At 72.5% G+C, this 115,343-nt stretch carries 95 protein-coding genes, 1 pseudogene and 1 riboswitch (1 of these 97 running past the window's edge); of the genes and pseudogenes, 65 read left to right on the top strand and 31 right to left on the bottom strand.

All coding sequences use genetic code 11. The features are described 5' to 3' along the window. Positions 1-455, bottom strand: the 5' portion of a protein-coding gene (locus ACFZAM_RS14020; RefSeq protein WP_391045820.1) for a phosphotransferase. Its footprint begins 553 nt before the window's first position; the window shows 455 of its 1,008 coding nt (coding positions 1-455); it begins with the start codon at positions 453-455; the stop codon falls past the left edge of the window. 38 nt (positions 456-493) lie between these two features. Next, entirely contained in the window at positions 494-1,276 is a 783-nt protein-coding gene (locus ACFZAM_RS14015) for a hypothetical protein (protein WP_391045818.1), read from the bottom strand. 332 nt (positions 1,277-1,608) lie between these two features. On the opposite strand from ACFZAM_RS14015, the gene ACFZAM_RS14010 reads away from it, so the two are divergent. Beyond that, on the top strand, positions 1,609-2,892 hold the full coding sequence (locus ACFZAM_RS14010; RefSeq protein ID WP_391045816.1) for a phosphodiester glycosidase family protein: 1,284 nt from the start codon (positions 1,609-1,611) through the stop codon (positions 2,890-2,892). Between the two features lie 51 nt (positions 2,893-2,943). On the opposite strand, the gene ACFZAM_RS14005 is transcribed toward ACFZAM_RS14010, so the two are convergent. Then, a complete protein-coding gene (locus ACFZAM_RS14005) occupies positions 2,944-3,831 on the bottom strand; it encodes a LysR family transcriptional regulator (protein ID WP_355341738.1) in 888 nt (295 codons plus the stop codon). Between the two features lie 207 nt (positions 3,832-4,038). Between ACFZAM_RS14005 and ACFZAM_RS14000 the strand changes: the two genes are divergently transcribed. Further along, positions 4,039-4,794 (top strand): SDR family oxidoreductase, encoded by a 756-nt coding sequence (locus ACFZAM_RS14000; RefSeq protein ID WP_391045812.1) that lies wholly within the window; start codon positions 4,039-4,041, stop codon positions 4,792-4,794. A 363-nt stretch (positions 4,795-5,157) separates the two neighbouring features. Continuing rightward, positions 5,158-5,628 (top strand): S4 domain-containing protein, encoded by a 471-nt coding sequence (locus ACFZAM_RS13995; RefSeq protein ID WP_391045811.1) that lies wholly within the window; start codon positions 5,158-5,160, stop codon positions 5,626-5,628. 178 nt (positions 5,629-5,806) lie between these two features. Here the strand turns inward: ACFZAM_RS13995 and ACFZAM_RS13990 are convergent, their stop codons facing one another. Continuing rightward, positions 5,807-6,214, bottom strand: a complete 408-nt coding sequence (locus tag ACFZAM_RS13990) for a VOC family protein (protein WP_391045808.1) — start codon at positions 6,212-6,214, stop codon at positions 5,807-5,809. An 88-nt stretch (positions 6,215-6,302) separates the two neighbouring features. On the opposite strand from ACFZAM_RS13990, the gene ACFZAM_RS13985 reads away from it, so the two are divergent. From ACFZAM_RS13985 to ACFZAM_RS13970, 4 genes are all read left to right on the top strand, one after another. Further along, a complete protein-coding gene (locus ACFZAM_RS13985) occupies positions 6,303-6,749 on the top strand; it encodes a MarR family transcriptional regulator (protein ID WP_391045806.1) in 447 nt (148 codons plus the stop codon). A 143-nt stretch (positions 6,750-6,892) separates the two neighbouring features. Then, a complete protein-coding gene (locus ACFZAM_RS13980) occupies positions 6,893-8,086 on the top strand; it encodes an acetyl-CoA C-acyltransferase (protein ID WP_391045804.1) in 1,194 nt (397 codons plus the stop codon). A gap of 220 nt (positions 8,087-8,306) precedes the next feature. Next, positions 8,307-9,173, top strand: coding sequence for a metallophosphoesterase (locus ACFZAM_RS13975; RefSeq protein WP_391045802.1), 867 nt, complete (start codon positions 8,307-8,309; stop codon positions 9,171-9,173). Then, positions 9,170-9,874, top strand: a complete 705-nt coding sequence (locus ACFZAM_RS13970; RefSeq protein WP_391045800.1) for a 4'-phosphopantetheinyl transferase superfamily protein — start codon at positions 9,170-9,172, stop codon at positions 9,872-9,874. Before ACFZAM_RS13975 ends, ACFZAM_RS13970 begins: the two co-directional genes overlap by 4 nt. A gap of 308 nt (positions 9,875-10,182) precedes the next feature. Here the strand turns inward: ACFZAM_RS13970 and ACFZAM_RS13965 are convergent, their stop codons facing one another. Next, positions 10,183-11,235 carry a substrate-binding domain-containing protein gene (locus ACFZAM_RS13965; RefSeq protein WP_391045798.1) on the bottom strand — a complete coding sequence of 351 codons (1,053 nt, stop codon included), beginning with the start codon at positions 11,233-11,235 and terminating at the stop codon, positions 10,183-10,185. Positions 11,236-11,373: 138 nt separating this feature from the next. Further along, the gene (locus tag ACFZAM_RS13960) at positions 11,374-14,427 is read right to left on the bottom strand and encodes a discoidin domain-containing protein (protein WP_391045795.1); all 3,054 of its coding nucleotides are present in this window, start codon (positions 14,425-14,427) and stop codon (positions 11,374-11,376) included. Positions 14,428-14,815: 388 nt separating this feature from the next. Here ACFZAM_RS13960 and ACFZAM_RS13955 point away from each other — a divergent pair, with 388 nt between their 5' ends. From ACFZAM_RS13955 to ACFZAM_RS13885, 15 genes and pseudogenes are all read left to right on the top strand, one after another. After that, positions 14,816-16,120, top strand: a complete 1,305-nt coding sequence (locus tag ACFZAM_RS13955) for an extracellular solute-binding protein (protein WP_391045792.1) — start codon at positions 14,816-14,818, stop codon at positions 16,118-16,120. A gap of 377 nt (positions 16,121-16,497) precedes the next feature. Further along, positions 16,498-17,499: an ABC transporter permease subunit gene (locus ACFZAM_RS13950; RefSeq protein WP_391045789.1), complete on the top strand. Its 1,002-nt coding sequence runs from the start codon at positions 16,498-16,500 to the stop codon at positions 17,497-17,499. Further along, positions 17,496-18,368 carry a carbohydrate ABC transporter permease gene (locus tag ACFZAM_RS13945; RefSeq protein WP_188285249.1) on the top strand — a complete coding sequence of 291 codons (873 nt, stop codon included), beginning with the start codon at positions 17,496-17,498 and terminating at the stop codon, positions 18,366-18,368. Before ACFZAM_RS13950 ends, ACFZAM_RS13945 begins: the two co-directional genes overlap by 4 nt. Before the next feature lie 2 nt (positions 18,369-18,370). Then, complete coding sequence (locus tag ACFZAM_RS13940) at positions 18,371-21,061, top strand: glycoside hydrolase family 3 C-terminal domain-containing protein (protein ID WP_391045785.1); 2,691 nt, start codon at positions 18,371-18,373, stop codon at positions 21,059-21,061. A gap of 201 nt (positions 21,062-21,262) precedes the next feature. Further along, a complete protein-coding gene (locus tag ACFZAM_RS13935) occupies positions 21,263-22,543 on the top strand; it encodes an alpha-L-fucosidase (protein ID WP_391045784.1) in 1,281 nt (426 codons plus the stop codon). 179 nt (positions 22,544-22,722) lie between these two features. Further along, the gene (locus ACFZAM_RS13930) at positions 22,723-23,904 is read left to right on the top strand and encodes an ROK family protein (protein ID WP_391045781.1); all 1,182 of its coding nucleotides are present in this window, start codon (positions 22,723-22,725) and stop codon (positions 23,902-23,904) included. A 614-nt stretch (positions 23,905-24,518) separates the two neighbouring features. Beyond that, positions 24,519-25,955 carry an aldehyde dehydrogenase family protein gene (locus ACFZAM_RS13925; protein ID WP_391045778.1) on the top strand — a complete coding sequence of 479 codons (1,437 nt, stop codon included), beginning with the start codon at positions 24,519-24,521 and terminating at the stop codon, positions 25,953-25,955. A gap of 17 nt (positions 25,956-25,972) precedes the next feature. Continuing rightward, positions 25,973-27,280 (top strand): sugar ABC transporter substrate-binding protein, encoded by a 1,308-nt coding sequence (locus ACFZAM_RS13920; protein ID WP_355346802.1) that lies wholly within the window; start codon positions 25,973-25,975, stop codon positions 27,278-27,280. Next, complete coding sequence (locus ACFZAM_RS13915; RefSeq protein WP_391045776.1) at positions 27,280-28,176, top strand: ABC transporter permease subunit; 897 nt, start codon at positions 27,280-27,282, stop codon at positions 28,174-28,176. Before ACFZAM_RS13920 ends, ACFZAM_RS13915 begins: the two co-directional genes overlap by 1 nt. Positions 28,177-28,181: 5 nt before the next feature. Continuing rightward, positions 28,182-29,078 carry an ABC transporter permease subunit gene (locus tag ACFZAM_RS13910; RefSeq protein WP_391046200.1) on the top strand — a complete coding sequence of 299 codons (897 nt, stop codon included), beginning with the start codon at positions 28,182-28,184 and terminating at the stop codon, positions 29,076-29,078. Between the two features lie 189 nt (positions 29,079-29,267). Further along, positions 29,268-30,476 (top strand): glycoside hydrolase family 6 protein, encoded by a 1,209-nt coding sequence (locus ACFZAM_RS13905; RefSeq protein ID WP_355346796.1) that lies wholly within the window; start codon positions 29,268-29,270, stop codon positions 30,474-30,476. Between the two features lie 519 nt (positions 30,477-30,995). Then, positions 30,996-31,598 (top strand): annotated as a pseudogene (locus ACFZAM_RS13900) (RNA polymerase sigma factor); the annotation flags it as partial. A gap of 265 nt (positions 31,599-31,863) precedes the next feature. Beyond that, a complete protein-coding gene (locus tag ACFZAM_RS13895) occupies positions 31,864-32,871 on the top strand; it encodes a hypothetical protein (RefSeq protein WP_391045773.1) in 1,008 nt (335 codons plus the stop codon). 69 nt (positions 32,872-32,940) lie between these two features. After that, on the top strand, positions 32,941-33,447 hold the full coding sequence (locus ACFZAM_RS13890) for a hypothetical protein (protein WP_355346790.1): 507 nt from the start codon (positions 32,941-32,943) through the stop codon (positions 33,445-33,447). Then, positions 33,444-34,484 (top strand): PfkB family carbohydrate kinase, encoded by a 1,041-nt coding sequence (locus ACFZAM_RS13885; protein WP_391045770.1) that lies wholly within the window; start codon positions 33,444-33,446, stop codon positions 34,482-34,484. The genes ACFZAM_RS13890 and ACFZAM_RS13885 overlap by 4 nt, the downstream gene beginning before the upstream one ends. A 25-nt stretch (positions 34,485-34,509) precedes the next feature. Here ACFZAM_RS13885 and ACFZAM_RS13880 read toward each other — a convergent pair whose 3' ends face one another. The 5 genes from ACFZAM_RS13880 to ACFZAM_RS13860 form a co-directional block, all read right to left on the bottom strand. Then, entirely contained in the window at positions 34,510-35,319 is an 810-nt protein-coding gene (locus ACFZAM_RS13880) for a DUF6227 family protein (RefSeq protein WP_355346784.1), read from the bottom strand. A 135-nt stretch (positions 35,320-35,454) separates the two neighbouring features. Beyond that, positions 35,455-36,165, bottom strand: coding sequence for a ThuA domain-containing protein (locus ACFZAM_RS13875; RefSeq protein WP_355346782.1), 711 nt, complete (start codon positions 36,163-36,165; stop codon positions 35,455-35,457). A gap of 37 nt (positions 36,166-36,202) precedes the next feature. Further along, the gene (locus ACFZAM_RS13870) at positions 36,203-36,409 is read right to left on the bottom strand and encodes a hypothetical protein (RefSeq protein ID WP_355346779.1); all 207 of its coding nucleotides are present in this window, start codon (positions 36,407-36,409) and stop codon (positions 36,203-36,205) included. After that, positions 36,402-37,556, bottom strand: coding sequence for an AraC family transcriptional regulator ligand-binding domain-containing protein (locus tag ACFZAM_RS13865; protein WP_391045766.1), 1,155 nt, complete (start codon positions 37,554-37,556; stop codon positions 36,402-36,404). Before ACFZAM_RS13865 ends, ACFZAM_RS13870 begins: the two co-directional genes overlap by 8 nt. 337 nt (positions 37,557-37,893) lie before the next feature. Beyond that, the gene (locus tag ACFZAM_RS13860) at positions 37,894-38,529 is read right to left on the bottom strand and encodes a TetR family transcriptional regulator (protein ID WP_391045764.1); all 636 of its coding nucleotides are present in this window, start codon (positions 38,527-38,529) and stop codon (positions 37,894-37,896) included. A gap of 114 nt (positions 38,530-38,643) precedes the next feature. Between ACFZAM_RS13860 and ACFZAM_RS13855 the strand changes: the two genes are divergently transcribed. Together ACFZAM_RS13855 and ACFZAM_RS13850 are read left to right on the top strand one after the other, a co-directional pair. Then, positions 38,644-38,796 (top strand): hypothetical protein, encoded by a 153-nt coding sequence (locus ACFZAM_RS13855; RefSeq protein ID WP_355346770.1) that lies wholly within the window; start codon positions 38,644-38,646, stop codon positions 38,794-38,796. Between the two features lie 161 nt (positions 38,797-38,957). Further along, the gene (locus ACFZAM_RS13850; protein WP_355346831.1) at positions 38,958-39,173 is read left to right on the top strand and encodes a DUF4190 domain-containing protein; all 216 of its coding nucleotides are present in this window, start codon (positions 38,958-38,960) and stop codon (positions 39,171-39,173) included. A gap of 107 nt (positions 39,174-39,280) precedes the next feature. Here ACFZAM_RS13850 and ACFZAM_RS13845 read toward each other — a convergent pair whose 3' ends face one another. Beyond that, positions 39,281-40,741 carry a glycine hydroxymethyltransferase gene (locus ACFZAM_RS13845; RefSeq protein ID WP_391045762.1) on the bottom strand — a complete coding sequence of 487 codons (1,461 nt, stop codon included), beginning with the start codon at positions 40,739-40,741 and terminating at the stop codon, positions 39,281-39,283. Between the two features lie 20 nt (positions 40,742-40,761). Further along, a riboswitch (ZMP/ZTP riboswitch) is annotated at positions 40,762-40,856 on the bottom strand. Positions 40,857-41,073: 217 nt separating this feature from the next. Between ACFZAM_RS13845 and ACFZAM_RS13840 the strand changes: the two genes are divergently transcribed. The 13 genes from ACFZAM_RS13840 to ACFZAM_RS13780 all read left to right on the top strand — a co-directional run bounded on the left by ACFZAM_RS13840 (position 41,074) and on the right by ACFZAM_RS13780 (position 58,539). Next, positions 41,074-42,030, top strand: coding sequence for a 3-hydroxyisobutyryl-CoA hydrolase (locus ACFZAM_RS13840; protein WP_391045761.1), 957 nt, complete (start codon positions 41,074-41,076; stop codon positions 42,028-42,030). A gap of 117 nt (positions 42,031-42,147) precedes the next feature. Continuing rightward, a complete protein-coding gene (locus tag ACFZAM_RS13835; protein WP_391045759.1) occupies positions 42,148-42,888 on the top strand; it encodes a methyltransferase domain-containing protein in 741 nt (246 codons plus the stop codon). Positions 42,889-43,223: 335 nt separating this feature from the next. After that, positions 43,224-44,240, top strand: coding sequence for a LacI family DNA-binding transcriptional regulator (locus ACFZAM_RS13830; protein WP_355346758.1), 1,017 nt, complete (start codon positions 43,224-43,226; stop codon positions 44,238-44,240). Positions 44,241-44,610: 370 nt separating this feature from the next. Then, on the top strand, positions 44,611-46,518 hold the full coding sequence (locus tag ACFZAM_RS13825; RefSeq protein WP_391045756.1) for a ricin-type beta-trefoil lectin domain protein: 1,908 nt from the start codon (positions 44,611-44,613) through the stop codon (positions 46,516-46,518). Positions 46,519-46,643: 125 nt separating this feature from the next. Next, the gene (locus ACFZAM_RS13820; RefSeq protein WP_391045754.1) at positions 46,644-49,916 is read left to right on the top strand and encodes an SNF2-related protein; all 3,273 of its coding nucleotides are present in this window, start codon (positions 46,644-46,646) and stop codon (positions 49,914-49,916) included. A 199-nt stretch (positions 49,917-50,115) separates the two neighbouring features. Continuing rightward, the gene (locus tag ACFZAM_RS13815) at positions 50,116-50,805 is read left to right on the top strand and encodes a hypothetical protein (protein ID WP_391045753.1); all 690 of its coding nucleotides are present in this window, start codon (positions 50,116-50,118) and stop codon (positions 50,803-50,805) included. 467 nt (positions 50,806-51,272) lie between these two features. After that, positions 51,273-52,250 (top strand): lysylphosphatidylglycerol synthase domain-containing protein, encoded by a 978-nt coding sequence (locus tag ACFZAM_RS13810; RefSeq protein ID WP_391045752.1) that lies wholly within the window; start codon positions 51,273-51,275, stop codon positions 52,248-52,250. 163 nt (positions 52,251-52,413) lie between these two features. Next, a complete protein-coding gene (locus ACFZAM_RS13805) occupies positions 52,414-53,697 on the top strand; it encodes an RICIN domain-containing protein (protein ID WP_355346746.1) in 1,284 nt (427 codons plus the stop codon). 17 nt (positions 53,698-53,714) lie between these two features. Continuing rightward, positions 53,715-55,103, top strand: a complete 1,389-nt coding sequence (locus ACFZAM_RS13800) for a ricin-type beta-trefoil lectin domain protein (RefSeq protein WP_391045750.1) — start codon at positions 53,715-53,717, stop codon at positions 55,101-55,103. A gap of 233 nt (positions 55,104-55,336) precedes the next feature. Then, positions 55,337-56,041 (top strand): response regulator, encoded by a 705-nt coding sequence (locus ACFZAM_RS13795; protein WP_391046199.1) that lies wholly within the window; start codon positions 55,337-55,339, stop codon positions 56,039-56,041. Beyond that, positions 56,038-57,549, top strand: coding sequence for an ATP-binding protein (locus ACFZAM_RS13790; protein WP_391045749.1), 1,512 nt, complete (start codon positions 56,038-56,040; stop codon positions 57,547-57,549). Before ACFZAM_RS13795 ends, ACFZAM_RS13790 begins: the two co-directional genes overlap by 4 nt. Before the next feature lie 217 nt (positions 57,550-57,766). Continuing rightward, on the top strand, positions 57,767-58,267 hold the full coding sequence (locus ACFZAM_RS13785; RefSeq protein ID WP_391045747.1) for a hypothetical protein: 501 nt from the start codon (positions 57,767-57,769) through the stop codon (positions 58,265-58,267). Then, positions 58,264-58,539 carry a hypothetical protein gene (locus ACFZAM_RS13780; RefSeq protein ID WP_391045746.1) on the top strand — a complete coding sequence of 92 codons (276 nt, stop codon included), beginning with the start codon at positions 58,264-58,266 and terminating at the stop codon, positions 58,537-58,539. Before ACFZAM_RS13785 ends, ACFZAM_RS13780 begins: the two co-directional genes overlap by 4 nt. Positions 58,540-58,552: 13 nt before the next feature. Here the strand turns inward: ACFZAM_RS13780 and ACFZAM_RS13775 are convergent, their stop codons facing one another. Together ACFZAM_RS13775 and trxA are read right to left on the bottom strand one after the other, a co-directional pair. After that, positions 58,553-60,250, bottom strand: coding sequence for a bifunctional 3'-5' exonuclease/DNA polymerase (locus ACFZAM_RS13775; RefSeq protein ID WP_391045744.1), 1,698 nt, complete (start codon positions 60,248-60,250; stop codon positions 58,553-58,555). A gap of 206 nt (positions 60,251-60,456) precedes the next feature. Further along, positions 60,457-60,825 (bottom strand): thioredoxin, encoded by a 369-nt coding sequence (gene trxA / locus ACFZAM_RS13770; protein ID WP_355346728.1) that lies wholly within the window; start codon positions 60,823-60,825, stop codon positions 60,457-60,459. Between the two features lie 137 nt (positions 60,826-60,962). Here trxA and ACFZAM_RS13765 point away from each other — a divergent pair, with 137 nt between their 5' ends. Then, complete coding sequence (locus ACFZAM_RS13765) at positions 60,963-61,190, top strand: hypothetical protein (protein WP_355346725.1); 228 nt, start codon at positions 60,963-60,965, stop codon at positions 61,188-61,190. Between the two features lie 117 nt (positions 61,191-61,307). On the opposite strand, the gene ACFZAM_RS13760 is transcribed toward ACFZAM_RS13765, so the two are convergent. Then, entirely contained in the window at positions 61,308-62,573 is a 1,266-nt protein-coding gene (locus ACFZAM_RS13760; RefSeq protein WP_391045739.1) for a citrate/2-methylcitrate synthase, read from the bottom strand. Positions 62,574-62,679: 106 nt separating this feature from the next. Here ACFZAM_RS13760 and ACFZAM_RS13755 point away from each other — a divergent pair, with 106 nt between their 5' ends. The 5 genes from ACFZAM_RS13755 (at position 62,680) to ACFZAM_RS13735 (ending at position 67,082) form a co-directional block, all read left to right on the top strand. Beyond that, the gene (locus tag ACFZAM_RS13755; RefSeq protein ID WP_391045736.1) at positions 62,680-63,840 is read left to right on the top strand and encodes a citrate synthase; all 1,161 of its coding nucleotides are present in this window, start codon (positions 62,680-62,682) and stop codon (positions 63,838-63,840) included. A 205-nt stretch (positions 63,841-64,045) separates the two neighbouring features. Then, on the top strand, positions 64,046-64,999 hold the full coding sequence (locus ACFZAM_RS13750; RefSeq protein ID WP_391045734.1) for a zinc-binding dehydrogenase: 954 nt from the start codon (positions 64,046-64,048) through the stop codon (positions 64,997-64,999). Positions 65,000-65,105: 106 nt separating this feature from the next. Then, the gene (htpX, locus tag ACFZAM_RS13745; protein ID WP_355346713.1) at positions 65,106-66,014 is read left to right on the top strand and encodes a zinc metalloprotease HtpX; all 909 of its coding nucleotides are present in this window, start codon (positions 65,106-65,108) and stop codon (positions 66,012-66,014) included. Next, complete coding sequence (locus ACFZAM_RS13740; protein ID WP_355346710.1) at positions 66,014-66,565, top strand: hypothetical protein; 552 nt, start codon at positions 66,014-66,016, stop codon at positions 66,563-66,565. The genes htpX and ACFZAM_RS13740 overlap by 1 nt, the downstream gene beginning before the upstream one ends. Before the next feature lie 76 nt (positions 66,566-66,641). Beyond that, positions 66,642-67,082, top strand: a complete 441-nt coding sequence (locus ACFZAM_RS13735) for a nitroreductase/quinone reductase family protein (RefSeq protein ID WP_391045731.1) — start codon at positions 66,642-66,644, stop codon at positions 67,080-67,082. A gap of 78 nt (positions 67,083-67,160) precedes the next feature. Here the strand turns inward: ACFZAM_RS13735 and ACFZAM_RS13730 are convergent, their stop codons facing one another. The 3 genes from ACFZAM_RS13730 to ACFZAM_RS13720 form a co-directional block, all read right to left on the bottom strand. Continuing rightward, positions 67,161-68,612 carry an MFS transporter gene (locus ACFZAM_RS13730; protein WP_391045728.1) on the bottom strand — a complete coding sequence of 484 codons (1,452 nt, stop codon included), beginning with the start codon at positions 68,610-68,612 and terminating at the stop codon, positions 67,161-67,163. Between the two features lie 131 nt (positions 68,613-68,743). Next, positions 68,744-69,109, bottom strand: a complete 366-nt coding sequence (locus ACFZAM_RS13725; protein WP_355346701.1) for a nuclear transport factor 2 family protein — start codon at positions 69,107-69,109, stop codon at positions 68,744-68,746. Positions 69,110-69,459: 350 nt separating this feature from the next. After that, entirely contained in the window at positions 69,460-71,058 is a 1,599-nt protein-coding gene (locus ACFZAM_RS13720) for a hypothetical protein (protein ID WP_391045727.1), read from the bottom strand. A 250-nt stretch (positions 71,059-71,308) separates the two neighbouring features. Here ACFZAM_RS13720 and ACFZAM_RS13715 point away from each other — a divergent pair, with 250 nt between their 5' ends. The 6 genes from ACFZAM_RS13715 to ACFZAM_RS13690 all read left to right on the top strand — a co-directional run bounded on the left by ACFZAM_RS13715 (position 71,309) and on the right by ACFZAM_RS13690 (position 80,785). Beyond that, the gene (locus ACFZAM_RS13715; RefSeq protein ID WP_355346695.1) at positions 71,309-72,265 is read left to right on the top strand and encodes a hypothetical protein; all 957 of its coding nucleotides are present in this window, start codon (positions 71,309-71,311) and stop codon (positions 72,263-72,265) included. A 117-nt stretch (positions 72,266-72,382) separates the two neighbouring features. Beyond that, complete coding sequence (locus tag ACFZAM_RS13710; protein WP_391045725.1) at positions 72,383-73,921, top strand: amino acid permease; 1,539 nt, start codon at positions 72,383-72,385, stop codon at positions 73,919-73,921. A 130-nt stretch (positions 73,922-74,051) separates the two neighbouring features. Then, complete coding sequence (locus tag ACFZAM_RS13705; protein ID WP_391045724.1) at positions 74,052-75,992, top strand: primary-amine oxidase; 1,941 nt, start codon at positions 74,052-74,054, stop codon at positions 75,990-75,992. Between the two features lie 147 nt (positions 75,993-76,139). Beyond that, positions 76,140-77,270, top strand: coding sequence for a CoA transferase (locus tag ACFZAM_RS13700; RefSeq protein WP_391046198.1), 1,131 nt, complete (start codon positions 76,140-76,142; stop codon positions 77,268-77,270). 75 nt (positions 77,271-77,345) lie between these two features. Continuing rightward, on the top strand, positions 77,346-78,560 hold the full coding sequence (locus tag ACFZAM_RS13695) for an acetyl-CoA C-acetyltransferase (protein WP_355346683.1): 1,215 nt from the start codon (positions 77,346-77,348) through the stop codon (positions 78,558-78,560). Positions 78,561-78,610: 50 nt separating this feature from the next. After that, the gene (locus ACFZAM_RS13690) at positions 78,611-80,785 is read left to right on the top strand and encodes a 3-hydroxyacyl-CoA dehydrogenase NAD-binding domain-containing protein (RefSeq protein WP_391045723.1); all 2,175 of its coding nucleotides are present in this window, start codon (positions 78,611-78,613) and stop codon (positions 80,783-80,785) included. Positions 80,786-80,803: 18 nt separating this feature from the next. Here the strand turns inward: ACFZAM_RS13690 and ACFZAM_RS13685 are convergent, their stop codons facing one another. Next, a complete protein-coding gene (locus tag ACFZAM_RS13685) occupies positions 80,804-81,535 on the bottom strand; it encodes a MerR family transcriptional regulator (protein WP_391045721.1) in 732 nt (243 codons plus the stop codon). 96 nt (positions 81,536-81,631) lie between these two features. On the opposite strand from ACFZAM_RS13685, the gene ACFZAM_RS13680 reads away from it, so the two are divergent. Continuing rightward, positions 81,632-83,113 carry a M1 family aminopeptidase gene (locus tag ACFZAM_RS13680; protein ID WP_391045719.1) on the top strand — a complete coding sequence of 494 codons (1,482 nt, stop codon included), beginning with the start codon at positions 81,632-81,634 and terminating at the stop codon, positions 83,111-83,113. 40 nt (positions 83,114-83,153) lie between these two features. Then, positions 83,154-83,633 (top strand): macro domain-containing protein, encoded by a 480-nt coding sequence (locus ACFZAM_RS13675; RefSeq protein ID WP_391045717.1) that lies wholly within the window; start codon positions 83,154-83,156, stop codon positions 83,631-83,633. 38 nt (positions 83,634-83,671) lie between these two features. Here ACFZAM_RS13675 and ACFZAM_RS13670 read toward each other — a convergent pair whose 3' ends face one another. Then, a complete protein-coding gene (locus ACFZAM_RS13670; RefSeq protein ID WP_391045714.1) occupies positions 83,672-84,814 on the bottom strand; it encodes a fatty acid desaturase in 1,143 nt (380 codons plus the stop codon). Between the two features lie 183 nt (positions 84,815-84,997). Here ACFZAM_RS13670 and ACFZAM_RS13665 point away from each other — a divergent pair, with 183 nt between their 5' ends. The 5 genes from ACFZAM_RS13665 to ACFZAM_RS13645 all read left to right on the top strand — a co-directional run bounded on the left by ACFZAM_RS13665 (position 84,998) and on the right by ACFZAM_RS13645 (position 91,233). Then, entirely contained in the window at positions 84,998-85,519 is a 522-nt protein-coding gene (locus ACFZAM_RS13665; protein ID WP_391045712.1) for a GNAT family N-acetyltransferase, read from the top strand. A 164-nt stretch (positions 85,520-85,683) separates the two neighbouring features. Further along, on the top strand, positions 85,684-88,119 hold the full coding sequence (locus ACFZAM_RS13660) for a Tex-like N-terminal domain-containing protein (protein WP_391046197.1): 2,436 nt from the start codon (positions 85,684-85,686) through the stop codon (positions 88,117-88,119). Positions 88,120-88,246: 127 nt separating this feature from the next. Next, entirely contained in the window at positions 88,247-90,229 is a 1,983-nt protein-coding gene (locus ACFZAM_RS13655; protein ID WP_391045709.1) for a Xaa-Pro dipeptidyl-peptidase, read from the top strand. 150 nt (positions 90,230-90,379) lie between these two features. Next, positions 90,380-90,562 carry a hypothetical protein gene (locus ACFZAM_RS13650; RefSeq protein ID WP_188284361.1) on the top strand — a complete coding sequence of 61 codons (183 nt, stop codon included), beginning with the start codon at positions 90,380-90,382 and terminating at the stop codon, positions 90,560-90,562. A 104-nt stretch (positions 90,563-90,666) separates the two neighbouring features. Further along, positions 90,667-91,233 carry an NADAR domain-containing protein gene (locus ACFZAM_RS13645; RefSeq protein ID WP_391045707.1) on the top strand — a complete coding sequence of 189 codons (567 nt, stop codon included), beginning with the start codon at positions 90,667-90,669 and terminating at the stop codon, positions 91,231-91,233. Positions 91,234-91,314: 81 nt separating this feature from the next. Here ACFZAM_RS13645 and ACFZAM_RS13640 read toward each other — a convergent pair whose 3' ends face one another. Beyond that, positions 91,315-94,305: a carbohydrate binding domain-containing protein gene (locus tag ACFZAM_RS13640; protein WP_391046194.1), complete on the bottom strand. Its 2,991-nt coding sequence runs from the start codon at positions 94,303-94,305 to the stop codon at positions 91,315-91,317. A gap of 359 nt (positions 94,306-94,664) precedes the next feature. Here ACFZAM_RS13640 and ACFZAM_RS13635 point away from each other — a divergent pair, with 359 nt between their 5' ends. Then, a complete protein-coding gene (locus ACFZAM_RS13635) occupies positions 94,665-96,044 on the top strand; it encodes an FAD-dependent oxidoreductase (protein ID WP_391045704.1) in 1,380 nt (459 codons plus the stop codon). 141 nt (positions 96,045-96,185) lie between these two features. Here ACFZAM_RS13635 and ACFZAM_RS13630 read toward each other — a convergent pair whose 3' ends face one another. The 3 genes from ACFZAM_RS13630 to ACFZAM_RS13620 form a co-directional block, all read right to left on the bottom strand. Beyond that, positions 96,186-97,091 carry a hypothetical protein gene (locus ACFZAM_RS13630; RefSeq protein WP_391045702.1) on the bottom strand — a complete coding sequence of 302 codons (906 nt, stop codon included), beginning with the start codon at positions 97,089-97,091 and terminating at the stop codon, positions 96,186-96,188. 182 nt (positions 97,092-97,273) lie between these two features. After that, on the bottom strand, positions 97,274-97,441 hold the full coding sequence (locus tag ACFZAM_RS13625) for a hypothetical protein (protein ID WP_391045700.1): 168 nt from the start codon (positions 97,439-97,441) through the stop codon (positions 97,274-97,276). A gap of 241 nt (positions 97,442-97,682) precedes the next feature. Beyond that, a complete protein-coding gene (locus ACFZAM_RS13620; protein WP_391045698.1) occupies positions 97,683-98,291 on the bottom strand; it encodes a methyltransferase domain-containing protein in 609 nt (202 codons plus the stop codon). A 13-nt stretch (positions 98,292-98,304) separates the two neighbouring features. Between ACFZAM_RS13620 and ACFZAM_RS13615 the strand changes: the two genes are divergently transcribed. From ACFZAM_RS13615 to ACFZAM_RS13605, 3 genes are all read left to right on the top strand, one after another. Beyond that, entirely contained in the window at positions 98,305-98,640 is a 336-nt protein-coding gene (locus ACFZAM_RS13615) for a YnfA family protein (RefSeq protein WP_355346642.1), read from the top strand. A 117-nt stretch (positions 98,641-98,757) separates the two neighbouring features. Next, positions 98,758-99,162 carry a roadblock/LC7 domain-containing protein gene (locus ACFZAM_RS13610; RefSeq protein WP_188284368.1) on the top strand — a complete coding sequence of 135 codons (405 nt, stop codon included), beginning with the start codon at positions 98,758-98,760 and terminating at the stop codon, positions 99,160-99,162. A 103-nt stretch (positions 99,163-99,265) separates the two neighbouring features. Beyond that, positions 99,266-100,723 (top strand): DUF6397 family protein, encoded by a 1,458-nt coding sequence (locus ACFZAM_RS13605; RefSeq protein ID WP_391045695.1) that lies wholly within the window; start codon positions 99,266-99,268, stop codon positions 100,721-100,723. On the opposite strand, the gene ACFZAM_RS13600 is transcribed toward ACFZAM_RS13605, so the two are convergent. Continuing rightward, positions 100,610-101,476, bottom strand: a complete 867-nt coding sequence (locus tag ACFZAM_RS13600) for an acyl-CoA thioesterase II (RefSeq protein ID WP_355346636.1) — start codon at positions 101,474-101,476, stop codon at positions 100,610-100,612. The genes ACFZAM_RS13605 and ACFZAM_RS13600 overlap by 114 nt on opposite strands. A 25-nt stretch (positions 101,477-101,501) precedes the next feature. Beyond that, positions 101,502-104,015: a DUF3516 domain-containing protein gene (locus tag ACFZAM_RS13595; protein ID WP_391045692.1), complete on the bottom strand. Its 2,514-nt coding sequence runs from the start codon at positions 104,013-104,015 to the stop codon at positions 101,502-101,504. Positions 104,016-104,148: 133 nt separating this feature from the next. Here ACFZAM_RS13595 and ACFZAM_RS13590 point away from each other — a divergent pair, with 133 nt between their 5' ends. Further along, a complete protein-coding gene (locus ACFZAM_RS13590; RefSeq protein ID WP_355346630.1) occupies positions 104,149-104,943 on the top strand; it encodes a metal-dependent hydrolase in 795 nt (264 codons plus the stop codon). Between the two features lie 69 nt (positions 104,944-105,012). On the opposite strand, the gene ACFZAM_RS13585 is transcribed toward ACFZAM_RS13590, so the two are convergent. Beyond that, positions 105,013-106,794 (bottom strand): ABC transporter transmembrane domain-containing protein, encoded by a 1,782-nt coding sequence (locus ACFZAM_RS13585; RefSeq protein ID WP_391045689.1) that lies wholly within the window; start codon positions 106,792-106,794, stop codon positions 105,013-105,015. Next, a complete protein-coding gene (locus ACFZAM_RS13580; RefSeq protein ID WP_391045687.1) occupies positions 106,791-108,665 on the bottom strand; it encodes an ABC transporter transmembrane domain-containing protein in 1,875 nt (624 codons plus the stop codon). Before ACFZAM_RS13580 ends, ACFZAM_RS13585 begins: the two co-directional genes overlap by 4 nt. Positions 108,666-109,104: 439 nt before the next feature. Here ACFZAM_RS13580 and ACFZAM_RS13575 point away from each other — a divergent pair, with 439 nt between their 5' ends. Together ACFZAM_RS13575 and mscL are read left to right on the top strand one after the other, a co-directional pair. After that, on the top strand, positions 109,105-110,889 hold the full coding sequence (locus tag ACFZAM_RS13575; protein WP_391045684.1) for a carbohydrate-binding module family 20 domain-containing protein: 1,785 nt from the start codon (positions 109,105-109,107) through the stop codon (positions 110,887-110,889). An 87-nt stretch (positions 110,890-110,976) separates the two neighbouring features. Next, positions 110,977-111,417, top strand: coding sequence for a large conductance mechanosensitive channel protein MscL (gene mscL, locus ACFZAM_RS13570; RefSeq protein ID WP_391045681.1), 441 nt, complete (start codon positions 110,977-110,979; stop codon positions 111,415-111,417). 15 nt (positions 111,418-111,432) lie between these two features. Here mscL and ACFZAM_RS13565 read toward each other — a convergent pair whose 3' ends face one another. Then, a complete protein-coding gene (locus ACFZAM_RS13565) occupies positions 111,433-111,948 on the bottom strand; it encodes a MarR family transcriptional regulator (protein WP_355346616.1) in 516 nt (171 codons plus the stop codon). Positions 111,949-112,043: 95 nt separating this feature from the next. Between ACFZAM_RS13565 and ACFZAM_RS13560 the strand changes: the two genes are divergently transcribed. Next, positions 112,044-113,864 carry an ABC transporter transmembrane domain-containing protein gene (locus ACFZAM_RS13560; protein WP_391045677.1) on the top strand — a complete coding sequence of 607 codons (1,821 nt, stop codon included), beginning with the start codon at positions 112,044-112,046 and terminating at the stop codon, positions 113,862-113,864. An 84-nt stretch (positions 113,865-113,948) separates the two neighbouring features. Further along, positions 113,949-114,326, top strand: a complete 378-nt coding sequence (locus ACFZAM_RS13555) for a hypothetical protein (protein ID WP_355346613.1) — start codon at positions 113,949-113,951, stop codon at positions 114,324-114,326. On the opposite strand, the gene ACFZAM_RS13550 is transcribed toward ACFZAM_RS13555, so the two are convergent. Together ACFZAM_RS13550 and ACFZAM_RS13545 are read right to left on the bottom strand one after the other, a co-directional pair. Continuing rightward, complete coding sequence (locus ACFZAM_RS13550) at positions 114,295-114,954, bottom strand: LUD domain-containing protein (RefSeq protein WP_391045675.1); 660 nt, start codon at positions 114,952-114,954, stop codon at positions 114,295-114,297. The genes ACFZAM_RS13555 and ACFZAM_RS13550 overlap by 32 nt on opposite strands. Beyond that, on the bottom strand, positions 114,951-115,343 hold a 393-nt coding region (locus ACFZAM_RS13545), incomplete at its 5' end, for a lactate utilisation protein LutB domain-containing protein (protein ID WP_391045672.1). The genes ACFZAM_RS13545 and ACFZAM_RS13550, both read right to left, overlap by 4 nt.

Below are 115,343 nucleotides of genomic sequence, written 5' to 3'. Positions count from 1 at the left end.
AAGGCCGGTCCGCGCACCGAGTGCAGCCGGGCCAGCAGGCCGCCGGTCTCCCGCCACAGCCGCGCGCTCTCGGCCGCGCCGACGCCCTCCGCGGCCTCTCCCGCCGCCGACCAGGTGACACCGGGGCAGTGCGTCATCAGCAGGAAGGGAGCGGCCTGTTCGCTCCCGTCGTCGTACTCGGCGTGCACCACGCGCGGCGCGGGCACCCCCGCCGTGGCGGCGCCCTCGTAGAACCGGGCCTCGCCGCGCAGCAGTTCGCGTTCGTAGCCGAGCTTCGGGACCCGCGACGGCGGCGGGACCTTGAGCACGAGGACGGCGCCGTCGGTGAGTTCGACGCGGTGCATCGCGTTGTACGTGCCGCCCTGGAGCGGCGCGTGTCCGGCGATCCCGGCCGCCGGGATTCCGGCGCGCTCCAGCGCTCCGGCCACCGTGTCGTCCCGCGTCAGCGGTGCCATCCGCCCCTCCCCGTGGTCGCCTTCCGTGGGGCCGAACCCTACGCGGTCGCCAGTCCCCAGCCGAGCGCGCCCACGGCGGCGGCCGCGTAGGCCCACACGGCGGCGAGCACGATCCGCCGCCGGACGGACTCCGACCAGGGCGTACGGGCCAACAGCCAGGCCAGCGCGGGGAGTACGAGGACCGCGTGCAGGCTCACTGCGTGCAGCGGCTTCAAGGCGCCGGTCGAGTGGTACGCGGCCTGCTGGTCGCCGGTCCTGGTGTCGACGACCCCGCGGGCGATCATCGCGGCGCCCGAGAGCAGGCCGACCAGCAGCAGCGCGAATCCGGCGCGCAGCGCGAGCGGCATTCCGGCGGGCCCGGCGGGCCGGGCGCGGAAGGCGGCGACCGCGAAGGCGGTGAGGACCACGACGAGCAGTGCGCCGCCGACGGCCAGCGACATGGCGACGGCGGAGTTCACCGGCGTCTCCATGTTGAAGTGCGAGGGCACGTGCCGCCACGCCTGCACGGTGATCCCCGCGACCTCCAGGACGCAGTCGGCCGCGAAGAGGGCGAGCAGCGTGGAGCGGGTCCGCTCGCCGATCCGCACGTACGAGGTCACCCGGGCGAGCGCGATCAGGGTCAGGCCGAAGGACACCCCGAAGGTGAAGGGCTTGCGCCAGGAGACCGGGCCGTCCCACGGTCCGCCGTCCACCGCGAAGACCCCCAGGTGGAACAGGCCCGACACGATGAGCGCGGCGCCGACCGCGTACGCCGCCCGCTCGGCGCCGCGTGCGGGGAGGCGGGCGGGCGGCGGGACGACTGCTGCTGCCGTGGCGGACATGGCGCGGGACTCCTGACCGAGGGGGCCCCGGCGGCGCTCCCGGCCGGGGAGTCCCGGACGCGGCGCGGCCGGGACGCGCTCACGGTAGGCGGCGGACGGGGCGCGCCGCGTCGTCGCGCGGGAGGCGGTCGCGCTGCTCCCGGTGGAGTACGCGCCCGCCTTCAGGAAACCCGCACCGCTGATCGGCCGTCAGAAGGGTCCGGCGGTCGGGTGGTTCCGGGCGTGCCGTGATTGGGCTGGTCGCAGAACGGTCATAGCATATGAAAATATGCTTAAAGGTCCCCCGGGTCGCGCAGGCGACAGGGGCGGTAGGAGCGAGGGCGAGGAGTGTCATGACCCAGCAGACGGGCGGCCGGATCGCGGAACCGCGCGACGGCGCCGACTCCGCGGAAGCGGCGGACGGCGGCGGACGCACGCGCCGCAGACGACTGCTGCCGTGGAAGCACAAACGGGATCTGACCCCGACGCAGCTCCGCCGCCGCCGGCTGGTCACCCGCGGCGCGCTCGGCGTCTGCGTGGTGTGCGTCGGCACCGTGGGCTGGTCGGTCGGCCAGGCGCTGACCTACCCCGGCAAGGACAGCAACGTGGCCAGGCTCGCCGAGTGGGCCCGCGACCACGAGCTGGGCTTCGTGGTCAACAAGCTGGAGGACGTCCAGTACAAGATGGACCCGCCGAAGGTCGGCGGCTCGCTGTCGGCCGACGCGCTGGCCCGGATGAAGGCCACCGCGCCCGCCACCACCGCCGCGGGCACCGCGCCGGAGGGAGCGCCCGCGGCCCCCGCGGCGCCGGTCATCCCGCTGCGCGCCCCGATGCGCCCGCTGGTCACCCCCGGCCTGCCGGGCGAGGGCGTCTTCCGCACCCTGTCCAGCGCCCACGGCCAGCCGATCGTCCAGGGGACGTACGTCAGGCCGGACGGCGACCACACCTCGTACGAGGCGGCCGTCGCCTGGATCAGCGGCAAGCACGCGCGCTTCCAGCTCCACCCCGGATTCCGCGAGCCCGGCGGCACCTTCTCCGTACCGCCCAACATCCCCAAGGGACAGCGCACCGGTCTGGTCGCCACCTGGAACGGCGGCTTCCGCGTCACCGACGGCGGCTCGCGCGGCGGCTTCTACCTCAACGGACAGACGGCGGGCGACCTGCGCGACGGCACCGCGTCCGAGGTCTTCTACAAGGACGGCTCGATCCGCATCGGGGTCTGGGGCCGCGATGTGCACATGACCAAGGACGTCGTCGGCGTACGCCAGTGCCTGGAGCTGATGGTCGACGACGGCCGGGTGGTGTCCGACATCGGCGACGACTCCAAGTGGGGTGTCACCGACCAGAGCAAGATGTTCGTCGAGCGCTCGGGCGTCGGCATCACCGCGCAGGGCGACATCATCATGGTGGTCGGCCAGGCCCTGTCCGCGCGGACCCTCGCCGAACTGATGCAGCACGCCGGGGCGGTCCGCGCCATGCCGCTGGACATGAACCGCGCGTGGCCGTCCTTCATGTCCTACGACAGCGGCAAGAATCCGGCGGACCCGAAACCCACCAACATCCTCGACTTCGAGGACCCGCCGGACCGCTACTACACCCAGGCCACCCGCGACTTCGTGGCCGTCTACGCCCGCTGACCGTACGCGCGGCGGCGGCCCGCCGGCACGGCCGCGCGGCCGGGTACGGCGCTACGCCATCTGGTCGGCCGCCGCCGCCTCGGTGAACGCGCGGATCCTGGCGGTGGCGCGGGACGCCCGCCACACCGGACCCCAGTCCAGCGGCGGTGTGTCGTGGAAGGGGACGTAGACGACGTCGGGGCGGGCGGGGAACCGGGTGGCGTGCGCGCCCACCGGGAAGACCCCCTGGCCCGCCCCGACCAGGGTCAGCACCTCCTGGAAGGTCGCCGCCGAGCGGCCGACCGGGATCGCCAGGCCCGCCGGGGTCTGCTGCGGCGTCCCCGGCTCGCGCCAGTAGTCGGGCAGCGAGCACGGCGCTTGCAGCACCTCGGTGCGCGCCAGATCCTCCACCGAGACCGTGCCGCGCTGGGCGAACGGATGCGTGGCGGGGACCGCCAGCATGCGCGGCTCCGACAGCAGCACGGGACCGTTGGCCAGATCCGGGCCCGACAGCGGCAGGCAGGCGATCAGCACCTCCAGCGCGTCGGCGCGCAGCCGTTCCAGCGCCTCGGTCATCTGGACCTCGCGGATCTCCACCTCGCAGCCCGGATGCCGGGTACGGAACCGCTCGGTCGCCCTGACCAGCAGCTGACTCGCCGCCGCGCCCACGAAGCCCACCCGCAGCAGCCCGGTCACCCCGCGTCCCTCGGCCACGGCCGTCGCCAGCGCCGCCTCCAGCCGCTCGAACGCGGGCCGCAGGTCGTCGTGGAGGCGCCGGCCGATCGGGGTCAGCACCACACTGCGGCTGGTGCGCTCGAACAGCGGTGCCCCGACACGGCGTTCGAGCTTGCTGATCACCTGGCTGACCCGGGCCGTGGTCACCCGCAGCCGCATGGCGGTCCGCCCGAAGTGCAGCTCCTCGGCGAGGGTCAGGAACGTCTCCATCTCGTACCGCTCCATGCAGGCCCCCTTCCTGGTGCCGTCGAGGCATGTGTGAGCGCGCTGTTAAATCGTACTTAACGATCATTCCATGAAGTGGAGTTGATCCTCCCGCCCCCGTCAGGGAAGTCGGTTGACACCGGCCGCCCGCGCTGCCTAGCGTCGTGCCCGTATGTGACTGCTATTCAGATGAAAGAACGCCTCGGAGTGAGGCGGAGAGCGGGGACCGTGGCAGAGCAGCAGCAGCGTCGCGTGGTGGTGTCGGGCGGCGGGACCGGAATCGGACGGGCCACCGCGGCGGCCTTCGCCGCCGACGGCGACCGGGTGACCGTCCTCGGCCGCCGCGAGGGCGTCCTGCGCGCCGCCGCCGAGGAGCTGAACGAGGAGTACGGCAAGGGGCGCGTCGACCTCTTCGCCGCCGACCTCACCGAGCCGGAACAGGTGCGCGCGGCAGCCGCGTTCATCACCGCCGAGGGCCCCGTGGACGTCATCGTCACCAACGCGGGCGGCAACGCCGCCTTCGACGACGACGGCACCCTGGAGGGCATCGCCGACGGCTACCGGCGCAACTTCGCCGCCAACGTCCTGACGGCCGTCCTGCTCACCGAGGCGCTGCTGCCGTCCGTACGGCGGCCCGGCGGGCGGATCGTCCACCTGTCCTCGATCGCGGCGGTACGCGGCCCCGGCTCGTACGGCGGCGCGAAGGCGGCCGTGCACGCCTACACCTTCGAACTCGCCCAGCGGCTCGGCAAGGACGGCATCACCGTCAACGCGGTGGCGCCCGGCTTCGTCGGCGACACCGAGTTCTTCGGCGACCGCGGCACCCCGGGGTTCATCGCCTCCCGCGTCGCCCAGACGCTGACCGGCAACCCCGGCAGGCCCAGCGAGATCGCCGCCGCGATCAAGCACCTGGCCGCGCCCGAGGCCGCGTACACCACGGGACAGATCCTGCACGTCAACGGCGGTGCGATGCTGGGCCGTTGACCGCTCGAACGCGCCCGGGCGGTCACGCGGCCGAGCGGACGCCCCCGCCGCGTCGAGCCGGGTGTCCGCGCCGTCCAGGATGCGGCGGGCGGTGTCCGCGTGCCCACGACGGTCTGGTCGAGCGCCGCCGGCAGCATCCCCGGCATGATCGTGTCGAACACGATGTTGCGCTGACGCACACTCGGAGCGGGCGGCGCCGCCTCCTCGGTCACGGGACCGGTCTCACCGACGGTACTCGCACCAGCACCAGCACCAGCACCAGCACCCTCACACTGCGCCGCGCACCCCGCACGCGCAGCCGTCCGCCCAGGTGAGCGGGAAACCAGGGGTGACGGGAGCGGACCACGTCGTAGGCTCGGAGGCATGGCTGGTGACGAGGGGAAGCCCGCGGGCGGCGGGAGCGTGCGGGTGGACAGTTGGATCTGGTGCGTACGGCTGACCAAGACACGCTCGATCGCCGCCGCGGCGTGCAGGGCCGGACACGTCCGGGTGAACGGCGAGCGCGTGAAGCCCGCCCAGGCCGTACGCGTCGGCGACGAGGTACGGCTGCACCATGCGGGCCGCGAGCGGATCGTGGTCGTCTCCAAGGTGCTGAGCAAGCGGGTCGGCGCGCCCGCGGCGGCCGAGTGCTTCGTGGACAACAGCCCGCCGCCGCCCCCGCGCGAGGACGTCCTGGCGCTGGGCCTGCGCGACCGCGGCACCGGACGGCCGACCAAGCGCGACCGGCGCGAGCTGGAACGGCTGCTGCACGGCAGCGCGCGGCCCGGCGACGGCGGCCGGCCCGGCGGGACCCCGCGTCCGCGCGGCGGCGCCCGGCGTCCCGAGGAGGGGTGAGGGGTGGGCGGGGGTCCCGCGGACGGGTGAGGGGTTCCCGGCGTCCCGCGGACGGCTGAGCGGCGCCCGTGTGACCCGCGAGTCCTGCGTCGGACCCTGGCTGATGGCTCAGAGCGGTCTGAGCGCACTGATGGTGCTGAGGGGCGGAGGACCCCGGCGGGACCGGCTGTACGCCGGATCAGTACGACTGGAGTTCCAGGAGGTTGCCGTCCGGGTCGCGCAGATGCGCGGTCCGCATCGACGGGCCCCACTCGGGGCGGTCGGCCGGGGGAGCGACCGGCCGTCCGCCGTGCCGCAGGCACAGCTCGTACCCGGCGGTGACGTCCGGCACCCGGCTGACCAGCACGGCCCGGTCCCGGGCGGGCGGCGGGTCGGCGGGCAGGCCGGTGCCGCCCGTCACCTCGGCCATCGCGGCCCGGTCGAAGAGGGCGAGGACGCCCTCGGCGCCGACGTCCCAGCTCGCGTAGGGGCCGCTCTCGCCGCCGCGGGTCAGCGCGGCGCCGACGAGACCGGGGAGCACGGCGTCGTAGAAGCGGAAGGTGTCGGCGAACCGGCCGACGAGCAGGCGCGGGTGGAGCGCGTCCATCGGGAGACCTCACTCGGTGCGTACGGGATGATGAGTGACGGGATCATAGGGGCTCACCCATCATTGGTGCCAGCCTACAATGAGGTCCATGAACGGAACACCGCCCACCCTCGCCGCCCTCACGACGTATCTGCTGTCGAAGACCGGCAAGGCCGCGCGCGGCAGGCTGGCCGCCGAACTGTCCGACGAGGGTCTGCGGCTGTGGCACATGGCGGTGCTCGCCGCGCTCGCCGACTTCGGCCCGCAGGTGCAGCGGGAGCTGGCGGGGAGGCTGGGCGTCGACCCCAGCGACATGGTGAAGGTCGTCGACGAACTGGCCGCGTCCGGCTGCGTCGACCGCGCCCGCGACACGGCCGACCGCCGCCGGGTCCGCGTCGCCCTCACCCCGGCGGGACGCGACCGCCTCGCCGCGCTCACCGCCCGCGCCGAGGCCGTACAGGACGACGTGCTCGCCCCGCTCGACGCGCGCGAACGGGCCCAATTGCACGCCCTGTTGCTGCGGGTGCACGACGGGCTGCCCGCCGGGGGACGGTGAGACCGCGGCAGCGGCGGGGCTGGGGAGTGCCGGGAGCGGCCCTCGCCCCCGTAAACTTGCGGTGCTAGTTTACGGGGGCGGTACGTACCCACACCCGGGGCCGCCCGACCCGCACCATCGGGTCCCGCCAGGAGGAGCACGCGATGCGACCTGTCCACTTCGCCGCCGCCCGCCGCACCCCCATCGGGAAGCTGCGGGGAGCGCTCTCCACGGTCCGCCCCGACGACCTGGCGGCGACCGTGCTGCGCGGTCTGCTGGACGGCGTGCCCGCGCTCGACCCCGCCAGGATCGACGACGTCTACTGGGGCGCGGCGAATCAGTCGGGCGAGGACAACCGCAATGTGGCGCGGATGGCCGTGCTGCTCGCGGGCCTGCCGGACAGCGTGCCCGGCGCCACCGTCAACCGGCTCTGCGCGTCCGGGCTCGAAGCCGTCACCGCCGCCGCCCGCATGATCGCGGCGGGCGAGGCCGACATCGTGGTCGCGGGCGGCTCCGAGTCGATGAGCCGCGCCCCCTTCGTCCTGCCCCGCCCCGACGACGCGCTGCCGCACACGATGCCGACGTACGACACCCGGCTCGGCTGGCGGCTCACCAACGACCGGATGCGCGAACTGCACGGCGTGCTGGCGATGGGGGAGACGGCGGAGGAGGTCGCCACGCGGTACGGCGTCAGCCGCGCCGACCAGGACGCCTTCGCGCTGCGCAGCCACCGCAATGCCGCCGCGGCCCGTGGGAAGGGCCTCTTCGACGCCGAGATCCTGCCCGTCACCCGGCCCGACGGCGTGGTCGTCACGCGGGACGAGTGCATCCGCGAGGACACCACGGCCGAGCGGCTGGCCGCGCTCAAGCCGGTCTTCCGCAAGGACGGCACCGGGACGGTCACCGCGGGCAACGCCTCGCCGATGAACGACGGCGCCGCCGGGCTGCTGCTGGTCAGCGAGGAGGCGCTGGGCGACCTCGGACTCGAATCCCTCGGCCGGTACGCGGCCGGGGCCAGCGCCGGAGTGCACCCGGACGTCATGGGCGTCGGGCCGGTCCCGGCGACCCGGCGCGTGCTCGCCCGGCTCGGCAGGACCGTCGACAGCGTCGAGGAGGCCGAGTTCAACGAGGCGTTCGCCGCCCAGGCGCTGGCCTCCGTGCGCGAACTCGGCGTCGACCCCGAACTGGTCAACCCCGACGGCGGCGCCATCGCCCTCGGCCACCCGCTCGGCTGCTCGGGCGCCCGTATCCTCACCACCTTGCTGCACCGGATGAACCGCACCGGCGCCCACCGGGGCCTGGCAACCATGTGCGTCGGGGTCGGCCAGGGCACGGCGGTGCTGGTCGACCGCGACTGAGCCGCGACTGAGCCGCGACTGAGCGGTGACGGACGCGCGACGGACGCGCGCTCGATCCGTGTCGGTGCGACGGTGCCGCCGGCCGGGCGAAACGGCGGCGAGGGTGACGGGAACCACCTCCGTGACACCCGCCCGCGGACCCGAAAGCCCGGTGCCGTCCGCCGCCGTCTGGGACAATCGATCGCGTGCCTACACCACTTAGCGGACGAGTTGACGCACGTTGACCGGCCCCGACAGCGGGGCGCAGCTACTCGCGATCAGTGACCTGCACGTCGGTTACGCGGCCAACCGCCTCATCGTGGAGCAGTTGCGGCCGGGGACGGACGAGGACTGGCTGATCGTCGCCGGAGACGTCGCCGAGAACTCCGAGGACATCATCTGGGCGCTGAGCACGCTCAAGCAGCACTTCTCCACCGTCATCTGGCTGCCGGGCAACCACGAGCTGTGGACCCCGCCGGACGACCTGGTGCAACTGCGCGGCGAGGCCCGCTACCGCCACCTGGTCGAGGAGATCCGCCGCCTCGGCGTCATCACACCCGAGGACCCGTACCCCCTGTGGGAGGGCGAGCGGGGGCCGGTCGCGGTCGTGCCGATGTTCCTGCTGTACGACTACACGTGGCGCGACGGCACGCCCGGTGCCACCACCAAGGAAGAGGCGCTGGCGCACTCGCGGGACCTCGGCGTGATCTGCAACGACGAGCGGTTCCTGCACCCCGACCCGCTGCCGGGCCTCGACGACTGGTGCCGGGTCCGGGTGGCCGAGACCGAGGCGCGCCTGGAGGCGCTGGACCCGGCGCTGCCGACGGTGCTGGCCAACCACTTCCCGCTGCACCGCGATCCGACGCGCATCCTGCGCTACCCGTCGTTCGCGCTGTGGTGCGGCACCGAGCGGACCGAGCAGTGGCACACCCGCTTCCGGGCCGCCGAGGTCGTCTACGGGCATCTGCACATCCCGCGCGTGATGTGGCGCGACGGCGTCCGCTTCACCGAGGTCTCGCTCGGCTACCCGCGCGAGTGGGGGCGCCGCGACACCGGGCCCGCGGGGCCGCGGCGGATACTGGCCGGACGTCAGGGCGTCCGCCGGTGATCGAGCACCTGCTGCCCGCCGCCGTCCGCTCACGGGCCGTGTACGGCGCGGAGCTCGACAGTGCGCCGCTCTTCCCCGAGGAGGCCGCGGCCGTCGCCAAGGCGGTCGCCAAGCGCCGCGCCGAGTACGCGGCGGGCCGCGCCTGCGCCCGCGCCGCGCTGGCCGGGCTCGGGATCGCGCCGGGGCCGATTCCGCGCGACCCCGACCGGGGCGCGCCGGTCTGGCCGGCCGGCGTCGTCGGCAGCATCACCCACTGCGACGGCTACCGTGCCGCGGCGGTCGCCCGTACCTCCGACGTCCACACCCTCGGCATCGACGCGGAGCCGCACGGACCGCTGCCCGAGGGGGTGCTCAAGGTCGTCACCGCCACCGACGCGGAGGCCGCCGCGCTGGAGCGGCTGGGCGAGGAAGCACCCGAAATCCACTGGGACCGGCTGCTGTTCAGCGCCAAGGAGACCGTCTACAAGGCGTGGTATCCCTTCCACCGCAAGATGCTCGGCTTCGAGGAGGCCGAACTCCTCTTCACCCGCGACCCCGACGCCCCCGACCGCGGCGGCTACACCGCCCGCCTCCTGATCCCCGGCCCCCTCCTCGCCGAGGACATCGGCCCCGACATCTTCACCGGCCGCTGGACCACCCGCAACGGCCTCGTCACCACGGCGATCGTCGTCCCCAACCCAACGGCTGCGCCTGCCGCTTGACCCCCGCGACACCCCGGCCCCAGCACCTCGCGCACCGGACCCGTGCGCGGCCTGGCGGCCCAGCCCGGAATTCCGCCAAGGCGCCCCGTCCGCCGAGCCAGCGCCCCAACCCGCCGAACCCCCGACCCGATCCGCCCACCGGCCTCCGCCGCCGGGTGGCCAAGTCCGGGCAGACGCCAAACGACCTGCGCCGTCAGGCGCCGCGCGGCGGAGTGCCGGTACCGAGCGCCGTCGGGCGGAATCGTGGCGGGCGTGGGCGCCGTCCCGCTGCGGGGGGTGGGGGCGGGCGCGGTTGATGACCTCCGCCGTCAGGCGGATTCGCGGGGGATCAGGGTTGTTTTGAAGATCGCTGAGCGGGTCTGCTGGGCGGGGTCGTCGATGAGGGCCATCAGGAGCTTCGCCATTTCCGCGGCCATGTCCTCCACCGGCTGGCGGATGGTGGTGAGCAGGGGGCGGGAGGACAGGGCGGCGCTGCTGTCGTCGAAGCCGATGACGGCCACGTCGTCGGGCACGCGGCGGCCGTGGTCGCGCAGGACGAGAAGGGCGCCCTGGGCCATGAGGTCGTTGGCGACGAACACGCCGTCGGTGTCGGGCTGTTCGGACAGCAACTGCTTCATCGCCCGCTCGCCGCCCTCCTGCGTGAAGCTGCCCTCGACGCTGGGGACGTACGCGTAGCCGTGCTCGGCCATCGCCTCGCGGAAGCCCGCGAGGCGGTCCTGGCCCGCGGGGGAGTCGGCCGGGCCCGCGATGGTGGTGATCCGGCGGCAGCCGCGGGCCAGCAGGTGCTCGGCGGCGAGCTTCGCGCCCGCCTGCTGCGCGACGTCCACGAAGCTGATCGGGATCGGCGTGGCCGGCCGGGCGAACAGCACGGTCGGCAGCCCGGCCTCCGTGAGCAGGGACGGCAGCGGGTCGCCCGGCGCGATCGACACCAGCACCACGCCGTCGATGTGCTCCTGCCGCAGATTCGGCACCAGCGAGCGCCGCGCCTTCTCGGAGTCGGCGAGCATCAGCAAGGGGTGCACGCCGCGCGGGCGCAGCACCGTGAGCAGGCCGCCCACTATCCGGCCGAAGAACGGGTCGCTGAAGACCTGCCCGAGGAAGGGGTCGTCGGCCGCGTGGTGGTCGGGCACGGAGAAGACCAGCGCGACCGAGTCCGTACGCCGGGTGACCAGTGACCTGGCCGCGCGATTGGGGATGTACCCGGTCGCCTCGACCGCCTCCTGGACGACCTTCTGGATCTCCGGATCGACATTGCGCGTCCCGTTGACCACACGGGACACCGTCGCCCGCGACACCCCGGCGGACCGCGCGACGTCTTCCAGTGTGGGCAGGCGGGGCCCGGCAGGACGGCTGCTCGTCATGGTCCAGTTATACCACGCACGGAGAGCGCTCTCCCTAAGTCCTGGTCGGACAACACGCAGATGGGGCGGGGTACGGCAGCCCCCCACAGGCCCGCCGCGCCCCGCCCCGGTCTCAACCGCGCGCCCCGGTCACCCGGGTCACGCGTACACCCCGAACTCGTACAGCGAGTACCCGTAGGCCGTGCCGCGCTGCGTCAGATTCAGCCGCACATAGCGGCCGGACCCGTTGACGTCGAACGTCTCCACGCCGCCGGTCGCGGTGGTCGTGCTGTAGATGTCCGTCCACGCGTTGCCGTCGTTGGACACCTGCACCTGGTACGACTTCCCGTAGGCGGACTCCCAGCCGAGCTGGATGTGCTTGATCGCGGTGGTCTGCCCGAGGTCGACCCGCAGCCACTGCGCGTCGGTCCAGTCGGTCGCCCACCGGGTGTCCCAGCGCCCGTCCGTGGTGTTCGACGGCGGGAACGGCGCCCCGTTGCCGGTCTGCTGGTACGAGGACGCGGTCGTCGGCTTGCCGAGCGCCACGTTCGTACCGCCGACCGTCGGCGCCACCACGCGGAACGACTTGGTCTCGATACCCACGTTCCCGTGCCCGTCGAAGGCGTACACGTACACCTTCCACACCCCGAGCGTCTTGGGCGCGGTCACCGTGAACCTGCCGTCGCCGGTCTGCGTGAACGTGACCTGTTGCAGACCGGTCCCGCTGTCCACGTACTTGGTGGAGTACATGAGCTGATACCGGATCAGATCGCCGTCCGGATCGGTCGCCGACGCCGAGACGTCGAAGGTGCCGCCTGCCGGGACGGAACCGCTGTTGCCGACCGTCATCGAGCTGATCACCGGCGGGGTGTTGGCCTGCGGCGTGCCGCCGTAGTCCTTCGCCACCGAGTAGTACATCATCCGGTTCCAGCTCGCCGGGCGGACGTTGAACCACACGCCGCCGAAGTCGTTCTCGTTGCCGTAGTGGAAGATCGTGGCGCCGAGCGCCACCCCGGTGTGGCCCGAGATGCAGTTCCACGCGGACAGGTACGCGTCCCGCTTCTGGATGTCCGTCGGCTCGGTGGGCACCCCGTTCGCGTCGTTCGGCACCTCCCACTCACCGGCCTCGCCGGTCTCGGTGACGATGTACGGCTTGGTGTAACCGCCGTTGATCCAGTCCTGCTTCACATTGCAGACCGCACCGTAGGAGTTGACCGCGTAGAGGTCGAGCGACGGCGTGTACTGCTTGTAGTACGGCCACGCGCCGGTCCACGCGTCCGTCGACGTCACCGGGTGGTTCGGGTCGATCGCGTGGATCGCCTGCGTCACCTGCTCGACGAACTTCGCGTAGGCGATGCGCTGTTGCTCGATCGCGGCGCCCGAGTAGTGGTCCTGCGTGGTGAGGATGACCTCGTTGCCGACGTCCCACATCAGCACGCCCGGGTGGTTCTTGTACGTCGTCACCCAGTTCTTGATGTCGTTGAGCGTGTTGGTCTTGTACGCCGTGTCGTTGACGTAGTCCGCGCCTTGGTTGAGCCAGAAGCCGTTGACCACCTTCAGACCGAACTGCGCGGCGGCGTCCAGCAGCGGCTTGGTGCCCGCGTCGGTGCCCCAGGTGCGCACGGTGTTGACGCCCATCGCCTTCAGGTCACGCATGTGCGCGTTCGCCGTGTCGTTGGACGGACCCCAGGTCATGCCCTTGACGGTGTACGGCGCCCCGTTGACGGTCAGCTTCCAGTTGCCCTGGCCGCCCGTGACGTGCACGTCGCTGGCGCCGGTCGGCACCGGCGGGTCGGTGAGCGGGGTCGGCACGGTGCCCGCGGCGATCTGGGAGACCGTCACGTTGTCGATGCTCAGCGCGCCGCCGGAGGAGGTGTCGGCGGCCGGAGAGGTGCAGCCGCAGACGGAGTTGGGGTAGGAGCCGCCGATCCGGAGGCTGAAGTCCACGAAGACGCCGTGGTGCACGGCCGCCTCCCAGGTCGCGACGCCGACCTGCGACTCGCTGACCTGCCAGATCTGCTTGCCGTCGAGGTAGTAGCGGATCTGCTCGTCGGACTTCGTGCGGTCGATGATCTCGGAGTACGTGTGGTAGCCGGTCTGGCAGCCGGAGCAGGTGGCCAGACCGCTGGTCTTGCCGTTGTACTCGTCGCAGTTGCCGCCGGGCGCGGTGCCGCAGTGCAGGGTCGCCGAGAGCTGCGAGCGGCCGTTGACGTTCTCCATGATGTCGCTCTCGCCGACGGCCGGCCACGCGCCGGGGTTGCCCCGGAAGGCGGCGCCCATCGCGCGGAAGGACGGCCAGTAGCCCAGCGCCTTGGCCGGATTCGGCTGCTTGAGCGTGGCGGAGATCTGGAGCTGGCCGCCCGCGGGCGCCGCGAAGTCGGTCCGCTTGGACTCGATCCGGCCGGACGTCCAGGCCGTACCCGACTTCAGGGCCGTCAGGTTGAGGTGGCCGTTGCCGTCGAGGCCCACGTTCGCGGGGGAGTTGGTGGCGGTGTCGACCTCGCCGGTGCCCCAGTTGGCGGGGCCGCCGGGGTAGGCGGTGCCGGTGTCCGTGATCCAGTTGGCGGCGCTGGGCGAGGTGCCCGCCGCGCCGGTGAAGTCGTCGCTCCACACCGTGGTCCAGTTGCCGGGCGGCGGCGTGCCCGTACCGCCGTTGTCACCGCCGGTCGTACCGCCCGTGCCGCCGGAGCCCGCGGTGCCGTACACCTGGAACTCCCACAGCGAGTAGCCGTAGCCGTTGTTGCGCACGGTGCCGTTGATCCGGACGTACCGGCCGGTGCCGCTGACCGTGAGGGTCTGGGTGCCGCCGGTGCCGGTGGTCGTGGAGTAGATCGTCGTCCAGCCGCCGGTGCCGGTGTCGGAGACCTGGATCTGGTACGCCGTCGCGTAGTTCTCCCAGTTCAGCACGACCTTGCTGACGGTGGAGGTGGCGCCGAGGTCGACCTGGAGCCACTGCGGGTCGCTCCAGACGCTGGCCCAGCGGGTGCCGGCGTCGCCGTCGACCGCGGCGGAGGCCGGGTAACCGGCGCCCTCGGTGCTGGACGCGGTGGCGGGCTTGCCCTGCGAGAGCAGGGTGTCGGCGGCGTGCGCGGCCGTGGTGGGGACGGCGAGCGCGTACAGCGCGAGGCCCATGGCGAGGAGCACCAGAAGGGCCGCGCGCAGCGACGGTGGAAGGGATCTGAACCGGGCGGTCGGTGAGTGTGAGGCTCTCATGCCGATTCTCCTGCGGGGGGAGGTGAGGGAGGGAGGGTGCGGCTCTCCGGGACGGCGGGTTCCGGGGCATGGAGCATTCGGGAGAGCGCTCTCTCAGTGGGCAGATGGTTGCGTCCCGGTTTCCGGGGTGTCAAGGCATCGGACACGAGATGACGACATGTCCCGCTCGTTATGCCCTCTAACATCCTGAATCGGCAGGTCTGTTCACCATCGGAACGTGCGTATCCGGTGCGGATCGGAGTACCGGGTCTTGACACACGCCCGTGCGGGGCGTGAATGTACCGGCATTGGGAGAGCGCTCTCCAAGCGTTCTTTTCCTGCCTGCCCCGGGGTCCCTCCGGCCGCCCCGCCCGTCCGCCCAGAGACCGAGAAATCCGAGGAAGTCCCCATGAGCGACACAGGAAACAGACGCAGGACGTGGCTCGCGGGAGGGGGCGCCGTACTGGCCGCCGCGCTCCTGGCCACCGGCTGCGGAAGCGACTCGACGTCCAAGTCCGGTTCCGGCGACGACGCCGACGCCAAGACCACGCTCACCGTGAACCTGTTCTCGGACTTCGGCTACAAGGACCTCTACGCCCAGTACCACAAGCTCCACCCGAACATCACGATCAAGGAGAACCGCGCCGACCTGGGCGCCCACCACCAGAACCTGCACGCGCACCTGGTCGCGGGCAGCGGCTCCGCCGACATCGAGGCGATCGAGATCGGCCAGGTCGCGGGCTTCCAGTCAGAGGCGAGCAAATTCGTCAACTTCCTGGACGAGGGCGTCGACAAGAACCAGTGGGTGCCGTCCAAGACCGCCCCCGCCTCCAGCCGGGACGGCTCCTCGCTCTTCGGCCTCGGCACCGACATGGGCGGCATGGCGCTCTGCTACCGCGCCGACCTCTTCCAGAAGGCCGGGCTGCCCACCGACCGGCAGGCCGTCTCCTCGCTGGTGTCGAGCTGGGACTCCTACTTCTCCACCGGCAAGCAGTTCCTCGCCAAGAGCCCGGACAAGAAGGTCAAGTGGTTCGACGCGGGCAGCAATGTCTTCTCCGCGATGACCGCCCAGGCGCCGCAGGCGTTCTACGACGCGGACGGCAAGGTCGTCGCCGCGTCCAACCCGGCGGTCAAGCAGGCGTTCGACACGGTCGCGGGCGCCATCAAGGACGGTGAGTCGGCCGGTATCGCCGCCTTCACTCCCGCCTGGGACACCGGCTTCCGCAAGAGCCAGTTCGCCACCGTGACCTGCCCGGCCTGGATGAGCTACGAGTTCAAGGCCAACCCGCCCGCCGACGGCGGCAAGTGGGACATCGCCACCATCCCCGGCGGCGGCGGCAACTGGGGCGGCTCCTATCTGACGGTGCCCAAGCAGGGCAAGCACACCAAGGCCGCCGTCGAGCTGGCCAAGTGGCTCACCGCGCCCACCCAGGAAGCCTGGCTCTTCAAGAACAAGGGCTTCTTCCCCTCCGACCAGGCGCTGTGGACCTCGCCCGACATCGCGAACCTGACCGACCCGATGTTCAACGGCGCGCCCACCGGCAAGATCTTCTCCGACTCCGCGAAGAACCTGAAGCCGCAGCCGCTCGGCCCGCACGGCGCCGACATCGGCAACATCTACGGCAACGCCCTGGTCTCGGTCGAACAGGGCAAGGCGAGCGTGGACAAGGCGTGGAGCAACGCCAACGCCGAGATCAAGAACATCGGCGAGTAGTGCCCGGCCGGCGGGCACGGGTGCCGGGCGCCGCTCGCGCCGCCCATGACCCGCCGGTCCCGGCACCACCCTTCCGGCGTCCCGGAGCCGGGCCCCGAGCCCGGACTCCCGGACCGAAGTGGCCGCCGGATCGCGGCGGGCGGCCACCGGATCCCGCCGTCCGCGCGGACCGCTGTCCCGAGCGGGCCGCGCGGACGGTGGGGCACGACGGGAGCCGGCCCCGAACGTGAGGTCCTCAGATCCTCCGGTTCCCTGACCGCCCCGAGGTTCCCGTTCCGGGCCGCTCGCGCCACTCGACGGGCCGGCGGGGGTTGCGCACCCTTCCCACTCCCCGCCCACCGCGTACCCCCCGCCGGCCACCAACCAGGAGCAGATGCATGGCCGTCTCGACCGGCACCCCGCCCGCCGCCTCGCAGGACAACCCCTCGCCCGGAAAGGCGGCGCCCGACTTCGCCCCCGCCAAGGGGGCCCGCTGGCACCGGGCCGAGCGTCGCCTGTCGCCGTACTTCTACATCTCGCCGTTCTTCCTCGTCTTCGGCGTCTTCGGCCTGTTCCCGCTGCTCTACACGGCGTATGTGTCGCTCACCGCCTGGCGGGCCGACACCGACGGCAGCAGGCACACCTTCGTCGGCCTCGACAACTACCGCACCCTGCTGCACGACCAGTTCTTCTGGAACGCGCTGCGCAACACCCTCGGCATCGGCGTGCTCTCCACCGTCCCGCAACTGCTGCTCGCGCTGGGCCTGGCCCACCTGCTCAACTACCGCCTGCGGGGCCGCACTTTCATCCGGATGGGCGTGCTGCTGCCCAACGTCACCTCGGTCGCGGCCGTCACGATCATCTTCGTCCAGCTCTTCGGCCGCGACTTCGGCCTGGTCAACTGGTTCCTCGGCCTCTTCGGCGTCCCGCACACCGACTGGCAGGCGGGCACCTGGTCCTCCTGGATCGGCATCTCCACCATCGTCACCTGGCGCTGGACCGGCTACAACGCGCTGATCTACCTCGCCGCGATGCAGGCCGTCCCCTTCGAGCTGTACGAGGCCGCCGCGATCGACGGGGCCAGCCGGTGGCGGCAGTTCAGGTCCATCACCATCCCGGTGCTGCGCCCCACCATCTTGTTCACCGTCATCACCTCGACCATCGGCGCGCTCCAGATGTTCGGCGAGCCACTGCTGTTCAGCGCCAGCCAGACCCCGATGGCGGGCGGCTCGCAGCACCAGTTCCAGACGATGGCGCTGTACTCGTACGACCAGTTCTGGGGGAAGTTCAAATACGGCTACGGCGCCGCGATCTCCTGGGCGATGTTCCTGGTCATCGTCGTGATCGTCGCCGTCAACTTCCTTCTGGCCCGCCGCATGAAGGGAGTCGAGGCCGCATGACCACCCTGCCGCTCACCAAGCGCCCCCGCCGCCGGTCCGGCCGGGACCGTCAGCTCTCGGCCGGCAAGGGCGTCTACGTCGCGCTCGCCGTCGTCGTCGGACTCTCGGTCTTCCCGCTGTACTGGACGCTGGTCGCCGCCTCGCGGGACAACGCCGCGCTCAGCCAGGTGCCGCCCGCGCTGCTGCCCGGCAGCCACCTCCTGTCCAACCTGCGCCGGGCGTTCGACCAGGCCGACATGCAACTGGCCCTGGTCAACTCGCTGATCGTGGCCGGCACGGTCACCGTCTCGGTGGTGCTGACCTCCACGCTCGCCGGATTCGCCTTCGCCAAGCTGCGGTTCCCCGGCCGGAGTCCGCTGCTGGGCTCCGTGGTGGCGACGATGATGGTCCCCACCCAGCTCGGCATCATCCCGCTCTACATCATGATGGCGAACTGGCTGCACTGGGCGAACCACCTCCAGGCGCTCATCGTGCCCGCCGCCGCCAACGCCTTCGGCGTGTTCTTCATGCGGCAGTACCTGGTCACGGCCATCCCCGACGAACTGCTCGACGCGGGCCGGATGGACGGCTGCACGACCCGGGGCCTGTACTGGCACATCGCACTGCCCGCCGCCCGCCCGGCGATGGCGGTGCTCGGCATGCTCACCTTCATGGCCAGTTGGAACGACTTCTACTGGCCCAAGGTGGTCATGACCCAGCAGAACCCCACGGTGCAGCTCTCGCTGTCCGAACTGGCCAGCGGCTACATCCAGGACTACTCCCTGGTGCTCACCGGGGCGCTCGTCTCCAGCCTGCCGATCATCGCGGTCTTCCTGCTGATGGGCCGTCAAATCCTGGACGGCATCATGCAGGGGGCCATGAAGGGATGACCATGATCACTCCCGAGTCCGAGTCCCTGCCCCTTCCCGGGCCCGCGACGCTGTCCGATCCCGCGTCGGGGAACGGGTCGGGGCCCGCGCCGGGGTCCGCGTCACAGCCCGCGTCGGAGGCGGAACCCGCCCCGTCCGACGCGGAGTTGGACGCGCTCGTCGCCAAGCTCGACCTCCCCGCCAAGGTCCGGCTGCTCTCCGGCGCCAGTTCCTTCAGGACGCAGGGCGAACCGGCCGTCGGCCTGCGGGAGATGGGCGTGTCCGACGGGCCCGCGGGCGTACGCGGCGAGCGCTGGGACGAACGCGACACCGCGCTCGTCCTGCCGTCGCCGACCGCGCTCGCGGCGAGCTGGGACGAGGAACTCGTCGCCGAACTGGGCGGTCTGCTCGCCGCGGAGGCCCGCCGCAAGCGGATCGACATCATGCTCGCCCCCACCCTCAACCTGCACAGGACCCCGGCGGCCGGACGGCACTTCGAGTGCTACTCCGAGGACCCGCTGCTCACCGGACGCACGGCCGCCGCGTACATCCGCGGCGTCCAGGCCGGCGGCGTCGCGGCCACCGCCAAGCACTACGTGGCCAACGACTCGGAGACCGAACGTCTGACGCTGGACGCCCGCGTCGACGAACGCACCCTGCGCGAGGTGTACATGGCGCCCTTCGAGGCCGCGGTGCGCGCGGGCGTGTGGGTGGTGATGTCCGCGTACAACGCGGTCAACGGCATCACCATGTCCGAGAGCCCGCTGCTGGCCGAACCGCTCAAGGGCACCTGGGGCTTCGACGGGGTCGTGGTTTCCGACTGGGGCGCGGTCCGGTCCACCGAGGAGTCGGCGCTCGCCCCGCAGGACCTCGCGATGCCGGGGCCGCACCCGCTGTGGGGCGAGCCGCTGGTGGCGGCGGTCCGCGAGGGCAGGGTGCCCGAGACGGTGATCGACGACAAGGTCCGCCGATTCCTGCGGCTCGCCGCACGGGTCGGTGCGCTGGAGGGCTTCCAGGGGACCTTGTCACCCCTGGAAGCCCACGGCGAAACACGAGCGACCCCTCCGGCGACCGCCGCGCCGGTCGTGTCCGACGACGCCCGCGCCCTGCTGCGCCGCGCGGTCGCCGCCGCGAGCGTCCTGCTGCGCAACGAGGGCGGGCTGCTGCCGCTCGACCCGGCCCCCGGACGAGGGACCGGCCCGGACGGTCCGGACGGCGGGCCGCCGCGGATCGCCGTACTCGGCCCGAACGCCGCCGCCGCGCGCGTCCAGGGCGGCGGCAGCGCGGGCGTCTTCCCGATCGAGGTCGTCTCGCCGCTCGACGGCATCAGGGACGCGGTCGGCGACAGCGCCGAGGTCGTGCACGCCGAGGGCGTCGTCCTCACCACCCGCCCGACCCCGCTGCACAGCGGCAACTCCCGCGACCCGCGCAGCGGCGCACCCGGCGTCCTGGTCCGCTACCTCGCCGCCGACGGCGCCGAGATCCACGCCGAGCACCGGCTCAGCGGCCGGATCCTGGAGTCGGGCGACGCGCCGGAACTCGCCGCCACCGCGGCGGCCGTCGAGGTCAGCGCCCTGGTCACACCGGATGTCACGGGAGAGTGGCGGTTCGCCGTCGTCGGCCTCGGCGCGGTCACACTGCGGGCGGACGGCGAGACGCTGATCGACACCTATGTGCGGCCCGAATCGCGGGACCCCACATATGTCCATGTCACACCGTCCTTCCGGGTGGCGTCCCGGCAGGTGACGGCGGGCGGTGAACTGCTGCTGGTCGCCACCCGGCACTGGGAGGCGGACGACGGCTTCGCGGTCGCGCTGGCCGCCGACCCGCCGCGCCGCGACGAGGACGAGTCGATCGCCGAGGCCGTGGCGCTGGCCCGCGACGCGGACGTGGCCGTCGTGGTCGTCGGCACCACCGACGAGATCGAGAGCGAGGGCTTCGACCGTACGTCGCTCGCGCTCCCCGGCCGCCAGGACGAACTCGTCGCCGCGGTCGCCGCCGCCAACCCCCGTACCGTGGTGATCGTCAACTCCGGCGGACCGGTCGAACTGCCCTGGCGGGAGAGCGTCCCCGCGGTGCTGCTGAGCTGGTTCCCCGGCCAGGAGGCCGGACACGGCCTGGCCGACGTGCTGTTCGGCCACGCCGAGCCCGGCGGGCGGCTGCCCACCACCTGGGCCGGACTCGCCGAGGGCGCGCCCCTGCCGTCCACCACTCCCGCAGACGGTGTGCTGCCGTACGAGGAAGGGCCGTATATCGGCCATCGTGCGTGGCGCAGGGCGGGCGCGGAACCCGCGTACTGGTTCGGTCACGGGCTCGGCTACACCACCTGGGACTACCGGCTGCTGGACGTGCCCGAGGCGGCGGAGGAGACCTCGGGCCACGGCGAAGCCGCAGGTGAGGACGGGGAACGGGACATCGTGGTACGGGTCGCGCTGCGCAACACCGGGGCGCGTGCCGGCCGCGAGGTCGTCCAGGTCTACCTCGGCACCGGGCCCGACGGCGACTATGACAACGGTGGACCGCGACTGGCCGGATTTACCGCGGTCCGGGCCGAGCCCGGTGAGGATGTCGTGGCGGAAGTTCACGTGGCAGCACGGTCGTTCCAGCGGTGGTCACCCGCGGAAGGACGCTGGCGGAGCCGCCCGGCCCCGTACACGCTGTACGCCGGGCCCACGGCCGCCCGGCTGCCGCTCTCCGCGCCACTGGCGTTCTGAGAGAACGCACCGAGACCGGGGCGCCCCCCTCACCTGACAGTCGGGGGCGTCCCCCGGGCACACTCCGGCCCGGTCCTGATCCGGTGGAGCCTGGGGGTTCCTGAGGGATCCTGAGGGGGATTGATTGCCCGGACCGGCGAACCGTAAGGTCAACGCGTCCCGGCAACACATCCGATGTATCGTCTCGCGAGGACGCGCCCCATGCCCATGCAGCCCTGGTTCGCCGACGCCAAGCTCGGCATCTTCATCCACTACGGGATCTACGCCGTCGACGGCGTCCCCGAGTCGTGGTCCTTCTACACCGGGCAGGTCACCCGGGAGCGGTACATGAAGCAGCTCGCGGGGTTCACCGCCGCCGCGTACGAACCGGACGACTGGGCGCGGCTGTTCGCCCGCGCCGGCGCCCGCTACGCCGTGCTGACGGCCCGTCACCACGACGGCGTGGCCCTGTGGGACACCGCCCGCGAGGACGGCCTGTCCGTCACCCGCGACACCCCCGCGGGCCGCGACCTGCTCGGCGGCTACGCCGACGCGCTGCGCGCCGAAGGGCTCAAGGTCGGCTTCTACTACTCCCACTCCGACTGGTCGCACCCCGACTACCCGTCCGTCCGGCACCCCGACCCCGACCCGCTCCAGGCCGCCGTCAACGACAACCCGCTCAGCGCCCCCGCGCCGGGCGCGGAGGACCCCGCCGCCTGGCGGCGCTACCTCGGCTACCGCGACGCCCAGGTCGTGGAACTGGCCGAGCGGTACCGCCCCGACCTGCTGTGGTTCGACGGCGAGTGGGAGCGCGCCGAGGAGCAGTGGGGCATCGACACGCTGGCCGACGCCGTCCTCGCGGTCAACCCCGAGACGGTCTTCAACGCCCGGATGTTCAGCCGCGGCGACTACGCGACCCCCGAGCAGGGCGTCCCGCTCCAGGCCCCCGACGGCCCCTGGGAGCTGTGCCTGACCGTCAACGACTCCTGGGGCTACCAGGGCCACGACGACCACCAGAAGTCGGTCGGCCAGCTCGTGCGCTACTTCACCGAGACGATCGGCGCGGGCGGCAATCTGCTGCTGGACGTGGGCCCGCGCGAGGACGGCACGATCACCGCGGAGCAGGCGGCCCGCCTCGAAGGGCTCGGCGACTGGATCGCCCGGCACTCCGCCGCCGTCTACGGCACCGTCGCCGGACTCCCGGCCGGTCACCACTACGGTCCGAGCACCCTCTCCGCCGACCGGCGCACCCTCTACCTGACCTGCTTCGACGCCCCGCGTGAGACGGTCTCACTGCGCGGCCTGCGCAACGCCGTACGCCGCGTGACCGTGGTGGGCACCGGTGCCGAACTCGGCCACGAGGTCACCGGCGGCCTGCACGACGTACCGGGAGTGCTGTGGATCGACGCGCCCTCGGCGGCCGACGTGGACGAGCACGCCACCGTGCTGGCCGTGGAACTGGACGGCGAACTCGACCTCTACCGGGGGACGGGACGGGTGTGAGGAGTGGTCCAAGGACGCTCGCGGGTCGGTGGGAAGGGGTGAGTTAACCCGTAAGCATCCGATGTCTTGGTTCCTGGGGAGTGCTCCCCAAAGCGGAGAGTGGGTGATCTGGCACTATGTGCCCTGTACTGCGCTCTCCCGGGGGTGCCGTGTCCGACCGACATCGTGGAGGGAGCCCGGTGACGCGCGACGTGGGCCGGACGACGAGGGACCTGCGTCGGCACAACCGCACATCGGTGCTGACCCGGCTCTATCTGCACGGCCCCGCCAGCCGCTACGACCTGATGCGCGCCACCGGGCTCAGTTCCGCCACCGTCAGCAACGTCGTCACCGACCTGGTCGCGGACGGCCTCGTCGCCGAGGCGGGACTGCTCGACTCCGACGGCGGCCGTCCCCGCACGCTCCTCGAAGTACGGCCCGGATACGGGCAGGTGGCCGGGGTCGACATCGGTGAGACCCACGTCCAGGTCGGGCTCTTCGACTGGACGCTCGACACCCTCGCCACCGCCACCTACCCGATGGACACCGGACGGCCCGACCCCGCGGTGCTGGCCGGTCTCGTGACGGCGGGCATCGAGGAGGTCACCGCCAAGGCGGGCGTCGACACCGGCACCCTGCTCGGCGTGGGCGTCGGCGTGCCCGGCGCCGTCCTGCCCGACGGCTCGGTCCACGCGCCGACCCTCGGCTGGTCGGACGTCCCCTTCGACGCGCTGCTCAGGCCGCACATCGCGGCGCCCCTGCACCTCGACAACTGCGCCCGCACGCTCGGCCAGGCCGAGATGTGGCGCGGCGCGGGCCGGGGCGCCGAACGCGCCATCGTCGCGCTGCTCGCGGTCGGCGTCGGCGCCGCCGTCGCCACCGGCTCGCCCGGCGGCGTCACCAGCACCACCAGCGAGTGGGGCCACACCGTCGTCGAGGCGGGCGGCGCCGCGTGCCGCTGCGGCTCCCACGGCTGCCTCGAGGCGTACGTCGGCGCCGACGCCATCCTCGGCCACTACGGGCGCATCCCCGGCGCCCCCGAACTCCCCGGCGTCGGCACCGAGGCGCGCGTCGCTGCGCTCGTCGCCGCCGCCTCCCGGCCGGGCCCGGCGGCCGACACGGTCCGCTGGACCGCGGAGTACCTCGGCATCGGCATCGCCAACCTGATCAATCTGCTCAGCCCCGACCGCGTCATCCTCTCCGGCTGGGTCAGCGGCGCCATGGGCCCGACGATGCTCCCCGCCGTACGCGACGCGATGCGCCGCCACACGCTCGACTACCTGGCGGCGGGCACGGCGGTGGAACTGGGCCGCCTGGGCCCGGAGGCGGTGGCGCTGGGCGCGGCGACGCTGCCGGTGCACGGGGTGTTGACGGGGGGGTAGGGGGGCGGTCCGCGTCTGGTCGGTGGTGCGGGGGCGCGGCGGCGGGGAGCGGTCTTGGGTGAGCTCAGCGTGGCGGCGAACCGTGGGTGGGAGCCGCCTTGCGTCGGCGCACCGGTGCGGGTCACTGTCCCGCGTTCGCGAACCGGTGCGGCGAACCGTGGGTGGGAGCCGTCTTGCGCAGGCTCACCGTCCTTCCCCTTTTTTTGCCGCCCTCTCGCCTCCGGCGGCTTAGATCCGGTGTCGACGCTCCTCTTCGACGGTCGCTCGTTCCTCGCTCCCTGCTCATCGTCGCTTTCGACACCGGCGCCGCCTTTGGCTCGCTGGCTACCGGCGAACCCCACCGCGCAGCGGTGCCGCAGGGGCGCAGCCCCTCACGCAAACGCACCCCACCGGCGAACCCACCTGCGCAGCGGTGCCGTAGGGGCGCAGCCCCTCGCGCAGCCGCACCCAGCGGCGAACCGCGGGGCGGGGCGGTGAGCTGGTGGGGAACCGGCTGGGGGATGTGGGGCCCGGGAAAAAGTTGTGTGCGACGGATTGACCGGTGATCGGTCGCTACTTAGTTTAAGTCCAAGAAAAAGGCGGCTCATTTCGGTACCCCCTTCCTTGGAGAACGTATGCCCTCGCATCCCGGAGACGGTCGGCTGTACATCGACGGCGAGTTCGTGGCGGCGGCGTCGCGGAGGAGCGGGGTGGTGGAGGAGAAGGCGACGGGGCGGGAGATCGGGCGGTACGCGCTGGGGGCGGCGGAGGACGTGGACCGGGCGGTGGCGGCGGCGCGGGCGGCGCAGTCGGGGTGGGCGGGGCTGGCGGCGCCGGAACGGGGCCGGTATGTGCGGGAGTTGGGGCGGTATCTGGAGGACCGGTTCGGGGAGCTGGTCGAGCAGAGCATGCGGGAGACGGGCGGGGTGAGGGCGAAGGCCGAGGACGAGGTGGGGACGAGCGTGCGGCAGCTCGCCTTGTCGGCGGTGCAGGTGAGCGAGAACGCGGGGGAGATCCTGCCGCCGTACAAGGCGGGGAAGCTGTCGCTGTCGCGGGTGGTGCCGCTCGGGGTGCTGGGGCTGATCACGCCGTGGAACTACCCGATGAATCTGGCGATGCGGGCGGTGGCGCCGGGGCTGGCGTTCGGGAACACGGTGGTGCTGAAACCGGCGGAGCTGACGCCGGTGATCGGGGGGCAGGTGCTGGCGGAGGCGGCCGAGCATGTGGGGCTGCCGCGCGGGGTGTTGAACGTGGTGACGGGGGAGGGCCCGGAGGCCGGGTGGGCATTGGCGCGGCATCAGGGGGTGGACATGCTGGACTTCACCGGGTCGCGGGAGGTGGGGCTGGCGATCAGCCGGGCGGCGGCGGGGGAGTTGCGGGACATCCGGCTGGAGTTGGGCGGCAGCAACGCGTTCGTGGTGCTGGACGACGCGGATGTGGAACTGGCCGCGGACTGCGCGATGGTGGCGTCGCTGGAGTTCCAGGGGCAGACGTGCATCAGCGCCAGTCGGCACATCGTGCAGCGGGCCGTCGCGGACGCGTATGTGGAGGCCGTGGTGCGGCGGGCGGCGGCGCTGAAGGTGGGGGACCCGTTCGACGCGGGGAACGCGTTGGGGCCGCTGATCAGCCGGGCGCAGCTCGACCGGCTGCACCGCACGATCGTGGAGCCGTCGCTGGCGATGGGCGCGCGGCTGGTGACCGGCGGCACGTACGAGGGGCTGTTCTACCGGCCGACGGTGCTGACCGGGGTGACGCCGCGGATGCCCGCGTTCCGGGAGGAGGTCTTCGGGCCGGTGATCCCGGTGACGGTGGTCGACACCGAGGAGGAGGCCGTGGCGCTGACCAACGGCCTTCCCATGCTGATGAATTCGGTCTTCACGCGGGATCTGATCCGCGGTCTGTCCGTCGCGGAGCGGCTCGCGGCGGGCGAGGTGCACGTCAACGACGCGCACGCCAGGCACGGCGCGGAGAACCAGATGCCCGGCTTCACGCGGCGGCAGTGGATCGGCCTCCAGCGCACGCCGTTGAACCTTCCCGACTGGGCCACCGCGCCCGCCACCGACGAGAGCTGAGGAACCACCCCATGGGCGTGACACGGACAAGAGCCGCCGTTGTGCTGGTGGCGGCAGGGCTGCTGGTGACGACGGCTGCCTGTGGCGGCGGATCGGACAAGAAGTCCGGCCAGGAGCCGAGCGGGAAGGGCAAGGTCGAACTGTCCTTCTGGGACTGGGACCCGAACATGGACAAGGTCGTCGCCAAGTGGAACACGGCGCACCCCGAGATCCACGTGAAGCTCTCCAACCCGGCGGGCGGTGACCAGTTGGTCGCCAAGATGATCACCGCGCACGAGGCGAAGAATGGTCCGGACATCGCCAAGGTCGAGTACCAGTCGTTGCCCGCGCTGGTCTCCAAGGGCGTCGTGCGGGACATCACCGAGTACACCAAGGACACCGTCGGGAAATTCGACCAACCGACCCTGAAGAGCACGGTGTTCGAGGGCAAGGTGTACGGCGTCCCGCAGGACGTCGCCCCGCTGATGCTCTTCTACCGCGCCGACCTGTTCACGAAGTACGGCCTGGCCGTACCGACGACGTGGGACGCGTACGCGGCGGCGGCCAGGACGCTGCGGGCCAAGGCGCCCAAGGCGTATCTGACCAACTTCGACGCGGCGGACCCCGGTTGGTTCACCGGCCTCGCCCAGCAGGCGGGCGCCGACTGGTGGACCACCAGCGGAACCACCTGGAAGGTCGACATCGCGGGCGCGCCCACGGTGAAGGTCGCGGACTACTGGCAGGGCCTGGTCGACGACGGCGTGATCGCCAAGAATCCGTCGTTCAGCCCGCAGTGGAACAAGCAGATGAACGACGGGACGCTGCTCACCTGGATCTCCGGCGCCTGGGCGCCCGCGCAGATCGGCGGCATCGCGCCCGCCACCAAGGGCAAGTGGGCGGTGGCGCCGCTGCCCGCGTGGACGGCCGGAGACCCCGCCACCGGCATCTGGGGCGGCTCCGCCACCACCGTCACCAGCGACTCCCGGCACCCGGCCGAGGCCGCCGCGTTCGCGTCCTGGCTGAACACCGACGACGCGGCGGTCACCGAGCAGGTCAAGCAGATCAACGTCTATCCCGCCGCCACCGCGGGCCGCTCGCTGCCCGTGCTCCAGGCCGCGCCCGCGTTCTTCCCGAACCAGCCGGACTTCTACGCCCAGGTCAAGAAGGTCGCGCCGGCCGCGCGCAGCTTCCCGATGTGGGGACCCGACGTCACCGTGACCTTCACCGGCTACACCGACAACTTCAGCAAGGCGCTCCAGGGCGGCGGTTCGTTCAAGGGCGCGCTCGACGCCATGCAGAGCGCCACCGTCGCGGACATGAAGAAGCTCGGATTCACGGTCGGCTGATGGGGCGTCAGACAACCACCGCGCGCAGGACCGGCCGGTTCCCGTATCTGCTGGTCCTGCCCGCCGTCCTGCTCTTCGCCGCCTTCGTCGTGGCCCCCGGGGTCTACGCGCTGCTGCTCAGCTTCCAGCGCCGCAAGGTCAACGGCGGGCTGCTCGGCGGCGGCACCCACACCGTATGGGCGGGTCTGGCCAACTACCGTGACGTGCTGGGGGATTCCGACCTCTGGTCGGGTGTCACGCGGATGCTGGCGCTCGGCGCGATCACCGTGCCGGGGACGGTGTTCCTCGCGCTGCTGTTCGCGGTGCTGCTCGACATGGAACGCACCCGGCTCAAGCGGATCACCCGGCTGACGATCTTCCTGCCGTACGCGGTCCCCGGCGTGATCGCCTCGCTGATGTGGGGCTTCCTCTACCTGCCCGCCACCAGCCCGATCGGCGGCGACCACGTCGACTTCTTCGGGCGGACCGCGGTCTTCTTCTCGGTCGCCAACGTGGCGGTGTGGGGCGCGGTCGGCTTCAACATGATCGTGATCTACACGGCGCTGCGCGCGCTGCCCGCCGAACTCCACGAGTCGGCGCGGCTGGACGGCGCGACCGAGTGGCAGATCGTGCTGCGGATCAAGGTGCCGCTGGTCATGCCCGCGGTGGTGATGTGCTGCCTGTTCACGGTGCTCGCCGCGCTCCAGGTCTTCAACGAGCCCAACACCCTCAAGCCGCTGTCCAACGCCGTCTCCTCCACCTGGGTGCCGCTGATGAAGATCTACGACGACGCCTTCGGCAACTCCGACATCCACGCGGCGGCGGCCACCTCCGTCGTCCTGACCGTCGCCGCGCTCGCCGTCTCCTTCGTGACCGCGCGCGTCATCCAGTCCCGGGTCCAGCGGGAGGCCAAGTGACCACCGTGACCACCGCCCCCGCGGGCGCCCCGCCGCGCGAGCGCCAGGAGCGCGGCACCCCGGCCCCCCGCCCCCGCATCGCGCTGCTCCCCACCGCCGCGCTCGTCCTCGGCGCGCTCTACTGCGTCGTGCCCACGCTCTGGATCCTGATCGCGGCCACCAAATCCCGCACCAAACTCTTCTCCACCGCCACCTACGTCCCCTCGCCCGACCTCGGACTGCTGCGCAACATCAGAGACTTGACGGACTATCAGCACGGCATCTTCTGGCGCTGGATGCTCAACAGCTTCTTCTACGCGGCGGTCGGCGGCCTGCTCGCCTCCTTCGTCTCCGCCGCCACCGGATACGCGCTGGCCAAATACGCCTTCCGCGGCCGTACCGCGCTGTTCAACACGATCCTCGCCGGAGTGCTGCTGCCGCAGATCGTGCTCGCCGTGCCGCAGTATCTGCTGCTGTCCAAGGCCGGCATGACGGACAGTCTGATCGGCGTGCTGCTCCCGCAGTTGTTCAACCCGTACGGCATCTACCTGTGCCGGATCTACGCCGCCGCCGCGGTGCCCGACTCGCTGCTTGAGGCCGGGCGGATCGACGGCGCGGGCGAGGCCCGGCTGTTCTTCTCCGTGGGGCTGCGGCTGATGGGCCCCGGCCTGGTCACGGTGTTCCTGCTCCAGTTCATCGCGATCTGGAACAACTTCCTGCTGCCGTACGTGATGCTCACCAGCGACGACAAATTCCCGCTCACCGTGGGTCTGTACAGCCTGCTGCGGCACGGCGCCGACGAGGCGTCGCTGTACTCGCTGGTGGTGACCGGCACGCTGCTGTCGGTCGTTCCCGTGATTGCGCTCTTCCTGTCGCTCCAGCGGTTCTGGCGAATCGATCTGGTGACGGGGGCGCTCAAGTAGGGTTCCTGGCTCGCGCCTGTGCCGGGTCCCCGCTCCTGTGCGGGCTTCATTTCTTGAAGCCCGCACAGGGGATTGACGGCGCCGCGCTATGAGGAGTTAATTCCCCTAGCCGTTCATGGGAGCGCTCCCACTCAGCGTCGCCCGGACAGCGCCCGCACTCCGTCCCGCCGTACCGAGGAGTCCACCCGCATGCCCGCACGCGTCCGCGCACGTACCGCCCGTACGCTCGTCACCGCCGCCACGGCCACCGCCGCGCTGGCCGCCGTCGCCGTCGCCCCGGCGCACGCGACGACCGGTCACGGCACGAACCCCGCCCCGCGCCCGCCCGCCGCGCTCTACACCCCGCCCGCCAACGCGGACGGGAACCGGCAGATCCTGGACCTGCTGCGGCACGGGCAATTCCGGGACGCGGCAGGGGTGTTGGCGATGACCCTGACCCCGCAGGCCGTCTGGTACGGCGACGGGACACCCGCCCAGGTGGAGAGCTCGGTCCACAAGACCGTCACCGACGCCGCCCGCCGCCACGCGCTGCCGGTGCTCGCGCTCTACAACATCCCCGGCCGCGACTGCGCCCAGTACTCGGCGGGCGGCGCCGCCAACACCGCCGAGTACGAGGCGTGGATCGACGCCGTCAAGCGCGGCATCGGGGCGCAGCCCGCCACGGTGATCCTCGAACCCGACTCGCTGGCGCTGCTCCCGTCCGACTGCGGCGCCGACGACGCGCAGGGCACCCTCACGGCCGCGCGCTACGACGAAATCCACTACGCCGTCGAGGCGTTGGAGCCGCAGGCGGGCACCAAGGTCTACCTGGACGCGGGCCACAGCGGCTGGCACAACGTCAACGACATCGTCCCCCGGCTGGTGGAGGCGGGCGTCGGCGACGCCACCGGCTTCTACCTGAACATCTCCAACTACCGCTCGGACAGCGAACTCGCCTGGTACGGCAAGCTCATCTCGTCCTGCCTCGCCTACGCGGCGGGCGGCGGCGACACCGCCGCCTGCCCCAACCAGTACTGGCCGGTCAACGACGCGCAGACCTGGCTGACCGCGAACGTGCACACCGCGCCGTCCGCCATGAAGCACTTCGTCACCGACACCAGCCGCAACGGCCAGGGCCCCTGGACCCCGCCGTCCGGCGTCTACACCGACGCGCAGGACTGGTGCAATCCCCCCGGCCGCGGCCTCGGGGCCAGGCCGACCCTGAACACCGGCGACCCGCTGGCCGACGCGAAGCTCTGGGTGAAGATCCCGGGCGAGTCCGACGGCCAGTGCACCCGCGGCACCGCGGGCCCGAACGACCCGGAACGCGGCTACGCGGACCCGGCGGCGGGCGCGTGGTTCACCCAGCAGGCGCTGGAACTGGTCCGCCGGGCCAACCCGCCGCTGCTGCCGCACTGATGCCGCCGGCCGCCTTCCCCGCCACCGCGCTCTCCCCGCTCGCGGCAGGGCGGGGAAGGCGGCCGTGCGCTTTCCCGTCCCCGCCGGTCCGACCCCCGCCCGACCCCCGACCACCCGAGCCCACTCGCGCCCACCCGAGCCCCCGCTGCGCCGCCGCCCGCTCCCGTGGACCGGAAGGCGACCGTCCGCCGGCCGTGGCGTGTGGGGCGCGAGTGACGCTTTCGCCGCCGTGGGCGCTGTGGGGAGTAGAGCCACGTACCGCCCACCGGGAGCGGTCGGCTCGCTGAGCGGAGGCGGTATGCACGGTCCGGCGCGCACACAGTACGGTCCGCCCCCCGGCCGCGCCCGCCGGTTCGCGGGTCCCACGGGCCCGGGCCCGGTACGCCCGCACCCGGAACGACGTACAGCCGAGCCGTCCCGCGCCGGACGGGGTCCGCGGTGACACCTGCCGGGGCCGCGACGCTGTACCAGACGGGACGGCAACCCCGGGGGTCCGGCCGCTCCGGGGGCATGGGCACGATGCGCGGTGCCGCGACGTACGAAGAGGACGCGGTGGTCAGGGCCGGTACGCGACGGCGCGCGGGGACGGACGGCGCGGAACTCGGCCGCGCGGTGACCCGCGCGAGAGCCGGGGACGAGGCCGCGTTCACCGTCGTCTACCGCGAGGTGCAGCCGATGCTGCTCGGCTACCTGCGCGGCCTGGTCGGCGACGACGCCGACGACATCGCCTCCGACACCTGGCACGACATCGTCCGCGACCTGCACGCCTTCCGCGGTGACGGCGCCGCCTTCCGCGGCTGGGCGGCCACCATCGCCAGGCACCGCGCCCTCGACCACGTACGCCGGCTCAAGTCCCGCCCCCGCACCACCGTCCTCGACCCCGCCGCGGCCGAGCCGGTCCCCGTGCCCGACTCCGCGGGCACCGCCCTCGACAATCTGTCCACCGCCCGCGCGCTCGCCCTGATCGCCGCGCTCCCGCGCGACCAGGCCGAGGCCGTCCTGCTCCGCGTCGTGATCGGCCTGAGCGCACCCGCGGCGGCCGACGTCCTCGGCAAACGCCCCGGCGCCGTACGCACCGCCGCCTACCGCGGCCTGCGCCGCCTCGCCCAACAGCTGGGCGCCGGAGCCCGCGAGCCGCGCGGACGCGCGGTGGCGCCCGCGGAATCCGGCGGGGAGGTCGGCACTACGGACGCGGACGTCACGGACCCGGCCGGTACGGGCGCCGGAGGTAAGGACATCGCGCGTGGTGAAACCGCGCGCACGGACATCGCGTGTACGGACTCGGGCGGGCCGGCGGTCGTCGGACGCCGACGGGTCGCGGGCGCGGACGGGCCGGGGCGCGGCGGCGCCGACGAGGTGGTGGGTGACGATGCCGGGGAGGCGTGAGATGGACGACGGACGTGACGTGGGCACCTGGCCGGACCCGGTGACCGCCGAACGGCTGCTGAGCGTCGTCACCAAGGGCGAGTGCCCCGCCGAACCCGGCACCCTCCACGAGGTCGCCGACGCCCGGTTCTTCACACTGCTGCGGCTGCTGACGGCCGCGTCCGGGGACACCGAGGTCGACCCCGAGCGCGAACAGGCCGCGCTGGCCGCCTTCCGGGCCGCGCGCCGTACCGGCGGCGCCGACGAGGGACGGCGGCTGGTGGTGTCGGGGCGGTCCGCGAAGGCGCTGGCCGGGGGACTCGTCGCGGTCTTCGCGGTGAGCGGGGTGGCCGTGGCAGCCGGGACCGGCGTGCTGCCCGGACCCTTCCGCGGCGGCGCCTTCCACGCGGGTCCCCTCGCCGCCGGTGGCGCCGGCGGGACCGCCGACGGACCGGGCGCCGCCGTACCGCGCACGACCTCCCCGCCCGCGCCCGGCACCGACGCGCCCCGCGGCGCCTCGCCGTCCCCCACCGGGGACGACGGGGGACACCGGCACGGCGACCCGCGCGCCCCGCACCACCCCGGCCCGTACAAGCCGTCGGACAGGAACCACCAGGCCGTGCTCAAGGCGCTGTGCCGCGGCTATACGCAGGCCACCCGGCACGGCGGGCACGCCGATCCGTGGCTGGTCGCCCGGCTCCAGGGGGAGGCGGGCCGCAAGGAGCGGATCGCCGACTACTGCCGCCGGGTGCTCGCGCACGGGCAGTCCGCCCCGGCCGCCACGACCGACCCCGTCGGCACCGACGGCTACACCTGGCCCACCGGGGGCGCGCCGACAGGGCCGGGCACGTCCGCGCCGCCGTCGCCGGGCGCCACGGCCCCCGGCCAGGACTCCGGCTCGGGCTCGGGGTCGAATTCCGGCTCGGAGCAGGGCTCCGGCGCGGGGTCGAATTCCGGCTCGGACGACTCCTCCGGGCAGGGAAAGAGTGACGAGAACGCGACACACGACCACGGGACGACCGTGAGGTGACCTCCGGAGCGACGATCCGGCACAGTGGACGCCATGCTTACCGGGGTTCCCTCGCCGCACGATCCTCACGTGCGTCACATGCGCCAGATGTTCCTCGCGGTCGTCACCGGAAGCTTCATCTTCCTCATCCCCTGGATCGGCTACCTGCTGGCGAGCCTCCCGAGCCACCGGGTGGTCAGCCAGTGGCGCTTCGCGTGGGTCGGCTTCGACTGCGCGCTGATCCTCGCGATCGGCGTCACCGCGCTGTGCGCCTGGCGGCGGCTCCAGATCTTCATCCCGTGGGCGATCGTCACCGGCACCCTGCTGATCTGCGACGCCTGGTTCGACGTCGTCCTCGACTGGAACAGCGACGACAGGGTGGGCTCGCTGCTCACCGCCGGCCTCGCCGAACTGCCCATGGCCGCGTTGCTGTTGTACGTCGCCCGGAAGATGATCAGACTGACGATCATCATCGCCTGGCAGCGGGCGGGCCGCACCGACCCGGTGCCGCCGCTGTCCCGGCTGTCGCTGCTGATACTGACCGCGCACCAGGACCACGCCGCGCGCCGCGGTGACCACGAGGGAGACCGCCGATGACCACCGCACCGCGGGGCCGCGACGCGACGGACGCCGAGGTACGGGTCGCGGACGCGCCCGGTTCCGAAAGCGCCGGTTCAGAAAGCCCCGGTTCCGCGAGCCCCGACTACGACGTCCTCGTGGTCGGCGGCACCGGCGTGGACACCATCGTGCGGGTCGACGACTTCGCCATCCCCGACAGCGACTCGGTCGGCGTCCCGCCGATCCGCGACTATGTCGCGCACACCGGCAACGGCGTCGCCCTCGGCTTCCACGCGCTCGGCCTGACCACCAAATTCATCGACTTCCTCGGCGACGACGCGCAGGGCCGGATGATCCTGGAGCGGTACGCGTCCGCCGGGCTCGACTTCAGCCATCTGCCCGCGCCCGCGGGCACCCCGCGCAGCGTCAACCTGGTCGACCGCGAAGGGCGGCGCTTCTCCTTCTACGACGGCCGCCACCCGGACGGCCTGCGGCTGCCGAGCGCCTTCTACCTGCCCCACCTGGAACGCGCCCGCCATGTGCACATCTCCCGATCGCCCCTGGCCCAGGACGTGTTCGCCGACGCCGCCCGGCTGGGCCGCACCGTCTCCACCGACCTGCACGCCTGGGACGGCGAGGACGCCTCCGCCCACCCGTGGGCGTACGGCGCGGATCTCGTCTTCTTCAGCGCCGCCTCGGTGGGCGACGGGATCGGCGCGGTGATGCTGCGGATCGTCGAGCGGGGCAGGGCCTCGCTGGTCGTCGCCACCGACGGCGCCGCGGGCTGCCACGTCCTGGCCCGCGGCGACGACCGGCCGCGGCACTTCCCCGCCGTCACCCCCGAACGCCCGGTCGTGGACAGCAACGGAGCCGGTGACGCCTTCCTCACCGCCTTCCTGCACGCCCGGTTCGCCGGGCGCGACCTGGCGGAGTGCGTGCTCGCCGGTTCCGTCTCCGGCGCCTACGCCTGCGGGAGCCACGGCACCCACGAGGAGATCATCGGCGCCGCCGACCTCGCCGCGGCCGTCGCCCGCGCGCGTGCCGCGGCCAACGGCGCGGTGGGGGCCGTCCTTTAGCCCGTGCCCGTACGGATCGACGTCCTCAGGCCGCCTCGATCCGCCGTACCGCCGTGTCCAGGGCCGCGTCCTGCGACGCGTAGACCTCGCACACCGGGTCGCCGCTCGGTGTGCGGGTGTGGTCGATCTCCCACAGGCTCACCTCGGTGCCGTCCAGCAGCAGGAACGCGTGCTCGTACAGCGACCACGACACATGGCGGCCCCGGATCAGGGCGCTGCGGCGGGTGACGATGCTGATGTCGTGCGCGATCGCGGCGCGCAGCCTGCCGCGGACGTCCTGGCCGGGCGCGTTGGCGTTGGTCGCGCGGCGCAGCAGCCGCCAGGCGTGCTCGGCGGAGTCGCCCTCGGTGTACGCGCGACGGAAGGCGTCGGGGGTGTCGGCGAGCAGCCCGGTCGCGGTCGCGGGCAACGTGTCCTCGTACGGCGACGCGGGCGCGTCGGGGGCGAGGTCGCGCGGTCCCGGGGAGCCGCCGAAGACCGCGTCGACCTCCCACTCGGCGAGCGTCAGGTCCTCGCGTTCGGTGAAGACGGCGCGGTGCACGGCGCCGTCGTCCGGCCCCGCGTTGTGTTCGAGCTCCCACACCACGCGGACGGCGCCGTCCGGCAGCAGGAAGCTGTGCCGGAAGGTGCGCCGGTTCAGCTTGCGCGGCGGGCCCTTGGTGTGACGGCACGACTGGAGGCCGCAGTAGTGCATCAGCGCGGTGCGCACCTCCGCGGCCAGGACGGGTTCCACCCGTTCCCCGTTCTCCGCACGGCGGAGTAACTGGTCGAACTGCTCCGCCGGCCGGCCGCCCGACCGTACGGGCTCCGTTCCGTTCTTAGGCTCTGCGTCCATCCGGCCCTCCCGGCTCCGCCTCGCCAACCCCGCGGCGACTCAGGGTAGTAGCGCGGTAGCCGATTGCGCCCGCGAACGCGCAGATTTGCGGCGCATGGTTGGCCCCCGCGCGCCCTCCGGTTGCGTGATCCGCCGTCAGTTCCCGTCGCCGGACGGGCCTTTCGCGGCGCACCACAGGAGCGCGCCGCGCAGGTGGGCGCGGAAGTCCGGGTCGGCGTAGGCCGTCGCGTCGTGGCCCAGCGCCGTGTAGAACGACCGGCCCGCACCCAGGCGACGGCACCACACCAGCGGATGGTCGGCGCCCATCGTGCCGCCGGTGTAGCCCCGCTCGTCCACCGAGGCCAGCACGCGTACGCCCGCGTCCGCGCCGGTGGCCCGGCCGGCATCGCGGGGATTGGCGCGGAAGTTGTACCACTCGTCGGTCCACGTCCAGCGCTCCGGCAGGTGCGCGGTCGCCGGGTGCGTACGGTCCTCGACGGTCATCTCGGCCCGCTGGATCTCCGGGTGCCCGTCGAAGCGGGCGCCGACCAGCTCTTCATAGTACGGCCAGTGCTCCTCCGCGCAGGCGGCGGCGTGGACGCCGAGGAAACCGCCGCCGTCCGTGACGTAGGCCCGCAGGTGACGGCGGGTCAGGTCGTCGAGGACGTCACCGGTGGGGGAGAGGAAGACGACGGCCGCGCAGCCGTCGAGCACGGCTGCCCCCAACTCCGCGCTGTCCTCGGTGTGGTGGACGCGCAGTCCGTGGTCCGCCGCGATCTCGGTGAGGGCGGCGGCCCCGGCCGGTATGGAGTCGTGCCGGTACCCGGCGGTGGCGCTGAAGACGAGGACGCGGTCGGATCCGGGCATGCGGGCGGCTCTCTGCGGGCTGGGGCGGGCTGCGGGGTCAGTCGGAGGGGGAGTCGTGGTCGGTGCGGTCGGGGTGCTCGCGGGCCTGGCCCGGCCCGACGCCGTCACCCGTCGGGAACGGCGTACCGCAGCGGGCGCAGGCGCGGGCCGTCATGTCCTCGCGGAAGGCGCCGCATTCGTCGCAGACGCGGTTCAGCCAGCAGACGGGGTCGCCGCCCTCGGTGTGCTCACCGGACTCACGCACGTCGTCCCCACTCCCTGTCGCGTTCCGTTTCCCTGTCCTGGCCCACCTGTTCCGCCTGGTCCGCCCGGTCCGCCCGATCCGTATGCTGCCCGGTCTCGCGCTCGCGCGCGTCCCAGCGGTTCATCGCGCGGCGCAGCGACCGGGATTCGGCGAAACCGAGGCGGGCCGCGCGCTGGGCGGAGCCGCCGCCCGCGTGCCGGGGATCGGCGGACCGTTCACGGCGTACGGCGTCGAGTTCGGCGCGCCAGGTGGTGCCCGACTCGCCGAGACGGCGCTGGAGGGTGCGCGGGCTGACCGCGAGCCGCCGCGCCGCTTCGGCCAACGAGGGTCGTCCCTCGGGCAGTTGGGTGATGATCGCCTCGCGCAGACCGGGCACGGCGACGCCCTCGGTGTCCGCCCGGGGAACCCGTACGGTCCGCGCGGTACGCATCATGATCGCGGCGAGCGCCGGGTCCGCGGTGACCAACGGGCGTTCCAGATCGGCGCGGTGCAGCGTGATCGCGTCCGCCTCGGCGTCGAAGTCCACCGGCGCGTCGCCGAACGCCTCCCCGTAGCCGCCGTGTCCGCGTGGCCGCCGGTGGGTGAAGGAGACCCGCAGCGGGGTGAGGGCCGTCCCGGTGGCGTGGCGCAGTTGCGAGGTGACCACCGACAGGGCGAACTCCGCGACGACGCCCCGCAGTTCGTCGTCACCGCGCCGCACCGCGTACTCCACGCTCACCTCGTCGCCCGACTCCGTGCTGGTCAGCACCGAATTGCTGCTCACCAGATGGATGTACGAGGCGGCCCTGGCCAGGCCCTCGCCGACGGTGGGCGCGGTGCTCAACAGGTAGTCGAAGAGGTCGAGCAGTCCCGGCCGGTAGCCCGCGGCGGCCAGCAGCCCGGCGTCCGGCCGCTCCGTGCGGGCCAGCACCGCGCCCCAGAGGCGGTAGGTGTTCGCGGACGGCGTCCGCGCGGTCTCCGGCCCGTGCAGGACGTTCGGCAGTCCCGCCGCCCGTACGAGCTGCCGCGCCTGCGCGAGGCTCGGGGTGGCCGCAGTGGCGATGAAGCGCGGCACGACGACGCACTCCGTCAGCCGGTCGGGCTCCGTCAGCCGGTCGGGGGCGGCGGGCCCTGCCGGGCCGACGGGCGGTGTCGCGGTGGGGGGCATGACCGGCTCCTCGGGCAGTCGGCTCGTCGGGTCGGGTCGGGTCGGGAGGTGTGCGTGGTGCGTGGTGCGTGGCGCATGGTTCATGCGAAGGGGTTCCGGCAGCTTACGCGGCATGTGGCGTGTTGGGTCCGGTGCGTGGCGCGTTATGCCCTCCCTTGGCACCTCCTGTCCGGGACATGATCGGGGGCACCGGTGCCCCTGGGCATCGTGGGTGTCCCGTGTCGGGGGAGGCGCGGGGACAACGGGGGACGGCCGGTGCGGATGGGTCTCCATTCGCACCGGCGGCACCCCTTTTTGTGGCCCGGACCGGCTCGTCCCGCGCTCCCGGACCGGCTCGCTACGCCTCCGGGTCGAGCCAGTGGGCGCGGCCGATGCTGATGACGCGCATGCGCATCCGGGCGGCGTGGATGATGCGGTCGCGCGCCGCCGGGTCGTCCGCGGGGGCCTCCAGGAAGGCCGCGGCCGTCATCACCATGTGGTCGACGTACAGCTCGGCCAGTACGCGGAGGTCGTCGGCCGGCCAGCCCGCGGAGACGGGCTGCGCGGCGAGTCCCGCGGCCACCTCGTCGGCGAAACCGTTCAGCTCCGCGGCGATGGCCTCGCGGACCCGCGCCACGCCGCCGTGCCGCTCGCGGGCGACGAAGCGGACATGCGCGCGGTGCTCCGCCACGTACGCCGCGGTGAGCGCCACCGTCCGGTCGATGAGTTCCGCGGAATCGGCGCCCTCGGCCAGCACCGCCCGGATCACGGTGTGCAGGCTGCCCAGCGACTCGGCGACCAGGGCGACGCCGAGGTCGGCCATGTCGGGGAAGTGCCGGTAGAAGGCGGCGGGGGAGACGCCGATCTCCCGGGTCAGCTCGCGCAGGCCCAGGCTGCTGAGGTTCTGGTGCTCCAGCAGCCGCAGGCCCGCGTCCAGCAGCGCCTGCCGGGTCTGCTGCTTCTGTGCCTGGCGGACCCCCGGAGTGTGACTCATGTCATTCAGTAAACAACCGTTCTCCGACTTTGGCCAGCGCGGCCCGGCGCTACACTGATGAAGTCAGTGAACAAGTGTTATCTGAAACGTCAACTCCCCGGAAGTGGAGCAGACATGAGCCTCGTCGTCCTCCTGCTCGGCATGGGCGTCCTGATGGGCGCCGCCGCCCACACCACGCTGCCGGTCTTCCTCGTCGCCGCGGGCGCCATCGCCGTCTGGCTGTTCGGCTTCGCGGTCCGCGAGGGCATCGCCCGGCACCGCGGCTGAACCCACGCCGACGCGCACCCCGCACTCCGCGTGCGGCACGGGCCCCTACCGGCCCGACACCCCGGCCCACCACGACAGTTCCCGGAAGGAACACCGTGAACACCGCAGCCCACCCGGTCGCGACCGGCACACCGGCCGCGAACACCCGTGACGCCGACGGCATGGCCGTCGCGTCCTTCCTGCTCGGCCTCCCCGGCCTGCTCGTCCTCAACCTCGTGCTCGGCCCGGTCGCCATCGTGCTGGCCCTGGTCGCGATCAGCCGCGGCACCCAGCGCCGCGGGCGCGCGCTGCTCGGCTTCGCCCTCGGCGTCGCCGACCTGCTGGTCGTCCTGGCGCTGACGATCGCCCACCACGGCGTGATCTGGCAGTTCAGCTAGGGACTGCCGATCCGCCGATCCGCCGAACAGAGCGGGCCCTCCCGCAAGGGAAGGGCCCGCTCGGCGTTCGGTGAGTCCGGTCCAGGACCCGGTTCGGGTCGCGGGCGCTAGCCCAGGTCGATGCCCGGGTAGAGGGGGAAGCCCGCGAGCAGGTCGGCGGCGCGCTTGGCGACCTGCTCCGCCACCGCCGCGTCCAGCACGTGCTTCGCCTTCGACAGGCCGCCGCTCTTCGCGGGCGCGGCCGTCGTACCGGACAGCACCGTGTCGATCAGGCCCGCGATCTCGTCCATCTCGACCGCGCCGAGCCCGCGCGTGGTGAGCGCCGGGGTGCCGATCCGGATGCCGGAGGTGTACCAGGCGCCGTTCGGGTCCTGCGGCACCGAATTGCGGTTGGTGACGATGCCCGCGTCCAGCAGCGCGGCCTCGGCCTGGCGGCCGGTCAGCCCGTAGCCGGAGACGTCGATCAGCACGAGGTGGTTGTCGGTGCCGCCCGTCACCAGCTTCGCGCCGCGGGTCAGCAGCCCCTCGGCGAGGGAGCGCGCGTTGTCGACGACGGCCTGCGCGTAGTCGGCGAACTCCGGCCGCGCCGCCTCCGCGAGCGCCACGGCCTTCGCCGCCATGACGTGCGGCAGCGGGCCGCCCAGCACCATCGGGCAGCCGCGGTCGACGTGCTCGGCCAGCGAGTCGTCGCACAGCACCATGCCGCCGCGCGGGCCGCGCAGCGACTTGTGCGTGGTCGTCGTGACGATGCTCGCGTGCGGCACCGGGTCGAAGTCGCCGGTCAGTACCTTGCCCGCGACCAGACCGGCGAAGTGCGCCATGTCCACCATGAGCGTCGCGCCGACCTCGTCCGCGATCTCCCGCATGAGACGGAAGTTCACCAGCCGGGGGTACGCCGAGTAGCCCGCCACGATGATCATCGGACGGAATTCGCGGGCGGTGGCCCGTACCGCGTCGTAGTCCAGCAGACCGGTCGCCGGGTCGGTGCCGTAACTGCGCTGGTCGAACATCTTGCCCGAGATGTTCGGGCGGAAGCCGTGGGTCAGGTGGCCGCCCGCGTCCAGGGACATGCCGAGCATCCGCTGGTTGCCGAATTCGCGGCGCAGTTCCGCCCAGTCCCCCTCCGACAGGTCGTTGACCTGCCTGACGCCCGCCTTGGCCAGCGCCGGGCTCTCGACCCGCTGCGACAGCACCGCCCAGAAGGCCACCAGATTCGCGTCGATGCCCGAGTGCGGCTGTACGTAGGCGTGGTCGGCGCCGAACACGGTCCGCGCGTGCTCGGCGGCCAGCGACTCGGCGGTGTCCACATTGCGGCAGCCCGCGTAGAAACGGCGGCCGACGGTCCCCTCGGCGTACTTGTCGCTGAACCAGTTGCCCATCGCCAGCAGCACGGCGGGCGACGCGTAGTTCTCGCTGGCGATCAGCTTCAGCATCTCGCGCTGGTCCGTCAGCTCGTTCGCGATGGCGTCCGCGACGCGCGGTTCGACCCCGCGGATCACGTCCAGCGCGCTGCGGAAGGCGGTTGAAGCGGTTGAGGCGGTGCTGGCAGACGGCTCGGAAGCGGCCATGGGAGTCCTCCTGATCGGAACGGGACGGCCCAGGCGCACGGCACTTCATCGCTTCCAGCGCGGGCCGCTTCCCGATGGTTGAACCCATCCCAGCGCGCCAGTCACGGCCCGTCGCCGAGCGTACCAAGTCCCTCGGGGGCGCGTACCGCGCGTCGGCCTGGTGAGACGGTTCCGCACACCCCTGCCCGCCCGCGTCACCGCCCGCCGGTGCCGGGGCCGCTCGCGCGGGGCGTCGAGAGGCGTCTGTTTGGATGGGGGCGAGGCTCCGGTGGCGGGGTCCGGAAGCCGTGGGGAGCAGCATGGATGCCGTCGGATCGCCCGTGAGGACCCGTGTGAGCGAAGGGGGCACGGGGGTGATCGAGCTGGACCGTCCGGGGGCGCTGAACGCGCTGGACCTGACGATGGTCCGGCTGATGACGCAGGCGCTGGAGGGGTGGCGCGACGACGCGGCCGTACGGTCGGTCGTGGTGCGCAGCACGTCGCCCAAGGCGTTCTGCTCGGGCGGTGACATCAGGGCCGTACGGGCGGCGGCGCTCGCCGGGGACGAGACGGCGGTGAAGACGTACTTCACGGCCGAGTACGGGCTCAACGCGATGATCGCGCGGTACCCGAAGCCGTACACGGCGCTGATCGACGGTTACGCGATGGGCGGCGGCCTCGGCATCTCGGTGCACGGGTCGGCGCGGGTCGTGACCGAGCGGGCGGCGCTCGCCATGCCGGAGACGGGGATCGGCTTCTTCCCCGACATCGGCGCCAGCTACTTCCTGCCCCGGTTGCCGGGCGCGGTCGGCTGGTATCTCGGGCTGACCGGTGTGCGGGTGTCGGGCGCGGCGGCCGTGGCGTGCGGTCTCGCCACGCATTACGTGCCCGCCGCCGAACTGCCCGCGCTGGAGGCGGCGCTGATCGGCGACGACGGCACGGACCTGGCAGGGGCGCCGTTGGCGCGGTACGTCGGCGCGCCGCCGTCGGAGCTGACGGACCACCTCGCCGCGATCGAACGCTGCTTCGCGGCCCCCGACCTCGGCGAGGTGTGGGCGCGGCTGGTGGCGGAGGACGAGGACCGCGCGTGGGCGGACGACACGCTGGAGGCGCTGCGCCGTGCGTCGCCCGCGAGCCTGGCGATCACCTTCGACCTGCTGGCGCGCGGCGCCCGCGCGGAGCTTGAGGAGTGCCTGGCGGACGAGCTGGCATGGGCGTGCGCGACGGCGTTCACCCCCGACTTCGCGGAGGGCGTGCGCGCGGCGCTGGTCGACAAGGACCGCAAGCCGACCTGGTCAGCGACCCTGTAGCTCATTATGTGAGATGCGGGTGTCATGATGTGGACGACGGGCGTAGCGTGACCGCTGAACTCGCCGTGCCGCGGCGGGAGCTGACGGCCCGAGGGCCGGGGAACGGAGTGCCGCGCCATGCCGAGGGAATGGGACGCCAAGACGTACGACTCGCTGCCCCTGCCGCACCTCGGCTGGGGACGGCGCACGCTCGGGCGGCTGCCGCTGGCCGGTGACGAGCGGGTGCTCGACGCGGGTTGCGGCACCGGCCGCGACACGGCGGGCCTGCTCGACCTCCTGCCGCGCGGCCGGGTGGTGGCCGTGGACGGCTCCGTCCGCATGCTGGAACAGCTCCGCGAACGCCTCGCCGGACGGCTGGACCGCGTCGAGGTCGTCCACGCCGACCTGACGCGACCGCTGCCGTTCGACGGCGAGGTGGACGCCGTCTTCAGCGTCGCCGCCTTCCACTGGATCGCCGACCACGCGGCGCTCTTCACCTCGCTCGCCGGACGGCTGCGCCCCGGCGGCCGACTGGTCAGCGAATGCGGCGGCAGGGGCAACATCGCGGCCGTCAACGCGGCCGTGGCCGACGTCCTGGGCGGCGCGCCCGACGTCTGGGACTTCGCCGGGGTCGAGGACACCCGGCGGCAGCTCGCCGACGCCGGGTTCACCGGCATCGAGGTCGGCCTCCGGCCGGACCCGGCCCGCTTCGAGCCCGGCGACCAACTGGAGTCCTACCTCGCCACCGTCGTCCTCGGCGCCCACCTCGACGGCATGGCCGACGACGACCGTGAGCCCTTCGTCAAGGCCGTCGCCGCCCGGCTCGCCGAACCGGTCGTGGACTACGTACGCCTGGAGATCGCGGCGACACGGGCGTGAGGGGCGGGGCCCGGCCGGGAGGGGCCGCGCACGGGCCCTGTACGCCTGTTCCGCGCATGTCTCCCGGCGGCCCGCCTGCCCCGGAGCCGGCGCCCCGCCACCCCCCGGGCGGTACGGGACGCGGTCCGGTCGGGGGGAGCCGTGACGGGGCCGGAGCGGCGCTCGCGCGCAGGGCGCTCGAAGTCGCTGAACCGGTTGAGCGGAGCAGCCTCATAGGGCACCATGGGAGTCCGTCACACAGGGTGCGGCGACGTTTCAGCGTTGTTAAGGTGTGTGCCGATCGCATCCGAGCACGGCCCGCGCGGGCCCTGGCACCTTGAGGCCGAGTGAGCCCTGTGAAGCGTCCCACCATCGCCGACATCGCCGACGCCGCGGGCGTGTCCAAGGGCGCGGTCTCGTACGCGCTGAACGGCAAGGCCGGGGTGTCGGCGCAGACCAGGGCCCGGATTCTGGAGATCGCCGCGCGGATGGGCTGGCATCCGAGCAGCGCCGCCCGCGCGCTGTCCAACAGCCGCAGCGGCGCGATCGGACTTGTCGTGGACCGGCCCGCGTGGGTGCTGGGCATCGAGCCGTTCTTCATGCAGCTCATCTCCGGCGTCGAGGCCGGTCTCGCCGCCACCGGCACGGCGCTGCTGCTCCAGGTCACCGAGGACGCGGACGCCGAGGAGGCCGCGTACCGCCGCTGGTGGGGGGAGCGGCGGGTGGACGGCGTGCTCCTGGTCGACCTGCGCGACGACGACCACCGGCTGGGCCTGCTCAGGGAGTTGGAGCTGCCGGGCGTGGTGGTCGGCCACGCGGCGGGCGTCCCCGGCGTCCCGTCGGTGTGGCTCAACGACGCAGAGGCCGTACGGGAGACGCTGGCGTATCTGGCCGCGATGGGGCACCGGAGGATCGCCCGCGTCGCGGGGCCCGCGCATTTCGTGCACACCCGCGAGCGCGGCGAGGCGTTCGACGCGGCGGCGGCCGAACTGGGCCTGACCGGCGTGAGCTGTGTGTACACCGACTACTCCGGCGAGGACGGCGCCCGCGCCACCCGCCGCCTGCTGTCCGGCGCCGACCGGCCGACCGCGATCGTGTACGACAACGACGTGATGGCGGTCGCCGCGCTGAGCGTGACGCAGGAGATGGGCATCCCGGTCCCGGCCGAACTGTCCCTGGTGGCCTGGGACGACAGCGAGCTGTGCCGTCTGGTGCACCCGGCGCTCACCGCCGTCAGCCGGCGCGTGCCCGCGTACGGCGAGCGGGCCGCCGCCGCGCTGCTCGCGCTGGTCGACGGCCAGGAAGTGGCCGACATCCTGCTGGAGGCGCCGGTCCTGGTGCCGCGCGGAAGCACGGCGCCCGCTCGGCGCTGAGGCCGCCCGCTGGGCGCCGAGGCCGCTCGCTGAGGCGGCCCGCTGAGGCTGAGCCCGCTCCCTGAGGCTGAGCCCGCCGGGGGAAAGAGGTACGTCCCCGGAGCCCGCTCCCGCGCGCCGCCGCGCTTCTTCCCGCGGTCTGGACCAATGCCGCAGGTCACACCGGCCGCCCGCACGCAATCACCGCTGTTTCATTCTGTTACAGCGATTCAGCCCATGTTCAATCCCTTGACGCCTATAGGGTGCGCGAGTTAAATCACGTCGCGATATAAGTCGTGAAACAAGTGATGAAACAAGTGGGCGCCCCACGACTGCCCATTTCGTCATGTCAGGGCCATGCCATCTCAGCCGTAGAAAGGCAACCGGACCCATGAGCGCAGCAACCCGCCCCCACGCGGGCAGACGCCGCTTGCGGCGCACACTCGTCGGGATGCTCGCCGCCGCCGCGGCGGCCGTCACCCCCATGCTGGCCGTTCCGGCCACCGCGCACGCCGCGGGCGAGAGCGTGCAGGTCTATCTGACCACCACCTCCGACTCCGGCGGACGCAACGTCGTCAAGGGCCTCGAACAGCAGACGCCGCTCACCTTCGCGACCGGCACCGGCGGCTCGGGACAGAACGTCACCGTCGACGAGAAGACCACCTACCAGCAGTTCAGCGGCGGCGGCGCCTCGTTCACCGACACCGCGGCCTGGCTGATGAACTCCAGCGGCGCGCTGTCCGCCTCGACCCGCAACACCGTGATGCAGAAGCTGTTCGACCCGGTCAACGGGATCGGCCTCGGCTTCCTGCGCAATCCGATGGGCGCCTCCGACCTGGCCCGCGGCAACTACACGTACGACGACATGCCCGCGGGGCAGACCGACCCGACGCTCGCGCACTTCAGCATCGCCCACGACCTGGCCGACGTCGTGCCGCTCACCAAGCAGGCGCGTCAGCTCAACCCCAACGTCAAGGTGATGGGCACCCCCTGGACCCCGCCGCCGTGGATGAAGGACAACGGCGCCTACAGCCAGGGCTGGTTGCAGTCGCAGTACTACGCCGCGTACGCGCAGTACTTCGTCAAGTACCTCCAGGCGTACCAGGCGCAGGGTGTGCCGATCGACTACGTCACCGTGCAGAACGAGCCCACCTGTTGCGGCGGTTACCCGTCGGCGCAGTGGAACGGCGCGGGGCTGGCGTACTTCACCAAGACCAATCTGCTGCCCGCGCTGCACGCGGCCGGACTGTCCACCAAGGTCCTCGCGCTGGACTGGAACTGGGACACGTACGACAGCTACGCCGCCCCCACCGTCACCGACGCGGCCATCCGCAACGACCCCAACTTCGGCGGTCTGGCCTGGCACGGATACGGCGGTGACGTCAGCGAGCAGACCACCGTCCACAACCAGTACCCGAATCTGCCCGCCTTCGACACCGAGCACTCCGGTGGCACCTGGATCGCCAACCAGCAGAAGGAGGACATGCACAATCTGATCGACTACACCCGCAACTGGGGCCAGAGCTGGGTCAAATGGAGCCTGGCGGTCGACCAGAACATGGGTCCGCACAACGGCGGCTGCGGCACCTGCACCGGCCTGATCACCGTGCACAACGGCGACAGCCGCAGCGGGCAGGTGGACTACACGATCGAGTACTACACGATGGGCCACCTCACGAAATTCGTGAAGCCCGGCGCGTACCGGATCGCCTCCACCGCCAACACCAGCGTGCCGAACGTCGCCTGGCGCAACCCCGACGGGTCCAAGGCGCTCATCGCCTACAACGACACGTCGTCCGCGCAGACGATCCGGGCCAACTGGGGCAACGAGAACTTCTCCTACTCGCTGCCCGCCGGCGCCTCGGCCACCTTCACCTGGAACGGCACCCAGGGCACGGGCAGCGGCGGCACCGGCCACACCGGCGCGATCACCGGCTACGGCGGCAAGTGCGCCGACGCCGCCAACGCCAGCAGCGCCAACGGCACCGCCGTGCAGCTCTACGACTGCAACGGCACCACCGCCCAGCAGTGGACCGCCTCCGGCACCACCTTCCAGGTGCTCGGCAAGTGCCTCGACCTGGCCAGCGGCGGCACCGCCAACGGCACCCAGGCGCAGCTCTACGACTGCAACGGCTCCGGCGCCCAGCAGTGGACGCACGGCGCCAACAACACCCTGGTCAACCCGCAGTCGGGCAGATGCCTCGACGCCACGGGACCCAGCTCGGCCAACGGCACCCGGCTCCAGATCTGGGACTGCACCGGGGCCGCCAACCAGCAGTGGACCACGCCCGCCGCGTGACCCCTGCCACCACGGGCGGCCCCGGTGGCGCCCCGGTGATGTCCTGACCTCGACGTAGGCTGTCGGCAGCCACCATTCCCGCTGATCAACCGCCGATCAGCCGTCGCCGACGGAAGGCAGCCGCCGTGTTCGCTCTGCACGCCCAGTGGCGAGCGGACCGGCGGCTCGCCTTGTGGACGGAACACACACCGCCGCGCACGGCGGGCGGCACGAGCCCGCCCGCCGCCGGCGACGCACGGGCGGCGGAGCCCGCCGCTGGTAGTCGTCCCAGGACGGCGACGGGCCGGGACGCGGACGGGGAGACTCCGGCGGGCGCGCCCGCCACGCACCCCTTCGCCGTGCCCGCCGCCGAGGTCGTACGGCTGCTCTCGACGGGCGGCCCAGGACTGGGCTGGCTCGCGGGCCGCGCCGCGCGCGGGACCGCGGGCCTCGTGCTGCCCACCACCGCCGGGCGGCCCCGGCCGTCGCCCGAACTGCGGACCCCGGCCGCTCCCGGCGACGGTCGCGGCGCGCTCGCGCCCTGGACCGTACCGGCCGTCCTGTTCACCCCCGGCCAGGCCGCCCAGCTCCTCGGCGAGCTGTCGCACGCCGACCTGCCCGAGCTGCCCTACGGCGCCTCCGTGCGGTGGCTGGTCGCCGCCCACGACGTGGCGTGGCGGCTGGTCGGCCGGGGCAGGCTGCTGCCCGAACTCGTCCGCGAGGACGGCGTCCCGCACGCCCGGTGGCGCCCGGCGCCCGACGCCGCGGGCCACCAGGAGCTGGCCCGGCTGACCGCGGCCGTCCCGCCGACGCTGACCCTGGGCGCGGCCGACGGCGTACGGTCGGCGGCCGGGCTCGTCACGGACGTCATGGCCGTGCTGGTGGACAGCGAGGCGCGGGCGGCGCTGGAGGACGCGGGGCCGCTGGTGAAGGGCGGGAAGGCGGCCGGAGCGGCCGAGGCGTGGGCGGCGGCGCTCGGCGCGGCGGACGGCCGGATGCGCGCGGCCGACCCGGTCGAGACGGCCCGGCTGGGGGAGCGGCTGGCCGCCTGGCACGCGTCGGCCGCCGCGGACGACCAGCCGCTGCGGCTCTGCTTCCGGCTGACGGAACCGCGCGGCGGCGACCTCGGCGCGGGCCCGGGCGACGGGGCGGAGGACGACGGCTGGAGTCTCGACTTCCTCGTCCAGGCCGTCGACGAGCCGTCGCTCACCGTCGAGGCCGCCGAGGTGTGGACGCGCGGCCCCGCGCAGGCCGCGCTGACGCGGTACGCCGACGACCCGCCGCAGACGGTGCTCGCCGCGCTGACCCGCGCCGCCCGCACGTATCAGGCGCTGCGCACCGCGCTGGCCGGTGAGCGCCCCTCCGGGCTGCGGCTCGACCGGGCCGGGGCGCTGGCCTTTCTGCGGGAGGCGGCCCCGGCGCTGACGGAGGCGGGCTTCGGGGTGCTGGTCCCGTCGTGGTGGCAGCGCAAGCCCGCGCTGGGCATGGCGCTGACCGTACGGGAGCCGCAGCCCGGCACCGTCGAGACGTCGAGCATCGCCGACCGGGACGCGATCGTGGCCTTCCGCTGGCGGGTGGCCCTCGGCGACCAGGCGCTGACCGACAAGGAACTCACCGCGCTCGCCGCCGCCCGGCAGCCGCTGGTACGCCTGCGCGGCCAGTGGACCGAGGTCGACCCGGAGCGGATCGCCGCCGTGCTGGCCTTCCTGGAACGCGCGGGCAGCGGCACCATGACCACGGGACAGGCCCTGCGGATCGCCCTCGACCCGACGGCGGCCGAGGCGGGGCTGCCCGTCACCGTGGTCACCGCCGACGACCCCGCGGACCGGCTCAGCGGCCTCGGCGCACTGCTGCGCGGCAGCGCGGAGCACCGCCCGGAACCGGTCGCCGTACCCGCCGACTTCACCGCGACCCTGCGTCCGTACCAGCAACGCGGCCTGGACTGGCTCGCGTTCCTGTCCCGGCTCGGCCTCGGCGCCGTGCTCGCCGACGACATGGGCCTGGGCAAGACCGCCCAGACCCTCGCGCTGCTCGCCGTGGAACGCGAGCGGGAGGGTGACCCGGACCGGCGCGACCCGGATTGGCGTGACCCGGACCGGCGCGACCAGAGCGCGTACGGCCCGACGCTCGTCGTCTGCCCGATGTCGCTGGTCGGCAACTGGCGGCGCGAGACCGCCGCCTTCGCACCCAAGCTGCGGGTGTACGTGCACCACGGCGCGGGGCGGCTGACCGGTACGGAACTGGCCGCGGCGGTAAGAGGCGCCGACCTGGTGATCACCACTTACGGGCTGGTGCAGCGCGACCACGAGGCGCTGGCCGCCGTCACCTGGCGGCGGCTGGTCGTGGACGAGGCGCAGAGCGTCAAGAACAGCGCCACGCACCAGTACCGGGCGCTGCGCGCCCTGCCCGCCCGGCACCGGATCGCCCTCACCGGCACCCCCGTCGAGAACCGCCTCGCCGAACTGCACGCGCTGCTCGACCTGGTGAACCCCGGCCTGTTCGGCACGGCGGGCGCCTTCAAGGAGCGGTACGCGATCCCCGTCGAGCGCGACGGCGACGCGGCCGTGGCGGCCGAACTGCGCCGCCGCACCGGGCCGTTCGTGCTGCGGCGGCTCAAGTCCGATCCGGCCATCGCCCGCGAACTGCCCGCGAAGCAGCACATCAAGGTGGTGTGCAATCTGACCGCGGAGCAGGCCGCGCTCTACCGCGCGGTCGTCGCCGACATGCTCGCGCGCATGGACGAGACCCGCGGACTGCGCCGCCGCGCCCACGTACTGGCCGCCCTCGGCAAGCTGAAGCAGGTCTGCAACCACCCCGCCCACTTCCTCGGCGACGGCTCGTCTCTGGACGGCCGTTCCGGCAAACTCGCCCGTCTGGAGGAAACGTTGGAGACCGCGCTCGCCGCGGGCGACAAGACGCTGTGCTTCACCCAATACGCGGCCTTCGGCGCCCTGTTGCGCCCGCATCTGGCCAGGCGGCTCGGCACCGAGGTGCTGTTCCTGCACGGCGGCGACCCGGCGCGGGCCCGCGAGGACATGGTGGCCCGCTTCCAGGAGACGGACGGCCCCGCCGTCTTCCTGCTCTCCCTCAAGGCGGGCGGCACCGGCCTCAACCTCACCGCGGCCAGCCAGGTCGTGCACATCGACCGCTGGTGGAATCCGGCCGTCGAGGACCAGGCCACCGACCGCGCCTTCCGGATCGGCCAGCCCCGCGACGTCCAGGTGCGCACCTTCGTCTGCGCGGGCACCGTCGAGGAGCGCGTCGACGCGATGATCGAAGCCAAGCGCACCCTCGCGGACGCCGCCGTCGGCGCTGTCGGCGCGGGCGACACCGCGGCAGCGAACTGGCTCGCGGAGCTGACCACGGCCGAACTGCGCGACGCCCTGCGGCTGTCGGAGGAAGAGGCGGTGAGCGAGTGACACGTCTCGGCGGTCGGTGCGGGCCCGGCGGCCCGGCGGACGCCGTGGGCCCCGGTGGGTGTACGGGCGCGGCGGGGACCCGTAGCGGCGGTGGGCGAGCGACGCGCTTCGGCGGTCGGTGCGAGTGCGGCGGCCCGGCGGACGCCGTGGGCCCTGGTGGGTGTACGGGCGCGGCGGGGACCGTAGCGGGGGTGAGCGGATGACCGGGGCCGGAAACGGCGGCCGTACGTGGGCCGCACGGCTGGACGCCCGGCTCGCGGGGCTCGGGTACGCGCGCGGCCCGGCGTCGGGGCGCGTCACCGGACTCGCGGTGGAGCCGGGGCTGGTCACCGCCCGGGTACGGGACGGCGCGCCGACGCCGTGGACGGTGCGGATCGAACTGCCTGTGCTGACCGACGCCGAGTGGCGACGGGCCGAGCGGGCCCTCGTCGCCGACTCCGACGCGCGTGAGCAACTCCTGGACGGCGAGCTGCCGCCGGACGCCGACGCCCTCTTCGCCAGGGCCGGGCTGCCGCTGCTCCCGGCCGGGGACGGCGAGCCGGTCCTGGAGTGCGACTGCCCGGACTGGGCGCTGCCCTGCGCCCACCTCACCGCCGTACTCGCCGCGCTCGGCGCCGCCATCGACGACGAACCGTTCCTGCTCACCACCTGGCGCGGCCGGGACCGCCGCGCCGTCCTGGACGCCGTACGCAACGGCCCCCCGCCCGTACCCCTGGACGACGGCCCGGCCCCGGACGACGGCTTCTGGGACTGCGGCGACCTCCCCGACCGCCGCCCCGCCGCCCCGGCACCGGCCGTCGCCGAACTGGGCCGTCCTGCGGTCAGCGTCCGCGGCCGGACCCTCACCGACACCCTCGCGCCCGCCTACGAGGCGTTCCTGACCTGGTGACCGCGCCCCTGTGGGCGCTCCGGTGGCCGGTCGGAGCCGACCCGCTGAGCGCGCGCCCCGGCGACCGGTCCGACGACCGCCGCGGCGCCATGGCGGGAACCCGCCGGTGACCTCGGCTTCCGCGCCGTCCGCCGCGCCCATGCGCGGCACTCTCCGGAGCTAATCCCGCGGCGGTGGAGAGTCACCCGACCGGGGACATGGCGACAGTCACGGTCTGCGCGCCGTTCACCGTACGCGGGCAGACTCCAGGCGTGGCCGGACCCCCAAGGCAGCCGGGAAAAGGGGCCCTTGACGGACCCTCGCCGTCGCGGCGCGCGGGTCCGACGATTGACCCGGGTGGCCCTGTGCCGGTACGACGCCGCCCCGGAAGGCACCTAGTCTGGACAAACCGTCCCACTTCCCGCACTGCTACGCGCACCGTCCCCCGGCGGCCCCGGCCGTCGTACCGCATGCGACGAGGAGTCACCGTGTCCATCGCCCGTGACGAGGGTGCGCTCTGGCAGCGCAATTCGGTGCGGTCCGCCGCCATGCTGCTGCCGGTGGCCGCGGTCGCGGCGCTCGCCGTCAGCAAGTGGCCGATGATCGGCGACAGCGCCGGGCGGCTGGGCCAGGCGGACGCCGAGTGGATGGCCGTCGCGGTCTTCGCCGCGTGCATGACGTGGGTCTGCTCGGCCGTCGCCCAGCAGGGCGCGGTCGTCATGTCGCTGCCGCCCGGCCGGCTGCTGGCCGCGCAGTTCGCGGCCTCGGCGGCCAACCACGTCCTGCCCGCGGGCGTCGGCGGCAACGCCGTCAATCTGCGCTTCCTGGTGCGGCACGGCATGACGCCGACACGGTCGCTCGCGGCGCTCGCCGTCCGCGCCTCGGCCGCCGCCATCGGCCGGGTGACGCTGCTGCTCGTCCTGCTCGCGCTCTTCCCCGACGCCCTGCAAGTGCACCGGCTGGCCCCCGACGGATTCGTGCTGCCCGCCGACCCCATGGTGATCGGCGCGGTCGCGCTGGTGCTGGTCGTGCTGGCGTTCGTGGCCTCGCGGTACGCGGGCCGCGCGCGCGACCGGGCCCGCTGCTTCCTGGCGTCGGTGGCCGACGACGTACGGACCCTGCACCGCGACCGGGCGCGCGTGGCGTGCCTGTGGGGCGGCTCGCTGGCCTTCCCCGCCATGCACGCGTCGGTGGTCGTCGCCGTGGTCAAGGCGGTCCACGCCCCGGTGCCGGTCAGCGGCATCCTGGTGGCGTACTTCTTCGCGAGCACCGCGGCGGGCTGGCTGCCGACCCCGGCGGGGCTCGGCTCGCTGGACGCGGCGCTCGCCCTCGCGCTGGTCACGGCCGGGGCCTCCGCCGTCGCCGCGACCTCCGCCGTGCTCGGCTATCGCCTGGTCACCACCTGGCTGCCGCTCATCCCCGGCGTCGTCGTGCTCGCCTTGCTCGTCAAGCGCCGCGAACTTTAAGGTACGTACCTTTGCCGGAAGCCTTGACTCCCCTCAGTCCCGCCATTTAAATCACGTCCTGAACTAAGACGTAAGGGAAGTCTCCCAGGGTGCCCCGCACCTCACTGTCTGTCAGGAGCATGCCCAAAACCGTTTTCTGACGACCCGACCGAGGAGTCCGGCAATGTCGGCATCACCCCCCACCCGACGCATACGCCCCCTCGCGCTGCTGGCCGCCGCAGGACTGCTGCTGTGCGGCTGGCTGCAACAGACCGCGTCCCCGCAAGCCACCGCGAGCAGGCTCGACACCGCCTCGGTGGCGGCCACCGCCACCTTCACCGACGACTTCAACGGCCCCGCGGGAAGCGCGGTCGACAGCTCCAAGTGGGGCTACGAGACCGGTGACAACGTCAACAACCACGAGCGCCAGTACTACACCAGCGGTACCCACAACGCGGCGCTCGACGGCCAGGGCAACCTCGTCATCACCGCCCGCAAGGAGAATCCGGCCAACTACCAGTGCTGGTACGGGTCCTGCCAGTACACCTCCGCGCGGCTGTCCACCCCGCAGAAGTTCACCCAGACGTACGGCCACTTCGAGACCCGGATGAAGCTGCCGCGCGGCCAGGGCATGTGGCCCGCCTTCTGGATGCTCGGCAACGACATCGGCTCGGTCGGCTGGCCCAACAGCGGCGAGATCGACATCATGGAGAACGTCGGCTTCGAGCCCGGCAGCGTGCACGGCACCATCCACGGCCCCGGCTACTCCGGTTCGGCCGGCATCGGCGCCGGATACACCCTCCCCGGCGGACAGAGCTTCTCCGACGCCTTCCACACCTTCGCCATCGACTGGGCGCCGAACTCCATCAAGTGGTCCGTGGACGGCAACGTCTACCAGACCCGTACGTCCGCCGACCTCGGCGGCAACCGCTGGGTGTTCGACCACCCCTTCTACCTGCTGCTCAACCTCGCGGTCGGCGGCTACTGGCCCGGCGACCCCAACTCCAGCACCACCTTCCCGCAGCAGCTCGTCGTGGACTACGTGCACGTCACCACCAGCGACAGCTCGGGACCGGGCACCGGCACGGGACACGCCATCACCGGCCTCGGCGGCAAGTGCGTCGACGTGGCCTCGGGCAGCAGCGCCAACGGCGCCGCCGTGCAGCTCTACGACTGCAACGGCTCGGCCGCGCAGTCCTGGACGGTCGGCTCCGACGGCACCATCCGCGCCCTCGGCAAGTGCATGGACATCACCGCGGCCGGGACCGCCAACGGCACACCGATCCAGCTCTACGACTGCAACGGCACCAACGCGCAGAAGTGGACCGTGAGCGCCGCCCACGACATCGTCAACCCGGCCTCCAACAGATGCCTGGACGCCTCCGGCAACAGCTCCGCCAACGGCACCCGGCTCCAGATCTGGGACTGCGCGGGCACCGCCAACCAGAAGTGGACCGTGACCGGCTGATGAGAGGGATCCGGCAGATGCGAAAGACCACCACGCTCCTGGCCACCGCCGCGCTCGCCGCGGGAGCCCTGACCGCCCTCGGGATCAGCCAGGCGTCCGGCGCCGACGCCACCGGGGCCGTCACCGGCTACGGCGGCAAGTGCGTCGACGTGGCCTCGGGCAGCAACGCCAACGGCGCCGCCGTGCAGCTCTACGACTGCAACGGCAGCGCCGCCCAGGCGTGGACCGTCTCCTCCGACGGCACCCTGCGCGCCCTCGGCAAGTGCATGGACGTGACCGCCGCGGGCACCGCCAACGGCACACCGATCCAGCTCTACGACTGCAACGGCACCAACGCGCAGAAGTGGACGTCGAGCAACGGCACGCTGGTCAACGCCGGTTCAGGCCGCTGTCTGGACGCGACGGGCCCCAGCTCCGCCAACGGCACCCGGCTCCAGATCTGGGACTGCGCGGGCTCCGCCAACCAGAAGTGGACGCTGCCCACCGGCGGCGGCACCCCGCCGACCACCCCGCCGCCGTCCGGCGGCACCGGCGTCCAGGCCGTCGCGCCGTACCTCTACAACGGCTGGGGCAACCCGCCGGACCCGACGACGATCATGAACGCGACCGGCGTCAAGTGGTTCACGCTCGCCTTCGTGCTCAGCAACGGCACCTGCAACCCGCAGTGGGACGGCGGCCGGGCGTTGACCGGCGGCGTCGACCAGAACACCATCAACAAGATCAGGGCGGCGGGCGGCGACGTCGTCCCGTCCTTCGGCGGCTACAGCGGCAACAAGCTGGAAGAGTCCTGCACCAGCGCGAGTGCGCTCGCGGGCGCCTACCAGAAGGTCATCAACGCCTACGGCCTCAAGGCCATCGACATCGACATCGAGGCCAGCGCCTACAGCAACGGCACCGTCCAGCAGCGCACGGTCGACGCGCTCAAGACCATCAAGGCCAACAATCCCGGCATCGTCGAGTACGTCACCATCGGCACCGGGCAGAGCGGCCCCGACACCGGCCTGATCAACAAGGCCGCCGCCTCCGGGCTGACCGTCGACAGTTGGACGATCATGCCGTTCGACTTCGGCGGCGCGGGCCAGAACATGGGCAACCTCACCACGAAGGCCACCGACGGCCTGAAGAACGCTCTCAAGAACGCGTACGGCTACACCGACGACCAGGCGTACCGGCACAGCGGCATCTCGTCGATGAACGGCATCACCGACAACAGCGAGACCGTCACCGTCGCCGACTTCCGCACGATCCTCGCCTACGCCCAGCAGCATCACCTGGCCCGGCTGACCTTCTGGTCCGCCAACCGGGACCGGCCCTGCCCCGGCGGCTACCCGAACGACGACACCTGCTCCGGCGTCTCCCAGCAGGCGTGGGACTTCACCCGCACCTTCGCGCAGTACGGCGGGTGACACCGCCCGAGTGACCCGGGTGGCACCCCCGCCGCGACGGCGGGGGCGCCACCCCCGATGGCTCTCCGCTCCCCGGCCGTGTAGGCATGGTTCCCGCGATGCACCATGCGACGGCCGGGGAGCGGAGGCATGTTCCGATGACAGATCCGATGCCGCACACGGACGGCCCGGAGGCGGGCGGCGGCCCCGGTTCCGAGCCCGACCCCGGTTCAGGGCCCGGTCCCGGCCGCGTCATGGTCGTGGACGACGACGCGGCGATCCGCCGCTCACTCGGCCGCGCCCTGCGGCTGCGCGGCTTCGCCGTCACCGAGGCCGACGGCGGCGCCGCCGCGCTGGACCTGCTGAGCCGTACCCCGCCCGACATCCTCGTCCTGGACATATCGATGCCCGACGTGGACGGCATCGAGGTGTGCCGGACCCTGCGGGCCGGCGGCGACGACCTGCCGGTGCTGGTGCTCTCCGCGCTCGACGAGGTCGCCGACCGGGTCGCGGGACTCCAGGCGGGCGCCGACGACTACCTCGTCAAACCCTTCGCACTCGAAGAACTCGTCCTGCGGCTGCACGCCCTGCTGCGCCGCCGGCCGCCACGCCCCGACGGCCAGGTCCGCGCCTGCGGCCTCGTCCTCGACCCGGCCGCCCGCACCGCCGCCCGCGAGGGCCGGGCGCTGGAGCTGACCCGCAGGGAGTTCGAACTCCTGGAGTTCCTCGCCCGCAACGCCGGTCTCGTGCTCACCCGCGACCAACTCCTCGACCGGGTCTGGGGATACGACTTCGAGGTCCGCACCGACGCCGTCGACACCTTCGTCAGCTATCTGCGCAAGAAGCTGGAGGCGGGCGGCAGGCCCCGCATCCTGCACACCGTGCGGGGCGTGGGATTCGTCCTGCGGGCCGACGGACGCGAACAGCGGCGAGCCGGGGTACGGGACGGCGTGTCGTGAGGCTGTCCACCCGGATCGCGCTGGCGATCACCGTCCTCGTACCGCTGCTCGTCCTCGCCTCCGGCTGGATCATGGTCCGGCTGGTCGGCCACGACGTTCACGCGCAGGCCGACGCGCACCTGCGGGACCGGGCCGCCGCCGTCCGCACCGACGCCCGCAATCTGCTGCGGGCCATGGCGAACGACCGGTCGGCCGAGGTCGAACAGGCCCGTCAGCGCAAGCTGTTCGCCGCCGCGCTCGACGTCGGCATCCGCGTGACCGGCACCGAGGGCACCGTCACCGAAGGCCCGCAGCCCGCCGACGGCCGGCCGCTGCCCGCCGCGGCGGACGCCGTACGGCCCGTCACCTTCCGTGCGGACGGCAGCAGTTGGCGGGTGCTCGCCGTACCGCTGTCCGTTGTGCGACCCGCCGCGACCGGCACCCTGTGGCTGTTCTCGCCGGACACCGCGGGCCAGGAGCAGATCAGCCGGGTGCGCCGCAGGATCGTCACCGTCGCGCTGCTCACCGCGCCGGTCGCGGGCGCCGCCGCCTGGCTCGCCGTCACCCGCGCGGCGCTCCCGCTGCGGCGGCTCCAGCGCCGCGCCGGGGGCATCGACCCGCGCACCAGCGCCGCCCGCCTCGACCACACGCCGACCCGGGTCACCGAGGTCGACGAACTCGCCCGCACGCTCCAGACCGTCCTCGCGCGCTACGACGAACAGGCCGCCCGTACGGCCGAGGCGCTGGCCACCGCGCGTTCCTTCTCCGCCGCCGCCTCCCACGAACTGCGCAACCCCCTGATGAGCATGCGCATCAACCTCGACGTCCTGGACGGCCGCCCCGAGCCCGACCCCGCGGAACGCGCCGAGATCATCGCCGACCTGCGCGGCGAACACACCAGGCTGCTCGGCCTGTTGGTGATGCTGCGCGCCCTCGCCCAGGGCGACCTGGTCGAGGCCGACGCCTTCGTGCCGGTCGACCTCGCCGACGTGCTGGACGCCGCCGTGGCCGACCTGCGGCGCGAACGCCCCGACGTACGCGTGGAGTTGACTGCGCGGCCGGGCCTGCGCGTGTACGGCTGGCCGCAGGGGCTGCGCTCGGCGGTCGACAATCTGCTGGTCAACGCGGCGGTGCACGGCGCGAGTCGGGACGGGGACGGGCACGGGCCCGGCGGCGGTAGGGGGAGCGGAGGCGGGGCGCTGATCGAGGTGACGCTCGCACCGGGGGCCGACCCGGCGGGCCCCTCTGTCGTACTGACCGTGGACGACCACGGGCCCGGAGTGCCGCCCGCCGCCCGGCGGGAGATCTTCCAGCGCTTCCGCCGCCGCCCCGACAGCCCTGGCTCCGGGCTCGGCCTCGCCCTGGTCGGGCAGCAGATCGCCCTGCACGGCGGGCGGATCACCGTCGGCGACCGGCCGGGCGGTCCCGGCGCGCGCTTCACCGTGGTGCTGCCGCTCGGCGCGTCGGAGCGCCCGCTGCCCGGCGGCCGGGACTGGCTGGCGGGCGCGTCGACGGGGGAGCGGCCGTAGGGCCGCGGACCGCACCGGGCACCGCCTGCCTCGGGTTCCGCGCGAGGGTCACCGGTCGGACCGGGCCACGTGCAAGGTTCCCGGGGCGCACGGCAGTTGCGGTCCGGCCGGTCGTCGCGGGCCTGTCGCGCGGTCACAAGGTTTCCACAAAGACGGTTCCTAACCTCCGGCTCTGACGGGCACCGCGACCGGTGCCGAAACCCTCAGGGAGGAACCCATGCGCCCCACTCGCACCGCCGTGGCGACAGCCGCCGCGCTCGCCGCCCTGCTCGCCGCGGCCGGCACCGCCGTCGCGGACGCCACGAGCCCGTCGGCCGCACCGTCTGCCGACCCGTCCTCGGCACCGGCGGCCGACCCGTCCGCCGCACCGTCGACGGACCCGTCCGCCGCGTCCAGGACCCCGAAGGTCCACAAGGCCCCGACCGGGGACGGCGCCCGCGCCCTGTGCAAGCGGCTGCCGAAGATCGACGCCCGTATCGACCGCGCGCTCGCCCGGCTCAACGGCCCTGCCACGGAACGCGGTTCCGTCGCCCGGCTCCAGAAGCGGGTCGACAACGCGAACACGGCCGGTGACACGGCGGTGGCCACGTATCTCAAGGACAAGCTGACCTTCCGCAAGTCGCTGGTGCCGACCCTCAACCGGCGCAGCACGGATCTGGACGCCGTCCGCACCTGGTGCGGGACACAGGACTTCACGGCGAAGGGCGGCACGAAGTGAGCGGCGCCGCGTCGCGAAAGGGCGGCCGTACGCGGGCCGGTGCCGTGCTGGCCGCCTGCGCGATCGCCGGGGCGCTGGTGACCGGCTGCGGACACTCCGGCCGTACGTCCGCACCGGCGTCGTCGGCGGACACCTCGGCGGGCGCATCCGCGGGCGCGGGCAGCGACTCCTCCGCGCCCTCGGACTCCGAACTCGCCCGTATGCGCAAGCTGGTGGACGACGCGGATTCCGCCGCCGCGACGGCGGAATCCGACGCGGCGGGTGACAAGTGACCCTGCCGCCGGGCTACTTGGCGTCCGCGTAGCACGCCACCGCGTGCGTCTCCAGCGGGAACGGCACCGGGGCGGAGCCGAAGACCAGGCGGCGGGCCTCGTCACCGGCCGCCGTCACCGCCGCCTCGACGGCGGGCGCGAGCTCGGTCGGGGCGTGCACGATCACCTCGTCGTGCTGGAAGAAGACCAGTTGGGGCTCCGGCCCGATCGCGGTCAGCCGGCGGCGCAGCGAGGCCAGCATGGCCAAGGCCCAGTCGGAGGCGCTGGCCTGGATGAGGAAATTGCGCGTGAAGCGGCCCCAGGACCGGGCCGCGCGGCGGTCGGGGGACGCGCCGTCGCCGGGGTCGGCGCTCTCGTCGAGGAACCGGTCGGCGGACGGCGCGGGCGACGTACGGCCCAGCCGCGACCGTACGATCCCGCCCGCCTCGCCCGTCCTGGCCGCGGCCTCCACCAGGGCGAGGGCGGCGGGGAAACGACGGCGCATCACCGCGAGAAGCTGACCCGCCTCGCCGCTGGTCTGCCCGTACATCGCCGCGAGCAGTGCGATCTTGGCGCGCGGCCGGTCGCCGCCGAAGGCGTTCCGCGCCAGGGCCGCGTACAGATCGCCCTCCGCGGCAGCCGCCGCGAGCCCGGCGTCACCGGACATCGCGGCCAGCACCCGCGGCTCCAGCTGCCCGGCGTCGGCGACCACCAGTCGGTGCCCGGGGTCGGCGACGACGGCGGAGCGCAGCAGCCGCGGGATCTGAAGGGCGCCGCCGCCACGCGTCGCCCACCGGCCCGACACCACGCCGCCCACCACGTATTCGGCGCGGAAGCGGCCGTCGCGCACCCAGCTCTCGCGCCAGGCCCAGCCATGCGCGGCGTGGATCCGGGACAGTTCCTTGTAGCGCAGCAGCAGCCCGGCCGCCGGATGCCCGACCTCGCGCAGCTCGTGCGAGCGGGTCGACGTCAGATGCACGCCGACGCGGGCGAAGGCGGGCAGCATCTGGGCGGGGGAGTCGGGGTTGACCGGACGTCCGAGCGCGTCCTGGATACGGGCGGCCAACTCGCCCAGCAGCGCGGGCCGTGCGCCACCCGCGGGGCGCGGGCCGAGCAGCCCGGTCAGCAGCTCGTCGTGCACCTCGGCGCTCCACGGCAGCCCGTCCCGGCCCATCTCGACCGCGGCGAGCGCGCCCGCGGACTCCGCCGCGCACAGCAGCCGGATCCTGTCGGGGTGCTCGCTCGCGGCGATCCGCCGCTGCTGCGCCGCGTGCACCTCGACCAGCGCGGCCAACGGGTCGAGATCCCGCGGGAGATGACGCCGGTCGGCGGCGAACAGCACCGGCTGGTCGTCCGCGCCGGGCTCCGGGGCGTCCTCGGGCTCGGGCAGCCCGTGCAGCCGCGCCCACGCCGCCCCCAGCGACCGGGGCCTGCGGTGCCTGCCCTCCTGCCCGAGCAGCAGCGACTCGACGAGCTTCACGTCATGGCAGCGCGCGGTGCGCACCGACCCCCGGTCGAGCAGCCACGGATACACCTCGTCGGTCGCCGCCCAGACCCAGCGCGGCGCCTGCTCGGCCTCCCGCCGCGCGACCTCAGCGGCCAGGTCCCGTACGACATCGACCTTCCCGACCGCCGTCCCGTCCTCCCCGAGCGCGCACAGCCGCCCGCCCGACCCCACCGGGTCGGGCACGGCGGCGATCCGCGCGACGGCGGCGATGGCTGTACCCACCATCGGAGCCTAGACGCGACCACTGACAATGCCCTGGAGGGCGGGCCCGCGGACGGTGTCGCGCACGGGCCCGGCCGCGTTACCCCGGCGGGCCGACGACACGGCGGCGCAAGGGCCGCGCTCCGGCCCGGCGGCGAATCCTTCTCGCCGCGGGCCGGGGGCGCGGCCCCGGATGTCCCTCGCTGTCGCGTCGGTGGCGGGCGGGCCCGTCAGGAGCTCTGCTGGGCCTCCTCGACCGACTTGCGCACCTCGTCCATGTCGAGGGCGCGGGCCTGCGCGATGACGTCCTCCAGGGCGGGCTCGGGCAGCGCTCCCGGCTGCGCGAAGACCGCGACCTTGTCACGGACGATCATCAGGGTCGGGATCGACTGGATCTGGAAGGCCGCGGCCAGCTCGGGCTGCGCCTCCGTGTCGACCTTCGCGAAGACCAGGTCCTGGTGCTTCTCGGACGACTTGTCGTAGACCGGTGCGAACATCCGGCACGGCCCGCACCAGGCGGCCCAGAAGTCGATGAGGACGAAATCGTGCGACGACACGACCTCGTCGAAATTCTCCTTGGTCAGCTCCACAGTGCTCATGCCCCCACAACGGGCGGCGCCCGCCGGAAATTCCTGCCGTCGCCGCGGGTGCCACGGACCCCGGAGAGTTCACTCATACGAGTGGTGCGGGCGGGGTGTGCAGTGGCGTCCGACCCGTCGGAGTCGTTGGTCGGGTTATGGCAGCAACGCAGTGGATTCCGCAGGACGACGGCGCCGACGGCGCGGGCGACGGTCACCAGCCATGGCGCTATTCCCGTGCCGGAACGGTTCTGCAGAGCACGGAGGCACCGGTCTTCGCGGAACTCGCCGACCAGTGGCGGTCCGCGGGCCGCATGGTGCCGGGCCAGAAGGACACGGAGTGGGCCGAACTGGTCGGCCGCATCCCCCGTCTGACCGGCGTCTGACGACGGTTCCCGGCCCCGGCCCGGACTCCGGCCCCGGCCCAGCCTCCGGCCGATGCCCGGGTCTCCGCTGAGGGCGGCGTCGGCGGTCATCCGCCCGTGGGAGGCGACCGCGCGCCGTCACGGCAGCGGCTGGGGCGGCGGTGGTCCCTGATAGGTGCCGCTGGGGCGCATCCGCAGCGGGCGCTCCTGGTACTCCTCCAGGGCGTGCGCGATCCAGCCCGCCGTGCGCGCCACGGAGAAGACCGTCTCGCCCGCCTCCGCGGGCATCGCGGCGGAGACCGAGAGCACCGCGAGGGCCAGGTCGACGTTGGGGTGCAGCGGGGTGTGGCGGGCGGCCGTCGCCGCCAGGTCGCGGGCCGCGGCCAGCGCGTCGGAGGCGGCGGGCACCTGCCCGAGCAGGTGGAAGAGCAGCCGGGCGCGCGGGTCCTCGCCCTGGTAGAGACGGTGCCCGAGGCCGGGGATCCGCTGACCGGCGCGCAGTTGCTCGGCGACAACGGGACCCGCGCCGCCGCGCTCCAGCACCTCGGCGAGCGTCCGGTGGGCCAGGGCGCTGGCCTGTCCGTGCAGCGGCCCGTCCAGCGCGCCGAGTCCGGCGGACACCACCGCGTAGGGGTGCGCGCGGGCCGAGGCGGCGACCCGCGCGGCCAGCGTCGAGGCGGCCAGGTCGTGGTCGACGAGCAGAGCGAGCGCCGCGTCCAGCACCCGCAGCGACGCCTCGTCGGCGGGCCGCTCGGTCAGCCGCGACCACAGCCGCCAGGCCAGCCCGCCCTCTCCCGAATGCGGCCGACCGAGCGGCGGCAGCGCGCCGACCAGGGTCGGGATCAGGCTGCGCGCCGTGCCCAGCACGGCCTCCTCCGACAGGTCGAAGCGCAGCGGATCCGCGGTGGCCGCCGCGATGACCGCGACCCGCAGCCGGTCCATCGGACCGCAGCCCGCGGGCAGCGCGTCGCCCGCGCTGCGGGCGGCCTTCAACAGCGGCTCGGGCGCGGTGAAGCGGACCCCGCGCCGCAGCACCCCGGTCCACAGCCACTCGGCGACCTCCTCGAAGCCGTACGCCGTGGCCAGCCCGGTCGCGTCGACCCCGCGGAAGTAGAGGCCGTCGTCCTCGATCAAAGTGACGCCGGTACGGATACGGACCCAGGCGCCGTTTCCGCCCCCGCCGCCCCCGCTGTCCGAGGGCCCGTCGGCACCGGCCGCCGCGGGCCGTGCGCGCCGGGCCAGGGCCTCGACCTCGTCCGGGTCGAAGGTGCTGCCCCTGCCGCCCTCGGCCCGTCGGCTGGCGAGCAGGCCGCGGCTGACATACGCGTACAGCGTCTCCGGCTTCACGCCGAGCCGCCGGGCGGCCTCCCGGGTGCTGATCCGGTCCGCCGGTTGATCCGTCATGGCCTCACCGTATCCATAGTGCTCAGCTCATTCACATTGATTCAATCAACATTGACAGAGTTTAAATCAATCATGGAGAGTCGAGTCAATACCCAAGGAGGACACGATGCCGACCACCGAGCAGAACGCCCCGATCGACGTACCCCGCGGGCTCAAGGGCGTGATCGTCACCGACACATCCATCGGCGACGTCCGCGGGCTCGAAGGCTTCTACCACTACCGCGAGTATTCCGCCGTGGAGCTGGCCGAGAGCCGCGGCTTCGAGGACGTCTGGCACCTGATGTTCCACGGCGCGCTGCCCGACGCGGCCGAGCGCGCCGCGTTCACCGCGCGGACCGCCGCCCTGCGGCACCTGCCCGCCGACGTGGCGGACGCGCTCCCGGCCATCGCCCGCGCCAGCGCGCTGTCGGGACCGCTCGCGGGGCTGCGCACCGCGCTGTCGCTGACCGGCGCCTCGGCCGGATTCCGCCCGCTGTACGACCTCACGCCCGACCGCCGCCGCGCCGACGCGCTGGCCGCCTGCGCGGTGGTGCCCACCCTGCTCACCGCGCTGCACCGGCTCGCCCAGGGCCTGGAGCCGGTCGAGCCGCGCGACGACCTGCCGTACGCGGCGAATTACCTCTACATGCTGACCGGCGAGGAGCCGGAGCCCGTACGCGCCCGAGCCGTCGAGCGCTATCTGATCTCGACCGTCGACCACGGCTTCAACGCCTCGACGTTCACCGCCCGCGTGATCGCCTCGACGGGGGCGGACCTGGCCGCGTGTCTGGTGGGCGCGATCGGCGCGCTGTCCGGGCCGCTGCACGGCGGCGCGCCCAGCCGCGCGCTCGACACACTCGACGCGATCGGCACGCCCGACCGGATCGACGGCTGGCTGCGGGAGCACATCGGGGCGGGCGAGCGGATCATGGGCTTCGGCCACCCCGTGTACCGCACCGAGGACCCGCGCTCGCGGATGCTCAAGGGCATCGCGCAGAGCTTCGGCGGCGACCTGGTGGACTTCGCGGTGCAGGTGGAGGCCCGCGCGGAGGCGCTGCTCGCCGAGCTGAAGCCCGGCCGCGAGCTGCACATCAACGTCGAGTTCTTCGCGGGCGTCGTGATGGAGCTCTGCGGGCTGCCGCGCGAGATGTTCACGCCCACCTTCGCCGCCGCCCGGGTCGTCGGCTGGAGCGCCAACATCCTGGAGCAGGCCGAGGACAGCAAGATCATCCGGCCGTCCGCGCGGTACGTCGGCCCGCCGCCGCCCGTGCCGGTGCCCGCCGCCTGAGCGGACCGGCGGGGGCGCCGGTGCCGTGGTGGAGTGCGCGACGGAACGCGTTGCGGCGTGCCCAAGCGGCGTGCTCAAGCGGTGTGCCCAAGCGGTGTGCGACATACCAACCAGTCGGTAATATCGGCGGAGCGGACACCGGGACACACCGGCGGACGCCAGGAAAGCACCCGCAGGGTGCGCCCCACCACGCTGAGGAGCCGACGTGCGCGCGATCCAGATCACCGAATTCGGCGGTCCCGAGGTGCTGCGGGAGACCGAGCTGCCCGACCCCGTGGCAGGCCCGGGCCAGCTCCTCGTGGACGTCGACTCCGCCGGGATCAACTACGCCGACACGCACACCGTCGAGGACTCCTACCTCTCGCGCTCCACGCTCCCGATGGTCCCCGGCGCCGAGGTGGTCGGCCGCACCGCGGAGGGCCGCCGGGTCGTCGCCCTCACCGACAACGGCGGCTACGCCCAGAAGGCCGTCGTCCAGGAGTACCTGGCCCACGACGTGCCCGACGAGGTCACCGACGGGCAGGCGCTCGCCCTGGTCGTCCAGGGCCTCACCGCCTGGCACCTGCTGCGCACCTCCGGACGCCTGGCCGAGGGCGAGAGCGTCGTGGTGCACGCGGCGGCCGGCGGTACGGGCTCGCTCGCCGTCCAGCTCGCCAAGACCTTCGGCGCGGGCCGGGTGATCGCCACCGCCTCGTCCGAGGACAAGCGGGACCTCGCGCTTGAACTCGGCGCCGACGTCGCCGTCGACTCCGGCCCCGAGAACCTGAAGGACCGTCTCGTCGAGGCGAACGGCGGCAAGAAGGTCGACATCGTGCTGGAGATGACCGGGGGCCCGGTCTTCGACGCCTCGCTCGCCGCGCTCGCGCCGTTCGGCCGCCTCGTCACGTACGGTCTGGCCTCCAGGACGCCCCCGACACCGGTCCAGGCCGCACAGCTCATGGCCCGCTCCCGCGCGGTCGTCGGCTTCTGGCTGACGCACTGCCTCGGCCGTCCGGGGATGTACCGCGAGCCGATGGCCGAGCTGCTGGAAATGACCGCGGCGGGCCGCCTCGTGCCCCGGCTCGGCGGGGTCTATCCGCTGTCCGAGGCGGTCAGGGCCCATGAGGAGCTGCGGGCCCGGCAAACCTTCGGCAAATTGGTGCTCGATGTGAGGGCCTGAGCGGAACCGACGGGCTCGTCGTAGTCGTTGAACAGGTGCACACTCGACAACGAGGTACGACGGACCGCCGCCAGTGGTCCGCGCCCCGCATGTCTCGGGAGGGGCCATGGACCGCAACCGCTTCGCGCCCGACCGGGGGCTGACCACGCGCATGGTGGTCACGATGTTCCTGATCGGTCTGCTCTATGTCGTCTTCGTCGGCGCGCTGCTGGCGCTGCTGCGCGGATCCTGGCCGCTGATCCTCGTGATCGCCGGAGTTCTCTTCATCGCGCAGTTCTGGTTCAGCGACCGCATCGCCGCCTTCAGCATGGGCGCCAAGGAGGTCACGCCCGAACAGGCGCCGGAGCTGCACGGCGTCGTGGACCGCATCTGCGCGCTCGCCGACATGCCCAAGCCCAAGGTCGCCATCGCCGATTCCGACGTGCCGAACGCGTTCGCCACCGGTCGCAACAAGAAGAACACCACGGTGTGCGCCACGACCGGGCTGCTGCGCCGCCTGGAGCCGGACGAGCTGGAGGGCGTCATCGCCCACGAGTTGTCCCACGTCGCCCACAAGGACGTCGCGGTCATGACGATCGCCTCCTTCCTCGGCATCCTCGCCGGTGTCATCACCCGGATCGGCCTCTACGGCGGCTTCCGCCGGGCGCGCGACCCCGGCACCGCCGTGCTCGCCGTGGCGATCCCGCTGGTCAGCGCGGTCGTCTACGCCATCAGCTTCCTGCTCACCCGGATGCTGTCGCGCTACCGCGAGCTGTCCGCCGACCGCAGCGCCGCGCTGCTCACCGGCCGCCCCTCCTCGCTGGCCTCCGCACTGACCAAGGTCACCGGGCAGATCGGCGCGATCCCCACCAAGGACCTCCGCAAGGCGGAGCCCTTCAACGCCTTCTACTTCGCGCCCGCGCTGAGCGCGAAGGGCGGAGGCTCCGCCTTCTCGAAGCTGCTGTCCACCCACCCCTCCCTTGAGCAGCGGCTGGAGCAGCTCAGCCGCATCACTCTCGAACTGGACCGCCACTGATGGGTCTGCTGGACGTCATCCTCGGCCGCAGCAAGCCGGTCAAGCCCGACCTCGATCAGCTCTTCGGCCTCACCTCGGCCGCCATCACCCTCGAAGCGGCGAGCGAGCTGCGGCCCACCGGCCTCGGCTCGGTCTGCTTCGCGGCCGTCGAGGGCGGCGCCTTCGCCGAGATCCAGCAGGACCTGCGGGCCCTGGTCGGCGCGGAGGCCAGCCAGGACTCGTACGGCTACACCTGGCTGCTGGCCCGCAAGGACCCCGCCGAGATGACCGACCTCGTCACCGATCTGCACGCGATCAACTCCGCCCTGGAAGAACGCGGCTTCGGCCCGCAACTGCTCTGCTCGCTGCTCGGTTTCAAGGACCCCGCGGGCCGCTCGGTGGCGCTGGTCTACCTCTACAAGCGCGGCTCCTTCTACCCCTTCGCCCCGCTGCCCGGCGAGAAGCGGGACAACGCGCTGGAACTCCAGGTCAGAGCCCTGGTCACCAATGACCTCCGGCTGGAGGACGACCTGTCGCGCTGGTTCCCCGTCTGGGGCGCGCCGGGCCTGTGACCGCTCCGTACGCCCTGTTTGCGGCGCGCCCGCCCTACGCTGGGTGCTACTCGAACCCTCTGGAAGGCACACACGCATGACGTCTTATGACCCCGCCGCGGTGAAGGTCAGCCCCGAGAAGTGGGTGGCCGACCAGGCCCGCCGCTACGAGGAGTCCAACGGCACCGAGGGCACCGACCTCAACGGCTCGCCCTGCCTGCTCCTCGACTACCAGGGCCGTCGCAGCGGCGCGTGGCTGCGTACCGTACTGATCTACGGCCGGGACGGCGACGACTACCTGATCGTCGCCTCCAAGGGCGGCGCCCCCGAGCACCCCCTGTGGTACCTGAGCGTCCGCGACAACCCCGAGGTCCACCTGCGGGTGCTCGGCGAGCGCTTCGCCGCCCGCGCCGAGACGCTGTCGCCGCAGGACAAGGCCCGGGTGTGGCCGCACCTGCTCGATGTGTACGCGCCGTACGCCGACTACCAGAAGAAGACCGACCGGGACATTCCCGTGGTGCGGCTCCGCCGGATCTGACGACATGTCGATCTGACGACGGGTAAGGGGCGACCACCCAGGTGGTCGCCCCTTACCCGTGCCGCCCGAGGGCTCGGCTCACCGAGCCGCCTCGCGCCGCCGGACGGCGAAGCTCAGGACCGCCAGCGCCAGTTCGAGGCCGAGCAGGAACACCAGCCCCATCCGGAAGGCGTGCGGGTAACCGCCGGGCGCGCCGTCGCCGACCGCGCCGTAGAAGATGATGCCGATCAGGGCGATGCCGAGCGCGCCGCCGATCTGCTGCGTGGTGGCCACCACGCCGGAGGCCGAGCCGACGAGCCGGGGCGGGACGGTGGCCAGCGCGTCGTGGGTGAGCGGGGCGATCACCATGCCCATCCCGACGCCGTCCATGATGAGCCCCGGCACCAGCTCCCACAGGCTGCCGGTGGTCCCGGAGCGGTGCGCCGCCTCCCACAGCAGACCGAGCCCCGCGGCCATCGCCAGCGCTCCGGCCGGGACCGTACGGCCGCCGAGCCTGGCCGCGATGCGGTGCGCGTTCGTCGAGGTCAGCAGGTAGCCGCCGCCGATCGCCAGGAAGACCGTGCCCGAGTGCAGGGCGTTCAGGCCGCGGCCCGCCTGGAGGTACAGGGCGAGGATCAGGAAGAACGAGCCCTGCCCGCTCCAGAAGACGAACTGCGCGAGGGAGCCGGGACCGAAACCGCGCTGCCGGAACAGGTCCGTGTTCAGCACCGGGTCGCCGCCGCGGCGGCCGAGCCGGTCCTGGTGGCGGACGAAGACGGTGACGAGCACGGCGGACGCGGCCAGGCACAGCCAGGTCCACAGCGGCCAGCCCGCCGCACGCCCCTGGATCAGCGGCAGCACGAGCGCGACGACAGCGGCGGTGGACAGCGCCACGCCGGTGAGGTCCAGCCGGGGCCGTTGCGGCGCCCTCGACTCGGCCAGGGCGCGCGGCACCAGCGCCAGGGCGAGCAGCCCGACCGGGAGGTTGATCAGGAAGCAGGCCCGCCAGCCGAGGCCGAGCACGTCGGCCTTGATCAGCAGACCGCCGATGAGCTGCCCGAAGACCGCGCCGACGCCCATCGTCAGCCCGTACATGCTGAAGGCGCGGGCCTGCGCCTTGCCGGTGTAGGCGGTCTGGAGAATCGACAGCACCTGCGGGCTCATCAGCGCGGCCGACAGGCCCTGGAGGACCCGCGCCGCCACCAGCGTCCCTGCGGTGGGGGCGAATCCGCACGCCGCCGAGGTGGCGGTGAACAGCGCGAGCCCGACGGTGAACATCCGTCTGCGGCCGAAGACGTCACCGAGCCGGCCCGCCGTGATCAGCCCGGTGGCCACGGCCAGGCCGAAGCCCGCCACCACCCACTGGATCGACGCGGTGCCCGCGTGCAGGTCGTTCTGGACGGAGGGGATCGCCACATTCACGATGAAGATGTCGAGCGCGATCATGAAGGTCGCGGCCAGCAGGAGCAGCAGGCCGAGGTCTGGCCGCTTGCTGACCGGCGAGCCGTCGCGGCTCGCGGGCGGGGACGCGGCGGTGGTGGCCGAGGCCATGACGGAACTCCTGTCGCAGGGGGGACGGATGTCCGGGGCGATGACGGGGTACGGGTGCGGCTCGGTGGTGACGGGGTACGGGGTACGGGCGGGGCCCTGCGCGGGCCGCACCCGTACCCGTGGAGCGGTGCTCAGGCGCCGGCCGGGACCTTGTCGAGGAAGCCCTGGACGCTGTGCACCAGGCCGTCCTCGCCGATCGCGGCCACGTCGAAGCCGACCACCAGCGACTCGCCGCCCGCCGGGCCCAGCTCCCACGTGAAGCGGGCGATGTGGTGGTGCGCGTCGACCGGGCCCAGGGTGAACACGAAGCCGGGGAACTGCGCCTGCACGGCGCCGACCACCGCGTCGAAGGCGTCCCGCCCGGTGACGTCGGCCAGCGGGTCGGTGTAGCGGCCGTCGGCGGCGAATACCTCGTCGATCAGGCGGCGCCGGGCGGCCGGGTCGGTCTCGTTCCAGGCGGCGATGTAGCGCTGGACCAGGTACAGGGTGTCGCTCATGGCTGGTGTCTCCCTACGTTGTCCGGCGCCGGGTGGCGCCGTGTTCTCGCAGGTCAAGACGGTACGGACGGGACCGCGTCCGCGAATCGGTCATCGTTGGGTACTTGTGCGGCCGGTTGTACGTCACGACCGGTCGCCATGACGTACACGCCCCGCGGGCCGGGGTCCGAACCGGCGTCTCGCACCGCCTCCCGTAGGCGTCTCGGCCAATCCGTGGTGGCGTTGCGCACCGGCCGTGAGCGCCGGGAGTGCCGGGAGCACCGGCCCGCGGCACCGTCCCCCGGAGCAGCCCGCACGTTCGGCCCCGGTGCGCGGTCCGCGAAGGCGGGACCGCGCACCGGGGGAAGAGGTCACCTCGTGGCGTCGAGCCGGACCTTCAGCGCGTCCAGCGTGTCCGCGATGCGCGGGGAGCCGCAGTGCCGGGACAGCCGGGCGGCCTCGCGGCCCAGCGTGCGCGCGCCCTCCAGGTCACCGGTCAGGGCGCGGGCGGTGGCGGCGCGCGCCGAGTACAGGCAGCGGTCGCGTACGTACGAGGCGTCCTGCATCGCCAGCGCCTGCTCCAACAGGGGCCTGGCCTCGTGCGCGTGGCCCAGGTCGAGCAGCGACTGACCGGTCTGCGCGGCCAGTTCGGCCGCGTCGAACCAGTAGAGCCATGACGGACCCGACTCCCGCTCCGCCAGGTCCAGTTGGCGCTCCGCCTCGGAGACCGCGCGCCGTGAGGCGCCGTCGGCGCCGACCGCGGCGTGCGCCCGGCTCAGCCTGCTGGCGGCCAGCGCCCGGACGGCCGGGGGAGTGCCGCCCGCCGCCCGTACCCCCGCCTCCGCCGCGGCCACCGCGTCCCGCGGCTGACCCGCGATCACCGCGTGCAGCGCGAGGCCGCCCCACAGCGCGACGGCCAGCGGGCGGTCACCCGCGCTGTGGGCGAGCCGCAGACCGGTCAGATAGTGCCGCTGCGCCGCCCCGAGCCGGCCGGTGTCGGTGGCCGCCCAGCCGCCGAGCTGCGCCAGGTCGGCGGCGACCCGCAACAGCCTTGCCCCGTGGGCCCGTTCGTGCTGCCCCCGGTGCAACAGGCCGCGCACCATGCGCAGATCGGCCTCGACCCGGTGCCGTACGGCCGCGCCGCCGAGCCGGTCGTCGAGCTTGCGCAGCCCCAGCACCCCGGCTTCGAGCCAGTCGATCACCGGACCGTCCACGACGGCCGCGGCCACCGCTTTGTCGACGGCGTCGTCGCGGAACGCGGCCGCGGCGTTCGCCTGTCGCGGCACGCGTCCCGAGCGGGTGCCGGGCACCGGTTCGTCCCACCGCTCGGCCATGGCGGCCGACGCCGACCCGCGTCCCGCCGCGGGCGAGGGCGACCCGCGTCCCGCCGCGGCCGAGGGCGACCCGCGTCCCGCCGCGGCCGAGGGCGAACCCGCCTTCTTGTCCAGGGCACGTGAACCCATGGAACCCATCGCGCCCGCCGCGCCGCCCGAGCCCGCGGAACCGGCGGCGCCCGTCGTGCCCTCCGCGCCCGCCGCGTCCCAGTCCGCGATGGCGTCGAGCAGCGCCTGCTCGTCCGCGATGGGGAAGCCGCGCGGGTCGCTCGCGCCGTTGTCGAGCAGCGCGGTGAGCGCGGTGAAACTGCCCTCGACCGTCCACGGCAGCCCGTCCGGCATGCCGCCGTGCGCCGGGAGCCAGCGCGGCCAGGGCCTCAACTCCAGTTCCCTGGAGGGGATTCCGAGCGCGCGGGCCAGCGCGCGCTGGCTGTCGGCCTCCGGCACGACCCCCCAGTGCTCCCAGCGCCAGACCTTCTCGCGGCGGGCCGCCATCGGCACCCCGAGGATCCGCGCGTTGTCGGCTATGACCCGTGCCAGGTCCTGGTAGCTCCACCCGTGTCTTCGCCGTACATAGGCGAGCGGGTGGGTGGAGGCTGCCGCACTCTGTCGTTCCCCCGCGTCCGCACCGCTCACGCTCCCGCCGTCCATGTCACCTGGTCCCCACCGCGCGATGCCGACACACCTTGATCGGCCTCTCGAATATCAGGTGTCCGGCCGATCGCGCAGCCGAACCAGCGCATCCATCCCGATCCGTGTCCCAAACCCCCGTCACCATACGGGACTACAGCGAGACAACAGGTCCGGGCTTGATGCCACCCCGTGCCGACCGGTTGGCTGTGCGTGATCACATGACGTTACGCACGCCGTGGAGGGCTGCCCGCGGATGACCCCACCGCCGCCACCCTTCCGCTTTTCGCGTGGCAAGGACGACGTGGCTTTCGACCCCGCTCTCGGTGACGAGGAGCTGGTCGCGGCTCGTGCTGCCCTGGCCCACGGCCGCTGGGCGGAGACCCGTGACCTGCTGAGCCGTACCGGAGACAACTGGGACCGCCGAGGACATCGGCTGGTCGTCCTCGGCGAGGGCAAGAGCGCCGCCGCCTGGGCGGGCGAGTGGCAACTCGCCGAGCCCGAGAGCACGGACGCCGCCGCGCTGGCCGCGTTCGCGGCCGTCTTCCGCGCGGTCGCGGGCAAGCAGAGCGCCGAGTCGGCGCGCGAACTCTGCCTGCGCGCGGCCCGGATGACCCCGCGCGACCCGTCGCCGTGGCTCGCCCTGCTGGTGCTCGCGCGCCGCACCGGCACCGACGACGAGCAGGTGCGCGCCTTCGACCAGGCGCGCGGCCGGCACCGCGGCCACCACCACGCCCACCACCTGATGACGCAGTGCCTGGCGGAGCGTCAGAAGACCGACGGCGAGGACCCGTTCCACGAGGTGTACGAATTCGCCGAGTGGGCCGCGGACGAGGCGGGACGCGGATCGCCGCTGGCCGTACTGCCGTTGGTCGCGCTGGTGGAGCGCTACCGGGTGCTCGCGTCGGCCGACGTGCTGCCCGACGTCCCCAACGGCCTTCCGTACTGGGTCAGTCCGCGCGCCCGGCAGAGCGTGCGCATGGCCTTCGACTGGTGGCTCGAATGGCAGGGCTACGACCACTCGCGGTTGCTGCTCGACCTGAACTACCTTGCGTACGGCAAATTCCACGCGGGCGACACGGTGGAAGCCGCCGCCCTGTTCAACCGGATCGGGTCGGAGGCGACACGCACCCCGTGGTCGTATCCCGACCGCGACCCGAAGAAGGCGTTCCGCGCGGCGCGCAACTACGCGCTCGGCTTCGGTTCCGCCTAGGCCCCCACGGTCGTACTCGCCCAGCAGGAAACGCAGTTGGAACCACGCACGAAGAACCACGCTCGAAGACCGATCCAGTAAGACCCGAACCACGGACCACCGGAAGGACACCGCAGCATGCTGACGGGCAGTACAAGCGAGATCAGCACGTTCAAGGGCGAGCAACGCGCACTGCGCGCGGACCGGATCGGCGCACCGGCCCTCCTGCTCTCGGTCCTCGCCGCGACCGCGCCCCTGATGGTGGTGGCCGGTGTGGTGCCGACCACCTTCGCCACCATGGGTGTCGTCGGGGTGCCGCTGCTGTTCGTCATCGTCGGCCTCGTGCTGATCCTCTTCAGCTTCGGCTACGCCGAGATGAGCCGCCATGTGCACAACGCGGGCGCGCTGTACGCGTACATATCCAGGGGCCTGGGCGGCACCATGGGCGCCTGCGCCTCGTACGTCGCCCTGTTCGCGTACAGCATCATGCAGGTCGGTCTCTACGGGATCTTCGGCTACGAGATCTCCAGCCAGATCGCCCAGCACTGGAACCACAACGTGGCCTGGTGGATCCCGGCGCTCGGCGGAGTCGCGATCACCGCGTTTTTCGGCGCGCTGAAGATCGACCTGAACGCCAAGACGCTCGGTGTGCTGCTGCTGGTCGAGACGCTGCTGACCGTCGTCTTCGACATCAGCTTCCTGTCCGACCCCGGCCCGCAGGGCGTCTCGGTGCACGCCTTCGACCCCAGCACGCTCAGCGGCGCGGGTCTGGGCACCGCCCTGTGCTTCACCATCGCCGGGTTCGTCGGCTTCGAACAGGCCCCGGTCTACGCCGAGGAGACCAGCGACGCCCAACGCGTCGTGTCCAAGGTGATGTTCACCGCGATCGGCTTCGCCACTCTCTTCTTCGCCTTCAGCGCCTGGGCGATCACCGTCGGCACCGGCCCTGACCACGTCGTGGGCGCCGCTCAGGAGCAGGGTCCGAACCTGATCTTCTCGCTGAACCAGGCCCGGCTGGGCACCGCGTTCACCGACACCCTGAACATCTTCTTCATCACCGGCATCTTCGCCTCGATGCTGAGCTTCCACAACGTCGTCGCCCGCTACGCGTTCGCGATGGGCCGCGACGGTCTGCTGCCCTCGGCGGTCGGCCGTACCTCGAAGTCCAGCGGCGCCCCCGCGGTCGGCTCCTTCCTCCAGTCGATCGTCGCGCTGGCCGTCGTCGTGGCCTTCGCCGCCACCGACAACGGGAAGTTCGACCCGAAGTTCGGCCCGGACCCGACGGCCCCCGTGCTGCGCATGTTCACCTGGGCGGGCAACGTTGGCGCGCTCGGCATCGTGCTGCTGATGGCCACCGCGGCCATCGCCGTCATCGCCTTCTTCGTCAAGCGCGGCGCCGCCGGTGTGCAGGCATGGCGGCTGGTCACCTCGGCCGTCGCCGCTCTCGGGCTGCTGACCATCGCCGTCTACTCGGTGAAGGACTTCTCGGTGCTGCTGGGCGCCAACCCCGGCCACGGGCTGCGCTGGCTGCTGCCCGGCATCATCGCTCTGGCCGCCGCCATCGGACTGGTCTACGGTCTGATACTGCGCGCCAAGCGGCCCGAGGTGCACGCCAGGATCGGCCAGGGCAACGAGGCGTTCCAACTGGAGAAGGCCGCCGCGCAAGCGTCCTCCTGACCATCTCGCCAGGTCTCACCGCGACGGCCCGCCACACCCCACAGGGTGCGGCGGGCCGCCCGTTTTTTCCGGACCCATGTCCCGAACTCCCCGTCCCCGCAGCGTTCCTGTTTTGCCGTCAGGAGGCCCCATGACCGCGTCGGCCGCCACCACCACTCCGCATCCGCTCGACCCGCTGACCGCCGACGAGATCGACACGGCCCGCGCCGTACTGGAGGCGGAGGGCCTGGTGTCCGACGCCACCCGCTTCCCGCTCGTCCTGCCCGACGAGCCCGACCGGCACGCCGCGCTCGCCCACCGCGACGGCGACGCCTTCACCCGCCGGGTACGTGTCACGCTGCTCGACTCCGCCACCGGCCGCGCCGCCGAGGCCCTGGTCGACGTAACCTCGCGCCTGCTGCTCGCCCACCGCGACCTGGACCCGGCCGCCGACGGCCAACCGCCGCTGCTGTTCGAGGAGTACGAGACCTGCGACGAGATCGTCAAGGCCGACCCCGCCTGGCGCGCGGCGATGGCCGAGCGCGGCGTCACCGACACCTCGCTGGTGATCGCGGCGCCGCTGGCCGCGGGCAACTTCGGCATCGCCTCCGAGACCGGCCGCCGCATGCTGCGCTCGCTGACCTTCCTGCGCTGCGACGAGAGCGACAACCCGTTCGCCCACCCGGTCGGCGGCCTGGTCGCGGAGGTCGACCTGATCGAGCGGCGCGTCGTACGCCTCATCGACACCGGCGCCGTCCCCACGCCCGCCCAATGCGGGCGCTACGAGGCCGAGTTCAACGGACCGGCCCGCACCGACCTGCGCCCGCTGGAGATCGGCCAGCCGGAGGGGCCGTCCTTCACGCTCGAAGGCCCGGTGCTGAGCTGGCAGAACTGGCGGCTGCGGCTGGACTTCAACGCCCGCGAGGGCCTGGTGCTGCACCGGATCACCCACCGCGACGGCGACCGCGACCGGCTCGTCCTGCACCGCGCCTCGATCGCCGAGATGGCCGTGCCGTACGCGGAGCCCGACGCGGCCCGCAACTGGGTCTGCTACCTGGACGCGGGCGAGTACCTGCTCGGCCGCAACGCCAACGCGCTGCGCCTGGGCTGCGACTGCCTCGGCGAGATCGCGTACGTGGACGCCGTGCTGGCCGACGACCTCGGCCGCCCGGAGACGCTGAGCAACGCGATCTGCGTCCACGAGGAGGACGCGGGGCTGCTGTGGAAGCACACCAACATCTTCGACAACTTCGCGGTGGACAGCCGCCGTTCGCGCCGCCTGGTGATCTCGTACATCGCCACCCTCGGCAACTACGACTACGGCTTCTACTGGTATCTCCACCAGGACGGCACGATCGCCTTCGAGGCCAAGGCCACCGGGCTCGTGCAGACGTCGGCCGCCGTGCCGGGGGAGAGCTCGCCGCACGCCACCGAGATCGCGCCGGGGCTGCTCGCGCCGTACCACCAGCATCTGTTCTGCGCCCGGCTCGACGTGGCGGTGGACGGCCCGGCCAACACGGTCGAGGAATTGGACGTCGTACGGCTGCCGATGGGCCCGGACAATCCGAACGGCAACGCCTTCACCACGCGCGCCACCGCGGTGGCCGACAGCGGTGACGCGGGCCGGGTCGCCGACCCGGCGGCCGGGCGGCGCTGGCGGATCAGCAACCCCGGCTCGCTCAACCGGATGGGCCGCCCGGTCGCGTACACCCTGCTGCCCGACGCGGGACCGACGCTGCTCGCGCAGCCCGGCTCACCGGTCGCGGAGCGCGTCACGTACGCGACCAAGCACCTGTGGGTGACCCGCTACCGCCCCGAGCGGCACTATCCGGACGGCGACTACCCCAACCAGCACCGGGGCGGGGCCGGTGTCGGGCAGTGGTCGCGGCCGGGCGAGGCGCTGGAGGACACCGACCTCACGCTGTGGCACTCCTTCGGGCCGACGCATCTGCCGCGCCTGGAGGACTGGCCGGTGATGCCGGTGGACACCTGCGGTTTCACGCTGAGACCGACCGGCTTCTTCGACCGCAACCCCACGCTCGACCTGCCCCGGGAGAGCGGACGCGGCTCCGGCGGCCACTGCCACCTGTGACGCCGCACGCGACGGCGACCGCCGACGGCGGGACCGGAGACGGGACCGGAGACGTAACCGAAGGCGAGTGAACCGGCTGAGCGAGCGCTCAGTCAGCTCTTGCCAAGACTGGAACACGTTCCTAGCATCATTGATGTGACATCAGAATTGTCAAACCGGGGCGCGGCGCCCGACGGCCCGCTGGCGGGCGTGCGTGTCGTCGAACTGGCCGGGATCGGTCCGGGACCGTTCGCCGCGATGCTCCTCGCCGACCTCGGCGCCGATGTCGTACGGGTGGACCGGCCGGGCGGCGCGGGCCTCGGCGTCGCGCCCGAGCACGACCTCACCAACCGCAACAAGCGCTCGGTGCTGGTCGACCTCAAGGCGGACCGGGGACCCGCGACCGTGCTCGACCTGGCCGACCGCGCCGACATCCTCATCGAGGGCTACCGGCCGGGCGTCGCCGAGCGGCTGGGCGTCGGCCCCGACGCGTGCCTGGCCCGCAATCCGCGGCTCGTCTACGGCCGCATGACCGGCTGGGGCCAGAGCGGCCCGCTCGCCGACACCGCGGGACACGACATCGCCTACCTCGCCGTGACCGGCGCGCTCGGCATGACGGGACCGGCCGACGGACCGCCGGTCGCGCCCGCCAACCTGCTCGGCGACTACGCGGGCGGCTCCCTCTACCTGGTCACCGGCGTCCTCGCCGCCCTCCACCACGCCCGCGCGCACGGCGAGGGACAGGTCGTGGACGCCGCGATCGTCGACGGCGTCGCGCACCTCACCACGATGATCCACGCCATCCTCGCCACCGGCCGCTGGCAGGACAGGCGCGGCGCCAACCTCCTGGACGGCGGCACCCCCTTCTACGGCGTCTACGAGACCTCCGACGGCCGGTACATGGCGGTCGGCGCCCTGGAACAGCGCTTCTACGACGAATTCGTCCGGCTGCTGGAACTGGCGCCGCGGGACGCGGCCCTGCGCACGGAACCCGGCCGCTGGCACGACCTGCGCGCCGCCCTCGCGGCCCGCTTCCGCACCCGCACCCGCGACGAGTGGACACGCGTCTTCGACGGGACGGACGCGTGCGTGGCGCCCGTACTCTCGTTGGGTGAGGCCCCGCACCACCCGCACCTGGCCGCCCGCGGCACCTTCACCGAGGCGGCCGGGACCGTGCAGCCCGCGCCCGCGCCGCGCCTGTCCGCGACACCGGGCACCCTGCGCCGGCCGCCCGCGCCGCCCGGCGCGCACACCGCGGAGGTCGCCCGCGACTGGGACGCCCCCGCACTCCTGGACTGAGACCCGTACGGCAGCACCTCCCGGACACCGCGCCGGACCAGGACACCCCGCCCCACCCTCCAGAAAGGCACGACGTTGAGCACCGAGGCCTACGTCTACGACGCCGTACGCACCCCGCGCGGGCGCGGAAAGGCGAACGGATCCCTGCACGGCACCAAGCCGATCGACCTCGTCGTCGGCCTCATCCACGAACTGCGGCGCCGCTTCCCGACCCTGGACCCGGCCGCCGTCGACGACATCGTGCTCGGCGTCGTCAGCCCGATCGGCGACCAGGGCTCGGACATCGCGCGGATCGCGGCCATCGCCGCGGGCCTGCCCGACACCGTCGCGGGCGTCCAGGAGAACCGCTTCTGCGCCTCCGGGCTCGAAGCGGTCAACCTGGCGGCGGCCAAGGTGCGTTCCGGCTGGGAGGACCTGATCCTCGCGGGCGGCGTCGAGTCCATGTCGCGCGTCGCGATGGGCTCGGACGGCGGCGCCTGGGCCATGGACCCCATGACCTCGTACGAGACCGGCTTCGTGCCGCAGGGCGTCGGCGCCGACCTGATCGCCACCCTCGGCGGCTGGACCAGGCACGACGTGGACTCCTTCGCCGCGCTCTCCCAGGAACGCGCCGCGGAGGCGTGGAAGCAGGGCTACTTCGCCCGCTCCGTCGTGCCCGTGCTCGACCGCAACGGCCTCACCGTCCTGGACCACGACGAGTTCATCCGCCCCGGCACCACCCCCGAGACCCTCGCCAAGCTCAAGCCGTCCTTCGCCGACATCGGCGACCTGGGCGGCTTCGACGCCGTCGCGCTCCAGAAGTACCACTGGGTCGAGGCCATCGACCACGTCCACCACGCGGGCAACTCCTCCGGCATCGTGGACGGCGCCGCGCTCGTCGCCATCGGCAACCGCGAGATCGGCGAGCGCTACGGCCTCACCCCCCGCGCCCGGATCGTCTCGGCCGCCGTCTCCGGCTCCGAGCCGACCATCATGCTGACCGGCCCCGCCCCCGCCTCCCGCAAGGCCCTCGCCAAGGCCGGGCTGACCATCGACGACATCGACCTGATCGAGATGAACGAGGCGTTCGCCGCCGTCGTGCTGCGCTTCGCCTCCGACATGGGCGTCAGCATCGACAAGGTCAACGTCAACGGCGGCGCCATCGCGCTCGGCCACCCGCTCGGCGCGACCGGCGCGATGATCCTCGGCACCCTCATCGACGAACTGGAGCGCCGCGACCAGCGGTACGGGCTCGCCACCCTCTGCGTCGGCGGCGGCATGGGCGTCGCCACCGTCGTCGAACGTCTCTGACCCCTGCCCCCTCACGTGCCCCCTCACGGATCCAACGGAGCCCGAAGACCATGAGCGAGTCCACCACCATCCGCTGGGAGCAGGACACCGACGGCATCGTCACCCTGGTCCTGGACGACCCCGCGCAGTCCGCGAACACCATGAACGCGGCCTTCGCCGATTCCCTCGACGCCACCCTCGACCGCCTCGAAGCCGAACTCGACGGCGTGCGCGGCATCATCGTCACCTCCGCGAAGAAGACCTTCTTCGCGGGCGGCGACCTGCGCGACCTGATCCGCGCCACCCCGGAGAACGCGGCCGATGTCCTCGCCGGATCGCTGCGCATCAAGCGCCGCCTGCGCCGCCTGGAAACCCTCGGCAAGCCGGTCGTCGCGGCCATCAACGGAGCGGCGCTCGGCGGCGGTTACGAGATCGCGCTGGCCTGCCACCACCGCATCGCGCTCGACACGCCCGGCACCAAGATCGGCCTGCCCGAGGTGACGCTCGGCCTGCTGCCCGGCGGCGGCGGAGTCGTCCGCACCGTCCGGCTGCTCGGCATCGCCGACGCGCTGCTGAAGGTCCTGCTCCAGGGCCGGCAGTACGCGCCGCAGCGCGCTTTGGAGGCCGGTCTCATCCACGAGGTCGCCACCGACCGGGACGCCATGCTGGCGAGCGCGCGGGCGTACGTCCTGGCCCACCCCGACGCCCGGCAGCCCTGGGACACCCCCGGCTACAAGATCCCCGGCGGCACCCCGAAGAGTCCCGCCTTCGCGGCGAATCTGCCGGCCTTCCCCGCCAATCTGCGCAAGCAGCTCGCGGGCGCGCCCTACCCGGCGCCGCTGGCGATCCTGTCCGCCGCCGTCGAGGGCTCGCAGGTCGACATCGACACCGCCACCCTCATCGAGGCCCGCTACTTCACCGAGCTGGCCTGCGGCCGGACCTCGAAGAACATGATCCAGGCGTTCTTCTTCGACATGCAGGCCGTCAACTCCGGCGCCAGCCGCCCCGAGGGCTTCCCGGCCCGGCCGGTCACCAAGGTCGCCGTCCTCGGCGCGGGCATGATGGGCGCGGGCATCGCGTACTCCTGCGCGCGCGCCGGAATCGACGTCGTCCTCAAGGACGTCACCGCGGAGGCCGCCGAGCGCGGCAAGGCGTACTCCGTGACGCTGCTCGACAAGGCGCTGGCCAAGGGCCGCACCACCCCGCAAAAGCGGGACGCGCTGCTCGCCCGGATCACCCCGACCGCCGACCCGGCGGACCTAGCGGGCTGTGACGCCGTCATCGAGGCGGTCTTCGAGGACGCCACGCTCAAGCACAAGGTCTTCCAGGAGATCGAGCACATCGTGGCGCCCGACGCGCTGCTCTGCTCCAACACCTCCACGCTGCCCATCTCGGCGCTCGCCGAAGGCGTGCGGCGGCAGGACGACTTCATCGGCCTGCACTTCTTCTCGCCGGTCGACAAGATGCCGCTGGTGGAGATCATCAGGGGCGAGCGGACCGGCGACGAGGCGCTGGCCCGCGCCTTCGACCTGGTGCGGCAGATCCGCAAGACGCCGATCGTCGTCAACGACTCGCGCGGCTTCTTCACCTCCCGCGTCATCGGCCACTTCATCAACGAGGGCGTCGCCATGGTCGGCGAGGGCGTCGCGGCGGCCTCCGTCGAACAGGCCGCGGCCCAGGCGGGTTACCCCGCCAAGGTGCTGTCGCTCCTCGACGAGCTGACGCTCACCCTGCCGCGCAAGATCCGCCGCGAGACGCGTACCGCGATCGAGGCGGAGGGCGGCCAGTGGCAGGAGCACCCGGCCGAGCGGGTCATCGACCGCATGGTGGACGAGTTCGAGCGGACCGGGCGCAGCGGCGGCGCGGGCTTCTACGACTACGCGGACGGCCGCCGTACCCGGCTGTGGCCCGGTCTTGCGGAGCATTTCGGTAAACCCGGCATCGAGATCCCGATGCGCGACATGCAGGAGCGGATGCTCTTCGCGGAGTCGCTGGACACGGTCCGGCTGCTCGAAGAGGGCGTCCTCACCTCGGTCGCCGACGCCAACATCGGCTCCATCCTCGGCATCGGCTTCCCCGCCTGGACCGGCGGCGTCCTTCAGTACATCAACGGCTACGAGGGCGGCGTCGCGGGCTTCACCGCCCGCGCCCGCGAACTGGCCGACACCTATGGCGAGCGTTTCGCACCGCCCGCGCTGCTGGTGGCGAAGGCCGAGAGCGGGGAGACGTTCACGGACGGGCGCTGAGGTGCAGGCGCTCAGGCGCTACGGGGAACGCTGCGGGTTCTGCTCGGGGTCCGGCTTCGGCGAGGGCACCGGCCAGGCCCGCAGCTCCTCCTTCAGTGACCGCTGAAAGGCGGTGACCAGCGCCTGTACGACCAGCGGCTGCATCTGGGCCGACAGCGACCGCATCCGCTCCGGGCGGTCCGGCTCGCCCACCTCGTCCAGGAAGATCCGGCCCAGCTCGTGGGCGGCGGCCCGCGCGTGCTCCAGCATCACCTCGCGCGCGGCCAGGACCGTCTCCACGGGGAAGGGCACGTCCAGCAGCCGCACCCCCAGGTGCAGGATGCCCGGATCCACCCGGAAGGCGTCGGGGTCGTCGGTGCGCTCCAGCACGTTCATGGCCGCGAGCCGGTCCAGGTCCGCGTCGTCCAGCGGGCGCCCCGCGCGGCGTTCGAGCCGCTCCCGGTCGATCTCCTGGCTGCCCTCCGGCAGCCAGGACGCCACCAGGGCGCGGTGGATCGCCAGGTCGTGGGCGCTGATGTCGGCGGGGAGCTGCTGGAGATAGCGCTCGATCGCCGCCAGGGTGAGGCCCTGGTGCCGCAACTCCTCGATCAGCGCCAGCCGGGACAGGTGCGCGGAGCCGTATCGGCCCACCCGGCGCGGACCGATGTCGGGCGGCGGGAGCAGGCCGCGGGCGCTGTAGAAGCGGACGGTGCGCACCGTCACCCCGGCGCGGGCGGCCAGCTCGTCGATGGTGAGAGCGGTCTGGGGCACCTGGACAGTATCGCTGTCGCACCAGCGCTGTGAAAGTCCTCGCACGCCGTACGGCGGAGGCCTCCGCCCGGCCCCGAGCCTCGTACGCTGGCCCGCGTGCGCCTGTTCCCGCCGCCGCGCGCGGCCCTGCCGATCCTGCTCGCGTGCTCCTTGGCGTGCTGCCTGTCGTGCTCCGGCGGCGGCACGGCGGCCCCCGAACGTACGGCCGCCGACCGTACGGCCCCCGACCGTACGGGCCACGCCTCGGGCTCCGCCGACGTCGGGGCGCCCGGCGTCGGCGACCGGCTCTTCCCGCGGGCGGGCAACGGCGGATACGACGTCACGCACTACGGCCTCGACCTCGCGTACGACCCCGGCTCAGGAAAGCTGCGCGGCACGGCGGTCGTCACCGCCACCGCCACCCAGCCGCTCGCGCGCTTCGACCTCGACCTGTCGGGGCTCACCGTCACCCGCGTGACCGTCGACGGGCGGAGCGCCGCCGTGGACCGCGCGGACAGCGAGCTGAAGGTCACGCCCGCGACGCCGCTGCGCGACGGCGCGCGCTTCGAGACGACCGTGACGTACGAAGGCGTCCCGCCGACCCTCACCGACCCGGACGGCTCGCACGAGGGCTGGTTCCGTACCGACGACGGCGCGCTCGCCCTGGGCGAGCCCGTCGGTGCCATGGCCTGGTTCCCTTCGAACAACCACCCCTCGGACAAGGCCGCCTACGACATCACCGTCACCGTCCCCCACGGTCTCACCGCCGTGTCCAACGGCGAACTGGTCGACAGCGCCGACCGCGGCGGCGAGACCGCGTTCCACTGGCGCGCCGAGGAGCCGATGGCGACGTATCTGGCCACCGTCGCCATCGGGCACTTCGACATCACGCGGTCCCGTACCGGTGGCGGGGTGCCGGTCTACGTGGCAGTCGACCCGCGCTCCGACGACCCGACGACGGCGGCGGCACTGCGCCGTATCCCGGAGATCGTGGACTGGGAGAGCGGGCTGTTCGGGCCCTATCCCTTCTCGTCCGTCGGCGCGATCGTCGACCACCTGCCGAGCGGGCGGGTCGGGTACGCGCTGGAGGCCCAGACGAAGCCGGTCTTCCCCGGCGACGGCGAGCCGGGCGACCCCGCCGTGCCGCTGGACACCCTCGTCCACGAACTGTCCCACCAGTGGTTCGGCGACTCCGTCACGCCCGCCGCCTGGCAGGACATGTGGCTCAACGAGGGCTTCGCGACCTACGCCGAGTGGCTGTGGCAGGAGCACGAGGGCGGGCGCACCGTCGAGCGGAGCGCCGCAGCGGCCCTGGCCGACCCCGCCAACAGCGCCTTCCCGCCCGCCGCGCCGCCCGGCCCCGACCGCATCTCCGACGCCCCCGTGTACGGCGGAGGCGCCCTCGTCCTCTACCAACTCCGCGAAGCCCTCGGCCCGACCGCCTTCGCCACCCTCCTCCGCACCTGGCCCGCCGCCCGCCGCCACGGCAACGCCACCACCGCCGACTTCACCGCCTTCTGCCAACGCCTCACCCCCCACGACCTCACCCCGCTGTTCACCGCCTGGCTCCACACCACCCACCACCCGTCGTCGCTTTAAGCGCGGGCGCGTTGTCAGTGGTCGCGCTTACGGTGGCGGCATGGGGGAGATCACATACGTGCGGGGGGACGCCACCGCACCACAGGGCAAGGGCGTCAAAGTCATCGCGCATGTCTGCAACGACCTGGGCGGCTGGGGCAAGGGCTTCGTCGTCGCCGTGTCGCGCCGCTGGCCGGAGCCCGAGGCCGCCTACCGGCGCTGGCACCGCGAGCGGGCGCGCAACGACTTCGGCCTCGGCGCACTCCAGTTGGTGCGGGTCGGCAGCTATGTGTGGGTGGCCAACCTGATCGGCCAGCGCGGCATGCGCACCGGCAGCAAGGGCGTGCCGGTGCGGTACGAGGCGATCGACGCCGCCCTCGCGGCGCTCGGCGACCGGGCGTTGGAGCTGGGCGCCTCCGTGCACATGCCGAGGATCGGCTGCGGTCTGGCGGGCGGGCGGTGGGCGCGGGTCGAGCCGCTGGTGACCGCGCGGCTCGTGGAACGCGGGGTGGCCGTCACGGTCTACGACCGTGACGGCTGAGCCGCCGGGGGTGCGGAAGGGGGGCGGCGGTGGGGAGTTCAGATGGCGGGGGAGCGCAGGGGGGCGCCCACGGAGTGCATGTGGGACAGGGCCTGGACGTAGGAGTCGATCAGACCGGTCTCGGTGTAGGGGATGGACAGACGGCGGCAGTGGGCGCGCACCAGCGGCTGGGCGAGGCGCAGGTGAGGGCGGGGGAGGCTGGGGAAGAGGTGGTGTTCGACCTGGTAGTTGAGGCCGCCGAGGAACCAGTCGGTGAGCGGATTGCCGCGCACATTGCGGGAGGTGAGCACCTGACGGCGCAGATGACCCCAGCGCGAGCCCTCCTCGGGCATCTCCATGCCCTTGTGGTTGGGCGCAAAGGCACAGCCCAGGTGGAGCCCGAACAGCGCGTGGTGCACGAGGGCGAACACGACCGCCTGCCACACCGGCATCGCGAACAGCAGCAGCGCCGCGTAACCCGCCAGGTGGGCCACCAGCAGCGAGCCCTCGACCAGCCGTTGCCGCGGCTCCTGCCGTTTCAGCTCCTGGAGACTCGCCACCTTCAGGGCCAGCCCCTCCAGCAGCAGCATCGGGAAGAACAGCCGCGCCTGATGACGGGTCAGGAAGCGCGCGAAACCCTCCCGCTCGACCGCCTGCGCCTGCGTCCACACCAGCGCGCCGACCTCGACGTCCGGATCCTTGCCCACATGGTTCGGATTGGCGTGGTGCCGATTGTGCTTGTCGGTCCACCAGCCCGCGCCCATGCCCAGCAGCAGATTGCCGTGGACGAGCCCGATCAGCCGGTTCGTACGACGGCTCTCGGCGATCTGGTGGTGCCCGGCGTCGTGCCCGATGAACGCGGTACGCGCCCCCAGCACCGCCGCGGGCAGCGCGAGCGCCACCACCCACCACGAACCCGTCCCGCCGACCAGCACCACCGCCGACCACACCGCGGCGACGGCCACGAGATTCAGCGCGATCGACTTCGCGTAGTGGTCCACGCGCCGCCGCAGCAGCCCGGCCGCCTTGACCTCGCGCAGCAACGGCGCGAAATCACTGCCCGATCCCGATCCCGATCCCGATCCTGGTCCCGCCCCCGTACCGGAGTCCGCCCCCGTACCGGCGGAGTCCGCGTCCGGGCCCGCCGTCCCGTCGGACCGCCGTCCCGGCGCGTCGATGATCGTGCTGGTCGCTGTAGCCATGGGCGCTCCTCGGGGTCCGGCGATGGCCGGTTCGACGTCCGGTGTCTGGCCTGACCGGCCACACCTCGACGCTATGGACTGCCACTGATCCCCGACCATGGCGCCATCACCCGGTTTCCCGGGGTGGCAGACCCCGGAAAAACCTGGGGATAACCCCACCTACGCGCTGCCAGGATGTCCGGCGTGACGACGAACAACACGCACGCGACCGACTGGGCGGTCGCGCCTGTACCCATCACCGGCCCCGAGGCGGCGACGCTGCTGCGCCGCTACTACACCGAGCTGGTCAGCCGCTTTTACGGCCGTCCGACGGACGACGCCGAGGTCTCCGCCGTGCTCGCGGAAGAGCCCAGCGACGATCTCGTGCCACCCACCGGAGAATTCCTCGCCGTCCGGCTCGCCGGCGCTCCTGCCCGCGGCGTACCGGTCGGCTGTGTGGGCCTGCGCGTCCTCGACGCGCACACCATGGAGCTGACCCGGATGTATGTCGGCCCCGAAGCCCGCGGCCAGGGCGTCGCGGGCCTGCTCATCGGCGCCGCGGAAACCCTCGCCCGCGACACCTTCCACGCGGACACGATCCGCCTGGACACGCGCAAGGACCTGGTGGAGGCCCGTGCGCTGTACGCCAAGCACGGCTACAGGGAGATCGCCCGCTACAACACGAGCCCATACGCGGACCACTGGTTCGAAAAGCGGCTGCGGTGAGCTGATTCGGCGGGGACAGGGCCTGGTGCGGGGGCCACTGTCAACAGCCTCACCGCACCCGCACAACGAGCCGGAACCGCGCATCGTTCCCGCCGCCCGCGGCCGGTCGCGGGCGGGTGACGTCTAACATGCAGTGAACAGCCGAGCACACGAGGAGCGAGATCATCAGCGGTAACGGATCGGTCGAGCGCAGGATCGCCGAGGAACTGGGCGTACGCGAAGGGCAGGTGCGCTCCGCCGTCGAACTGCTCGACGGCGGAGCGACCGTGCCGTTCATCGCGCGGTACCGCAAGGAAGCCACCGGCACCCTGGACGACGCGCAACTGCGCGCTCTCGAGGAGCGGTTGCGCTACCTGCGCGAGCTGGACGAACGGCGCGCGGCCGTCCTGGAGTCCATCGAGTCCCAGGGCAAGCTGGACGACGCGCTGAAGGCGCAGATCATGGCCGCCGACTCCAAGGCGCGCCTGGAGGACATCTACCTGCCCTTCAAGCCCAAGCGCCGCACCAAGGCCCAGATCGCCCGTGAGGCGGGTCTGGAACCGCTGGCCGACCTGCTGCTGGCCGATCCGGAGACCGACCCGCAGGCCGAGGCCGCGAAGTACGTCTCCTCCGACAAGGGCGTGGAGGACCCGGCGGCGGCGCTCGAGGGCGCGCGCTCCATCCTCACCGAGCGCTTCTCCGAGGACGCCGACTTGGTCGGCGAGCTGCGCACCCGGATGTGGACGCGCGGCAGGCTCGTCGCGAAGGTGCGCGAGGGCAAGGAGGAGCCGGGCGCCAAATTCTCCGACTACTTCGACTTCGCCGAGCCCTTCACCAAGCTCCCCTCGCACCGCGTGCTGGCCATGCTCCGCGGCGAGAAGGAGGAGATCCTCGACCTCACCCTGGAGCCGGAGGAGCCCACCGAGGGACCGTCCAGCTTCGAGCGGCGGATCGCGCAGAACTTCGACATCGCCGACCGCGGACGCCCCGCCGACAAATGGCTCGGCGACACCGTGCGCTGGGCCTGGCGCACCCGCTTCCTGGTCCGCCTCGGGATCGACCTGCGCGTCCAGCTCCGCCAGGAGGCCGAGGACGAGGCGGTACGGGTCTTCGCCGCGAATCTCCGCGACCTGCTGCTCGCCGCGCCTGCGGGCACCCGCGCCACCATGGGCCTGGACCCCGGCCTGCGCACGGGCGTCAAGGTCGCCGTGGTCGACGACACCGGCAAGGTGGTCGCCACCGACACGATCTACCCGCACGTGCCGCGCAACAAGTGGGACGAGTCGCTGGCCACCCTCGCCCGGCTCGCGAAGGCCCACCGCGTCGACCTGATCGCCATCGGCAACGGCACGGCCTCCCGCGAGACCGACAAGCTCGCCGCCGACCTGATCAAGCTGCACCCCGATCTGAAGCTCACCAAGGCCGTCGTCTCCGAGGCGGGCGCCTCGGTCTACTCCGCCTCGGCCTACGCCTCCGCCGAACTCCCCGAGCTCGACGTGTCCCTGCGCGGCGCCGTCTCCATCGCCCGCCGCCTCCAGGACCCGCTCGCCGAACTGGTGAAGATCGACCCGCGCTCGATCGGCGTCGGCCAGTACCAGCACGACCTGTCGGAGCTGAAGCTCTCCCGCTCCCTGGACGCGGTCGTCGAGGACTGCGTCAACGGCGTCGGCGTGGACGTCAACACCGCGTCCGTACCGCTGCTGCGCCGCGTCTCGGGCATCACCGAGGGCCTGGCGGGCAACATCGTCGCCCACCGCGACGCCAACGGCCCCTTCCGTACCCGCAAGGACCTCAAGGAGGTCGCGCGGCTCGGCCCGAAGGCGTACGAGCAGTGCGCGGGCTTCCTGCGGATCGTGGACGGCGACGACCCGCTGGACGCCTCCAGCGTGCACCCCGAGTCGTATCCGGTGGTGCGGCGGATCAGCGGCACCGCGAAGACCGACATCAAGTCGCTGATCGGCAACGGCCCGGTGCTGCGGGCGCTGCGCCCGCAGGACTTCGTGGACGACTCCTTCGGTCTGCCGACCGTCACCGACATCCTCGCCGAGCTGGAGAAGCCGGGCCGCGACCCGCGTCCGGCCTTCAAGACCGCCACCTTCAAGGACGGCGTCGAGGAGATGAAGGACCTCAGGCCGGGGATGATCCTCGAAGGCGTCGTCACCAATGTCGCCGCCTTCGGCGCCTTCGTGGACGTCGGCGTCCACCAGGACGGCCTGGTCCATGTCTCCGCGCTCTCCGACACCTTCGTGTCCGACCCGCGCGAGGTCGTCAAGCCCGGTGACATCGTCCGCGTGAAGGTGCTGGACGTCGACCTGCCGCGCAAGCGGATCGCGCTGACGCTGCGCCTGGACGACGAGCCGGGCGCCGGGCGCCAACAGCGCGGCGGCGGGGCCGGTGGCGGCGGCGAGCGCCGCAGCGGACCGCCCCGGCAGGGCGGCGGCCAGGGCCAGAACCGACAGGGCGGCGGCCAGGGTCAGAACCGGCAAGGCGGCCAGGGCAGGCAGGGCCAGGGCGGCGGCCAGGGCCAGGGCGGCGGACGCCGCGGCGGCGGTCAACAGCCCGCGCCCGGCGGCGCGATGGCCGACGCCCTGCGCAGGGCGGGCCTGACCGGCAACAAGTAGCCGACGACGTACAACCGTTGAGGCGGCGGGGCCAGCACCTCCGCACACCCCCCCTGCCGCCTCAGCCGTCCCAGGACCTTGCGTACGCCCCCTGTTGACGTGGCCTGGTCAGGCGCTAGCCTCTGGCGTGCTCTCCCTCACGCGGGCTGCCCGCTTCCAGTGGATATCCGTGGTGGTGGCGGTACTCGCCGCCCTGGCCGCCGTACTCACCGCTCCGTCCTCCGCGTACGCCGGTACCCCCGGCGGCGCAGGAGGCGGAACCGTACGGCACGGTCTCAGCCAACCCGACTACTCCTACGCCAACGCGATCCGCGAGGCCGTCTGGGTGGACACCGGTCTCGACGGTGACGGCGACGGCCGCACCGACCGGGTCGCGGTGGACATCGTCCGCCCCTCGGAGCCCGCCGCCGCCGGGCGCAAGGTCCCCGTGATCATGGACGCGAGCCCGTACTACTCCTGCTGCGGACGCGGCAACGAGAGCCAGCTCAAGACCTATGACGCCAACGGGAACATCGTCCAGGCCCCGCTGTTCTACGACAACTACTTCGTGCCCCGCGGCTACGCGACCGTCCTGGTCGACCTCGCGGGCACCGACCGCTCCGACGGCTGCGTGGACGTCGGCGGCCCCTCCGACGTGCGGTCCGCGAAGGCCGTCGTCGACTGGCTCAACGGCCGCGCCCGCGGCTACAGCGCCCGCTCCGGCGGCCACGCGGTCTCGGCGGGCTGGACCAACGGCAACGTCGGCATGATCGGCAAGAGCTGGGACGGCACCATCGCCAACGGCGTCGCCGCCACCGGGGTGCGCGGCCTGAAGACCATCGTGCCGATCAGCTCCATCTCCTCCTGGTACGACTACTACTTCCACCAGGGCGCGGCGCTCCAGGACGGCCCCGAGTGGCTGTCGGACTACGTCGAGAGCGACAGCGCGCACGCCAACTGCGCCGCCGCCCAGCAGAAGATCATCGACGGCTCGCCGCGCAGCGGGGACTGGACGCCGTTCTGGACCGCGCGGGACTACGTGAAGGACGCGGGCAAGGTACGGGCCAGCGTCTTCGCCGTGCAGGGCATGCAGGACCTCAACGTCCGCACCAAGCACTTCGGCCAGTGGTGGCAGGCGCTCGCCGCGCACGGCGTCGAGCGCAAGGTGTGGCTGTCGCAGACCGGCCACGTCGACCCCTTCGACTACCGGCGCACCGACTGGGTCCCCACCCTCCAGCGCTGGTTCGACCACTATCTGCTGGGCGTCGACAACGGCATCCAGCGGCAGCCGATGGCCGACATCGAGCGCACCGTCGACCACTGGACCACCGACCGGGTGTGGCCGCCCGCCACGACCCGCACCACCTCGCTCAGCCTGAGCCCGACGGCCACCGACGGCCTGGGCACGCTCGGCACCCGGCACGCCGGGCCCGGCAGCACCGAGTCGTTCACCGACGACCCGAACCTGTGGGAGGAGGACTGGGCGGCGGCGGCCGACACCGCGACCGCGGCCAAGACCGTCTTCACCACCGGGACGCTCGCCAAGGACCTGCGGCTGTCCGGCGGCGGCACCTTCACCGTGACCGCCACCTCGTCCACCACCAGCGCGCACCTGTCGGCGGTCCTGGTCGACCTCGGGCCGGCCACCATCCGTGACTTCCTCGGCAACGGCGAGGGCATCACCACCCTGGCCACCCGCTCCTGCTACGGGGAGAGCACCGCGGGCGACAGCGCCTGCTACCTCGACACCGCCGCCGACACCACGACCGTCGACCACACGGTCTTCAGCCGCGGCTGGGCCGACCTCGGGCACTACGCGTCGCTCTCCCACGGCGTGCCGCTCACCCCGGGCAAGCCGTACACCATGACCGTCCAGCTCGCGGCCACCGACCACGTCGTACCGGCGGGGCACCGGCTCGCGCTGATCGTCGCGGGCACCGACGGCGGCCTCATCCTGCCGCCCGACACGACCCCCAAGGTCACCGTCGACCTGTCGCACTCCGTGCTGAGGCTGCCGCTGGTCGGCGGTTCCGGCGCGCTGTCGACCCGTGCGGGCGCGGCGCCCCGCGGCAAGGCCGCGTTGACCCCCGCTCCGGCGCCCTCCGTGGCCCCGGCCGCCCGGCTGGGCTGACGCCCGGCCTGGTTCCCCCCGCTTCCCGGCGTTACGGTTACAGGGATACGGCCCTCGGGACGCGGGGGGAACCACGGTTGTCCGCGGCGCGTTCTCCTGGGTAGAAGCGGTGAGGGCGCGGCGCTTGCCGCCGTGAACGGAGGCGGGGAAATGTCGAATCGCGCGAAGATCGTCATCGGTGGCGTGGCGTTGGGTCTGTTCCTGTGGATCTGGATCCCCTTCTGGGCTGTCGTCCTGGTCATCGTGGGCGTGCCCGCGATCGCCTACTTCTCCCTCGACTCCTCGCAGCGGCGTCGGCTGCGGCGCGTGAGCCGTCGGCAAATAGGTCGCTGACCTGGTACGACCCCCGATAGTGTGCCGCTGCGACCAGGGCACCGAAGCCGGGCGAACACGTCCCGTTCCCGTGTCGCCGCGGCACGAGAGGGCCTGATCAGACGATGGCGACGGACATCCGGTCCACCCAGGACCTGCTCGACCACACCGGGGACCGGCTGAAGTATCTGTACTTCTGGGGCCACCGCCCGCAGCGCGACGGAAGCGTCGGTGCCGGCTGCCTCAGCCAGTGGTGGCCCGCGCCCTTCACCGTCGACGGCGTCACCTACGCGACCGCCGAGCACTGGATGATGGCGGGCAAGGCCCGGCTCTTCGACGACCCCGACGCCGAGCGGCGGGCTGTTGCGGCGGGCCACCCGAAGACCACCAAGAGCGTCGGCCGCACCGTCCGCGGCTTCGACCAGGCCGTGTGGGAAGCGGAGCGCTTCGGCCTGGTCATCGAAGGCAACGTCCACAAATTCCGGCAGCACCCCGACCTGCTGGCCTACCTGCTCGGCACCGGGGGCCGCGTCCTGGTCGAGGCCAGTCCGATGGACCGGGTCTGGGGCATCGGACTGGCCGCCGACGACGAGCGCGCCGCGGACCCGGCCACCTGGCGCGGGCTGAATCTGCTGGGCTTCGCCTTGATGGAGGCGAGGGCCCGGCTGGCGGGCGGAGGGCTAGTCCCGTGAACCCGGCCGGGGGCCGGGGGATGATCCCGTGAACCCGGACGGCGGCGGAGGGACCCTCCGCCGCCGGCCGGGCCGGTCGGGCTACTTCAGGTACGGGCCGTCCGTACCGATCTTGCCGGGCGCCGCGTTCTTGCCGCCCAGGTCGAGCACGTACACCCGCATGTCGCCCTTGCCGGGCGCCGCGACGGCCAACGTCCCGTCCGTCACGGTCCGCACGTCACCCGAGACGGCGTCCACGTAACGGCCGTTGGGGACGCCGCTGAAGGACGCCGCGTCCGTCACCGTCACCAGCGCGAAGCTGTCGACGCCCGACGCGGTGTCGGTGTAACGGCGCTTGAACGACATGCCGCCGCCGTTCACCCCCTCGGTGCTGTACTGGCCCATCTGCAACGCCGGAATGGCGCGCCGGATCAGATTCAGCCGTTGGAGGTGTTTGACCAGAGGCTGCGCCAAAGTGGTGGCCACCGCCCCCGAGGCACTGTCGACCTTCCCGAACTCCGAGGCCGTCACCGTGCCCGCCACATGGTCGCCGTAGTACGCGCGCCCCGTCGTCGCCAGCGGGCAGCTCGGCCCGCAGTCGATCGTCTTCCCGGCCTGGAACTGGATCTCCGACCCGTAGTAGAGCGTCGGAATGCCGCGGAAGGTCCACATCAGCGCCATGTTCTCGGCCCACGCGTCCTGTCCGCCGGTGTAGCGCACCGACGACTTGTTGGGACCGTAGTCGTGGCTGTCGACATAGACGACGTTGTACGTGGCGTCGTTCGTCGAGTCGTCCGAGTCCTTGCCGTTGTTGAAGGCGTTGTGCGCGTCACCGAAATTCATGTGCATGCGCATGTCGATGATGTTCATCCCGGAGAATTTGCTGTGGTCCGGGGTGTGATACGCGTTCCCTTCCAGGAAGGCGTTCGCGGACGTCGGCTGGTTTCCGGTGCCGAGCTGCTCCTCGTAGTTGTACTGCTCGATCGACGCGGTGGCGTCGTCCGCGCTGTACTCCTTGCGCTCCTTCCACGTGTAGAACTGCGCCGAGTGGTTGACCGATCCGCGGTTCCACTTGTCGTTGACGAAAGCGCCGACCTCACCGAAGACGAAGAAGTTCCGCGCCTTGTCGGGACCCCAGTCCTGGACCTCGCGCTGCTGGATCGCGGGCAGGAAACGCCGGTTCCAGGTGACGCGCGGAATGTGCACGGCGGTGTCCACGCGGAAGCCGTCCACCCCCATGTCGATGTACTTGTTGTACGCGCCGATCAGATAGTTCTGCACCTGCGCGTTCTCGGTGTTGAAGTCCGCGAGGTCGTCGGCGAGCCAGCAGGAACGCGAGTCCTCGCCCTCCCAGTTGCCGATCCAGCACTGGTGGTAGAGCGACGCGGGGAACATCTTCGACGTGGGGTTCGGCCACTGGCAGTTGTAGATCGTGTAGCCCTCGGGGCTCTTCTGCCCCGTTGGCTTGCCCCAGTTCAGGCACGTATTGCCGGACGGCTCGGCCGTGGACCACAGATCGCCGTTGTAGTACGACTTGCCGGTCTTGGGATCGATCGTCAGACCGTCGTACTCGAAGCCCTGCTCCTTCTCGTCGTAGTACCACGACCACTGCGAGTCCCTGACGCCGTAGACCGTCGGCACGAACAGCCCCTTGGCGCCCCACCGGGAACTGTGGTTGTAGACCACGTCCTGGTAGATCTTGATCCCCTTGGCGTGAGCCGCGTTGATCAGATCCTGATACGACGCCCCGGCCGATTCCAGGCGCGGGTCGACCCGGTAGAAGTCCCAGCCGTGGTAACCGTGGTAGTCGTAGTCGCTGCGGTTGAGCACCACGGGCGTGATCCAGATCGCCGAGAAACCGAGCGCCTTGATGTAGTCGAGCTTCTGCACCAGGCCCTTGAAGTCACCCCGGAACATCGGGTCGTTGTTGGCCGCGTTCCCCGACGCCACGTGCTGGTTGCCGCCGCGGTCGTTGCTCGTGTCGCCGTCGTAGAAGCGCGCGGTGAGCACGAAGTAGATCGGGTCCTTGCGCGGGTCCGTGCCGATCGGTGTGCCCGGAGTCGCGGGCGGCGGCGCGTGGCCGGTGGTCGCCCGAGCCGGAGCGGAGGCGGCGGAGATGTTGCCCGCCGCGTCCAGCGCCTGGACGGTGTACGTGTAGGCGGTGTCCGCCTCCAGGCCGGACTCGGAGAAGACCGTCGAGCCGACACTGGTGACGATCGTGCCCTTGGTGCCGCCGGTCCTGGTGACCCTGTAGCCCGTGACCCCGGTGTCGTCGGTCGACGGATTCCAGGTCACCACGATCGAGGTGTCGGTCGCGGTCGCCTTCACCGTGCCGGGGACGGTCGGCGGCGTCGTGTCGGGGACGACGGCCGCGCAGGGATCGGCCGCGTTGGCCGTGACCTTGGTGTCCTTGACGGTGCTGACGCCCTTGGACAGCGCGTAGTTGGCGCCGTTGTTGTTGTCCCAGGTGCCGTTGCCGTTGTTGAAGGTGGCGGCGAGCCCCGCGGCCGTGCCGAGGTCGACGGTCTTCTTCACCCAGCCGGTGCAGGCCGCCTCCATGCCGATGCCCGGCACGGTCGTCCACGCGCCGCCGGTCGGCGCGTAGTGCAGATTGACGGTGGTCCAGCCGACGGTCGCGGTGGAGTAGAAGACGGTGGCCGAGGTGCCGGACGGGCTGCCCGTCTCGCCGCCGCCCGGGTCCCCGCCGCTCGCGCACGGGTCGCTGTGGGCGATGGCGCCGTTGTTGACGGTGATGGTGCCGGTGCCCAGAGCGTAGTTCTTGCCGCCGTTGTTGTCCCAGGTGCCCTGGCCGTTGTTGAAGGTCGCCTGCCAGCCGGTGGCCGCGCCGAGGTCGACGGTCTTCTTCACCCAGTTGGTGCAGGCGCTCTGCATGGCGACGCCGGGCACAGTCGTCCAGGTCCCGCCGTCGGGCGCCCAGTGCAGGTTGTACGACGACCAGTTGGTCGTCGCGGTGGAGTAGTAGACGGTTGCGGTGTTCGAGCCCGCCGCCGAGGCGGCGTGCGCGGAACCGGTGGACAGGGAGGGGAGCAGGGTCGCCAGGAGTCCCAAGACGACAGCCACCACGGCTGTCAGCGGACCTGGTCGATATCTGTGGCGCGAAGCGACGGTCACGTCGTGCTCCTCGGACGGGGCCGCGAGGGCGGCCGGTGGAGGAAGCCGTACGTCCGCGCGCCACGGAACGAACGGCCGGATAAATTGCGCAAGTTGCTGCAACAAGTTGCTGCGAGAACGGTCGTGAGATTACTGGGACATGTCATGGACGTAAAGAGGTCTGACGGGGTTGCGTTCCCGGGTCCCGCCGCGCCGCCGCGTAGGGTTCCCGAGACGGGCGGGTGACGTACCCGGCCGACCGGTCGTAGAACCGTACGGACCGGACCCGGACCCCGGCCTCGGACTCCGGCGGACCGTAAGCGGAAGGGGACCCACGGAAGATGACGGAGCGTCTGGTGGTCATCGGCGGTGACGCCGCCGGGATGTCGGCCGCGTCCCAGGCCCGCCGCCGCAGAGCGGCGGACGACCTGGAGATCGTCGCGTTCGAGCGCGGACGGCACACCTCGTACTCCGCCTGCGGCATCCCGTACTGGATCGGCGGCGACACCGCGGGCCCCGACGCGCTGGTCGCGCGTACCGCCGAGGAGCACCGCGAGCGCGACATCGACCTGCGGATGGGCACCGAGGTGGTCGACATCGACCTCGCCGCCGGCCGGGTGCGGGCGCGGGACGCCGACGGCCGCGAGGAGTGGACCGGCTACGACCACCTCGTCGTCGCCACCGGCGCGGAACCCGTACGGCCGCCCGTCCCCGGCATCGACGCGCCCGGCGTGCACGGCGTGCAGACCCTGGACGACGGCGAGCGCGTCCTGGCCAGCCTCGACGGGGTCGGCGTACGCCGCGCTGTGGTGGTCGGCGGCGGCTACATCGGCGTCGAGATGGCCGAGGCCCTGCTGAAGCACGGCCTCGACGTGACCCTCGTCGACCGCGCCGAGCAGCCGATGAGCACCCTCGACCCCGACATGGGACGCCTGGTGCGCGACGCGATGGAGGGACTCGGCGTCCGCGTCGTCTCCGGCGCGGCCGTCCGCGCGGTGCTCACCGGCGCCGACGGCCGGGCCCGCGCGGTCGCCACCGACGACGCCGAATACCCCGCCGACATCGTGATCCTGGGCATCGGCGTACGCCCCGGCACCGCGCTCGCCCGCGACGCGGGCCTGCCGCTGGGCGCGCACGGCGGCCTGCTGACCGACCTGGCCATGCGGGTACGCGGCCAGGAGCGGGTCTGGGCGGGCGGCGACTGCGTGGAAGTCCTCAACCTCGTCTCCGGCGACCTCCAGCACATCGCCCTCGGCACCCACGCCAACAAGCACGGCCGCATCATCGGCACCAACATCGGCGGCGGCTACGCCACCTTTCCCGGGGTCGTCGGCACCGCCGTCAGCAAGGTCTGCGACGTCGAGATCGCCCGCACCGGCCTCAAGGAGTCCCAAGCGCGCCGCGCCGGACTCCGCTACGTGACCGCCGTCATCGAGTCCACCAGCAGGGCCGGCTACTATCCGGACGCCGACCCGATGACCGTCAAGATGCTCGCGGAACGCGGCACAGGGCGGCTGCTCGGCCTCCAGATCGTCGGCCGCGAAGGCGCCGCCAAGCGGGTCGACGTCGGGGCCGTCGCGCTCACCGCGCGGATGACGGTCGAGGACATGGTCGCGCTCGACCTCGGCTACGCGCCGCCGTTCTCACCCGTGTGGGACCCGGTGCTGGTCGCCGCGCGCAAGGCGGCGGACGCGGTGGTGGCGGACGTCAGAGCGGGCTGACGGCGGTTTTCGGCAGCAATATGCGGCGGTTTGCGCTTCCGGGCCCCTGGGGTGCCTTGCGGGGCTTTGCAGAGCTTGCGCGTCCTTGCGGGTTCCCGCGTGTCCTGATGGGTGTTCGCGGCTCTTCGTGCGGCTTCGCGGTCAGGACGGGGCCGCGGCCAGCTTGCTGAGAGCTTCCAGCAACGGCGGCAGGGCGGCGCCGCGGCCGACCGGCAGCACCTCGCCGGGCGCGTCGTCCAACAGCACGAAGGCGATGTCGTCGGTCCTGCCCACCAGACTCCAGCCGGGTCCGTCCGCCCGCACCGCACCATATGCGGCCCGTACGCGGCCGGGTGGCGGCGGATTGCGTACGTACTCCTCCGCGCTTTCCAGGACGCGGCGGATGCCGGTGTGCGAGATGGCGGGCGCGGCGGCCGGGGGGCCGGCCGGGCTGTGGGGTTCGGCTTCCGTCCCGGTGCCGACGGCTGTTCCTGCGTCGGTGACCGTGCCTGCGTCCGTATCCGTAGCCGTGCTGGCGTCCGCCGCCGCGTCCTCGGCCGCCTCCTGAGCCGCGTCCGCCGGTACGTCGAGTTGGTCGCGCCACTCGAACCAGCGGACCGCGATCTCGTCGGCCCCGAGGCGCCGTTGCGGCGGACCCCAGACGGAGGTGTCGGGCGGCGAGAGCGGGACACGCCCGCCCTCCTCGTCCGGCGGGTCGTGCGGGGCGGGGATGCCGGGTACGGCGACGGCGACCGGCAGCGGCCAGCCCGGCAGCGAGGCGGCCAGGCTGTTCTCGTCGGGCGCCAGGTCGTACTCGAGTCCGCAGTCCCAGGCCGCCAGCGCGCACGCCACCGTGGCGGTGTCCGTCGTCGCCACGGTCCAGCGCGCCCCGCCGCCGTCCTGCCCGAAGACCAGGCCGTAGCCGTCGGCCAGGGGTTCGAGCCCCAACTCGGCGCAAGCGGCCGGATAGTCGTCCCCCAGGACGCCCGGGAACTGCCCCGGCGTCAGCATCGCGGCCGTCAGCACGAACAGCGCGTCGTCGTCCTCCGGGTTCTCGGCCGCGGTCATCCGTCGTTCCCTCTCGCCTCGCCCGCCGTCTCTCGTCCGCGCACCTTAACCAGCGAGTAACCTCCGCGTCGAGAGGTCGCGATGGCCGGAAATCCGCTCGGGCGATACGGCGCCGGACGGCCGGTTTCCCGACGGTCCGCACCTGGTGATCGCCCGGAGTCGGCCCGTTCCCGGCCGAGCGGTCAGCTCTTCGCGTCGTGCGCGGTCAACGTCGTTCGCAGCCAGGCCAGTTCGGTGCGGCTGGTGGCGCGGGCGATGGTGAGCCAGCGGTGCGAAGAGCGGAATTCGGACCGCAGGGTGCGTACGTGCGGTGGACGGAGGCGGCGGGCGACGGACCGGCCCGCGTCCACGTGCCCAGGCTGGGAGCGGCGTCGGGCGCGTACACCGCGCACATATCCGCGCATCCCGCGCTCGTGACCCGCCGTACGCTCTTCGTCGACCTGCCCGGCTTCGGCGTCAGCGACCGCCCCGCGGACTTCGGCTACTCGCTGGCGGAGCACGCCGACGCGCTGGCCGCGGTCCCGGACGCCGCCGATGTGCGCGCCGCCGATGTGCGCGGCGCCGATGTGCGCGCCGCAGCCCCGAGCAGGGTCAGGCGTGTCGGACGGCCACCGCCAGGTACCGCTCCGCGGAGTCGTCCAGCGATGCCAGCTCCCAGCCGGTCGCGGCCAGCAGAGGACGCAGTTGCGGCTGGGCTCGTACGTCGTCGGCGCGCAGTTCGTGCCCGCGGCGGGCGGCGAGGGCGGCGCGGCCGATCGGATGGAAGAGCGCCAACCGGCCGCCGGACCTGGTCACCCGGGCCAATTCGCGCAGTCCGGCCGCCGGGTCCGGCAGATGGTGCACGAGTCCGGCGGCGAAGACGGCGTCGAAAGCCGCGTCCCGCAACGGAAGCTCCTCGCCGGCCGCCTCGATCAGCGCTCCGTCCCGGTCCCGGCCGAGGGCGACGGCCTCCCGCAGCATCTCCGGGGTCAGATCGACACCGACCACCGTGCCCGCCGCACCGACGACGGCCCTCAGCAGCGGCAGCGCCCGCGCCGTACCGCAGCCCGCGTCCAGTGCCCGGCCGCCCGGCCGCAGCCCCAACTCGCCGACCGCCGCCGCGTAGACGGGAGTGTCGTCGGGGAACCGCTTCTCCCACCCCACGGCCTTCGCGGCGAAGAACTCCCTGACCTGGCGGCGCCCGCTCTCGAAACTGGCCATGCATTATGGTCGCATGATCACGTTCCGCTCCATCGGGCTCTTCTTGCTCGCCGCCGTCCTGGAGATCGGCGGTGCCTGGTTGATCTGGCAGGCGGTGCGCGAACACCGCGGCGTCGGCTGGGCGGGGGCCGGAATCGTCGCGCTCGGCCTCTACGGCTTCGTCGCCACACTCCAGCCCAACGCCGACTTCGGCCGGATCCTGGCGGCCTACGGCGGGGTCTTCGTGGCCGGATCTCTCCTGTGGGCGATGGCTCTCGACGGCTACCGTCCCGACCGATTCGACATCGTCGGAGCGGTCATCTGCCTGGTCGGAGTGGGTGTCATCATGTACGCGCCACGCGGCGGCTGATTTCCGCCGGTTGCCTCCTTTCACGGCTCCGGTCGGGCGCCGCCCGTCCCGAGAGGGGGTTGCCGAAGCGGGCCCGGCAGGACAGGCTCGTACCGCAGCGGAGACGGGAGGTAGGCAATGACGGTGGGCAAACCGCTCGCATGGCTGCTCGACGACCTGACGAAGCGGGTGCCGCACGTGAAGCACGCGCTCGTGCTCTCCAACGACGGGTTGGTCACGGGCGCCAGCGGCGATCTCGACCGGCCGACCGCGGAACACCTGGCCGCCGTGTCCTCGGGCTTCCACAGTCTGGCCAAGGGCGCGGGGCGGCAGTTCGCCGTCGGCGGCGTGCGCCAGACGATGGTCGAATTCGACGACGGCTTCCTCTTCGTCACCGCGGCGGGCGACGGCAGTTGCCTGTCCGTGCTCAGCGGCATGGAGGCCGATGTCGGCCAGGTCGCCTACGAGATGACGCTGCTCGTCCACCGCGTCGGCGAACACCTCGGGGTGGCTCCCCGGCAACCGGGCGCGGCACCTTCCTGAGCCGGGGCGTCCCGAAGTTATCCACAGGCTTCGAACGGGCTGTCGTCCGTACGCGATAGATTCGTCACTGTCAGTGATCGAAGTTTGCGGGGGAGTGACGACAGTGAAGACGACGAAGACGGCCAAGACCACGACGACAACGACGACAACGACGACAACGACGACAGCGACGACAACGCCGAATAAGAACGCGAAGGCGACGACGGGGACGGTGCCCGCCTCGATGCCGGGGACGGGTGCCTCGGCGGCTTCCGGGGCGAGGGCCGGAGCGGCCGGGACAAGGGCCGGAGCGAGGGCCGGGACGACGGCGCCGACGAGCGCGGGTACGGCGACCGTCGAGACGCGGCAGGTGACGTGGACGCCCGGCGGCGGGCCGGGAGGCGGGCGGGCGGCGCCGGAGACGCTGACGCTGAACCGGGCGCGGGAGGAGCTGGGCCTGGACTTCACGCTCTTCGAGCTGGCGCTCCAACTCGGCGAGATCCGCACGGTCTCGCGCGGCAGCGGCCAGCGGCGGGTGCCCGTGGACGAGGTGACCCGGCTGCGGGACGCGGAAGGCCATCCGCAGGCGCTGCTCGACCGGCTCCGACTGGTGACCAGCACCGAGGGCGCGGCGATGATCGGGATCAGCCGGGACCGCCTCGTACGGCTGGCGAGGCTCGGGCTGATCCGCCCGGTGCGCTGGTACGTCAACCGGTACCGGGCGCTGGTGTGGGTGTATCTCGGCCATGAGCTGAGGGAGTTCGCCGCCGCGAGTCCCACGATGCTGAAGGGGCGGCTGCCCGCGGGACTGCGTGACGCGCTGGACGCCGGGCAGGATCAGCGGGCCCTCGGCTGGCGGTCCCGCCGGGTCGCTCAGCTCGTACGGGACTGCCATGACGCCTGGGACGAGGCCGCCGTCTGGGCCGCGCTGCTCGGTCCCGAGGTGACCGACGACGCCGTGCCCGACCCCTTCGACCGGGCGCGGCTGCGCGGAATCCGTGCGGCGCTGCCACCGGGCCGCCCGGGACCGCTCGCCTCACCCGAGCTGACGAGAAGCCTCACGACCGCCGACCATCCGGACGAGATCGCGCTGGCCCTGGTCGCCCTCGCCGACGCGCTGGGCCGCGCCCGGACCGAACAGCCCGCACCGCGCCCGGCGTTCGCCCCAGCCGACCGTCCGCCGCTCGCGCTCCCGCCTGTGGAGCGGGTGCCGCGGCAGCCTGAACGACTTCCGGAGCCGGAGCCAGAGGCAGAGGCAGAGCCGGAGTCGGAGCTGGAGTCGGAGTCGGAGCCGGAGCCGGAGCCGAGTGAGCCAGGCGGGCCGCACACGGGAGGAAGGCCCGCGCCCGAGCGGGCCCGGCACGCGGCGCCGCACCGGAAGCGGGGCGCCGCCCGGCCGCCGGGCAGGCCGGTGGGGGAGGGCAGGCGCCCGCGACGCGGGCTGCTGGGACTGCTGCGCGGACGCGGGTCAGCCGCCGATCTTGCGGAACAGCCCTTCCTGCATCACCGAGACCAGCAGACGTCCCCGCCGGTCGAAGATCTGCCCCCGCGCCAGACCGCGGGCACCCGTCGCGACAGGTGACTCCTGCTGGTACAGGAACCACTCGTCGGCGCGGAACGGCCGGTGGAACCACATGGCGTGGTCGAGGGACGCCATGTCGAACCCCCGCGGTCCCCACAGCGGTTCGATCGGCACACGTACGGCGTCCAGCAGCATCATGTCGCTGGCGTAGGTGAGAGCGCAGGTGTGCACGAGCGGGTCGTCGCCGAGCTGCCCGACCGCGCGCATCCACACCGCGCTGCGCGGCTCGGCGCCCTCGATCTCCTCGGGCGTCCAGCGCAGCCGCTCCACATAGCGGATCTCGAAGGGCTGGCGGCGGGTCATCCGCTCCAGCGCCTCGGGGAGCACGTCCAGATGCGCACGCAGCTCTTCGCCGAGTCCCGGCAGGTCGTCGGGCTCGGGCACCTCGGGCATCGGCAGTTGGTGCTCGAATCCCGGTTCCGGCTGATGGAAGGAGGCGGTCAGGTTGAAGATCGTCCGGCCCTGTTGGATCGCCACCACCCGCCGGGTGGTGAAGGAACGGCCGTCACGGACCCGTTCGACCTGGTACACGATGGGCACGCCGGGCCGGCCCGGCCGCAGGAAGTACGCGTGCAGCGAGTGCACCGGCCGCCCGCCGTCGGTGGTGCGGCCCGCGGCGACCAGCGCCTGCCCGGCGACCTGGCCGCCGAAAACCCGCTGCAACCGCTCCTGCGGACTCTGCCCGCGGAAGATGTCCTGCTCGATCCGCTCCAGGTCGAGCAGATCCACCAGCCTCTCGGCCGGGTTCGTCATCGCGTCCCCTTCGTCGTGCACCGGATCACAGCTCGCCGACGTCGGTCAGCCGGATCACCGCGCGGCCCTCTTCGTCGGAGGCCGCGAGGTCGACCTCGGCGGAGATCCCCCAGCCGTGGTCACCGTTGGGGTCGGCGAAGGTCTGCCGGACCCGCCACAAGCCGTGCTCCGGCTGCTCCTCGATCTGCAACAGCTTCGGGCCGCGCGCGTCGGGACCGGTGCCGAGGTCGTCGTACTCGTCCCAGTACGCGTCCATCGCCTCCGCCCAGGTGTCGGCGTCCCACCCGGCCTCGGCGTCCAACTCGCCGAGCTGGTGGTACTTCTCCAGCGCCGCCAGCTCGACCCGGCGGAACATCGCGTTGCGCACCAGCACCCGGAAGGCGCGGGAGTTGGCGGTGACCGGCTTGACCTGGTCGGCCCGCTCCGCCGCCTGCTCGGCCGTCTCCACCTCCGGATTGGCGAGCTGCTCCCACTCGTCCAGCAGGCTGGAGTCGACCTGGCGCACCAACTCGCCCAGCCACGCCGTCAGATCCTGGAAGTCCTCCGACTTCAGGTCGTCGGGCACCGTGTGCTCCAGCGCCTTGTACGCGCCGGCCAGGTAGCGCAGCACGATGCCCTCGGTGCGGGCCAGCTCGTAGTAGGAGGTGAACTCGCCGAAGGTCATGGCGCGTTCGTACATGTCACGGACGATGGACTTGGGCGACAGCGGGTGGTCGCCCACCCACGGGTGGCTCTGGCGGTAGATGCCGTAAGCGTGCGACAGCAGCTCTTCGAGGGGCTTGGGATAGGAAACGTCCTGAAGACGCTCCATCCGCTCCTCGTACTCGACACCGTCCATCTTCATCTCGGCGACGGCCTCGCCACGGGCCTTGTTCTGCTGGGCCGCCAGGATCTGCCGCGGGTCGTCGAGGGTGGACTCCACCACCGAGACCATGTCCAGGGCGTAGGAGGGGGAGTCCTTGTCGAGCAGTTCGAAGGAGGCCAGGGCGAAGGTGGACAGCGGCTGGTTGAGGGCGAAGTCCTGCTGGAGTTCGACGGTCAGCCGGATGATGCGGCCCTCGGCGTCCGGCTCGGGGAGGCGTTCGACCACACCACCGTCGACCAGCGAGCGGTAGATGGCGATGGCCCGGCGGATGTGCCGCAACTGGTGGCGGCGGTCCTCGTGGTTGTCCTCCAGCAGGTGCCGCATCGCGTCGAAGGCGTTGCCGGGCCGGGCGATCACCGACAGCAGCATGGTGTGGGTGACGCGGAAGCGGGAGGTCAGCGGCTCCGGCTCGGCGGCGATCAGCTTCTCGAAGGTGAGATCCGACCAGTTGACGAAGCCCTCGGGCGGCTTCTTGCGGACCACCTTGCGGATCTTCTTCGGGTCGTCCCCGGCCTTGGCGAGCGCCTTCTTGTTCTCGATGACGTGCTCGGGAGCCTGCGCCACCACGAACCCGGCGGTGTCGAAACCAGCCCGCCCGGCGCGCCCCGCGATCTGGTGGAACTCCCGCGCCCGCAGCGTCCGCACCCGCGTGCCGTCGTACTTGGTGAGCGCGGTGAACAGCACGGTGCGAATCGGCACGTTGACGCCGACCCCGAGGGTGTCGGTGCCGCAGATGACCTTCAGCAGACCCGCCTGGGCGAGCTTCTCCACCAGCCGCCGGTACTTGGGCAGCATCCCCGCGTGGTGGACGCCGATGCCGTGCTTGGCGAAGCGCGCGAGGTTGCGGCCGAAGGTGGTGGTGAAGCGGAAGTGCCCGATCAGATCGGAGATGGCGTCCTTCTCGGCCTTGGTGCACATGTTGATGCTCATCAGCGCCTGGGCCCGCTCGACGGCCGCCGCCTGCGTGAAGTGCACGATGTAGACCGGGGACTGCCGGGTCTCCAGCAGTTCGGTCAGCGTCTCCGTCAAAGGCGTCGTCACATACTCGTACGACAGCGGTACCGGCCGGGTCGCCGAGCGCACGACCGCCGTGGGGCGGCCGGTGCGGCGGGTCAGGTCCTCCTCGAAGCGGGAGACGTCACCCAGCGTCGCCGACATGAGCAGGAACTGCGCCTGGGGAAGTTCGAGGATCGGGATCTGCCAGGCCCAGCCCCGGTCCGGCTCCGCGTAGAAGTGGAACTCGTCCATCACGACCTGGCCGACGTCGGCGCTCTTGCCGTCGCGCAGCGCGATGGAGGCGAGGACCTCGGCGGTGCAGCAGATCACCGGCGCGTCCGGGTTGACCGAGGCGTCGCCGGTCAGCATCCCGACGTTCTCGGTGCCGAACAGCTTGCACAGGTCGAAGAACTTCTCCGACACCAGCGCCTTGATCGGCGCGGTGTAGAAGGTGACCTCGTCCCGGGCCAGCGCGGCGAAGTGCGCACCGGCCGCCACCAGGCTCTTTCCCGATCCGGTGGGGGTGGAAAGGATCACGTTCGCACCAGAGACCACCTCGATGAGCGCCTCCTCCTGCGCCGGATAGAGAGTGATCCCCTGACCCTCGGCCCACGTCGAAAACGCTTCGAAGAGGGCATCGGGGTCCGGGGCGGGAGGCATCTGATCGATAAGGGTCACCCCACCATCTTGCCTGTACCGGCGGCGCGCGGCGGAACCGGAGCGGGCCGCGGTGATCATCAACGATATGGTGTGCCGTCAACGATGCGTCAACTCCGCCTGCGGGCGGCCTTGTAGGGGGCTGAGCACCACCATGATGGGACCTGCGCACTCACTCTCGGGAGCGGCGGCCTGGCTGGCCGTCGGAGCGGTCGCGGCGGGTGTGGATCATGCCATGCCCTGGCCGACGCTCGTCGTCGGTGCGCTGATCTGTGCTGGTGCCGCGCTCGCCCCCGACCTGGACCATCAGGCGGCGACGATCTCGCGCGCGTTCGGCCCGATCTCCCGCGTGCTGTGCAAGATCATCGAGCACCTGGCGCACGCCGTCTACAAGGCGACCCGGATGCAGGGCGACCCGCGACGGGCGGGCGGCCACCGCACTCTCACCCATACCTGGCTCTGGGCGGTCCTGGTCGGCGGCGGCTTCTCGGCCGGCGCGGTCTACGGCGGGCGCTGGGTGGTGCTAGTCATCTTGTTCATACACATGGTGCTCGCCGTCGAGGGACTGCTGTGGCGGCAGGCCCGGATGTCCAGCGATGTGCTGGTGTGGCTGCTCGGCGCCACCAGCGCCTGGGTGCTCGCCGACGTGCTCGACAATCCGGGCAACGGCAAGGACTGGCTGTTCACCGACCCCGGCCAGCACTACCTGTGGATCGGGCTGCCCATCGTGCTCGGCTCGCTCGTGCACTGCGTCGGTGACGCGCTGACCGTCTCCGGCTGCCCGATCCTGTGGCCGATCCCGATCGGCCGCCGCCGCTGGTACCCGATGGGACCGCCGAAGTTCATGCGCTTCCGGGCCGGGAGCTGGGTGGAGCTGAAGGTGCTCACCCCGGTCTTCTTCCTGGCGGGCGGCGGCTGCGCGCTCGGCGCGCTGGGCGTCTTCGGCTGACGCGGGACCCCTCGCACGCGAGCGGGGCCCGGCGGCAGTGCCGCCGGGCCCCGCGCCACATCACCGCGGTCAGCTGTGCCAGGACCGCCACAGCGCCGCGTAGGCACCGTCGGCGTCCACCAACTGGTGGTGGCTGCCCAGCTCGCTGATCCGGCCGTCCTCGACCACCGCGATCACATCCGCGTCGTGCGCGGTGTGCAGCCGGTGCGCGATGGCGATCACGGTACGGCCGTCCAGTACCCGGGACAGCGAGCGTTCCAGATGGCGGGCGGCGCGCGGGTCGAGCAGCGAGGTCGCCTCGTCCAGCACCAGGGTGTGCGGGTCGGCCAGCACCAGCCGGGCCAGCGCGAGCTGCTGCGCCTGCGCCGGGGTGAGCACCGCGCCGCCCGAGCCCACCTCGGTGTCGAGACCGTCCGCCAGATTGCGGCCCCAGTCCTCGGCGTCCACCGCGCGCAGCGCCGTCCACAGCTCGTCGTCGGTGGCACCGGTCCGCGCCAGCCGCAGATTGTCGCGGAGCGTGCCGACGAAGACGTGGTGCTCCTGATTGACCAGCGCCACATGCTCGCGCACCCGCTCGGCGGGCATCCGGGCCAGCTGGGCCCCGCCCAGCGTGACCTCGCCCGTACGCGGCGCGTAGATCCCCGCCAGCAGCCGCCCGAGCGTGGACTTGCCCGCGCCTGACGGGCCCACCAGCGCCACCCGGGTACCCGGCGGCACCGTCAGGCTCACGCCGTGCAGCACGTCGCTGCCCGCCCGGTAGCCGAACCGCACCTGGTCGGCGGCCATCTCGCGGCCGTCGGGCGAGACCGTGTGGTCCGGCTCGTCCTCGGCCACCTCGCGCACCCCGACCAGCCGGGCCAGCGACACCTGGGCGACCTGCAACTCGTCGTACCAGCGCAGGATCATGTTCACCGGGTCGACGAGCATCTGCGCGTACAGCGCGCCCGTGGTCAGCTCGCCGACCGTCATCCAGCCGTTGAGGGCGAAGCTGCCGCCGATCATCAGCACCGCGACCACGATCAGCGCGTGCGTCATGTTGATCACCGGGAACAGCACGCTGCGCAGCCACATCGTGTAGCGCTCCCACGCCACCCACTGCCCGATGCGCTGCCGCGACAGCTTCTCGCGCCGGTCGCCGAGACCGTGGGCCTCGATGGTGCGGCCGGCGTCCACGGACTCCGCCAGCGCCGCCGCCACCGCCGCGTACCCCGCCGCCTCCGAGCGGTAGGCCCCCGGGGCGCGCCGGAAGTACCAGCGGCAGCCGACCAGCAGCAGCGGCAGCGCGACCAGCACCGACAGGGCGAGCGGCGGCGAGGTCACGGTCAGCGCGCCGAGCAGCAGCCCGGCCCAGACCACGGCGATGGCCAGCTCGGGCACCGCCTCGCGCATCGCGTTCGACAGCCGGTCGATGTCCGTCGTGATCCGCGACAGCAGATCGCCCGTGCCCGCCCGCTCCAGCACACCCGGCGGCAGCGACACCGACCGTACGAGGAAGTCCTCGCGCAGATCGGCCAGCATCTCCTCGCCGAGGATCGCGCCGCGCAGCCGTACCAGCCGCACGAAGTACGCCTGCACCACGAGGGCGGCCAGGAACAGGCTGACGGCCCGCCCGAGATGGATGTCCCGGTCGCCCTTCGACAGGTCCTCGACCAGACCGCCGAGCAGGTAGGGCCCCACCATCGAGGCAAGCACCGACACGGTGTTGACGGTCACCAGCAGGGCGAAGGCACCGCGATGCCGCTTCGCCAGTTCGCGCACGTAGCCGCGCACGGTCGCGGGGGAGCCCACCGGCAGCGTGGCGCTCTGCTGCGGCGCGGCCGGGTCGTACTCCGGCGGTCGCAGGCCGATCATGCGGATTCCTCCATCGATGTGTGGGGCACGGCCCCGGAGCCCGCGACGGCAGCGGTGACGGGGCTGTGGCCGGGATCGCGGTCGTCGGACGGCTCGCTCTCGCGGGTCACCACCGCCCGGTAGCGCGGGTCGGTGCGCAGCAGTTCGTGGTGGTCGCCGACCGACGTCGCCGTGCCCTCGTCCACGAAGACCACCAGGTCGGCGCGGTCCAGCACGAGCGGGCTCGACGTGAGCACCACCGTCGTGCGACCCGCGCGCAGTTCCTTGAGGCCGCGCGCGATCCTGGCCTCGGTGTGCGCGTCGACCGCCGAGGTCGGCTCGTCGAGCACCAGCACCTCGGGGTCGGCGATCAGCGACCTGGCCAGTGCCAGGCGCTGCCGTTGGCCGCCGGACAGCGACCGGCCGCGCTCGGTGATCCGCGCCGACATCGGGTCGCCCGCCACCCCCGCGGGGTCGGCGGCGGACTGCGCGAGCGCGTCCAGCACGTCCGCGCACTGCGCGGCGGTGAGCGCCTGCTCCGCCGTGACCCGGCCGGAGGACGGCACACCCAGCAGTTCGGTCAGCGTTCCCGACAGCAGCACCGGGTCCTTGTCCTGGACGAGCACGGCCGCGCGGGCCGCCGCGAGCGGCAGCGCGTCCAGTGCCCGCCCGCCCAGCAGCGCCGACGCCTCGCCCTCGGCGCGGACCGGGCTGTGCCCGCCGAGCCGGTCGGCCAGTACGCCCGCCGCGTCCGGGTCGCCGCACACCACGGCGGTCAGCAGCCCGGCCGGAGCGCGCAGCCCCGACTCCGGGTCGTACATCTCCCCGACCAGAGCGCCCGCCTCCTCGGGAGCGACGCTCCCCTCGGAGAAGACGGCCGCGCCCCCGGCGGTCTCCCGGGTCAGCGCCAGTACGCGCGCGGCCCGCTTCGCCGAGGGCCGCGAGAAGGACCAGGCCATGGCGATCTCCTCGAAATTCCGCAGCGGGAACATCAGGAAGGCCACCGAGCCGTAGACGGTCACCAGCGCGCCGACCGAGATCCGGCCGTCCATCGCCAGCCGGGCGCCGTCCCAGGCGACGGCCACCAGCAGCAGCCCCGGCAGCACCACCTGGACGGCACTGATCGCCGCCCACATCCGGGCGCTGTGCACGGCGGCCGTCCTGACCTGCTGGGACGCGCGACGGTAGCGGTCGAGGAACAGCTCCTCGCCGCCGATGCCGCGCAGCACCCGCAGTCCGGCGACGGTATCGGAGGCCAGTTCCGTGGCCTTGCCCGCCTTCTCCCGCTGGAGGTCGGCCCGCTTGGTGGCGGCGGGAAGCAGCGGCAGTACGGCCAGCGCCAGCACCGGTACGGACGCGGCCACGATCACGCCGAGCGCGGGCTCGTAGACGACCAGCGCGACGGCCACGCCGACCGTGGCGACCAGGGCGGAGGTGAAGCGCGCCAGCGCCTCGACGAACCACCCGATCTTCTCCACGTCTCCGGTGCTGACCGCGACGACCTCGCCCGCAGCGACCCGGCGGGTGAGCACCGAGCCCAGCTCGACCGTCTTACCGGCGAGCAACTGCTGGACCCGCGCCGCGACGCTGATCCAGTTCGTGACGGCCGTACGGTGCAGCATCGTGTCGCCGAGCGCGGTGAGCACGCCGAGCAGCAGCATCAGCCCGCCCGACAAGGCCAGCCGTGACCCCGAGCGGTCCACGACCGACTGCACGGCCATTCCGACGGCCGCGGGGAACGACGCGACGGCCGCCATGTGCAGGATGCCCCACGCGGTGGCGGCTGCCAGGCCCTTCCCCTCGCGGAACGACAGCCAGAGCAGGAAGCGGAATCCCGTCCGGGCGTCGGGGACGCCCGGATCGGACAGGGGGAGCTTACGGAGGGACGGCATGGTGTCCTGAGTTCGGTGCGGGTGTGAGCGAGTGTCGGCGGACGAGGCTACGGCCGCGGGTTGCGGATACGGCCGCCGGAGGTTCGCGCGAGATGTCGGCGGGCAGCCGCGTACCTGACGACTCCGCCCGTGCGGACATCCCGCCGGAATCCGGTCGGAGAGGAGCAAGGCTCGTCTTGCGGCCCGTACCGGGTCAACAGGTTTTCCGGTGAGCGACGGGAACGAGCCGAGGTCCGTGGGGAGTGTTTCGGCAACAACTTGCAGCAAAACAGCGAAAGTTCTTCCGCCGACATCTTGACGTGTACGCACACACGGCGGGAAGCTCCTGGGCGGAACCCGAGGGCCCCGAGGACAACGGGGCCCGCACCCCCCACCCGGCGGCCAGGCGCGTGGCTGCCTTCGAGGGCAGAACTCTGCCCGTTCACCGAAGGAGCCGCCCATGAGATCCCGCGTCCTGAACGGCGCGCTGGCCGCGATCGTCGCCGCCGCCGGTCTGTTCGCCCTCTCCTCGCAACAGGCGGACGCCACGCCGCCCGGCAGCAAGGACGTCACCGCGACGCTCTTCCAGTGGAAGTTCGACTCCGTGGCGAAGGCCTGCACGGACACCCTCGGCCCCGCGGGCTACGGCTTCGTCGAGGTCTCCCCGGCCTCCGAGCAGATCCAGGGCGACCAGTGGTGGACCTCGTACCAGCCGGTCAGCTACAAGATCGCCGGACGGCTCGGCAACGAGAGCTCGTTCCAGAACATGGTCAGCACCTGCCACAGCGCGGGCGTCAAGGTCGTCGCCGACGCGGTGATCAACCACATGACGTCGGGCTCGGGCACCGGCACGGGCGGGACGACGTACAGCAAGTACAACTACCCGGGCTACTACCAGAACCAGGACTTCCACACCTGCCGCAGTGACATCAACAACTACGGCGACCGCAACAACGTCCAGAACTGCGAGCTGGTCGGCCTCGCCGACCTCGACACCGGCAGCGACTACGTGCGCGGCACCATCGCCGCCTACCTCAACCACCTGATCGCGCTGGGCGTCGACGGCTTCCGGGTGGACGCCGCCAAGCACATGGCCGAGACCGACCTGGCCGCCATCAAGGCCAAGCTCAGCAATCCGGGCATCTACTGGGCCCAGGAGGCCATCTACGGCGCGGGCGAGGCCGTACAGCCGGGCGAGTACGTCAACACCGGTGACGTGGACGCCTTCCAGGGCGCCTTCGACCTCAAGCGCATCTTCACCGGTGACAAGCTGGCCTCCCTCAGCAACTGGGGCGCGTCGTGGGGCGCGGGCTACCTGTCGAGCGACAAGGCCCGCACCTTCGTGGACAACTGGGACACCGAGCGCAACGGCTCGACCCTCAGCTACAAGAACGGCGCCACGTACACCCTCGCCAACGTCTACCTGCTGGCCTGGCCGTACGGCTCGCCCAACGTCTACTCCGGCTACGAGTTCTCCAACAACGACGCCGGCGCGCCCAACGGCGGCACCGTCAACGCCTGCTACAGCGACGGCTGGAAGTGCCAGCACGCCTGGCCGCAGATCGCCAACATGGTCGGCTTCCGCAACGCGGTCTCCGGCACCGCCGTCACCAACTGGTGGTCCAACGGCAACAACGCCATCGCGTTCGGCCGCGGCAGCAAGGGCTATGTGGCGATCAACCACGAGGGCGGCTCGCTCACCCAGACCTTCACCACCTCACTGCCCGCCGGCTCCTACTGCGACGTCCAGCACAGCGGCACCAGCTACACCGTCGGCTCCGACGGCAAGTTCACCGCCACCATCGGCTCCAACGACGCGGTCGCGCTGTACGTCGGCGCGCCCTGCGGCAGCGGCACGACGAACGGGGGCACGACCAACGGCGGCACGACCAACGGCGGCACCACGAACGGCGGCACCACGAGCGGCAGCACCGGGGGCAGCACCAACCCGTCGTCCGCCGCGTCCTTCGCGGTGAACGCCACCACGGTCTTCGGCCAGAACATCTACGTCGTCGGCGACAACTCCACCCTCGGCAACTGGAACACCGGCAGCGCCCTGCTGCTGTCCTCGGCGAGCTACCCGGTCTGGAAGCTCAACGTGGCGATGCCCGCGGGCACCTCGTTCCAGTACAAGTACATACGGAAGGACGGAAGCGGCAACGTGACGTGGGAATCCGGCGCCAACCGGACGGCGACGGTCCCGTCGAGCGGGGCGGTCACACTCAACGACACCTGGCGTAATTGATCTGCTCATCGACCGATTACCCCTCTGTGGTGAGGACCGGCACACTGTGGTGTTCCAATTCCTGACTACAGAGGGGACCCCCCACCCATGAGAGGCTTCCGGACGTTCCTGCTCCGCGGCAACGTCGTCGACCTCGCGGTCGGCATCGTCATCGGCGCGGCCTTCACCGCTCTGGTGACCGCCTTCGTCAAGGCGTTCCTGACGCCGCTCATCGGCCTGGCCTCCGGCGCCACGGGCAACTTCGCCACTCAGAAGTTCACGGTCTCCAGCGTGACCTTCCCCTACGGCGCCTTCATCGACGCGGTGATCAGCTTCGTGATCGTCGCCGCGGTGATCTACTTCCTGGTCGTCCTGCCGATGAACCGCATGCAGGAGAAGTTCTTCCCCAAGGCGGCGGCGGCCCCGGTCCGCGAGTGCCCCGAGTGCCTGACCGCGATACCGACCGCCGCCCGCCGGTGCAGCGCCTGCACCGCCGAGGTCGGGCCGCAGATCGGCGGCCAGACCGCCCCGGCGGACCTGGCCGAGTGAGCCCGCGGGCGCCGCTCAGCGCGACGGCCGGTGGCCGCCGCCGTGCGGCGCCTCCTCGTCGAGTACGGCCAGCAGCGCGGTGAGTGCCGCGCGCTGGCCGTCGTCGAGCGGGGCCAGCAGTTCGGCGGCGGCCGTACGGCGGGCCCCGCGCAGCTCCAGCAGCGCGGCGCCGCCCGCCTCGGTCAGCTCGATCCTGATCACCCGGCGGTTGCTCGGATCGGGCACCCGCCGTACCAGCTCCAGCCCCTCCAGCGCGTCCACCAGGGTCGTCACGGCCCGCGGCACGACCTCCAGGCGCTGGGCGAGATCGGCCATCCGCGGCGGCTCGTCGCAGTGCGCGAGGGTGCGCAGCAGCCGCGCCTGGGCCGGGGTGATCCCCAGCGGCTCCATGAGGTGGCGCTGGGACTTGTGCAGGCGGCGGCTCAGCCGGATGAGCTGGTCGGCGAGCCGCCCGGTGATCTCGTCCGGCGCGGTCGTGGCGAGGCCGGCGGTCACCGGGCCCGGCGGCACGGCTGTCGTACGGGATTCCATGTGACGAGCGTATCAGGATCATGTCCATTGTGAGCATAGGTAACAATGACCTATACTCCCAATATCAGCATCTGCCTGAACTCTCAAGGAGTCCTTTGCGCCCCGATCACGAACGAGAACTCGCCTCCCGGTGGACACCACCGAAGAAGAAGCCCGACACCCCCGTCGACATGCGCCGCATCCTGCGGCTCTTCCGTCCCTACCGCGGCCGCCTCGCCGTCGTCGGCGCCCTGGTCGGCCTCTCCTCCCTCGTCTCGGTCGCCTCGCCGTTCCTGCTGCGGGCGATCCTCGACACCGCGATACCGCAGGGCCGCACCGGCCTGCTGAGCCTGCTCGCCCTCGGCATGATCGCCACCGCCGTCGCCACCGGCGTATTCGGCGTGCTCCAGACCCTGATCTCCACCACCGTCGGCCAGCGCGTCATGCACGACCTGCGCACCGCCGTCTACGAACGCCTCCAGCGCATGTCGCTGGCCTTCTTCACCCGCACCCGCACCGGCGAGGTGCAGTCCAGGATCGCCAACGACATCGGCGGCATGCAGGCCACCGTCACCTCGACCGCGACCTCCCTGGTCTCCAACCTCACGGCGGTCATCGCCTCCGTCATCGCGATGCTCGCCCTCGACTGGCGGCTGACCGTCGTCTCGCTGCTGCTGCTCCCGCTCTTCGTCTGGATCGCCCGCCGGGTCGGCCGCGAACGCAAGCGGATCGCCACCAACCGGCAGCGGCAGATGGCCTCGATGTCCGCGATCGTCACCGAGTCGCTGTCCGTCAGCGGCATCCTGCTCGGCCGCACCATGGGCCGCTCCGACTCCCTGACCCGCGACTTCTCGACCGAGTCCGAGCGCCTGGTCGACCTCGAAGTGCGCTCCAGCATGTCCGGCCGCTGGCGGATGTCCACCATCGGCATCGTCATGTCGGCGATGCCCGCACTGCTCTACTGGGCCGCCGGTCTGACCATGTCCAACGGCGCGCCCGCCGTCTCCATCGGCACCCTCGTCGCCTTCGTCTCGCTCCAGCAGGGCCTCTTCCGCCCGTCCGTGTCGCTGCTGTCCACCGGTGTGGACGTCCAGACCTCGCTCGCGCTCTTCCAGCGCATCTTCGAATACCTCGACCTGCCCGTCGACATCACCGAGCGCCCCGACGCCCGGACCCTGGACCGGGTACGCGGCGACGTCCGCTTCGAGCACGTGGACTTCGCCTACGACCCCGAGTCCGGCGCGCCGACCCTGCGCGACATCGACATCACCGTCCCCGCGGGCAGCAGCCTCGCCGTCGTCGGCGCCACCGGCTCCGGCAAGAGCACCCTGAGCTACCTGGTGCCCCGGCTGTACGACGTGACCGGCGGCAAGGTGACGCTCGACGGCACCGACGTACGCGACCTCACCTTCGACACCCTCGCCGACGCGGTGGGCGTCGTCTCCCAGGAGACGTACCTCTTCCACGCCTCGGTCGCCGAGAACCTGCGCTTCGCCAAGCCCGAGGCCACCGACGACGAGATCCGCGCCGCCGCGAAGGCCGCCCAGATCCACGACCACATCTCCGGGCTGCCCGACGGCTACGACACCCTCGTCGGCGAACGCGGCTACCGCTTCTCCGGCGGCGAGAAGCAGCGCCTGGCCATCGCCCGCACCATCCTCCGCGACCCGCCCGTCCTCATCCTGGACGAGGCCACCAGCGCGCTCGACACCCGGACCGAACACGACGTCCAGGAGGCGATCGACTCGCTGTCCGCGGGACGCACCACCATCACGATCGCCCACCGGCTGTCCACCGTGCGCGACGCCGACCAGATCGTGGTCCTCGACGCGGGCCGGATCATGGAGCGCGGCACGCACGACGAACTGCTCGCCCAGGACGGCCGCTACGCCGCGCTCGTACGGCGCGACTCGCAGCTCGCCACCACCGCCTCGTAACGCGGAAGAGGCCGCCGCCCCGACCTTACTCATGGGTAAGGTGAGAGTGCGGCGGGAATCGCCCGCCCGCTCAGGAGGTGCCCGGTGCCCGCACGTTCCACTCGACTGCTCGTCGGCCTGCTCGCCGGAGCCGGCGCCACCCACTTCCTCGCCCCCGGACCGTACGAGGCGATCGTGCCCGAGTCCCTTCCGGGCAGCCCCCGCGCCTGGACCCGCGCCAGCGGCGTCGCCGAACTCGCGCTGGCCGCCGCCGTCGCCCTCCCCGCGACCCGCCGCACCGGCGCCCTGGTCACCGCCGGATTCTTCGCCGCCGTCTTCCCCGCCAACGTCAAGATGGCCTACGACTGGCGGCACCGCCCCGCACCCCTGAAGGCCGCGGCCTACGCCCGGCTCCCTGTCCAGATTCCTCTGGTGGTGTGGGCGCTGAAGGTCAGCCGCTCGGCGGCGGACCCACGAGGATGACGTCCAGGGTGCGGGGGCCGTGGACGCCTTCGACGCGGTCGAGTTCGATGTCGCTGGTGGCGGAGGGGCCTGAGATCCAGGTCTGGGGCCGGGTGGCGTCCAGGCGAGGCAGAGCCAGGGGGACCGACGCGACCACCTGATCCGGTGCCCGCACGACGCAGATGTGGTGGTCGGGGACGAGCGTGAGAATCCGCCGCCCCTGGTCGGCGCCCGCGTCCAGCACGATGGTGCCGGTCTCGGCGACGGCCAGGGCGCAGCCGGTGATCACACTGTCGACCTCGTCCAACTGCGCCGCGGTCAGCGGCGGTACGTCGTCCAGCAACCGTGTCCCGCCGATCCCGGCCAGCCACTCCCTCGGGACCCCCGCCGGGACGACCGCCGTCCGCGCACCCCGCTCGGCCAGCAGCCGCGCCACCGCGGGTGCCAGCCCCGCCTGATCGGTGCGGTGCACCTTCGCCCGGTAGTCGGTGAGGTTGTCCGCGAGCAGATCGACGGTCTCCTCCGGGGTGCGGTCCGCGTGCACGGTGAGGTAGTCGCGTGCTGTGTACGTGGTGGCCGGTGCCGGGTTGTCCGACGTGGTGCCCAGGGCGTTGCGGATGCGGGTGAGGACGGTGTCGCGGGAGGTCACTGGCCGTTCTCCTTGGTCTGGGGGTGGTTGGCTGGTTGGTTTTTCTGCCACCAGTCGCGGAAGGTCTGTGGGGGGAGGGTGGGGAGGTCGCGGGTGGCGGTCCAGGCTTTGGCGGGTCCGGGGAGTCGTTGGGGGTGGAGACGGCGGGTGCGGGTGGCGAGGCGCTGGCCCTGGCGCATGACGCCCGGGTGGTCGAGTGTCCAGCGGGCGGCGCGCATGGTGGCGCGTTCGGCGGCGTGGCCTTTGGCGGGTTTGATGGTGACGCGTTGGCCGTTGTGGGTGGTGGTGGCGCCTTGGGCGACGCGTTCGCGGAGGTGGACGAGGACTTCGGGGATGTTGATGGCGACGGGGCAGACGTCGTAGCAGGCGCCGCAGAGGGTGGAGGCGTA

The organism is Streptomyces sp. NPDC008079, assembly GCF_042957385.1.
Classification (GTDB): domain Bacteria; phylum Actinomycetota; class Actinomycetes; order Streptomycetales; family Streptomycetaceae; genus Actinacidiphila.
This window is presented reverse-complemented; position numbering and strand designations above follow the sequence as displayed.

Bases quoted from the DNA above. Each gene is read 5' to 3' on its own strand.
- ACFZAM_RS14015 (WP_391045818.1), bottom strand. From the start codon at position 1,276: ATGTCCGCCACGGCAGCAGCAGTCGTCCCGCCGCCCGCCCGCCTCCCC.
- ACFZAM_RS14010 (WP_391045816.1), top strand. From the start codon at position 1,609: ATGACCCAGCAGACGGGCGGCCGGATCGCGGAACCGCGCGACGGCGCC.
- ACFZAM_RS14005 (WP_355341738.1), bottom strand. From the start codon at position 3,831: ATGGAGCGGTACGAGATGGAGACGTTCCTGACCCTCGCCGAGGAGCTG.
- ACFZAM_RS13995 (WP_391045811.1), top strand. From the start codon at position 5,158: ATGGCTGGTGACGAGGGGAAGCCCGCGGGCGGCGGGAGCGTGCGGGTG.
- ACFZAM_RS13990 (WP_391045808.1), bottom strand. From the start codon at position 6,214: ATGGACGCGCTCCACCCGCGCCTGCTCGTCGGCCGGTTCGCCGACACC.
- ACFZAM_RS13985 (WP_391045806.1), top strand. From the start codon at position 6,303: ATGAACGGAACACCGCCCACCCTCGCCGCCCTCACGACGTATCTGCTG.
- ACFZAM_RS13980 (WP_391045804.1), top strand. From the start codon at position 6,893: ATGCGACCTGTCCACTTCGCCGCCGCCCGCCGCACCCCCATCGGGAAG.
- ACFZAM_RS13965 (WP_391045798.1), bottom strand. From the start codon at position 11,235: ATGACGAGCAGCCGTCCTGCCGGGCCCCGCCTGCCCACACTGGAAGAC.
- ACFZAM_RS13960 (WP_391045795.1), bottom strand. From the start codon at position 14,427: ATGAGAGCCTCACACTCACCGACCGCCCGGTTCAGATCCCTTCCACCG.
- ACFZAM_RS13955 (WP_391045792.1), top strand. From the start codon at position 14,816: ATGAGCGACACAGGAAACAGACGCAGGACGTGGCTCGCGGGAGGGGGC.
- ACFZAM_RS13950 (WP_391045789.1), top strand. From the start codon at position 16,498: ATGGCCGTCTCGACCGGCACCCCGCCCGCCGCCTCGCAGGACAACCCC.
- ACFZAM_RS13945 (WP_188285249.1), top strand. From the start codon at position 17,496: ATGACCACCCTGCCGCTCACCAAGCGCCCCCGCCGCCGGTCCGGCCGG.
- ACFZAM_RS13940 (WP_391045785.1), top strand. From the start codon at position 18,371: ATGATCACTCCCGAGTCCGAGTCCCTGCCCCTTCCCGGGCCCGCGACG.
- ACFZAM_RS13935 (WP_391045784.1), top strand. From the start codon at position 21,263: ATGCCCATGCAGCCCTGGTTCGCCGACGCCAAGCTCGGCATCTTCATC.
- ACFZAM_RS13925 (WP_391045778.1), top strand. From the start codon at position 24,519: ATGCCCTCGCATCCCGGAGACGGTCGGCTGTACATCGACGGCGAGTTC.
- ACFZAM_RS13915 (WP_391045776.1), top strand. From the start codon at position 27,280: ATGGGGCGTCAGACAACCACCGCGCGCAGGACCGGCCGGTTCCCGTAT.
- ACFZAM_RS13905 (WP_355346796.1), top strand. From the start codon at position 29,268: ATGCCCGCACGCGTCCGCGCACGTACCGCCCGTACGCTCGTCACCGCC.
- ACFZAM_RS13895 (WP_391045773.1), top strand. From the start codon at position 31,864: ATGGACGACGGACGTGACGTGGGCACCTGGCCGGACCCGGTGACCGCC.
- ACFZAM_RS13885 (WP_391045770.1), top strand. From the start codon at position 33,444: ATGACCACCGCACCGCGGGGCCGCGACGCGACGGACGCCGAGGTACGG.
- ACFZAM_RS13880 (WP_355346784.1), bottom strand. From the start codon at position 35,319: ATGGACGCAGAGCCTAAGAACGGAACGGAGCCCGTACGGTCGGGCGGC.
- ACFZAM_RS13875 (WP_355346782.1), bottom strand. From the start codon at position 36,165: ATGCCCGGATCCGACCGCGTCCTCGTCTTCAGCGCCACCGCCGGGTAC.
- ACFZAM_RS13865 (WP_391045766.1), bottom strand. From the start codon at position 37,556: ATGCCCCCCACCGCGACACCGCCCGTCGGCCCGGCAGGGCCCGCCGCC.
- ACFZAM_RS13860 (WP_391045764.1), bottom strand. From the start codon at position 38,529: ATGAGTCACACTCCGGGGGTCCGCCAGGCACAGAAGCAGCAGACCCGG.
- ACFZAM_RS13855 (WP_355346770.1), top strand. From the start codon at position 38,644: ATGAGCCTCGTCGTCCTCCTGCTCGGCATGGGCGTCCTGATGGGCGCC.
- ACFZAM_RS13850 (WP_355346831.1), top strand. From the start codon at position 38,958: ATGGCCGTCGCGTCCTTCCTGCTCGGCCTCCCCGGCCTGCTCGTCCTC.
- ACFZAM_RS13845 (WP_391045762.1), bottom strand. From the start codon at position 40,741: ATGGCCGCTTCCGAGCCGTCTGCCAGCACCGCCTCAACCGCTTCAACC.
- ACFZAM_RS13835 (WP_391045759.1), top strand. From the start codon at position 42,148: ATGCCGAGGGAATGGGACGCCAAGACGTACGACTCGCTGCCCCTGCCG.
- ACFZAM_RS13825 (WP_391045756.1), top strand. From the start codon at position 44,611: ATGAGCGCAGCAACCCGCCCCCACGCGGGCAGACGCCGCTTGCGGCGC.
- ACFZAM_RS13815 (WP_391045753.1), top strand. From the start codon at position 50,116: ATGACCGGGGCCGGAAACGGCGGCCGTACGTGGGCCGCACGGCTGGAC.
- ACFZAM_RS13805 (WP_355346746.1), top strand. From the start codon at position 52,414: ATGTCGGCATCACCCCCCACCCGACGCATACGCCCCCTCGCGCTGCTG.
- ACFZAM_RS13800 (WP_391045750.1), top strand. From the start codon at position 53,715: ATGCGAAAGACCACCACGCTCCTGGCCACCGCCGCGCTCGCCGCGGGA.
- ACFZAM_RS13795 (WP_391046199.1), top strand. From the start codon at position 55,337: ATGGTCGTGGACGACGACGCGGCGATCCGCCGCTCACTCGGCCGCGCC.
- ACFZAM_RS13785 (WP_391045747.1), top strand. From the start codon at position 57,767: ATGCGCCCCACTCGCACCGCCGTGGCGACAGCCGCCGCGCTCGCCGCC.
- ACFZAM_RS13775 (WP_391045744.1), bottom strand. From the start codon at position 60,250: ATGGTGGGTACAGCCATCGCCGCCGTCGCGCGGATCGCCGCCGTGCCC.
- trxA (WP_355346728.1), bottom strand. From the start codon at position 60,825: ATGAGCACTGTGGAGCTGACCAAGGAGAATTTCGACGAGGTCGTGTCG.
- ACFZAM_RS13765 (WP_355346725.1), top strand. From the start codon at position 60,963: ATGGCAGCAACGCAGTGGATTCCGCAGGACGACGGCGCCGACGGCGCG.
- ACFZAM_RS13760 (WP_391045739.1), bottom strand. From the start codon at position 62,573: ATGACGGATCAACCGGCGGACCGGATCAGCACCCGGGAGGCCGCCCGG.
- ACFZAM_RS13755 (WP_391045736.1), top strand. From the start codon at position 62,680: ATGCCGACCACCGAGCAGAACGCCCCGATCGACGTACCCCGCGGGCTC.
- htpX (WP_355346713.1), top strand. From the start codon at position 65,106: ATGGACCGCAACCGCTTCGCGCCCGACCGGGGGCTGACCACGCGCATG.
- ACFZAM_RS13740 (WP_355346710.1), top strand. From the start codon at position 66,014: ATGGGTCTGCTGGACGTCATCCTCGGCCGCAGCAAGCCGGTCAAGCCC.
- ACFZAM_RS13735 (WP_391045731.1), top strand. From the start codon at position 66,642: ATGACGTCTTATGACCCCGCCGCGGTGAAGGTCAGCCCCGAGAAGTGG.
- ACFZAM_RS13730 (WP_391045728.1), bottom strand. From the start codon at position 68,612: ATGGCCTCGGCCACCACCGCCGCGTCCCCGCCCGCGAGCCGCGACGGC.
- ACFZAM_RS13725 (WP_355346701.1), bottom strand. From the start codon at position 69,109: ATGAGCGACACCCTGTACCTGGTCCAGCGCTACATCGCCGCCTGGAAC.
- ACFZAM_RS13715 (WP_355346695.1), top strand. From the start codon at position 71,309: ATGACCCCACCGCCGCCACCCTTCCGCTTTTCGCGTGGCAAGGACGAC.
- ACFZAM_RS13710 (WP_391045725.1), top strand. From the start codon at position 72,383: ATGCTGACGGGCAGTACAAGCGAGATCAGCACGTTCAAGGGCGAGCAA.
- ACFZAM_RS13705 (WP_391045724.1), top strand. From the start codon at position 74,052: ATGACCGCGTCGGCCGCCACCACCACTCCGCATCCGCTCGACCCGCTG.
- ACFZAM_RS13690 (WP_391045723.1), top strand. From the start codon at position 78,611: ATGAGCGAGTCCACCACCATCCGCTGGGAGCAGGACACCGACGGCATC.
- ACFZAM_RS13675 (WP_391045717.1), top strand. From the start codon at position 83,154: ATGGGGGAGATCACATACGTGCGGGGGGACGCCACCGCACCACAGGGC.
- ACFZAM_RS13670 (WP_391045714.1), bottom strand. From the start codon at position 84,814: ATGGCTACAGCGACCAGCACGATCATCGACGCGCCGGGACGGCGGTCC.
- ACFZAM_RS13650 (WP_188284361.1), top strand. From the start codon at position 90,380: ATGTCGAATCGCGCGAAGATCGTCATCGGTGGCGTGGCGTTGGGTCTG.
- ACFZAM_RS13645 (WP_391045707.1), top strand. From the start codon at position 90,667: ATGGCGACGGACATCCGGTCCACCCAGGACCTGCTCGACCACACCGGG.
- ACFZAM_RS13635 (WP_391045704.1), top strand. From the start codon at position 94,665: ATGACGGAGCGTCTGGTGGTCATCGGCGGTGACGCCGCCGGGATGTCG.
- ACFZAM_RS13630 (WP_391045702.1), bottom strand. From the start codon at position 97,091: ATGACCGCGGCCGAGAACCCGGAGGACGACGACGCGCTGTTCGTGCTG.
- ACFZAM_RS13620 (WP_391045698.1), bottom strand. From the start codon at position 98,291: ATGGCCAGTTTCGAGAGCGGGCGCCGCCAGGTCAGGGAGTTCTTCGCC.
- ACFZAM_RS13615 (WP_355346642.1), top strand. From the start codon at position 98,305: ATGATCACGTTCCGCTCCATCGGGCTCTTCTTGCTCGCCGCCGTCCTG.
- ACFZAM_RS13610 (WP_188284368.1), top strand. From the start codon at position 98,758: ATGACGGTGGGCAAACCGCTCGCATGGCTGCTCGACGACCTGACGAAG.
- ACFZAM_RS13600 (WP_355346636.1), bottom strand. From the start codon at position 101,476: ATGACGAACCCGGCCGAGAGGCTGGTGGATCTGCTCGACCTGGAGCGG.
- ACFZAM_RS13590 (WP_355346630.1), top strand. From the start codon at position 104,149: ATGATGGGACCTGCGCACTCACTCTCGGGAGCGGCGGCCTGGCTGGCC.
- ACFZAM_RS13585 (WP_391045689.1), bottom strand. From the start codon at position 106,794: ATGATCGGCCTGCGACCGCCGGAGTACGACCCGGCCGCGCCGCAGCAG.
- ACFZAM_RS13580 (WP_391045687.1), bottom strand. From the start codon at position 108,665: ATGCCGTCCCTCCGTAAGCTCCCCCTGTCCGATCCGGGCGTCCCCGAC.
- ACFZAM_RS13575 (WP_391045684.1), top strand. From the start codon at position 109,105: ATGAGATCCCGCGTCCTGAACGGCGCGCTGGCCGCGATCGTCGCCGCC.
- mscL (WP_391045681.1), top strand. From the start codon at position 110,977: ATGAGAGGCTTCCGGACGTTCCTGCTCCGCGGCAACGTCGTCGACCTC.
- ACFZAM_RS13565 (WP_355346616.1), bottom strand. From the start codon at position 111,948: ATGGAATCCCGTACGACAGCCGTGCCGCCGGGCCCGGTGACCGCCGGC.